This is a genomic window from Cobetia sp. PDI-12MA (genome assembly GCF_059507695.1).
In genome coordinates, this window is sequence record NZ_CM183351.1 from 56,951 (window position 1) to 170,861 (window position 113,911).

The 113,911-nt window shown below is 62.0% G+C and carries 101 protein-coding genes, 1 other RNA gene and 4 pseudogenes (1 of these 106 only partly in view); 59 read left to right on the top strand and 47 right to left on the bottom strand.

From position 1 onward, the window contains the following. Positions 1-339 precede the first annotated feature (339 nt). Positions 340-1,635 carry a DUF4172 domain-containing protein gene (locus AC5WNI_RS00255; protein WP_282627856.1) on the top strand — a complete coding sequence of 432 codons (1,296 nt, stop codon included), beginning with the start codon at positions 340-342 and terminating at the stop codon, positions 1,633-1,635. A 212-nt stretch (positions 1,636-1,847) separates the two neighbouring features. On the opposite strand, the gene trhA is transcribed toward AC5WNI_RS00255, so the two are convergent. After that, the gene (trhA, locus tag AC5WNI_RS00260; RefSeq protein ID WP_254627024.1) at positions 1,848-2,657 is read right to left on the bottom strand and encodes a PAQR family membrane homeostasis protein TrhA; all 810 of its coding nucleotides are present in this window, start codon (positions 2,655-2,657) and stop codon (positions 1,848-1,850) included. Between the two features lie 132 nt (positions 2,658-2,789). Then, complete coding sequence (gene ribA, locus AC5WNI_RS00265; RefSeq protein WP_043331593.1) at positions 2,790-3,425, bottom strand: GTP cyclohydrolase II; 636 nt, start codon at positions 3,423-3,425, stop codon at positions 2,790-2,792. A gap of 323 nt (positions 3,426-3,748) precedes the next feature. Between ribA and hemE the strand changes: the two genes are divergently transcribed. From hemE to AC5WNI_RS00300, 7 genes are all read left to right on the top strand, one after another. Then, entirely contained in the window at positions 3,749-4,846 is a 1,098-nt protein-coding gene (gene hemE / locus AC5WNI_RS00270) for a uroporphyrinogen decarboxylase (RefSeq protein WP_043331592.1), read from the top strand. A 154-nt stretch (positions 4,847-5,000) separates the two neighbouring features. Continuing rightward, positions 5,001-5,387, top strand: a complete 387-nt coding sequence (locus tag AC5WNI_RS00275; protein ID WP_175088964.1) for a VanZ family protein — start codon at positions 5,001-5,003, stop codon at positions 5,385-5,387. 279 nt (positions 5,388-5,666) lie between these two features. Then, complete coding sequence (speE, locus tag AC5WNI_RS00280) at positions 5,667-6,530, top strand: polyamine aminopropyltransferase (RefSeq protein ID WP_175088965.1); 864 nt, start codon at positions 5,667-5,669, stop codon at positions 6,528-6,530. A gap of 430 nt (positions 6,531-6,960) precedes the next feature. Next, positions 6,961-7,986, top strand: coding sequence for an amino acid ABC transporter substrate-binding protein (locus tag AC5WNI_RS00285; RefSeq protein ID WP_166019078.1), 1,026 nt, complete (start codon positions 6,961-6,963; stop codon positions 7,984-7,986). A 256-nt stretch (positions 7,987-8,242) separates the two neighbouring features. Further along, a complete protein-coding gene (locus AC5WNI_RS00290) occupies positions 8,243-9,433 on the top strand; it encodes an amino acid ABC transporter permease (protein WP_495928566.1) in 1,191 nt (396 codons plus the stop codon). A 10-nt stretch (positions 9,434-9,443) separates the two neighbouring features. Continuing rightward, positions 9,444-10,568 (top strand): amino acid ABC transporter permease, encoded by a 1,125-nt coding sequence (locus tag AC5WNI_RS00295; protein ID WP_175088967.1) that lies wholly within the window; start codon positions 9,444-9,446, stop codon positions 10,566-10,568. A 78-nt stretch (positions 10,569-10,646) separates the two neighbouring features. Then, a complete protein-coding gene (locus AC5WNI_RS00300; protein WP_043331784.1) occupies positions 10,647-11,375 on the top strand; it encodes an amino acid ABC transporter ATP-binding protein in 729 nt (242 codons plus the stop codon). Between the two features lie 144 nt (positions 11,376-11,519). Here AC5WNI_RS00300 and AC5WNI_RS00305 read toward each other — a convergent pair whose 3' ends face one another. Then, on the bottom strand, positions 11,520-12,068 hold the full coding sequence (locus tag AC5WNI_RS00305) for a hypothetical protein (protein WP_175088968.1): 549 nt from the start codon (positions 12,066-12,068) through the stop codon (positions 11,520-11,522). Positions 12,069-12,402: 334 nt separating this feature from the next. On the opposite strand from AC5WNI_RS00305, the gene AC5WNI_RS00310 reads away from it, so the two are divergent. Continuing rightward, the gene (locus AC5WNI_RS00310; RefSeq protein WP_254627026.1) at positions 12,403-14,346 is read left to right on the top strand and encodes a methyl-accepting chemotaxis protein; all 1,944 of its coding nucleotides are present in this window, start codon (positions 12,403-12,405) and stop codon (positions 14,344-14,346) included. Positions 14,347-14,601: 255 nt separating this feature from the next. Next, on the top strand, positions 14,602-15,030 hold the full coding sequence (locus AC5WNI_RS00315) for a host attachment protein (RefSeq protein WP_285460665.1): 429 nt from the start codon (positions 14,602-14,604) through the stop codon (positions 15,028-15,030). A 162-nt stretch (positions 15,031-15,192) separates the two neighbouring features. Here AC5WNI_RS00315 and AC5WNI_RS00320 read toward each other — a convergent pair whose 3' ends face one another. Then, a complete protein-coding gene (locus AC5WNI_RS00320) occupies positions 15,193-16,140 on the bottom strand; it encodes a LysR family transcriptional regulator (protein WP_175088970.1) in 948 nt (315 codons plus the stop codon). Positions 16,141-16,426: 286 nt separating this feature from the next. On the opposite strand from AC5WNI_RS00320, the gene AC5WNI_RS00325 reads away from it, so the two are divergent. Further along, positions 16,427-17,203: a ferredoxin--NADP reductase gene (locus AC5WNI_RS00325; RefSeq protein ID WP_043331585.1), complete on the top strand. Its 777-nt coding sequence runs from the start codon at positions 16,427-16,429 to the stop codon at positions 17,201-17,203. A 126-nt stretch (positions 17,204-17,329) separates the two neighbouring features. Here AC5WNI_RS00325 and glnK read toward each other — a convergent pair whose 3' ends face one another. From glnK to AC5WNI_RS00340, 3 genes are all read right to left on the bottom strand, one after another. After that, positions 17,330-17,668: a P-II family nitrogen regulator gene (glnK, locus tag AC5WNI_RS00330; protein ID WP_024951507.1), complete on the bottom strand. Its 339-nt coding sequence runs from the start codon at positions 17,666-17,668 to the stop codon at positions 17,330-17,332. 149 nt (positions 17,669-17,817) lie between these two features. Further along, entirely contained in the window at positions 17,818-19,065 is a 1,248-nt protein-coding gene (locus AC5WNI_RS00335; protein WP_175088971.1) for an ammonium transporter, read from the bottom strand. A 31-nt stretch (positions 19,066-19,096) separates the two neighbouring features. After that, positions 19,097-19,435, bottom strand: coding sequence for a P-II family nitrogen regulator (locus AC5WNI_RS00340; RefSeq protein WP_175088972.1), 339 nt, complete (start codon positions 19,433-19,435; stop codon positions 19,097-19,099). 437 nt (positions 19,436-19,872) lie between these two features. Between AC5WNI_RS00340 and AC5WNI_RS00345 the strand changes: the two genes are divergently transcribed. Next, entirely contained in the window at positions 19,873-20,247 is a 375-nt protein-coding gene (locus AC5WNI_RS00345; protein ID WP_175088973.1) for an accessory factor UbiK family protein, read from the top strand. A 92-nt stretch (positions 20,248-20,339) separates the two neighbouring features. Here AC5WNI_RS00345 and AC5WNI_RS00350 read toward each other — a convergent pair whose 3' ends face one another. Continuing rightward, complete coding sequence (locus AC5WNI_RS00350) at positions 20,340-20,618, bottom strand: CBU_0592 family membrane protein (RefSeq protein ID WP_217485823.1); 279 nt, start codon at positions 20,616-20,618, stop codon at positions 20,340-20,342. 1,138 nt (positions 20,619-21,756) lie between these two features. Between AC5WNI_RS00350 and AC5WNI_RS00355 the strand changes: the two are divergent. Then, a pseudogene (locus AC5WNI_RS00355) lies at positions 21,757-22,602 on the top strand (YifB family Mg chelatase-like AAA ATPase); the annotation flags it as partial. A gap of 80 nt (positions 22,603-22,682) precedes the next feature. Further along, positions 22,683-24,452: a hypothetical protein gene (locus tag AC5WNI_RS00360; RefSeq protein WP_225347467.1), complete on the top strand. Its 1,770-nt coding sequence runs from the start codon at positions 22,683-22,685 to the stop codon at positions 24,450-24,452. A 110-nt stretch (positions 24,453-24,562) separates the two neighbouring features. Here the strand turns inward: AC5WNI_RS00360 and AC5WNI_RS00365 are convergent, their stop codons facing one another. Continuing rightward, entirely contained in the window at positions 24,563-24,865 is a 303-nt protein-coding gene (locus AC5WNI_RS00365) for a hypothetical protein (protein ID WP_495928567.1), read from the bottom strand. A 121-nt stretch (positions 24,866-24,986) separates the two neighbouring features. On the opposite strand from AC5WNI_RS00365, the gene AC5WNI_RS00370 reads away from it, so the two are divergent. After that, a protein-coding gene (locus AC5WNI_RS00370) for an IS3 family transposase (RefSeq protein ID WP_156941212.1) occupies positions 24,987-26,122 on the top strand; the annotation gives its coding sequence in 2 pieces (ribosomal slippage) (positions 24,987-25,260 and positions 25,260-26,122; 1,137 coding nt in all). 36 nt (positions 26,123-26,158) lie between these two features. On the opposite strand, the gene AC5WNI_RS00375 is transcribed toward AC5WNI_RS00370, so the two are convergent. Then, positions 26,159-26,755: a bile acid:sodium symporter family protein gene (locus AC5WNI_RS00375; protein WP_495928568.1), complete on the bottom strand. Its 597-nt coding sequence runs from the start codon at positions 26,753-26,755 to the stop codon at positions 26,159-26,161. A gap of 204 nt (positions 26,756-26,959) precedes the next feature. On the opposite strand from AC5WNI_RS00375, the gene AC5WNI_RS00380 reads away from it, so the two are divergent. From AC5WNI_RS00380 to AC5WNI_RS00400, 5 genes and pseudogenes are all read left to right on the top strand, one after another. Next, positions 26,960-27,874: a cation diffusion facilitator family transporter gene (locus tag AC5WNI_RS00380; protein WP_225347468.1), complete on the top strand. Its 915-nt coding sequence runs from the start codon at positions 26,960-26,962 to the stop codon at positions 27,872-27,874. Between the two features lie 114 nt (positions 27,875-27,988). After that, positions 27,989-28,666: a DsbA family protein gene (locus AC5WNI_RS00385; protein ID WP_175088979.1), complete on the top strand. Its 678-nt coding sequence runs from the start codon at positions 27,989-27,991 to the stop codon at positions 28,664-28,666. Then, a complete protein-coding gene (locus tag AC5WNI_RS00390; RefSeq protein ID WP_175088980.1) occupies positions 28,666-29,655 on the top strand; it encodes a M23 family metallopeptidase in 990 nt (329 codons plus the stop codon). The genes AC5WNI_RS00385 and AC5WNI_RS00390 overlap by 1 nt, the downstream gene beginning before the upstream one ends. Before the next feature lie 111 nt (positions 29,656-29,766). Next, positions 29,767-30,081, top strand: a complete 315-nt coding sequence (locus tag AC5WNI_RS00395; protein ID WP_254627027.1) for a ZIP family metal transporter — start codon at positions 29,767-29,769, stop codon at positions 30,079-30,081. A 33-nt stretch (positions 30,082-30,114) separates the two neighbouring features. Next, positions 30,115-30,549: pseudogene (locus AC5WNI_RS00400) on the top strand (ZIP family metal transporter); the annotation flags it as partial. 42 nt (positions 30,550-30,591) lie between these two features. Here the strand turns inward: AC5WNI_RS00400 and AC5WNI_RS00405 are convergent. Further along, entirely contained in the window at positions 30,592-31,050 is a 459-nt protein-coding gene (locus tag AC5WNI_RS00405; protein WP_175088981.1) for a MerR family transcriptional regulator, read from the bottom strand. 86 nt (positions 31,051-31,136) lie between these two features. Between AC5WNI_RS00405 and AC5WNI_RS00410 the strand changes: the two genes are divergently transcribed. From AC5WNI_RS00410 to AC5WNI_RS00425, 4 genes are all read left to right on the top strand, one after another. Beyond that, positions 31,137-33,323, top strand: coding sequence for a heavy metal translocating P-type ATPase (locus tag AC5WNI_RS00410; protein WP_225347469.1), 2,187 nt, complete (start codon positions 31,137-31,139; stop codon positions 33,321-33,323). Continuing rightward, the gene (gene lspA, locus AC5WNI_RS00415; RefSeq protein WP_175088983.1) at positions 33,320-33,823 is read left to right on the top strand and encodes a signal peptidase II; all 504 of its coding nucleotides are present in this window, start codon (positions 33,320-33,322) and stop codon (positions 33,821-33,823) included. The genes AC5WNI_RS00410 and lspA overlap by 4 nt, the downstream gene beginning before the upstream one ends. Before the next feature lie 4 nt (positions 33,824-33,827). Beyond that, the gene (gene lnt / locus AC5WNI_RS00420) at positions 33,828-35,354 is read left to right on the top strand and encodes an apolipoprotein N-acyltransferase (protein ID WP_175088984.1); all 1,527 of its coding nucleotides are present in this window, start codon (positions 33,828-33,830) and stop codon (positions 35,352-35,354) included. 252 nt (positions 35,355-35,606) lie between these two features. After that, on the top strand, positions 35,607-36,464 hold the full coding sequence (locus AC5WNI_RS00425; RefSeq protein WP_495928569.1) for a L,D-transpeptidase family protein: 858 nt from the start codon (positions 35,607-35,609) through the stop codon (positions 36,462-36,464). Positions 36,465-36,600: 136 nt separating this feature from the next. Here AC5WNI_RS00425 and AC5WNI_RS00430 read toward each other — a convergent pair whose 3' ends face one another. The 5 genes from AC5WNI_RS00430 to AC5WNI_RS00450 form a co-directional block, all read right to left on the bottom strand. Continuing rightward, positions 36,601-37,584, bottom strand: coding sequence for a hypothetical protein (locus AC5WNI_RS00430; protein WP_225347471.1), 984 nt, complete (start codon positions 37,582-37,584; stop codon positions 36,601-36,603). A gap of 440 nt (positions 37,585-38,024) precedes the next feature. Next, positions 38,025-39,113 carry a TniQ family protein gene (locus AC5WNI_RS00435; RefSeq protein WP_175088986.1) on the bottom strand — a complete coding sequence of 363 codons (1,089 nt, stop codon included), beginning with the start codon at positions 39,111-39,113 and terminating at the stop codon, positions 38,025-38,027. Continuing rightward, positions 39,113-39,937, bottom strand: coding sequence for a TniB family NTP-binding protein (locus tag AC5WNI_RS00440; RefSeq protein WP_287023970.1), 825 nt, complete (start codon positions 39,935-39,937; stop codon positions 39,113-39,115). The genes AC5WNI_RS00435 and AC5WNI_RS00440 overlap by 1 nt, the downstream gene beginning before the upstream one ends. Positions 39,938-39,993: 56 nt before the next feature. Further along, positions 39,994-41,922 carry a TnsB C-terminal domain-containing protein gene (locus tag AC5WNI_RS00445; protein WP_175088988.1) on the bottom strand — a complete coding sequence of 643 codons (1,929 nt, stop codon included), beginning with the start codon at positions 41,920-41,922 and terminating at the stop codon, positions 39,994-39,996. Further along, a complete protein-coding gene (locus AC5WNI_RS00450) occupies positions 41,915-42,595 on the bottom strand; it encodes a heteromeric transposase endonuclease subunit TnsA (RefSeq protein ID WP_022521280.1) in 681 nt (226 codons plus the stop codon). The genes AC5WNI_RS00445 and AC5WNI_RS00450 overlap by 8 nt, the downstream gene beginning before the upstream one ends. A gap of 141 nt (positions 42,596-42,736) precedes the next feature. On the opposite strand from AC5WNI_RS00450, the pseudogene AC5WNI_RS00455 reads away from it, so the two are divergent. After that, positions 42,737-43,438: pseudogene (locus tag AC5WNI_RS00455) on the top strand (ATP-binding protein); the annotation flags it as partial. Between the two features lie 34 nt (positions 43,439-43,472). Here the strand turns inward: AC5WNI_RS00455 and AC5WNI_RS00460 are convergent. The 4 genes from AC5WNI_RS00460 to AC5WNI_RS00475 form a co-directional block, all read right to left on the bottom strand. Then, the gene (locus tag AC5WNI_RS00460) at positions 43,473-44,558 is read right to left on the bottom strand and encodes an Lnb N-terminal periplasmic domain-containing protein (protein WP_175088990.1); all 1,086 of its coding nucleotides are present in this window, start codon (positions 44,556-44,558) and stop codon (positions 43,473-43,475) included. Between the two features lie 24 nt (positions 44,559-44,582). Then, positions 44,583-45,734 carry a pyridoxal phosphate-dependent aminotransferase gene (locus tag AC5WNI_RS00465; RefSeq protein WP_175088991.1) on the bottom strand — a complete coding sequence of 384 codons (1,152 nt, stop codon included), beginning with the start codon at positions 45,732-45,734 and terminating at the stop codon, positions 44,583-44,585. Positions 45,735-45,831: 97 nt separating this feature from the next. After that, on the bottom strand, positions 45,832-46,359 hold the full coding sequence (locus AC5WNI_RS00470) for a hypothetical protein (protein ID WP_175088992.1): 528 nt from the start codon (positions 46,357-46,359) through the stop codon (positions 45,832-45,834). Further along, a complete protein-coding gene (locus AC5WNI_RS00475; protein WP_175088993.1) occupies positions 46,356-47,348 on the bottom strand; it encodes an alpha/beta hydrolase in 993 nt (330 codons plus the stop codon). Before AC5WNI_RS00475 ends, AC5WNI_RS00470 begins: the two co-directional genes overlap by 4 nt. 408 nt (positions 47,349-47,756) lie before the next feature. Between AC5WNI_RS00475 and AC5WNI_RS00480 the strand changes: the two genes are divergently transcribed. Together AC5WNI_RS00480 and AC5WNI_RS00485 are read left to right on the top strand one after the other, a co-directional pair. Beyond that, positions 47,757-49,937, top strand: a complete 2,181-nt coding sequence (locus AC5WNI_RS00480; RefSeq protein WP_175088994.1) for a malate synthase G — start codon at positions 47,757-47,759, stop codon at positions 49,935-49,937. A 195-nt stretch (positions 49,938-50,132) separates the two neighbouring features. Continuing rightward, positions 50,133-50,549, top strand: coding sequence for a PaaI family thioesterase (locus tag AC5WNI_RS00485; protein WP_043336979.1), 417 nt, complete (start codon positions 50,133-50,135; stop codon positions 50,547-50,549). A 38-nt stretch (positions 50,550-50,587) separates the two neighbouring features. Here AC5WNI_RS00485 and AC5WNI_RS00490 read toward each other — a convergent pair whose 3' ends face one another. Beyond that, complete coding sequence (locus AC5WNI_RS00490; RefSeq protein WP_175088995.1) at positions 50,588-51,007, bottom strand: DUF423 domain-containing protein; 420 nt, start codon at positions 51,005-51,007, stop codon at positions 50,588-50,590. A 99-nt stretch (positions 51,008-51,106) separates the two neighbouring features. On the opposite strand from AC5WNI_RS00490, the gene thiS reads away from it, so the two are divergent. The 4 genes from thiS to AC5WNI_RS00510 all read left to right on the top strand — a co-directional run bounded on the left by thiS (position 51,107) and on the right by AC5WNI_RS00510 (position 54,217). Continuing rightward, positions 51,107-51,307 (top strand): sulfur carrier protein ThiS, encoded by a 201-nt coding sequence (thiS, locus tag AC5WNI_RS00495; RefSeq protein ID WP_175088996.1) that lies wholly within the window; start codon positions 51,107-51,109, stop codon positions 51,305-51,307. Positions 51,308-51,386: 79 nt separating this feature from the next. Beyond that, on the top strand, positions 51,387-52,220 hold the full coding sequence (locus tag AC5WNI_RS00500) for a thiazole synthase (protein ID WP_175088997.1): 834 nt from the start codon (positions 51,387-51,389) through the stop codon (positions 52,218-52,220). Positions 52,221-52,280: 60 nt separating this feature from the next. Next, positions 52,281-53,120 (top strand): tRNA (guanosine(46)-N7)-methyltransferase TrmB, encoded by an 840-nt coding sequence (trmB, locus tag AC5WNI_RS00505; protein ID WP_175088998.1) that lies wholly within the window; start codon positions 52,281-52,283, stop codon positions 53,118-53,120. Between the two features lie 188 nt (positions 53,121-53,308). Further along, complete coding sequence (locus AC5WNI_RS00510) at positions 53,309-54,217, top strand: putative RNA methyltransferase (RefSeq protein WP_254627029.1); 909 nt, start codon at positions 53,309-53,311, stop codon at positions 54,215-54,217. A 278-nt stretch (positions 54,218-54,495) separates the two neighbouring features. Here AC5WNI_RS00510 and AC5WNI_RS00515 read toward each other — a convergent pair whose 3' ends face one another. Beyond that, positions 54,496-55,425, bottom strand: coding sequence for an AEC family transporter (locus AC5WNI_RS00515; RefSeq protein ID WP_175088999.1), 930 nt, complete (start codon positions 55,423-55,425; stop codon positions 54,496-54,498). A gap of 267 nt (positions 55,426-55,692) precedes the next feature. Here AC5WNI_RS00515 and AC5WNI_RS00520 point away from each other — a divergent pair, with 267 nt between their 5' ends. Both AC5WNI_RS00520 and AC5WNI_RS00525 read left to right on the top strand, forming a co-directional pair. Beyond that, the gene (locus AC5WNI_RS00520; protein WP_175089000.1) at positions 55,693-56,286 is read left to right on the top strand and encodes a hypothetical protein; all 594 of its coding nucleotides are present in this window, start codon (positions 55,693-55,695) and stop codon (positions 56,284-56,286) included. Between the two features lie 64 nt (positions 56,287-56,350). Further along, on the top strand, positions 56,351-57,067 hold the full coding sequence (locus AC5WNI_RS00525) for an SCO family protein (RefSeq protein ID WP_175089001.1): 717 nt from the start codon (positions 56,351-56,353) through the stop codon (positions 57,065-57,067). 458 nt (positions 57,068-57,525) lie between these two features. Here AC5WNI_RS00525 and bamJ read toward each other — a convergent pair whose 3' ends face one another. Both bamJ and AC5WNI_RS00535 read right to left on the bottom strand, forming a co-directional pair. After that, positions 57,526-58,233 carry a BamJ family beta-barrel-assembly machinery protein gene (bamJ, locus tag AC5WNI_RS00530; RefSeq protein WP_175089002.1) on the bottom strand — a complete coding sequence of 236 codons (708 nt, stop codon included), beginning with the start codon at positions 58,231-58,233 and terminating at the stop codon, positions 57,526-57,528. Between the two features lie 139 nt (positions 58,234-58,372). Continuing rightward, positions 58,373-58,978, bottom strand: coding sequence for a TIGR02444 family protein (locus tag AC5WNI_RS00535; protein ID WP_175089003.1), 606 nt, complete (start codon positions 58,976-58,978; stop codon positions 58,373-58,375). Positions 58,979-59,161: 183 nt separating this feature from the next. On the opposite strand from AC5WNI_RS00535, the gene AC5WNI_RS00540 reads away from it, so the two are divergent. Both AC5WNI_RS00540 and AC5WNI_RS00545 read left to right on the top strand, forming a co-directional pair. Further along, positions 59,162-61,096, top strand: coding sequence for an ABC-F family ATP-binding cassette domain-containing protein (locus tag AC5WNI_RS00540; protein WP_487885565.1), 1,935 nt, complete (start codon positions 59,162-59,164; stop codon positions 61,094-61,096). A 3-nt stretch (positions 61,097-61,099) separates the two neighbouring features. After that, entirely contained in the window at positions 61,100-61,864 is a 765-nt protein-coding gene (locus AC5WNI_RS00545; protein ID WP_175089005.1) for a pseudouridine synthase, read from the top strand. A gap of 121 nt (positions 61,865-61,985) precedes the next feature. On the opposite strand, the gene AC5WNI_RS00550 is transcribed toward AC5WNI_RS00545, so the two are convergent. Further along, positions 61,986-63,218 carry a patatin-like phospholipase family protein gene (locus tag AC5WNI_RS00550; protein WP_175089006.1) on the bottom strand — a complete coding sequence of 411 codons (1,233 nt, stop codon included), beginning with the start codon at positions 63,216-63,218 and terminating at the stop codon, positions 61,986-61,988. A 348-nt stretch (positions 63,219-63,566) separates the two neighbouring features. After that, positions 63,567-64,031, bottom strand: a complete 465-nt coding sequence (locus AC5WNI_RS00555; RefSeq protein WP_438940915.1) for a YqaA family protein — start codon at positions 64,029-64,031, stop codon at positions 63,567-63,569. A 110-nt stretch (positions 64,032-64,141) separates the two neighbouring features. On the opposite strand from AC5WNI_RS00555, the gene thiD reads away from it, so the two are divergent. Both thiD and AC5WNI_RS00565 read left to right on the top strand, forming a co-directional pair. After that, positions 64,142-64,942 carry a bifunctional hydroxymethylpyrimidine kinase/phosphomethylpyrimidine kinase gene (gene thiD / locus AC5WNI_RS00560; RefSeq protein WP_175089007.1) on the top strand — a complete coding sequence of 267 codons (801 nt, stop codon included), beginning with the start codon at positions 64,142-64,144 and terminating at the stop codon, positions 64,940-64,942. 88 nt (positions 64,943-65,030) lie between these two features. Next, complete coding sequence (locus AC5WNI_RS00565; protein WP_175089008.1) at positions 65,031-65,705, top strand: chalcone isomerase family protein; 675 nt, start codon at positions 65,031-65,033, stop codon at positions 65,703-65,705. Positions 65,706-65,944: 239 nt separating this feature from the next. On the opposite strand, the gene AC5WNI_RS00570 is transcribed toward AC5WNI_RS00565, so the two are convergent. Then, positions 65,945-67,036, bottom strand: a complete 1,092-nt coding sequence (locus tag AC5WNI_RS00570) for a TRAP transporter substrate-binding protein (RefSeq protein WP_254627030.1) — start codon at positions 67,034-67,036, stop codon at positions 65,945-65,947. Positions 67,037-67,478: 442 nt separating this feature from the next. On the opposite strand from AC5WNI_RS00570, the gene AC5WNI_RS00575 reads away from it, so the two are divergent. The 3 genes from AC5WNI_RS00575 to dtd all read left to right on the top strand — a co-directional run bounded on the left by AC5WNI_RS00575 (position 67,479) and on the right by dtd (position 70,074). After that, on the top strand, positions 67,479-68,141 hold the full coding sequence (locus AC5WNI_RS00575; RefSeq protein ID WP_175089009.1) for a TRAP transporter small permease: 663 nt from the start codon (positions 67,479-67,481) through the stop codon (positions 68,139-68,141). 77 nt (positions 68,142-68,218) lie between these two features. Next, positions 68,219-69,493: a TRAP transporter large permease gene (locus AC5WNI_RS00580; RefSeq protein WP_175089010.1), complete on the top strand. Its 1,275-nt coding sequence runs from the start codon at positions 68,219-68,221 to the stop codon at positions 69,491-69,493. A 131-nt stretch (positions 69,494-69,624) separates the two neighbouring features. After that, positions 69,625-70,074: a D-aminoacyl-tRNA deacylase gene (gene dtd / locus AC5WNI_RS00585; RefSeq protein ID WP_175089011.1), complete on the top strand. Its 450-nt coding sequence runs from the start codon at positions 69,625-69,627 to the stop codon at positions 70,072-70,074. Between the two features lie 99 nt (positions 70,075-70,173). Here the strand turns inward: dtd and AC5WNI_RS00590 are convergent, their stop codons facing one another. The 6 genes from AC5WNI_RS00590 to AC5WNI_RS00615 form a co-directional block, all read right to left on the bottom strand. Continuing rightward, a complete protein-coding gene (locus AC5WNI_RS00590) occupies positions 70,174-71,220 on the bottom strand; it encodes a TRAP transporter substrate-binding protein (RefSeq protein ID WP_253063601.1) in 1,047 nt (348 codons plus the stop codon). Positions 71,221-71,470: 250 nt separating this feature from the next. Beyond that, the gene (locus AC5WNI_RS00595; protein ID WP_175089013.1) at positions 71,471-72,877 is read right to left on the bottom strand and encodes a TRAP transporter large permease; all 1,407 of its coding nucleotides are present in this window, start codon (positions 72,875-72,877) and stop codon (positions 71,471-71,473) included. Further along, positions 72,877-73,446, bottom strand: coding sequence for a TRAP transporter small permease subunit (locus tag AC5WNI_RS00600; RefSeq protein ID WP_043333327.1), 570 nt, complete (start codon positions 73,444-73,446; stop codon positions 72,877-72,879). The genes AC5WNI_RS00595 and AC5WNI_RS00600 overlap by 1 nt, the downstream gene beginning before the upstream one ends. Positions 73,447-74,052: 606 nt before the next feature. After that, complete coding sequence (locus AC5WNI_RS00605; RefSeq protein WP_225996620.1) at positions 74,053-74,790, bottom strand: endonuclease/exonuclease/phosphatase family protein; 738 nt, start codon at positions 74,788-74,790, stop codon at positions 74,053-74,055. A 92-nt stretch (positions 74,791-74,882) separates the two neighbouring features. Beyond that, entirely contained in the window at positions 74,883-75,527 is a 645-nt protein-coding gene (locus tag AC5WNI_RS00610; protein ID WP_043333328.1) for a thiol:disulfide interchange protein DsbA/DsbL, read from the bottom strand. Between the two features lie 277 nt (positions 75,528-75,804). After that, positions 75,805-76,452, bottom strand: a complete 648-nt coding sequence (locus AC5WNI_RS00615) for a c-type cytochrome (protein ID WP_254627031.1) — start codon at positions 76,450-76,452, stop codon at positions 75,805-75,807. 409 nt (positions 76,453-76,861) lie between these two features. Here AC5WNI_RS00615 and yihA point away from each other — a divergent pair, with 409 nt between their 5' ends. Further along, on the top strand, positions 76,862-77,551 hold the full coding sequence (gene yihA / locus AC5WNI_RS00620) for a ribosome biogenesis GTP-binding protein YihA/YsxC (protein ID WP_054556430.1): 690 nt from the start codon (positions 76,862-76,864) through the stop codon (positions 77,549-77,551). A 131-nt stretch (positions 77,552-77,682) separates the two neighbouring features. Here yihA and AC5WNI_RS00625 read toward each other — a convergent pair whose 3' ends face one another. The 8 genes and pseudogenes from AC5WNI_RS00625 to argH all read right to left on the bottom strand — a co-directional run bounded on the left by AC5WNI_RS00625 (position 77,683) and on the right by argH (position 84,820). Beyond that, positions 77,683-78,093: a hypothetical protein gene (locus AC5WNI_RS00625; RefSeq protein ID WP_175089015.1), complete on the bottom strand. Its 411-nt coding sequence runs from the start codon at positions 78,091-78,093 to the stop codon at positions 77,683-77,685. 189 nt (positions 78,094-78,282) lie between these two features. Beyond that, complete coding sequence (locus tag AC5WNI_RS00630; protein ID WP_175089016.1) at positions 78,283-79,002, bottom strand: HAD family hydrolase; 720 nt, start codon at positions 79,000-79,002, stop codon at positions 78,283-78,285. Further along, the gene (locus AC5WNI_RS00635; RefSeq protein WP_175089017.1) at positions 78,999-80,093 is read right to left on the bottom strand and encodes a tyrosine recombinase XerC; all 1,095 of its coding nucleotides are present in this window, start codon (positions 80,091-80,093) and stop codon (positions 78,999-79,001) included. The genes AC5WNI_RS00630 and AC5WNI_RS00635 overlap by 4 nt, the downstream gene beginning before the upstream one ends. Then, positions 80,090-80,881: a DUF484 family protein gene (locus tag AC5WNI_RS00640; RefSeq protein ID WP_175089018.1), complete on the bottom strand. Its 792-nt coding sequence runs from the start codon at positions 80,879-80,881 to the stop codon at positions 80,090-80,092. Before AC5WNI_RS00640 ends, AC5WNI_RS00635 begins: the two co-directional genes overlap by 4 nt. A gap of 80 nt (positions 80,882-80,961) precedes the next feature. Continuing rightward, positions 80,962-81,792: a diaminopimelate epimerase gene (dapF, locus tag AC5WNI_RS00645; protein ID WP_175089019.1), complete on the bottom strand. Its 831-nt coding sequence runs from the start codon at positions 81,790-81,792 to the stop codon at positions 80,962-80,964. Then, the gene (gene lysA, locus AC5WNI_RS00650) at positions 81,792-83,063 is read right to left on the bottom strand and encodes a diaminopimelate decarboxylase (protein WP_175089020.1); all 1,272 of its coding nucleotides are present in this window, start codon (positions 83,061-83,063) and stop codon (positions 81,792-81,794) included. Before lysA ends, dapF begins: the two co-directional genes overlap by 1 nt. Positions 83,064-83,198: 135 nt before the next feature. Further along, a pseudogene (gene lptM / locus AC5WNI_RS00655) lies at positions 83,199-83,333 on the bottom strand (LPS translocon maturation chaperone LptM); the annotation flags it as partial. A gap of 92 nt (positions 83,334-83,425) precedes the next feature. Further along, positions 83,426-84,820, bottom strand: a complete 1,395-nt coding sequence (gene argH, locus AC5WNI_RS00660) for an argininosuccinate lyase (RefSeq protein ID WP_175089021.1) — start codon at positions 84,818-84,820, stop codon at positions 83,426-83,428. Between the two features lie 275 nt (positions 84,821-85,095). Here argH and hemC point away from each other — a divergent pair, with 275 nt between their 5' ends. From hemC to AC5WNI_RS00685, 5 genes are all read left to right on the top strand, one after another. Beyond that, on the top strand, positions 85,096-86,043 hold the full coding sequence (hemC, locus tag AC5WNI_RS00665) for a hydroxymethylbilane synthase (RefSeq protein ID WP_043333340.1): 948 nt from the start codon (positions 85,096-85,098) through the stop codon (positions 86,041-86,043). A gap of 10 nt (positions 86,044-86,053) precedes the next feature. Then, positions 86,054-86,938, top strand: coding sequence for a uroporphyrinogen-III synthase (locus AC5WNI_RS00670; RefSeq protein ID WP_175089023.1), 885 nt, complete (start codon positions 86,054-86,056; stop codon positions 86,936-86,938). Beyond that, entirely contained in the window at positions 86,939-88,510 is a 1,572-nt protein-coding gene (locus tag AC5WNI_RS00675) for a uroporphyrinogen-III C-methyltransferase (protein WP_487885569.1), read from the top strand. Beyond that, positions 88,507-89,730, top strand: coding sequence for a heme biosynthesis HemY N-terminal domain-containing protein (locus tag AC5WNI_RS00680; protein WP_175089024.1), 1,224 nt, complete (start codon positions 88,507-88,509; stop codon positions 89,728-89,730). The genes AC5WNI_RS00675 and AC5WNI_RS00680 overlap by 4 nt, the downstream gene beginning before the upstream one ends. A gap of 501 nt (positions 89,731-90,231) precedes the next feature. Further along, positions 90,232-90,816: a DUF2780 domain-containing protein gene (locus AC5WNI_RS00685; RefSeq protein ID WP_175089025.1), complete on the top strand. Its 585-nt coding sequence runs from the start codon at positions 90,232-90,234 to the stop codon at positions 90,814-90,816. Positions 90,817-90,969: 153 nt separating this feature from the next. Here AC5WNI_RS00685 and ybiO read toward each other — a convergent pair whose 3' ends face one another. Next, positions 90,970-93,435, bottom strand: a complete 2,466-nt coding sequence (gene ybiO / locus AC5WNI_RS00690; RefSeq protein ID WP_175089026.1) for a mechanosensitive channel protein — start codon at positions 93,433-93,435, stop codon at positions 90,970-90,972. A gap of 548 nt (positions 93,436-93,983) precedes the next feature. Here ybiO and AC5WNI_RS00695 point away from each other — a divergent pair. From AC5WNI_RS00695 to AC5WNI_RS00710, 4 genes are all read left to right on the top strand, one after another. Beyond that, entirely contained in the window at positions 93,984-94,913 is a 930-nt protein-coding gene (locus tag AC5WNI_RS00695) for an ABC transporter substrate-binding protein (protein ID WP_175089027.1), read from the top strand. A gap of 176 nt (positions 94,914-95,089) precedes the next feature. Beyond that, a complete protein-coding gene (locus tag AC5WNI_RS00700) occupies positions 95,090-96,058 on the top strand; it encodes a FecCD family ABC transporter permease (RefSeq protein WP_285460740.1) in 969 nt (322 codons plus the stop codon). A gap of 138 nt (positions 96,059-96,196) precedes the next feature. Beyond that, positions 96,197-97,255, top strand: coding sequence for a FecCD family ABC transporter permease (locus AC5WNI_RS00705; protein ID WP_175089028.1), 1,059 nt, complete (start codon positions 96,197-96,199; stop codon positions 97,253-97,255). 153 nt (positions 97,256-97,408) lie between these two features. Beyond that, entirely contained in the window at positions 97,409-98,266 is an 858-nt protein-coding gene (locus tag AC5WNI_RS00710) for an ABC transporter ATP-binding protein (protein ID WP_175089078.1), read from the top strand. 206 nt (positions 98,267-98,472) lie between these two features. On the opposite strand, the gene ssrA is transcribed toward AC5WNI_RS00710, so the two are convergent. After that, positions 98,473-98,827: a transfer-messenger RNA gene (gene ssrA, locus AC5WNI_RS00715) on the bottom strand. A gap of 135 nt (positions 98,828-98,962) precedes the next feature. Next, positions 98,963-99,439: an SsrA-binding protein SmpB gene (smpB, locus tag AC5WNI_RS00720; RefSeq protein ID WP_043333345.1), complete on the bottom strand. Its 477-nt coding sequence runs from the start codon at positions 99,437-99,439 to the stop codon at positions 98,963-98,965. Positions 99,440-99,601: 162 nt separating this feature from the next. On the opposite strand from smpB, the gene AC5WNI_RS00725 reads away from it, so the two are divergent. Both AC5WNI_RS00725 and AC5WNI_RS00730 read left to right on the top strand, forming a co-directional pair. Next, a complete protein-coding gene (locus AC5WNI_RS00725; protein WP_043333347.1) occupies positions 99,602-100,039 on the top strand; it encodes a type II toxin-antitoxin system RatA family toxin in 438 nt (145 codons plus the stop codon). Positions 100,040-100,111: 72 nt separating this feature from the next. Continuing rightward, positions 100,112-100,423: an RnfH family protein gene (locus AC5WNI_RS00730; protein ID WP_175089029.1), complete on the top strand. Its 312-nt coding sequence runs from the start codon at positions 100,112-100,114 to the stop codon at positions 100,421-100,423. 91 nt (positions 100,424-100,514) lie between these two features. Here the strand turns inward: AC5WNI_RS00730 and AC5WNI_RS00735 are convergent, their stop codons facing one another. Further along, positions 100,515-100,943, bottom strand: coding sequence for an outer membrane protein assembly factor BamE (locus AC5WNI_RS00735; RefSeq protein WP_166019032.1), 429 nt, complete (start codon positions 100,941-100,943; stop codon positions 100,515-100,517). A 78-nt stretch (positions 100,944-101,021) separates the two neighbouring features. Here AC5WNI_RS00735 and fur point away from each other — a divergent pair, with 78 nt between their 5' ends. Continuing rightward, on the top strand, positions 101,022-101,444 hold the full coding sequence (fur, locus tag AC5WNI_RS00740; RefSeq protein ID WP_043333352.1) for a ferric iron uptake transcriptional regulator: 423 nt from the start codon (positions 101,022-101,024) through the stop codon (positions 101,442-101,444). A gap of 194 nt (positions 101,445-101,638) precedes the next feature. Here the strand turns inward: fur and recN are convergent, their stop codons facing one another. Then, positions 101,639-103,309: a DNA repair protein RecN gene (gene recN / locus AC5WNI_RS00745; RefSeq protein ID WP_175089030.1), complete on the bottom strand. Its 1,671-nt coding sequence runs from the start codon at positions 103,307-103,309 to the stop codon at positions 101,639-101,641. 377 nt (positions 103,310-103,686) lie between these two features. On the opposite strand from recN, the gene grpE reads away from it, so the two are divergent. The 3 genes from grpE (at position 103,687) to dnaJ (ending at position 107,757) form a co-directional block, all read left to right on the top strand. Further along, positions 103,687-104,310 (top strand): nucleotide exchange factor GrpE, encoded by a 624-nt coding sequence (gene grpE, locus AC5WNI_RS00750; protein ID WP_175089031.1) that lies wholly within the window; start codon positions 103,687-103,689, stop codon positions 104,308-104,310. 203 nt (positions 104,311-104,513) lie between these two features. Then, positions 104,514-106,436: a molecular chaperone DnaK gene (dnaK, locus tag AC5WNI_RS00755; RefSeq protein ID WP_175089032.1), complete on the top strand. Its 1,923-nt coding sequence runs from the start codon at positions 104,514-104,516 to the stop codon at positions 106,434-106,436. Between the two features lie 169 nt (positions 106,437-106,605). After that, the gene (dnaJ, locus tag AC5WNI_RS00760) at positions 106,606-107,757 is read left to right on the top strand and encodes a molecular chaperone DnaJ (protein ID WP_175089033.1); all 1,152 of its coding nucleotides are present in this window, start codon (positions 106,606-106,608) and stop codon (positions 107,755-107,757) included. A gap of 175 nt (positions 107,758-107,932) precedes the next feature. Here the strand turns inward: dnaJ and AC5WNI_RS00765 are convergent, their stop codons facing one another. Continuing rightward, positions 107,933-108,961 (bottom strand): esterase-like activity of phytase family protein, encoded by a 1,029-nt coding sequence (locus tag AC5WNI_RS00765; RefSeq protein WP_175089034.1) that lies wholly within the window; start codon positions 108,959-108,961, stop codon positions 107,933-107,935. Between the two features lie 210 nt (positions 108,962-109,171). Here AC5WNI_RS00765 and dapB point away from each other — a divergent pair, with 210 nt between their 5' ends. The 3 genes from dapB to carB all read left to right on the top strand — a co-directional run. Then, on the top strand, positions 109,172-109,978 hold the full coding sequence (gene dapB / locus AC5WNI_RS00770; protein ID WP_043333367.1) for a 4-hydroxy-tetrahydrodipicolinate reductase: 807 nt from the start codon (positions 109,172-109,174) through the stop codon (positions 109,976-109,978). 614 nt (positions 109,979-110,592) lie between these two features. Continuing rightward, positions 110,593-111,738, top strand: a complete 1,146-nt coding sequence (gene carA, locus AC5WNI_RS00775) for a glutamine-hydrolyzing carbamoyl-phosphate synthase small subunit (protein WP_175089035.1) — start codon at positions 110,593-110,595, stop codon at positions 111,736-111,738. Positions 111,739-111,805: 67 nt separating this feature from the next. After that, positions 111,806-113,911: the 5' portion of a carbamoyl-phosphate synthase large subunit gene (carB, locus tag AC5WNI_RS00780; protein WP_175089036.1), read on the top strand. 1,125 nt of this gene lie beyond the right edge of the window; the window shows 2,106 of its 3,231 coding nt (coding positions 1-2,106); the start codon lies at positions 111,806-111,808; the stop codon falls past the right edge of the window.

The following is a 113,911-nucleotide window of genomic DNA, read 5'->3' on the forward strand; positions in this document are numbered from 1 at the left end:
CGATCGAGGATGGGTTTCAGCCATCAGGCGCTGAATGATGCGCTGTTTATTCTTTTTTGTATCTATTAATGATTCGATGATTGGCCTATTTCGTCATGATGGTCAACTATTGATCGTTATGAGGGATTAGGCAGCACTCATGCGATATGAGCGGCGACATATCCGATGAAAATCATGGGGTTGAGAGGTTTATTAGATTTTCATGACATGCAATCGATCAATTCGAGATCAGTGATCGTATATTGTCTATTTTTCGCATCATTTATTGATTCGATATATGGTTTATTGCGGATCTTTTTGATAGGATGTTGATGAAAACCTCAATGGGAGTAACAACTTATGTGGATCTGGCAGCAGCCTGACTGGCCACGAGGTCGGTTGGAGGTCATGCCCTTGATGGGGCAGTTGGCGGCGACCCAGGCGGTGATGTCGCCGCTGGTCGCTCAGGGGCAGAATCTCTATCCCCGACAACGCCTGCGTCTCGAGGCGACGCTCCTCAGCGAAGAGATGGAAGCCAGTGCCCAGCTGTCCGGTGTGGTGCTCGGGCGGGCGGCGTTGCGTGATGCGCTGTATCAGGCGCTGGGGCTGGAGTCCGGCCATCAGGAGTCACCGCGCGGACCGGCGCCTGGTGTCGAAGTCTTCGTGGATGTGACGCTGGAAGTCGTGCGCACGGCATTTCAGCCGCTGACCCGCCAACAGGTGCTCGAGTGGCATCGGCGTCTGGGGCCTTTCCTGCCGCGTAGTAGTGGTCAGCCACTCGGTACATGGCGCGAGGCGCGCTACGAAGCGGTCAGCGGTCGTTACGGTCTCAAGCGCTTGCGTTATCGCGCTCCGGCGGAGAACCCCGATGCGCTGGACCGGGAGCTGGATGTCTTCTGGCAGCGTCTGGCGACGGAAGAACCGGATGTGGATAACTCAGGAGTATTGAATGCCCTGCAGCTGCATGCGCACTGGCAGGCGCTCGCACCGCTGGCCTTGGGCAACGGCTTGATCGGGCGCTTGCTGCTGATGCGTTGGCTGACACGAATCGATGCCCTGGCCGCGTTGCAGCAGCAGGGCGAGTTTGTCGGCAAGGTCGCCGAGCGCTGGGAGCCGGAAGCGCTGGAGCAACTCTGCTGGCGCCGCCAGGCGCTGTTCTCGGTGGTGATCGAGCATCAGGATGAATTGCGCGAGCTGGAGCAGCGTTATCTCGGCAAGCCTCAGACCTCTGCCAGCGGCCATCAGCTGCCGCCGCAGCTGGACCGCGCGCTCAATGGTGAGGTGGAGGATGCAGCGCCCGGTGACATGAATGTCTGGGCCGAGTGGTGGCTTTTGCGCCTGCGCGACGCCGGTCGTCGGACGGCCTTCCATTACCAGCGCGTCCAGCGCGCCGAGCGTCTGTGGCTGGAGCACGCGCGTACGCCGCTGAATGCCCGCCAGCGCGAGCTGGTACTGACATTGTTGGAGCGAGATGACGAAGAGGGCGTGGGTCGCGCCGAATACCGAGCCCTGGTTGATACCTCCGACCCTACCGCCGCCCGCGATCTCGCCGATCTGACCGCCAAGCAGGTACTGGAAAGTTACGGTGTCGGGCGCGGAACCCGGTATCGCTTGCCGGTCTTCGTTCCTCAGGAAGATAGCGCCACAGGGAAATAGCTCTTCAAGAAAATAGCGCCTCAAGGAAACAGTGCTGTGAGGGATGAGTCTTGAAGGGTCAAAAAATCGCGAAAAAAAGCGGGGAGGGTCATGACGACCCTCCCCGCTTTTTTGAGGTGGCTTGCCCGTGTTCTCAGTGCCGTGTTCTCAAACCTGTGCTTTCAAGCCGATGTGCTCAAGAGCGCTGGCCAGCGTGGCGGCCCCCGACTACGTCACACGGAATACGGCAGCACTGCGGTATAGATGGCAAAGAAGTGGCAGGTACTGCCACCAAGCACGAACAGGTGCCATATGGCGTGGTGATAGCGCAGGCGCGTCATCAGAAAGAAGATCACGCCCAGGGTATAGGTGATGCCGCCGGCGACCAGCAGGACGAGCCCCGTCTCGGAGAGCTTCTCGACCAGCATCGGTGAGGCGAACACGATCAACCAGCCCATCAGCAGATAGACGCTCACGCGCAGGGCGCTGAAGCGTTCAGGCCAGCGCAGCTTGAGGAAGATGCCGCCCAGCGCGAGCGACCAGATGATGGCGAATAGCGTCCAGCCGGTCGGGCCGCGAAGATTGACCAGCAGGAATGGCGTATAGGTGCCGGCGATCAGTAGATAGATGGCACAGTGATCCAGCAGCTGGAAGGCATATTTCAGGCGTGGGTGACGGATACCGTGATAGAGCGTCGAGGCCGCATACAGCACCACCAGGGTCAGGCCGTAGAGGCTGACGCTGACGATCTTCCAGGGGTCGACTTCGGCGGCGAGGCTGGCCATCACGATCAGCACGATCATGCCGACGAGGCCCATGACGGCGCCGATGCCGTGGCTGGCGCTGTGCAGCCATTCCTCCAGCCAGGTATAGAGAGCAGGCGTTGCGGAGGTGTCGCGTGAATCTGCGTCATCGGCAGGCGATGCGCTGGAAGAGGGTGATGCCTGAGGAGGTGTCGAGGCGGGCCGTGTTGACGAAGGCTGTGATGACTGAGGTTGCGATGAAGAAGGCTGTGATGATTCAGCCATTGAGTCTTTGCGCATGGCGGTGTCTCCGGCGCGGGTTCGACTCCAGCCTACTCCTGGCGGGTGACGTCGTCATGTCACGCTCGCTGTGCCAGCCAGTCATCTGCCTATAAAGGAAGGGGGAGCCAATCAGGCTCCCCCCGCGCGTGGCTACTCGCTGCGCTCGATATCTACGTCGCTTGCCTGGGTGAAATCATCCAGTGCCATCATGTGGCCCAGCTTGCCCGCCTTGGTCGAGAGATAGTGCTCGTTGTGCGGATTCAGGCCGGTGGTGATCGGCTGGCGCTCACTGATGGTGACACCATCACGGGTCAGGGCATCGACCTTGCGCGGGTTGTTGGTCATCAGCTTGAGCGTGCTGACGCCGAGATGCTCCAGCATCGGCACACAGATATCATAGCGGCGCATGTCAGCCCCGAAGCCGAGGCGCTCATTGGCCTCGACGGTATCGGCGCCGCCATCCTGCAGCTCATAGGCGCGAATCTTGTTGAGCAGACCGATACCGCGGCCCTCCTGGCGTAGATAGAGCAACACGCCGCGGCCTTCGGCGGCAATGCGCTTGAGCGCTTCCTGCAGCTGATAGCCGCAGTCACAGCGCATCGAGAAGAGGGCGTCGCCGGTCAGGCACTCGGAATGCACGCGGCCCAGCACCGGCGCGCCGTCATCGATGTCGCCCAGGGTCAGGGCGATGTGGTCCTTGCCGGTGGTCTCATCCTCGAAACCGTGCATGGTGAAGGTCGCCCAGGGCGTTGGCAGCCGCGAGGCGGCGATGAATCGAATGGTCACTGTTCACCTCGAACGCCCGGACAATCGCCGGGCTGAAAAAGCGCGGGCATGCGGCAGTCCGGCAATGTCTCGATGAGTCGCTCGAGATACCTGCGGCCAGCATGCAGTCATGTGGCGAGTTTACCAGTCTGTGGCCGATGACTCATCGCTCTGTATGGAAAAGCGTTGTTGCCGCCACCACCACAATGGCCGGATGACGCCAGCAAAGGGACTATAAGGTGGGGCGATTTGCCAATGTATTTGTTGCATCACCACGATGGGCGGGATTTTTCTCAGGCTCTGATAGAATGCCGAGACATTCCCCGAGCTGATGTGTGATTCCGATGACCTTGAAGAATGATCGCTTCCTGCGCGCGCTGGCCCGTCAGCCGGTCGACCGTACTCCCGTCTGGATGATGCGCCAGGCTGGCCGCTATCTGCCGGAATATCGCGAAGTCCGTGGTCAGGCCGGTGGCTTCATGGACCTGTGCATGGACACCGCGCGTGCCTGCGAGGTGACGCTGCAGCCGCTGGAGCGCTTCCCGCTGGATGCCGCCATCCTGTTCTCCGACATCCTGACCATCCCGGATGCCATGGGGCTGGGCCTTTACTTCGAGACTGGCGAAGGCCCGAAATTCCGCAAGACAGTGCGGACTGCCGAGGAAATCGCGGCGCTGAGCGTGCCGAATGTCGAGCGTGATCTCGACTACGTCATGCGTGCCGTGTCCACCATCCGCCGTGAGCTGAACGGTCGCGTGCCGCTGATCGGTTTCTCCGGCAGCCCGTGGACACTGGCTACCTATATGGTCGAGGGCGGTTCCAGCAAGGACTTCCGTCACGTGAAGGGCCTGATGTATTCCAATCCGGAAGCCATGCATCAGCTGCTCGACACCCTGGCGCAGGCCGTTACCGACTACCTGAATGCCCAGATTGCTGCGGGTGCTCAGGCGGTGCAGATCTTCGATACCTGGGGCGGCACCCTGTCCACGCCGGCCTACCTCGAGTTCTCGCTGCGCTACATGGAGCAGATCGTCGCCGGCCTCAAGCCGGACAGCGAAGGCAACCGTGTGCCGGTGATCCTGTTCACCAAGAATGGTGGCCAATGGCTCGAGCACATCGCCGCCACCGGCTGTGATGCCGTCGGCCTCGACTGGACCACCGAGATGTCCAATGCGCGTGAGCGTGTCGGCCACCGTGTGGCCCTGCAGGGCAACCTGGACCCGAATGCGCTGTTCGGTACGCCGGCCGCCATTCGTGCCGAAGTCGGGCGTATCCTCGACAGCTACGGCCAGGGGCCGGGCCATATCTTCAATCTGGGTCACGGCATCAGCCAGTTCACCGACCCGGGTAACGTCAATGCCCTGATGGATGCGCTGCACGAGCTGAGCCCGGCCTACCATCAGGATGACGCCGCCAATGCGACACCGGTTGCCCGCGGTTGATGGGGATGCCCTTAATGGTCTTTTCTGCTGTCACCCCTGTAGCTGCCTGTAGAAGGTGGCAAGCAGCAGGGCTGCCAGCAGAAGGGCGCCGGGCAGTGCACCCGGCGCCATGGCAGGCCGGGCACCGCGATGGCCGCAAAGCGGGGGCGTCAGCGTGACGCCGGTCGAGCAGCGTCTCATCCCGCGCCGCGGTTGGGCCCTCGTGGCGCTGCTGTGTCTGTTGCTGATCCTGTTCGGCACGCTCTCCCCGGGCGTGCCGCATCCGGAGCAGACCTTCCCCTGGGACAAGCTGCAGCATTTCTCTGCCTTCGCGTTGCTGGCGCTGACTACGCGGCTGGCGGGCTTGACCAGCTTGATCATCCTGCCGGTCCTGCTGCTGCTGGGCGTCGCCATCGAATGTCTGCAGCTGGCGATCCCCTATCGCGGCGCTGAAGTACTGGATGCGCTGGCGGACCTCGCCGGCATCCTCATCGGGCTGGGAGTGTTTCAGGGCGTCAGGCTGATTCTCCATCTGGCCCGCCTCGGCCCGGCCTCTCGCTGAGCCTCTCCCCCGGGCCGCGTGTCACCGATACGCGGCCTGACTGAAATTGTCATGCATCAACACTTTCCACTCCGCCCGTCTTTGGCTATGGTGCAGCGCCTGCGCCATGTTGGCGCTTGCCCGGCATGTAACGCATCACGACACGTGATCGTCATGCGGGCCGTGAACTGCCGGCTTGATGCTGGCGCAGTGCTGGTTGGCGCAATTTCCGATGGCCATCGTGCCGTCTCTATCCATACCTTGATATCCCGTCTGTGATATCCAATGCGAGGGTCCCCCATGACCGAACGTCTCGATGGCTCCTGGTTTACCGAAATCTTCGATCGCCACGGCAGCGCCTTCTCGCTCAAGGTCAGCCACAAGCTGCATGACGAGCAGACTCCTTATCAGCATCTCGAAGTCTATGCCACCGAGACCTACGGCAATCTGATGGTGCTGGACGGCTGCGTGATGCTGACTGACCGTGACAACTTCCTCTATCACGAGATGATGTCGCATCCGGCGCTGTTCGCTCATGCAGACCCCAAGCGTGTCGTCATCATCGGCGGTGGCGATTGCGGGACCCTGCGTGAGGTGCTCAAGCACCCGGGCGTGGAGAAGGTCACCCAGATCGATATCGATCCGGCGGTCACGCGTGCCTCCGAGCAATTCTTCCCGGCGCTGGTCGAGTCCAATGACGACCCGCGCGCCGAGCTGCTGTTCGAGGATGGCGTCAAGTGGGTCGACAACTGCCCGGACGAGAGCATCGATGTGCTGATCGTCGATTCCACCGATCCGGTCGGCCCGGCGGAAGGTCTGTTCAAGACCGACTTCCTCAAGCGTTGCCATCGTATCCTCAAGCAGGGCGGCCTGATGGTGCAGCAGAGCGAGTCTCCGCTCTATCACACCGATTCCATCATCAAGGACCTGCGCAACGACATGGGCGAAGCGGGCTTTGATAGCGTCGCGACCCTGCCGTTCCCGCAGCCGGTGTATCCGTCCGGCTGGTGGAGCTGCACCCTGGCGGGCAAGGGCTGTGATGTGAAGTCCTTCCGCGAGGAAGACGCCGCTGCCGCCACCTTCGCGCGTGACTTCTATACCGTCGAAGCCCATCGCGCCGCCCTGGTGCTACCGCCCTTCATGCAGCGCCTGCTGGAGAAGTGATCCGCATGCACCTTGCGGTGGCAAGCAAGCCCCATCAGGCACGAAAACGTGACTGATGGGATGAACAAGCGTTGAGTCAGACAGACCGAGACATTGGTCGCAATCTGACACTCGCGCTACATCGCTGCACCGCCAACGGCCGTTTCGCAATGAAACGGCCGTTTTTATTTTGCACCGATATGAGGCGAACTGGTCCCACCATGAGCCTAACTGAGCGCCATTCGTGCGGAATGATCCGCCGCCCCACCCCGAGGATTTGGCCTATATCACTGGGCTTCAATGCTTTTTTCAGCGTTGAACGCAGCGGATCACGCGACAGGCGGAAATTGGAACGCGGCTTGCTATTGTCGATAGGTGCCATGCAATGCATTGCACCACTTCTGACTCGAGGCTGATCGAGCGGACTCCAGACTTTCGCGAGGGAATCACGATGCATAACAACAAGAAGCCACTGCTGATCGCTAGCGCCGCTGTCCTGGCCGCCTCCATGGCGACAGGCGCCAGTGCCGCGACCCTGGATAGCGTCAAGGAAAAGGGCTTTGTCCAGTGTGGCGTCAGCACCGGCTTGCCGGGCTTCTCGGCACCGGATGACGCCGGTAACTGGCAGGGCCTCGATGTCGACGTCTGCCGCGGCGTCGCGGCAGCCGTGCTGGGCGATGCCAGCAAGGTGCGCTATGTACCGCTGACGGCCAAGGAGCGTTTCACCGCGCTGCAGTCCGGCGAGATTGATGTCCTGTCCCGCAACACCACCTGGACGGCGACCCGTGACACCTCACTGGGCCTCAACTTCGCTGGCGTGAACTATTACGACGGTCAGGGCTTCATGGTCAGCAAGGACCTGGGCGTCTCCAGTGCCAAGGAACTGGACGGCGCGGCAGTCTGCATCCAGTCCGGTACCACCACCGAGCTGAACCTGGCGGACTACTTCCGCCTCAACGACATGTCCTTCGAACCGGTCGTCTTCGATACCTCCGATCAGACCGTCAAGGGCTTTGAGGCTGGCCGTTGTGATGTTCTGACCTCCGACCAGTCCCAGCTCTACGCGCTGCGTATCAAGCTCTCCGATCCGGCGTCCGCGATGGTGCTGCCGGAAGTCATCTCCAAGGAACCGCTGGGCCCCGTCGTCCGTCAGGGCGATGACCAGTGGTTCAACATCGTCAAATGGACCCTGTTCGCGCAGATCAATGCCGAGGAGATGGGGCTGACCTCCGACAACATCGAAGAGAAGAAGGCAGATACCAACCCGAACGTCGCGCGTCTGGTCGGTGCCGATGGCAACTACGGCGAAGCCATGGGGCTGCCGGCTGACTGGGCCTACCAGGTCATCAAGCAGGTCGGTAACTACGGCCAGATGTTCGAGCGCAATGTGGGTACCGGCTCCGCACTGGGTATCGAGCGTGGCTTGAACGCACTGTGGACCGATGGCGGCGTCCAGTACGCCCCGCCGGTTCGCTGATGCGCGGGCTCGCCCTGTACTGCGGGTGGGCCTTGCCCCTCATGACAGGCTGAGCAAGGACGCTGGCCAGGGGAAGTGAGCGTCTTGCTCCACTTCCTCTGGCCAGCGTCATGTGGGCCCCCAGTTGATGAGGCCTGGCCTGTGAGGCCCAGCCTGTTCCTCGTGACCCATTCATCGAGTGCCGAGAGATAACTGACCTGCCGTTCGATAGGACGGCAGGCGGAAGTCGCATAGCTTTCCGGCGGAGATTGCCTGTATGACACAACCTGCTTCTCGCCCGCCGGCCACGGTCAAGCCGCCATTCTGGCGTGACCCGGCCAAGCGGGCACTGATCTTCCAGCTATTGATGCTGGCAGGCGTGTTCGGTGTGTTGGCGATCATCGTCAGCAATACCCTGACCAACCTCGAAAGCCGTGGCATCACCACCGGCTTTGCCTTTCTGGACAACACCGCAGGCTTTGGCATCCTGCAGAGCCTGATCGACTATTCCGAGCAATCCACCTATGGCGATACCTTCATCGTCGGCCTGCTCAATACCTTGTTGATATCCGCACTGGGTGTCATTGCCGCGACCGTGATCGGCTTCATCATGGGGGTCGCGCGTCTGTCCCCCAACTGGCTGATCTCGCGACTGGCGGCGGTCTATATCGAAGTCTTCCGCAACATCCCGCTGCTGCTGCAGATCTTCTTCTGGTATTTCGCCGTTTTGAGAACCCTGCCGAGTCCGCGTGGCTCGCTGTCGCTGGGCGAGGCATTCTTCCTCAACGTGCGTGGTCTGTTCGTGCCGGCCCCCATCACCTCCAGCGGTTTCTCGGTGGTGATCGCCGTGTTCGTGCTGGCCATCGTCGCCAGCGGCATCTTCAGCTACTGGAACCGACAGCGGCAGGCACGTACCGGTCAGCGCCTGCCGGCGGGCTGGATCTCGCTCGGTCTGATCATCGTGGCGCCGCTGCTGGCCTACTTCGCGATGGGCATGCCGCTGAGCTGGGAGCTGCCGGAACTCAAGGGGTTCAACTTCCGTGGCGGCATCACGGTCGTTCCCGAGTTCCTCGCCCTGTGGGTCGCGCTGTCGGTCTATACCGCAGCCTTCATCGCCGAGATCGTGCGTTCCGGCATCGAAGCGGTACCGCACGGCCAGACCGAAGCCTCACGGGCGTTGTCGCTGTCCGGTGGCATGACACTGCGTCTGGTGGTGGTGCCGCAGGCGCTGCGCGTCATCATCCCGCCGCTGACCAGCCAGTACCTGAACCTGATCAAGAACTCGTCGCTGGCCACGGCCATCGGCTACCCCGATCTGGTCTCGGTCTTCGCGGGTACCACGCTCAACCAGACCGGTCAGGCCATCGAGGTGATCGCCATGACGATGCTGGTCTATCTGACCATCAGTCTGCTGGTCACCATGTTCATGAACTGGTTCAACGCCCGCATGGCGTTGGTCGAGCGCTGAGGGTCTGCCCATGTCGATTGAAAAGACCCTGTCACGGGTCACCGAGAAGATGATCGATTCCCGTCCGGCGCCGAGCGACAGCATCGGCGCGGTGGCCTGGCTGCGAGCCAATCTGTTCGCCGGACCGATCAATACATTGTTCACGCTGTTCGCGCTGTATCTGGTCTACCTGCTGGTGGTGCCCAGCCTGCAATGGGCGCTGATCGATGCCAGCTGGAGCGGTACCTCACGAGAGGACTGCACGGGGGAGGGCGCCTGCTGGGTGTTCATCAGTGCGCGTCTCGATCAGTTCATCTACGGCTTCTACCCGAGTGAGGAAACCTGGCGGGTCGATATCGTCTTCGCCGTCTTTGCGGCTCTGATCGCCTGGCTGGCGATTCCGAAGCTGCCGGCCAAGGGCTGGGTCGCCATCGTCAGCCTGGCGGTGTTCCCCTTCATTGCCTACTTCCTGCTGCATGGCGGCAGCTTCGGCCTCGAGATCGTCGGCACCCACGAGTGGGGCGGTCTGATGCTGACGCTGGTGCTGGCGGTGGTGGGTATCGTAGCGGCACTGCCACTGGGGATCCTGCTGGCGCTGGGGCGTCGCTCCGAAATGCCGATCGTGAAGAGCATCTGTGTGGTGTTCATCGAGTTCTGGCGCGGTGTGCCGCTCATCACGGTGCTGTTCATGGCCTCGGTGATGCTGCCGCTGTTCGTGCCCGGTGAGGTCAATCTCGACAAGCTGGTGCGTGCGCTGATCGGCATCACCCTGTTCCAGAGTGCCTACATGGCGGAAGTGGTGCGTGGTGGCCTGCAGGCGATCCCGAAGGGGCAGACCGAGGCTGGCATGGCGCTGGGACTGGGCTACTGGCGCAACATGGGGCTGATCGTGCTGCCCCAGGCGCTCAAGCTGATGATTCCCGGCATCGTGAATACCTTCATCGCCCTGTTCAAGGACACCTCGCTGGTACTGATCATCGGGCTCTTCGATCTGCTCGCCATCGTGCAGGCCGGTCTCGCCGACCCCAAATGGCTGGGCTACTCCATCGAGGGCTATGCCTTCGTGGCGCTGGTCTTCTGGGTCTTCTGCTTCAGCATGTCGCGCTACAGCCAGTATCTCGAGCGCCTGCTGCATACCGGTCACAAGAAGCGCTGATCACGGCGCCAAGGAATCTTCATCATGACAACGACAACATCCGCCTCGCAGGGCAACACCGGCGCCGATGAGCGCCCGATGATCGAGCTCAAGGGCCTCAACAAGTGGTACGGCGACTTCCACGTGCTGCGCGACATCAACCTGAGCGTGCGCAAGGGCGAACGTATCGTCATCTGTGGCCCTTCGGGGTCCGGCAAGTCGACGATGATCCGCTGCATCAATCATCTCGAGGAGCATCAGGAAGGCGATATCGTGGTCAACGGCATGCCGCTGACCCAGGACATCAAGCAGATCGAGGCGATCCGTCGCAACGTCGGCATGGTATTCCAGCACTTCAACCTGTTCCCGCATCTGACGGTGCTCGAGAACTGCTGTCTGGCGCCTATCTGGGTGCAGAAGCGGCCGCGCCGCGAGGCGGAAGCGGAAGCCATGAAGTACCTGGAGCGCGTGCGCATCGCCGATCAGGCCCACAAGTTCCCCGGTCAGCTGTCCGGCGGCCAGCAGCAGCGTGTGGCGATCGCGCGCTCGCTGTGCCTGAGCCCGGAGGTGATGCTGTTCGATGAGCCGACGTCGGCGCTGGACCCGGAGATGATCAAGGAAGTGCTGGATGTCATGGTCGAACTGGCCAATGAGGGCATGACCATGCTGTGCGTGACCCACGAGATGGGCTTCGCCAAGACCGTCGCCGATCGCGTCATCTTCATGGATCAGGGCCAGATCATCGAAGAGAACGCGCCGGAGCCGTTCTTCAACAACCCGCAGTCCGAGCGGACTCAGCTGTTCCTCAGCCAGATTCTGGGGCATTGAGGCCACGGACTGATCGGATGCTGTAAGCCGTCAAAAGACAACGCCCCGCGTGATTTCCATCACGCGGGGCGTTTTCGTGTGTGAGTCGCAAAGTAGTTAGTGGGTGATCACTATCAATTCGTTCCTCTGAATAAAGAGGCTTGCCTAGAGGCTGGGCTCGGTGCGGCGTACTTTGCTGCTGCGGGTGTCTGGCAGCTCTTCATCGCTACCCAGACTTGGCTCCTGCGGCTTGGCCGCGGCCTTGGGCGATGCAGCGGCAGGAGCATTGGCAGATGTCGCCGTCGCCGCTGTGGCAGCGGGGGCTTCTTCGCCTTCGCGCGGCCAGGTGACGCTGCGCGGCTTGCCGACCCAGCTGTCGTCATTGTCGTGCACCGCCGGGCGGCGCGAGATGGAGCGCGTCACCAGCGCCGCGGCATCCAGGGTGTGATTGGCCCCGCGAATGCTCAGCAGGTGATGCGGCGCCATCAGCAACTCGAACAGCAGGCGCGTCATCACGAAGGCGAGCAGGAAGCCGCCGGCACCCTGCGCCAGTACCGGCCACTGCGCGACCAGCGAATTGTCAGGCCCGATGGGCGTCAAGTGCTGCAGCGTCCAGCCGCAGGCAGCCGCCAGCAATCCCAGCTGCAGCATCAGGTGAGCGGTGACCAGCACGCGCCGGGGCAGCGGGCGGCGCATCAGGAGTAGATTGCGCATCGAAACTTCTCCGAAAAAGACCACAGGATGAGGGGAGCGGTGGCAGACGGGCAGGCGGTACCCCGCGTTGGGCGGATGTTAGCACGCACTTCGCTATCGACGTCATGTCCGGGAGTCGCGACGCCAGTGTCGGTTCCGGCAACGATGGAGGAGCGTTGCATGTGGCTGGCGGGGTAAAGGAAAGGCCGGGCATGCCGATACAGAGGGCGGCACGTGCCGATGATGACGGCGGTACACCGCATGCCCGCATGCCTTGCCACCGAGGGCAGACCGACGCGCTCTGCGCTGGCGGCCCCCGGCCCCCTTCCCGATGGATTCGAACCAAGGAGTGGCGATGTTTGCCTCGTTACGTGCGCGCATCACGTTAGCCTGTGTGGCGATAGTGCTGGTGGCGCTGGTGGTCGTCAGCAGCCTGAATGCCTGGACCACGTTCCGCAATACGCATGCCGATGAGAGCGACTACCAGCAACAGTTGCTGAGATCGAACGCCGCCCAGTTGAGCCAGTGGTTCAGCGTACATATCAATGCGGTGAGCGGAATCGCGGCCAGTAGCCTCGAGAACTTCCCCGATGCCGCCTTGACCCAGGCGATGAAGCAGGGCGACTTCAGCAAGACCTATGTCGGCTTCCCGGATGGTCGTTTCCGTTACTTCGATGGGCGCCCGGGGCGGGCAGGTTATGACCCGCGCCAACGCGGCTGGTACCAGGCGGCGGTGGCGGCCGGCAAGCCCGTCATCACGGCGCCCTATGTCGGAGCTACCAGTGGCGAACTGGAAATCAGTGTGGCGGCGCCGGTCTATCGTGGCTCACGGCTGGTCGCCGTGGTCAGTGGTGATCTGCCGCTGGCGTTCATCACTCGAACGGTCGCCGAACTCTCGCCGACGCCCAACAGTTTCGCCTTCCTGATCGACGATACCGGCACGCTGATCGCCCACCCGGATGATGCCCTGGTGCTCAAGCCGATGAGTGCACTCGCATCGGCCCTGACGCCCGAGACCCTGACCAGCAGCAGTCGCCTGGTGGCCGCTGGCCAGTCGGCACTGGTGGTCGATATCCAGCAGCGTGAGTACCGCATGTTCAGTGCCGAGCTTGATTCGACAGGGCTGGGTGATGCCGGTTGGCGTCTGGCGCTGGCCCTGGATGTGGCCGACTCGAATGCACCGCTTTATGCCCAGCTGTGGACCACGCTGGCCATGACGCTGCTGGTGTTGCTGGGAGCCGCTGCCGTGATGTCGTGGATCGCCAGTCGCAGTCTGCGCGGCCTGGCGCTGGTGCGTGATGCGCTGGTGGATATCGCCGCGGGGGAGGGCGATCTCACGCGGCGCATTCAGGTCAGCGGGCGTGATGAAGTCGCCGAGATCGGTAATGCCTTCAACCGCTTCGTCTCGACCCTCAATGGCGTGCTCAGCGAGATTCGCCTCGCCAGCGGTGCGGTGCAGACCGCCGCCGCCGAGATCAGCCAGGGCAGCCAGGATCTGTCGTCACGCACCGAGCAGGCGGCGGCCAATCTGCAGGAAACCTCGGCCTCGATGGAGCAGATTTCCGGCACCGTCGCCCAGTCCGCGGACTCCGCACATGAAGCTGACGGGCTGGCCAAGTCGGCCAGTGAGGTCGCGCGTCGCGGCGGTGAGGTGATTGGAGAGGTCGTCACCACCATGCAGGGCATCGATGATGATTCGCGCAAGATCACCGAGATCGTCAGTGTCATGGACTCCATCGCCTTCCAGACCAACCTGCTGGCATTGAATGCCTCCGTCGAGGCGGCCCGTGCCGGCGAGCAGGGGCGTGGCTTCGCGGTGGTGGCCGGTGAGGTGCGTACCCTCGCCCAGCGCTCTTCCGAGGCCTCGCGGGAAATCGCCACGTTGATCAGCTCCGCCAACGAGCGCACGCGCAATGGTGCCGAACAGGTCAGGGTGGCCGGCAGCACCATGAACGAAATCGTCGCCAGCGTCATGCGCGTCAGTGAGGTGATCGGCGAGATCAGCCATGCCACCCAGGAGCAGAATCACGGTGTCGGACAGGTCTCCAGCGCCGTAGCCGAGCTGGACCAGGTGACACAGCAGAATGCGGCGCTGGTCGAGGAATCCGCCGCGGCAGCGGATGCGCTTTCCGAGCAGTCGGCGCGTCTGGCCGAGATGGTGGGACGCTTCCGTCTGGATGGCCCTGCGCAGCCGCCCGCAATGGCGACACGCAGCGCTGGCACTCTCTCCGCACAGGACTCCAGCCCCCGCGCTGCCAGACCCGTTGCATCGGAGGAGCTGGATTGGCAAGCTTGGTAAGACCAGCAGCACGCAAGCCAGTCAGTCGCCAGTGACAGGCATCAGACGCCAGGGCCGCCCTTCGGGGCGGCCCTGGCGTTTTTGATTATCTGCTTTCCTGTCGATCTTCCGGCGTCGGGCTGGCGGGGTGGTGAGCGGGAAATGAGCGGCAAGGGTTGAATGTGCGCAAGGGTGCCAGCATGTAGTCAATTGAAAGCGAAGCGATGATCGTCATTCCTCATCAACGACGCCTTACGAGAGACAGGGAGTGTGTAAATGGTTACTTACATCGTTGCTGCCGACGCCGCCCGTGCACGTATCTTTGCCCGTGCCGCTGGCAAGGTCACCGAAGTGGAAAGCCTCGTACATCCTGAAAGCCGCCAGCATACCGGTGACCTGAGAACCGGTGGCAAGGGTGAATCCAGCGGCGGTCACGGCAGCCTGCATCAGACTGGCGATGATGGCGCGACCTCTGACAAGCATCAGGACTTCTTCGCCAAGGAAGTCGCGCAATACCTCAAGCAGACGGCCAATGACGGCAAGTTCGATGAATTGATCATCGCCGCTGCGCCCAAGTTCCTGGGGGCGCTGCGCGACAAGCTCGACAAGCCGGTCGCCAAGCTGGTGACGGAAACCGTCGACAAGGACCTCTCCCACGAGAGCGCTGATGAGATCAAGGCACGTTTCACCGGCCTGACTCACTGATCACACCCCCCCGTCATCCAGAGACCAGGACGCCGCCAGCGGTAACGTTGGCGGCGTCTGTGTGTAAGTGGTCACTATTATTGTGATTCCCGTGACAAGAGGGATGGTGCCTTGATGCTCTGTGCCATCAGGCTCGGTTGCTGAAGGCCGTGCATGTGCGAATCACGGTACCTGCGGCAGGATGATCTCGTCACTGCGTGAGGCGCTGCCGCTCAGGTTGCGGCAACCGGCGACGAATTCGCGCATCGCCTGGGTGATGAAGCGATCACGATGGTGGACGAAGCGATAGGCGCGGGTCAGCTCCAGCCATGGAGTGGGCAGCTCGACGAGGCTGCCGCGCCGAAACGCATCTCTCAGCGCGAGGCGCGAGATGCAGCCGATGCCGAGCCCCGCTTCCACGGCGCGCTTGATGGCTTCGGTGTGTTCCAGCTCCAGCATGATGTCGAGGCGCTGGGAAACGCTGGTCGAAGGCCCTTCCAGGTGCGGGCGCAATGCCTGCTCGAAGGTGCCGCGTGTGCCGGAGCCACGCTCGCGCATGATCCAGCGTGCCGCCAGCAGACGCTCAAGCGTTACCTCACCCTGTGCCAGCGGGTGTGACGGCGCACAGAAGATGCTCAGCCGATCACTGACCCAGTGGGTCGCCTCCAGCAGCGGATGCTCCACCTCGCCTTCCACCAGCCCGATGTCCAGTTCGAAGTGCACCAGCTTGTCGATCAGCTGATGGGTGTTGTGCACGTGCAGCTCGACACGGCTGGCGGGATGATGGTGCAGAAAGTCACCGATGATCTGAGGCGCCAGGTAGTTGCCGATGGTCAGCGTCGCGCCGATTTCCAGCGAGCCGGTGGCGTCCTGCTGACCAAGCAGCTGCTCCAGCTCCTCGGCCTGGTCCAGCAGTGCGATCGCCTTGGGCAGCAGCTCACGCCCCAGGCCATTGAGTCGCAGGCGCTTGCCATGGCGATCGAACAGCCGGCAATCGAACTGACGTTCCAGCTCGGCCAGTGCCGTGCTGGCCGCTGATTGCGACATGGCCAGACTGTCGGCGGCCAGAGAGACATTGTCATGCCGCGCCACCGCCACGAAGACGGCCAGCTGGCGAAGACTGTAGCGCATTCGACCTCCCGGGGCATGCAGTGAAGGGGCAGAGGTGAGGAGGCGAAAGTGAACGCAACGCAGGATTCGCCGTCAGAGCGGACGGATCCTGCACGATCGAGGTTGAAATGCGATTCATTCGCAACCAATATTGGTAAACTAGATAACCTATATCCAGATAAACCATTTAACGCATAACCCTGCAGTGACTACAATCGCTGCATAGTTCATTGGGTCATAAGCTGTTATTTGTTTATGCCAAGATAGAATATTGAATTCGAGGGGTCACGCCCCGGGAGGCCATCAGGTGAGCAGTCTGACCACAACCGAAGTCATCGACGTCCATCACTGGAACGATTCGCTGTTCAGTTTCCGCACTCAGCGTGAAGACAGCCTGCGCTTCAAGAACGGCCAGTTCGTGATGATCGGCCTGGAAGTCGAAGGCAAGCCGCTGATGCGCGCCTACTCGATCGCCAGCCCGAACTACGAGGAGCACCTCGAGTTCTTCTCCATCAAGGTGCAGGACGGCCCGCTGACCTCACGCCTGCAGCACCTGCAGCCGGGCGATCAGATCATGGTCTCTCGCAAGCCGACAGGCACGCTGGTACTGGACGATCTGCTGCCGGGCGAGAATCTTTACCTGTTCTCCACAGGCACCGGCCTGGCGCCGTTCTTGAGTGTCATCCAGGACCCGGAAACCTATGAGCGCTATGACAAGATCATCCTGATGCACGGTGTGCGCCATGTCTCCGAGCTGGCCTATGCCGACATGATCGCGGAAGAGCTGCCCAAGCACGAGTATCTGGGCGAAGAGATCGCCGAGAAGCTGATCTACTACCCGACCGTGACGCGCGAGGAGTTCCGCAACCAGGGCCGCATCACGGACCTGGTCGAGAACGGCAAGCTGTTCGAGGACATCGGCCTGCCGCCGCTGGATCCGAAGCGCGACCGCGCCATGATCTGCGGCAGCCCGGCGATGCTCGACGACATCAGCGCCATGCTGGATGCGCGTGGCTTCGCCATCTCGCCGAAGATGGGCGTGCCGGGTGACTATGTGATCGAGCGCGCCTTCGTCGAGAAGTGATCCGCGAGCATCACGCATGAACGGCAAGTGCTGAAACAAAAAACCGCAGGCCGATGGCCTGCGGTTTTTTGTGTGCTCATGTCAGCGGTCGGGGCAGCACGTCAGCCAGGGGCTTGCGCCAGAGGCTCAGACGGCGTCCTTGCCGGTCTCGCCGGTACGGATGCGAATGACCTGCTCCAGTGGTGAGACGAAGATCTTGCCGTCGCCGATCTTGCCGGTGTTGGCGACATTGGTGATCGCCTCGATCACGGAATCGATCATGGCGTCATCCACCGCGACTTCCAGCTTCACCTTGGGAAGGAAGTCGACCACGTACTCGGCACCCCGATACAGCTCGGTGTGGCCCTTCTGGCGGCCGAATCCCTTGACCTCGGTCACGGTGATACCCTGCACGCCAATCTCCGACAGGGATTCGCGCACGTCGTCGAGCTTGAATGGCTTGATGATGGCAGTGACCAGTTTCATCGTGTCTCTCCTTGGGTGATGGTGCGGGTAACGAGGCCTGCTCGTCACGCCGGTCTCTAACTCAAGCATACACCGCTTATCCAGTCAGGAAAAAAGACTCCCGCCAGGTGGCGGGAGTCTTGAGGCTGCAGATGCTGTCACGTCCAGGCTTACTTGCGGCTGGAGGTGAATTCCGGGTAGGCCTCCATGCCACATTCGGCCAGATCCACACCTTCGTACTCTTCTTCCTCGCTGACGCGGATCCCCATGATGGCCTTGATGATCAGCCACACCACGAGGCTTGCGATGAACACCCAGGCGAAGATGGAGGCGGCGCCCAGCAGCTGTGCGGAGAAGGTGGCATCGTCATTGGTCAGCGGCACGGCCAGCAGACCCCAGAGACCGACCACACCGTGCACGGAGATGGCACCGACCGGATCATCGATCTTCAGCTTGTCGAGACCGACGATGGAGAACACGACCAGCAGACCGCCGACGGCGCCGATCAGGGTGGCAGCACCGACGCTCGGTGCCAGCGGACCCGCAGTGATGGCGACCAGGCCAGCCAGCGCGCCGTTGAGGGCCATGGTCAGGTCAGCCTTGCGGAACCACAGACGGGCGAGGATCAGCGCGGCGATGACACCACCACAGGCAGCGGCATTGGTGTTGACGAAGACCTGAGCGACCGCGTTGGCTTCATCGATGTTGGACAGCACCAGCTCGGAGCCGCCGTTGAAGCCCAACCATCCCAGCCACAGGATGAAGGTACCCAGCGTGGCCAGCGGCAGGTTGGCGCCCGGGATGGCATTGATCTCACCGTTCTTGCCGTACTTGCCCTTGCGAGCGCCCAGCAGCAGCACACCTGCCAGAGCGGCGGAAGCGCCGGCCATGTGCACGATGCCGGAGCCGGCGAAGTCGCTGAAGCCCGCTGCGCTCAGGAAGCCGCCACCCCAGGTCCAGTAACCCTGCACCGGGTAGATGACGCCAGTCATGACCACGGCGAAGGCCAGGAAGGCCCACAGCTTCATGCGCTCGGCGACCGCACCGGAGACGATGGACATGGCGGTTGCCACGAACACCACCTGGAAGAAGAAGTCGGAACGAGCGCTGTAGTAGATGTCGCCACCGGAAGCGAGCGCTTCCTCAGCGGTATTCTCGGCACCGATCAGGAAGCCCAGGCTCGGCAGGAAGCCGCCTTCGGCGCTCGAGTACATGATGTGGTAACCGACGACCATGTACATGGTGCAGGCGATGGCGAACAGCGCCACGTTCTTGGTCAGGATCTCGGTGGTGTTCTTGGCGCGGACCAGACCGGCCTCGAGCATGGCAAAGCCGGCTGCCATCCATAGCACCAGGGCGCCACAGACCAGGAAGTAGAAGGTATCAAGTGCGTACTTGACCTCGATGATCTCGTTCATGCGGGGTTCTCCTTGTTATTGTGCGCGGGGCTCAGACAGCGTCGGCGCCGCGTTCACCGGTGCGGATACGGATGACATCGTCCAGCGGAGTGACGAACAGCTTGCCGTCGCCGATCTTGCCGCTGTTGGCCGCCTGGGTGATGGCGTCCAGTACCGATTCCACACTGCTGTCATCGATAGCCACTTCAATCTTGACCTTGGGAAGGAAGTCGACGACGTACTCGGCACCGCGATACAGCTCGGTGTGCCCCTTCTGACGTCCGAAGCCCTTCACTTCGGTGACGGTAATCCCCTGCACGCCGTTGTCGGCCAGTGCTTCTCGTACGTCGTCCAACTTGAAGGGTTTGATGATGGCGGTGATCAGTTTCATGTGCTGCCCCCGTTCGCTACCGGAATGATCATTCTTGTTAAGCATGGCCAGTCAGATGAGCTGGCGGCCTGTTCCTGACAAGTGCATCGCACGAGATGTGCCATGAGGCTGAAAATCCTTGTAACTCATCTGGTTATCGCCAGATGGCTGACCGTCTTTCGGCCTGTGCAAAGATGGCTGAATCCGGAGGTCACCTGGCATGCACCGTAATGGTGCTGCTTCTGCGCCTTTGGGTGTGGGGGCAAGTGCTAATGTGGTGCAGGTGTGTGCCTGCCGATGAGGATTGTCTGGTGCAGGACGATGCGGGGCATGCACCCGACTCCAGGGTTGCGTATCCTTGCAGCAGGACACGACGGCCCCATGTACAGGGGTGTCATCATTTTCTGACCGGCAGTCCGCACGACGCGGCTGCCGGCCCGCAACGGCTGAGGTGCAGCATGTTCAAGAATGACGTCATCGGGCGTATGGCCCAGCAGATCGGTGAGCGCCTGCAGGATGCCTCGCATGGCCCGGAAGAGCTGCAGAAGTCCGTGCAAGGGGTGATGCGCGGTGCCTTCGACCGCATGGAACTGGTCTCGCGTGAAGACTTCGACATCATGATGGATGTGCTGACGCGTACGCGCAGCCGCGTCGAGTCGCTGGAAAAGCAGGTCATCGCTCTTGAGGCACTGCTGGAAAAGCAAGGGCTGGTAGCGGGCAATGCACCGGCTGCCGAGCCCGCCATGCCAGTGGATGACGAGGGGGAAGCCGCGGTGGCGAAGCGTGAAGCCGCCAGCCACGCCGCGGAGATCGAGCGCCAGCGCGACGCCTGACTCGTCAGGTGACGGCTGAACCAAAACCGCCACGCCCTTTCGGGGCGTGGCGGTTTTTTGCGTCATGGGCGCCGCTGATTCCGGGGGAAGCCTCAGGCAGTCTGGGGACGAGTGCCCAGCATCCAGCGCACCAGACCTACCACTGAGGCGATGATCCAGAAGATCTCGATCACGAAGCTGGCGAGGTTGAAATTGATGCACAGGCTGATCAACAGCAGGATCGCCCCGCTCAGATTCATCAGGTTGTAGGTCAGGCTGCGGGCATCGAGTCTGCCGAGCTGCAGCAGGAAGAAGGCGCCGACGACCAGAGTGGTGCCTAGCATGCCGATCACATCCGCCAGGGATGCCAGCGGGGCAAGCATGTCTTGCATGGGTAGTGCTCCTGAAACAAGCCGAAGTCGTCCTGAATGGCTGGCCCTTTCCGTGGGTTGGACGATTCTCTGCCGCGCATCGGCGGCGTTCCGTGAGACAGCTTGGCGGTCATCCCGGCAAGGCCGGGACAACCGATCAAATATACAGCAGTCCCCGTCCGGCGGCACTCTTGTGGTTCTCTCGAGGGCGCCATGGCCCCTGTATGAGCACTTTCTTGGTGCAGGCAGGTATCAAGTCGGCCTCTCGCCATTCCCGTGTGGCGCCTGGTGGCGCTGAAATGCGCCAAAACAGGCGCTTTTGCGTGGAAAGTGCTGGCGAAACCGCTACTTTTAATCCGCCGTGAGCGCTTGTCGGCAATGCTGGCGAGCGACCCGCATCGTCAGCACCCGGGTGCGTTGCGACGCGTGAAGCTGAAATGGCAGTCGCAGTCGCAGTCGCAGCCGCAGCCGCAGTCGCAGCCGCAGCCGCAGGGCGCCAGATGCTCTCAACTACCAGGCAGCAACAAGTCGTCACCCAGTGCCAGGTCCTCAGGCGCCAATCCCTAGGCATCAACAACCCGATACTCGTGCAAATTCCTCGAGCGCAGCGCATGCGCCTTCTCTGATTCAACCTGATCTCTGACATGGCTTTCATCACTCGACTGAGTCGAGTGTCCAAGAACCTGTCTGTGCTTATTGAGTTTAATTTCTGTTGACTGGAGATGTGAAGGCTGTGGATTGCCTGGTCTGACGTTGGCACGTTTGATCATCGATGGTATCAGCGTGTTGACTGATGAAGTTTTGAGCGCTCAAAAAATGTCCACACGCGATGATTATGTAATCTTGTCCACAGCCTGTCTATTAGTTACGCATCCAGTAATTTCGGTATCCTGGGGCGTAAAGAGGTTTACGTTATATGCGCGAGAATCGTCATCTGAACACACATTTTCAGGTGATGCATGGCAGTGTCGTGGGGGGATGCGAAGCCTTGCGGCAATTGTCGAGCGCCCGAGCGTTGAGGCGCTCGCCGTCTGGGGGGGTATGAGGTTTGCCATGCTGGGAGGGTTGGCAGCGGTGTGTGCCTTCGTGCTCATGGCAGGCCAGGGCCTGCTCCGATTGCGCCGTGCAACTGAGAGGCGGCATCACGCAGGGAAGACTCATGTCATTGGCAATGTTGCGCACGCGCGCGTCACTTGGTCTCGAAGCGCCGGAAGTTCAGGTGGAGGTACACCTTTCCAACGGCTTGCCGGGGCTGTCCATCGTCGGCTTGCCGGAAGCGGCGGTGAAGGAGAGTCGTGAGCGGGTGCGCAGTGCGCTGCTCAATGCCGGCTTCGAGTTTCCGGCGCGCCGTATCACCCTCAATCTGGCGCCAGCGGACCTCCCCAAGGAAGGCGGACGCTTCGATCTGCCCATTGCGCTGGGGATTCTGGTTGCCTCAGGGCAGATACCGGAAGAAGCCGTAGCTGCGATGGAGTGCCTGGGTGAGCTGGCGCTCGATGGCAGCATCCGCGCCGTGACTGGCGTGCTGCCAGCCGCACTCTGCTGTCGCAAGGCGGGGCGGACGCTGGTGGTGCCGCGCGGCAATGCCGACGAGGCGGCACTCGCCGAGGAGTTGGAAGTCCTGGCGGTGGGCCACCTGCTGGAGCTGGTGGCCCACCTGCTGGGGCGCGAGCGCCTCACAGCGCATGTGTGCTCGATCATTCCCCAGGCGCGCCTGCCAGAGCCCGACCTGAGCGAGGTGCGTGGCCAGCATCAGGCACGCAGGGCACTGGAGATCGCCGCGGCGGGCGGCCACAACCTGCTATTCGCTGGTCCGCCGGGCACCGGCAAGACGATGCTGGCCAGTCGCCTGTCCGGCATCTTGCCGCCACTGGGCGAAGGGGAGGCACTGGAAGTCGCGGCGGTGCGCTCGGTATGTGGCCTGCCGATCATGGAGCGCTGGGGTCAGCGGCCTTTTCGTGCTCCGCACCACACGGCCAGTGGGGTCGCGCTGGTGGGCGGTGGCTGTCATTTCCAACAATTGTTGCGACTAAACAATAATTACTGCGACAATCTCTATGTTGAGTTTACATAGAGCACGCCCTTGTGACCGTTTCTCTCAAACAATGCAGAACCTTTAGCTTTCAAGATGGCACCCTTAAAGACGAAACTGAGCGCTTGGTCGTTTGGTGGTACGGGCCTATCTTCAAAAATATCCGCTCACAAAGCGTCCCTAAAATTTATGTATTTTTAAGACCTATTGATCAGGAGAACAAATTAGGAGATGTGATTAAGCGAACGACGGTCTTAACGCATGTCGGGCTATTGAGAATCGGCTCCGTCTGGGAAAAGGGCGTGAGCAACTCCCGCATCGCATTTGAGGAGAAAACATTCCCTGTTTCGTTCTCTCCGGGCGGCTGGCGGATTGTCTCCTTAGACGACTTACACAAAGCAGGGCGCAGCCTCTATACCTCCTTTCATGAGGCAAGCTATTTACCGCTGGACAGAAAACACAAATCGTACCTGATTGAATTTTACCTCCCAGGTGGCAAACATCTGCTCATCCCTTGCACCGAATTTTTTGCACGCGTTTACGGTCGATCATCTGAAATCAAGCGGGTGCTCGCCACTTACCCTTGGGAAGAAGTAAAAGAGCGTCTTTATCGACCGCTTAACGCGCCTGCATCCCCAGGTACGTGGCCTGTCAAATTTACGTATCGTGTTCATAAACACGATGCTATTTTGCTCGCGCATATGCTGTACGATCCCTATGCTGAACAGGCTGCCAGAAGCATTTACTCACAGATTGAAGCCCGCTTCCCCGCAGATAGGATACTTTTTGAGGTCACGCCTTGGTTCCAGGGCAGCGGGGAAATCTCTGTTTCTGGCGTTCCGATTGATGGTGGCAACACATTTCTAGGATTGCAGATATTAGGCTGTACGCAGCCCGACGGTGCCACGATCCACCGCGAAAGAGAGAAGTCAACGACAGTACCAGCCACCGATGGCGATGATGCTCCCACTCAATTTCCCTATCATCAGCTTCAAGACATCCCCGATGTCATTGACCTGACGGATGATGAAGAGCCCGACCATGGCTCTTCTTGGCTAGACCTTCCTGAGGACGAATTCGTTATTTTAGGTAAGCCTCGCGCTGTCTTGGATAAACGATATACTCGAAAAAATGTGCCCGATACACGAGGCGTCCCCGTTCCGGGTGACGAAACCATTTTCTCCACTGGGGAGCCACATGGATCAGGAAAAGGGGTCGGACAGGCCTCTATTCATGCTCCTATTACACTGGAATCACAGGGCTTTCTACGTGATATGTGGAATGCGCTTCTCTATTTACAATCGGCCTATCCCGCAACGATTCGTGGCGTTAGCTGGTTTACCTTTGAAGACGGCTTTAGCACTTCCCCCGACCCTCGGTTGATCAGCCTCGAACCTTTCGAAATAGACGAGGAGGTGAAAACGACAGTCGCTAATTGGGTTTACATTGATACTCAGACCAAGCTACCTCGCGGGGTGCTCGTCATTAGGGTGCATGTGTTAGATCAAACACTCTATCTCATGGAGATTCAACGACGCCCTCCAAAACCCAGAGCTGGCGGTAGCGAGGAGGCATCCAAGCCTCCTTCCTATAAAGGTTTGGTCTTCACGCTGAGCCACCAAGGCAGCTTCGAGCAGTGGTTACGCCAAGTGCTGTCTAACGTGCGGCACGTAGAAGGTGTTGTCCAAAAACTAGTTCGTCACTGCCCAGGATTCGCCGATACGTTTAAGCACCCTAAATCCAAAAAGGAACAGATACCCTGCGAAGCCTCTGTGTTAAATGCTTTTAGCAAGGTCAGTATTGGTCGCAGTGACTTAGCGTAGGTACTATTTGTAACCTTATAAGTAGGCGGTATCTGTTTTGTCGGTAAGAGCAACCAGTACACACCGTGTGCAGGTTGCTCTTCTGACGGAGAACCGATACGGCCATCCCTTCAGTGACGGGCGAGAATCTTCGCTGCGATGGGCGAAGTGATCATTTGAATCACGGCAAAAAAAGCGGCTGGAATCGCGATTTCTGATGGCAAACCGGAAGCAGCGACAAACGCTGCGGCAATGCTGAATTCCTTTTTACTGACCGTGAAAAGATAGGTAATCACCTCTTTGCGATCAGAGGTGAGTAACCGTGAGGACATACCTACCAGGTAGCCAATCAAATTGAGGCACAGGGCCGCGCCCGCAATCACAAACGCATACCAGCCATAGCCAATGATCGTGGTGGCATTCGGCCCGACCACGGCGAGTAGGATCAGCAGATACAGAATTGACCCTATCCCTGCATACGCTGAATCATGAAGTGGACCCCAGAATTCGGACCAGGCGCTAAGCTCTGATCATACCGACCAGGAGAGCTTGATCATGAGCAGGAAACGTCGACAGTACAGCAGTGAGTTCAAAGCCAAGGTAGCCCTTACTGCCCTCAAGGGGGAACAGACCACGTCAGAGATCGCAGCCCGCTTCGAGATCCACCCAACCATGGTGAGTCAGTGGAAGCGCGACCTGCTGGACAACGCCACCGGCGTCTTCGAGGGCAAAAGTTCCAGTAAAACCGCCCAGAAGACCCAGGAGGAGATCGATACGCTCTATCGCGAGATCGGCAAGCTGACGGTGGAACGGGATTTTTTGTCACGCAGGCTCGATCGTTGAGTCGGGCCCAGCGCCTGACAATGGTCGAGCCGCAAGCGCCCGGCATCAGCCTCCGACGTCAATGCCAGCTACTCGGTATCAGTCGCTCCTCGATGTACTATCAGCGCAAGGCGCTACGGGCCTATGATCTGGAGTTAATGCGTCTGATCGACGCGGAACATCTGCGCACACCGGTCTATGGCTCACGAAGGATGTCAGCCTATCTCAATCGCTTGGGCCACGCAGTGAGCCGCAAGCGCGTCCAGCGATTGATGCGCGGGATGGGACTACAGGCTATTTATCCGAAGCCATGCACTAGCCGGCCAGGTACAGGACATCGGATCTATCCTTACTTGCTGCGGGGGCGAGTCATCGACCGCCCCAATCAGGTATGGGCGACCGATATCACCTATATTCCTTTGGCGCGCGGGTTCATGTACCTGGTGGCCATCATGGACTGGCACAGCCGTCGCGTGTTGGCCTGGCGGGTCTCCAACACCCTGGATACGGACTTCTGTATCGATGCTTTGGAGGAAGCCTTGGCGTGTTATGGAAAGCCCGAGATATTCAATACAGATCAAGGCTGTCAGTTCACCAGCCAGTCGTTCACCGAAGTGCTGGAAGCCCATGATGTCCGGATCAGCATGGACGGCAAGGGATGCTATCAGGACAACATATTCGTGGAACGACTCTGGCGCAGTGTGAAGTATGAGTGCGTTTATCTGAAGGCTTTCGAGAGCGGCGCCCACTTGCGAGGGGATCTGAAGCGTTACTTCGCTTGGTACAACACAGAGCGGCCCCACCAAGGGCTAGACGATGCTACACCTGATGAAGTGTACTTCTCTCAACCACTGATCCAGGCGGCCTGACGCCGATGATGACCTGATCCGAGCTTAGACGACCCGTCAGGTGGTCCAAAGGATGGGGTCCACTTCATCATGCCGTGCAAAGAAAGCCGAAAACTTTGTCCGCAAGCTGACCCCAATCACGGTAGGAACAAGCACGATTAGTGTTAATTCAAGAATAATTGAACCAAGCGGCACGTCCAACTGGAGGCCGGTGAGCCATAAAAACAGGAAGGGGACAATGAACGGACATAACGCGGTGTTGACTGCGTTGAAAACAGCGGCAAGCGCCACATTGCCTTTCGCCATCAGTACCAAAAGAGGAGAGGACACATCCGTCGGCAGAGTGCCGAGCAAGATTTGGCCAGCAGCCAGTGAGCCGCTTCCAAAAAATAGACGGCCCGTTAGCCACCCGGCAATCGACATCGGCCCATAGACCAGCCCCAATGCCAACAACTGCCGTGACGGCTTACGGAACACGATGCGCACTGCATGCGCATCGAATGTGAGGCTGATGATCAACATCAGTAATGCCAGTAATGGCCCAATCGCGAACTCAAGCATTATTCCGGTGGCCGGAAAGAGTAAGCCTACCCCCGCGACGACGATTACAAACCAGACAAGGTGCGCCTCGACAAAATAAATGAATCTACTCATGGTGGATTGGACGTTACCGGTTGAAGTGGATTGAGCCCCGCACCTAAAACATGATCACTTCGGCCCAGCACGCCATGACTTGCTTGGGAGCAAGGGACGCTCTTCCCAATCCAGCGATGCAAATAGACAATGCTCAAGGGTTGAAGCTTTAGTTGCTAGAGGTTTTATAGTACCAAGAACAGATAATTCGAGAGAAGGTAACAGATGGGACATCATCATGATCATCCTCACATTGATCCTGCCTCTGGCGACCGGCGCGTCAGCATCTCCATATGGGCCAATGGGCTCTTAACCATCGCTCAAATCGTCGGTGGCATTATGGCGGGAAGCTTATCGCTGATCGCTGATGCGTTACATAACTTTTCAGACATGGCAGCGTTAGTCATTGCTTTTTCCGCTCGTAAAATCGCCAGACGGCCCGCCGATGCGCATATGACCTTTGGCTATGGCCGCATCGAGATAGTGGCAGCACTCATCAATTACACCACCCTCATTATTGTCGGCGTCTACCTGATTTACGAAGGCGCTATGCGGATGATCGATCCCCCTGAGATAGAGGGATGGACGATCGTGATTATTGGTGGCGTCGCGCTCGTCGTCGATGCCCTTACCGCCATGCTCACGTGGTCAATGCAAAAAGAGAGTGTCAATATCCGCGCCCTTTTTCTGCATAACTTATCGGATGCGTTTGCCTCCATCGCTGTGATTATCGGTGGTTCGCTTATTTTACTGTACGACATGCGCTGGGTAGACCCCGCCATCACGATAGGGATTGCGCTATATATTCTTTACCTTGCCTTCTCTGAAATTGGTGGCCCTATCCGTACGCTAATGCTGGGGTCTCCCCCGGAAATTGACGGGCAGGCAGTCGTTGATACCGTCCGAAATATCGAGGGAGTCCAGGATATTCACCATGTGCATCTATGGCAGATGCAGGAAAACATGGCAGCCCTTGACTGCCACGTGGTTCTGACAGAAACCGGCTGGCAGCAGCTTGAATCCGTCAAAGCAGAGATCAAGGAGCAGCTTAAAATGCGCTTCAGTATTGCTCATTCTAGCCTAGAGTTTGAGCATAGTGATCACGCGCATCAAAATGCCAATCTATATGGGCACGAGTGACAGACCGAGGCCGACTCCCGGCTCAGGTAGGTAGCGATCGACTTACTCCCATAGCGATTGGCTTATTTTTCAACCCTACTTTTCCACCCCCATCGTTGAGACAGAGAGAGAAACATGTTCAAAAAAGCGTCTTTTATATTAGCTGGTACGTTAATGCTGACCGCTGCAATCGTCGCCGTATCGAAGCCTGCCCTCTTAGACATGCAAGCTCAGGCAGCAAAAGAGAGCGGTGTCCAGGCCGAGGACTCCTTGGTGCGTCCACACTCCCCCATCTTGGGACGAGAAGACGCGCCGGTGACGATTGTGGAATTCTTCGATCCGGCTTGCGAAGCCTGCCGTGCCTTCTACCCACTGACAAAAAGTATTCTGGAAACCTACCCAGAAAAAGTGCGGCTCATCGTGCGCTACACTCCTTTCCACGGCGACGTATCGGACAAGGCCATTCGGGTATTAGAAGTTGCTCGTCGTCAGGGCGTCTTTGAACCGGTACTGGAGAGGCTGCTGGCTCGCCAGGATCAATGGGCTTCACATGGCAGTTTTGATGAATCCGCCATCCTCGATATCGCGAGCCAAGGAGGCCTTGATTTAGCGGCTGCCGAAGAGCAACTGACTTCTGCTGAGGTGCAGGCGGTGATTGACCAAGACATGGCGGATGTCAGAGCCAATCAGATTCGCCAAACACCCACCTTTTTTGTCAATGGCGAGCCTTTAGACCCCTTTGGTATGCAAGAGCTGATTGATGCCGTCGAGAGTGAAGTAGCGGAGATCTCTGGGGAAGGGGATGGCCAGTGATGCAGCGCTGGTGGTTATTAGGCTTGGTGGGCTTTTACCCCTTGCTAGCCGAAGCCAATTGGCAAACGCATCTGCCATTGCCGCCGTCTGAACTTAGCCCTGTCAAGTTACAGGCGGCTAGCGAGCAAGAAGGCACATTACCGCTCGATAGCGTTGATACCCTAACCTTTGGGCGTGATGTCGTCATTGATACCACCCTCTACGAGGCCTTGGCTGCAGAAGGTGTCCCAACGCGTTTCGCCACTAAACTGGAAACACTGCTCAGCGAGTTTATCGAAGCGCCGTTGGAGTTTTCTGGCAGTGAACGTATTCAATTAGTGTGGGAGGAAGATCGACGCCAGGACGGCACCCGTGTTGGGCCACCACGCCTCAGTTATGCCGCTCTGCCTGATCAGGCAGAGCCCTTGGAGGTCATTTGGCCGGTCACCCAAAAGGGGGACGTAGCTCTTTTCAAAAGCGACACCCTGCTAGGCACGTTGCGGTTGCCCGTGCTTAGTGCCCGCTTAACGTCTCGCTTTGGGAATCGGCGACATCCTGTGTATGGAGGGATGCGTCCTCATAATGGAATTGACTTGGCTGCGCCGACAGGAACGCCGGTCATTGCCACCGCACCTGGGCGCGTATCCTTTATGGGTCGCCAAGGGGGATATGGGCAGGTGATCGAGGTGGAGCACGACACAGGGGCAATCAGTCGCTACACACACCTTAGCCGATTTTCCCCACAGTTAGTGGTTGGGAATTTAGTCAATGCGGGAGAGTCGCTCGGAGAGGTAGGTGCCTCTGGGGTCGCCACGGGGCCCAACCTGCATTACGAAGTGAGAGTCAATAACCAGCCTGTTGACCCCCTTGGTCAAGGTCAACGCATCATGCTAGGCGAACAGCCGACTCAAAGTGAATATCAAGCGTCACTTTACGAGGCAAGAGATCGCTTAGAACAAGCTATCGGTACGGCGTCACTTTATGACTTGATCTCGTTTAACGAGCCGTAACCACTCGTGCTTAACAACGTTGCATGGGGGTTAGTAACGTGAAAGTGCGCTTGTCTCGTTATGGAACCCAAGCCGTGTAATCACTCATCTATCACAACACAGGTAATCGGTATGGAAGAGGTTTCTCCCGTCACCATGGGGGTATTGGCAAGCCTTGCGGCGGGCTTGATGACGGCTGTAGGGGCGCTTCCTGTCTTGTTTACCAAAACACCGAATCGTGGTGTTCGCGATTTAGCGTTGGGGTTCGCCGCTGGTGTCATGCTAGCGGCCTCTTTCTTCTCACTGATCATACCCTCCTTAGAAGCCTCGGAGCTGCGTTATGGCGGTAGCGTTGTGCCGGCTGCCATTGCTTGTGCGGCCATTTTGCTAGGGATTGGAATGGTCGCACTACTGAACGAGCTCTTACCTCATGAGCACTTCGAATAGGGGCGAGAAGGGCCAGAGGCTGCCTCACTACGCCGTATCTGGTTGTTTATTATTGCCATTACGATACACAACCTGCCAGAAGGGCTGGCCGTTGGCGTGGCCTTTGGCGCAGGGGGAAGCGAAGGAGGCATGCCGCTAGCGATTGGCATTGGACTTCAGAATGCCCCAGAAGGACTGGCCGTAGCAGTATCACTGCTAAGCGTGGGCTATTCACGTTGGCGGTCATGGACGATTGCCGCCCTTACGGGGCTTGTTGAGCCGTTGGGTGGCTTATTAGGCGCTGGAGTCATCAGCATGTCACAAGCGCTACTGCCCTGGGGGTTGGCCTTTGCAGTGGGGGCGATGTTGTATGTGATCAGTCATGAGATTATTCCCGAAACTCATCGTAGCGGGCACCAAAAAAAGGCCACGCTGGGCCTCTCCATCGGATTGGTGCTCATGCTGTTTTTGGATGTCTCGCTGGGCTAACCATGGGGCGTGGGGCGTGGGGCGTGGGGCGTAGCGTTAGTGCTAACCCAAGTCGTGAGCCCCTCCATGCGAGTTTTCAGTGATACAGAGCTGATGATCACTAATGACCTCAATGATTCGACAGCTTTCCACTTTGCCACCGGCACACTGCGTGACCATCCGTTGAAGCTCCTCACGCAGTGCGGAGAGTCGTTGAAGGCGAGACTCCACTTGCTTTAGGTGATGCGTGGCGATGGCATCGACTTCTTGGCAAGGCATATCAGGTTGATCTGACATGGCCAAAAGCTCTCGCACTGACTCCACCGAAAAGCCAAAGTCTCGGGCATGACGAATAAAGGTCAAACGCCGCACAGCGTCGTCTCCATAGCGGCGCTGTCCTCCGCCGGTTCGGGTCGCATCGCGCAGCAACCCAATACGCTCGTAATAACGAACTGTTTCAGGTTTGCAATCAGCTCGTCGTGCTAACTCACCAATGCTGATACTTTGGCCGATCATCGACATGGTAAAACTCCTTAGGCAGGGCTTGAAGCTGTAGTTGCTACAAGGTTTACACTTCAAAACCATAGCCCATTGGCAGGAGAGGCACCATGAAAACATCGACGCCGACAACAGCGCCTACCGTCTTGACGCTGCGTGTTGAAGGCATGGACTGCGGCGGTTGTGAGCGCAAGGTTGTGTCGGCGCTAGAGCGGCTGGACGGCATTGAGGAAGTCACAGCAAGCTCGGTCACGGGATCGGTGAAGATTCACCACCGCGATCAGGGTGGCCCCTCTCAACAGACCATTGAGGGCATCCTGAACGAACTAGGCTATCAAGTGACTTCCCCTGCAGGCCAAACACGCGCATCTGATGCTTCATCCCCTTGGTGGCAAACCGCTAAAGGGCGCTTGGTCATTATCACAGGCAATCTGCTGATCGTAGCCTTCGCGCTTCGTTTAGCATGGCCTGCGCTGGGTAATGTGCCGTTCATTCTGGCCACGCTGGTCGGCTTAATGCCCATTGCGCAGAGTGCCTGGGGCGCCCTCAAAATGCGCAACCCCTTTACTATCGAAATGCTGATGTGCATCGCTGCGCTTGGTGCATTGGCTATCGATGCTGCTGCTGAAGCCGCGATGGTCGTATTCTTGTTCGCCGTAGGTGAGCTACTCGAAGGGGTAGCTGCGTCACGGGCGCGCCGCAGTATCTCAGCCTTGGCAAATTTAACACCCTCAACGGCAAGGCTGATGGACAATGGCCATCTGCGTGACGTCTCGGCGGAGTCACTTAAACTCGGTCAGCGTGTGCTGGTGCGGCCCGGTGATCGCGTTCCTTGCGATGGACGTATCCTGGTGGGCACGTCCGACCTTGATGAGTCGCCGGTAAACGGCGAGTCCATCCCCCGTTCGCGCTCGCCTGGTGATGACATTTTTGCTGGCACAGTGAATCTTGATGCCGCCCTGGAGGTGGAGGTAACACGAGGCGCTGATGACAATACAATCGCACGCGTTATTCGCCTGGTTGAAGAAGCACAAGCCGCCAAGGCACCCATAGCACGCTTTATTGATCGTTTTGCGTATTACTATATGCCCGCCGTCGTCTTACTCGCCCTACTGATGGCGATAGTGCCACCGCTGGTATCGACCATGGCATGGTCGGAGTCGATTTACCGTGCGTTAGCATTGCTGTTAATCGCATGCCCCTGCGCGTTGGTCATTTCCACCCCAGCCGCCATCGCCGCCGGTCTCTCGGCGGGCGCTCGGCGCGGCCTACTGATCAAAGGGGGAGCCGTTCTTGAACAGTTAGGTAAGCTTCGCTTGGTGGCATTAGACAAAACGGGCACCCTCACTGCGGGTACCCCAAGAGTCACAGATGTGGAGTCTTGGATTGCTGAGGAAGACGATAACAGCGTATTGCGGCTCGCCGCCGCAATAGAGCGGGATTCCAGTCACCCTATCGCCACGGCTATCGTTGAGCATGCTCGACAGTCGGGCATCAACCTCCCCACCGTCACCGGCAGCCGCGCTCTGGCGGGGCGCGGTGTTTCCGGCCAGGTGGAGGGTCGCGAGCTGAGCTTAATGACGCCTCGCCACCTTCACGAGCAGGTCATCCTTGAGGAAAGTCTCAGTGCTCGGATTGTCGCGTTAGAAGAAGCCGGTAAGAGCCTCGCTCTCCTCGTCGAAGGCGAGCATTTGTTGGGCTTGATCGCGGTTCGCGATGAGCCACGCGAAGATGCCATTGAAGGCCTAGCGGCGCTATCCCGTTTAGGCGTACAGGCGGTCATGCTCAGCGGTGATAATGCCCGCACCGTCGCTGCCACGGGGGGGCGCTTAGGCATTGAAGCGTACGGCGAACTAATGCCTGAAGACAAGGCAGCGTATGTTCGAGACTGGCAAGCGGCAGGCCGTGGCCCCGTCGGTAAAGTAGGCGATGGCATCAACGATGCACCGGCACTCGCGGCAGCCGATGTCGGTATCGCGATGGGAGGCGGCACGGATGTGGCGTTGGAAACCGCCGATGCAGCCTTGCTCAAGAACCGCGTTACCGGCATCGCTGAGCTGATAGACCTCTCTCGTGCCACGCTGCGCAATGTGAAAACCAACGTTGTTCTCGCGCTCGGCTTAAAAGCCATTTTCCTGGTCACCACAGCTCTGGGTATTACCGGCATGTGGATTGCGGTGATGGCCGATACCGGTGCTACCGTCCTGGTGACGTTGAACGCCATGCGACTGCTGGGTTACCGCTTTTCGCCCAGTACCGCAATGACAGGCCTGTCACAAGGAAAAGTAACCTCATGAGAACAGTGCAACACGATAGCCCTTCACGTCGCTGGCCATGGTTCATATTAGCTTGCGTGATGGCTCTAGCCGATCAACTGGTCAAGGAAATTGTGCATGCCCAGATGTCGTTTGGCCAAGTCATTCCGCTAACGCCGTTTTTTAACTGGGTTTATACCGGGAATACAGGAGCCGCTTTCAGCTTTCTCGCAGAAGCAGGGGGGTGGCAGCGCTACCTCTTTCTAGGTTTAGCGTTGGTGGTCGCCATTGTATTGATGGTGCAGCTATGCAAACCCCTGCCGCGTTTGGAAGCCTGTGCGTACAGTCTGATTCTTGGCGGCGCGCTCGGTAATACCGTTGATCGCTTAGCGCGAGGGTACGTCGTCGACTATCTGGACATTTACTGGGGCGAATGGCATTGGCCCGCCTTTAACATGGCCGATATCGCGCTATTTGCCGGTGTATTGATGTTCGCGGTGGCGTTATGGCGTGAAAGTCCTGTTTTTAAGCGCTCTGAGTAACGCTATGGATGTGGTCGATCAAGATAAAGAATATACGCTTTTTGCTGGGCGACTCTCACCAATAATCGATTGCGTTGTAGCGCTCGCCGCTGGGGTACTGACCACCTTGAGTGCCGCCCCCTTTTCCCTATGGTGGCTTGGCCCAGTGGCCGTGGCACTGGTCTATTGGAAGATACAGTCGCTAACGCCCGTCATGGCCACCCTGCGTGGGTGGTGCTATGGGGTAGGCCTGTTCGGTTCAGGCACGTCGTGGGTCTTCGTTGCTATTCACGATTTCAGTGGCACCGGGGCCTTGGTGGCGATGTTCCTCACCACTCTTTTTGTCAGCGTCCTGGCGCTCTTCTTTGCAGTCCCCTTTGGGCTCTATCGACGCATCACGGGGCCACGGTTCGCCTTTCTTAGCTTTGCCGGTATGTGGGTGGTGAGCGAATGGCTACGCACCTGGTTGCTCACCGGCTTCCCCTGGTTATTGTTAGGCACCTCTCAGATAGATTCTCCACTAGCCCCATGGGCACCCGTTGGTGGTGTGTACTTGCTGTCACTTATGACCGCGCTGACAGGTACGTTAGGGGTAGAGGTACTGCGTCGCCGCTGGAGTTGCCTTGTCCCAATGGCCGCCTTGTGGGTCGTTCCATTCTTATTGCCCGCCCAATGGACAACCCCGGCTGGCAAGCCCATCCGGGTGGCATTGCTGCAAGGGAATCTTGACCAACGCATTAAGTGGACTGCCCAAGGGCAGCGCGAGGCGGTCAATATCTACACAACAATGACACAAGAGCAAGCAAGGGACATCGATCTCATCGTTTGGCCCGAGGCAGCCCTTCCCATGCTTGAGCAGGAAGCACAGCGAATACTGGAGCAAGTAGCGTCCGACCTGGGGCCTAACACCGCCTTGTTGACCGGCATTTTGCAACGCGACAGTGAAGGGCGCTCTTATAACAGCGTCATAGGGCTAAATGATGTGCAAGGCGAATACCAAAAAGCGCATTTAGTACCCTTTGGCGAGTATTTGCCATTCCAAAGCCTCCTCGCTGACACCCTTGCTTTTTTCGACTTGCCAACACCCCGGCTGACCCCTGGTTCAGACGTACAGGCTCCGTTACACGTGGCTGGCACTACCATTGGCACTGCCATCTGTTACGAGATCATTTTCGCCGATCATGTCGCCCAACAGGCGCGTAATGCCGAGCTGCTATTAACGGTTTCCAACGATACGTGGTTTGGGCGTTCCATTGGCCCACACCAACATCTTCAAATGGCGCGTTTACGTGCCTTAGAAAATGGTCGTCACCTACTTCGAGCTACCAGTAATGGCGTGACGGCCATCATCGATTCACAAGGTCACGTCACAGCCCGTGCCCCACAGTTTGAACAGGCCAGTTTAACTGGCGAGGTGACCCCGATGCAGGGCCTAACTCCTTTCACACGCACCGGTAGTGGCCCCGCTTGGATACTCGCTGCCTTGCTGACACTGCTCGGGTTACAACTGAACTTATCTCGATCAAAAAACGACGCATTAGATGAAAAATGAACCTAGCGATACTCCTGGCAAAGAACGCAGTAATACTTAAGAGATTCCTCCCATGGCCAATGCAGATCGGCTTCATCGTGAGTGTGGTGGTTTCGTTTCTGGCATGGCCCACTGTCGCCATGGAGACACAACCCGACACAACCCGACACGACCCAGGAGACGGAATGGCCCAAAGGGCATTACCCGCTACCAGAGGAAGGTAATATTATCGGAGAGGCTGACACCTTTATCGTAAAGGATTACGACGATACCTTGATAGATATTGCCAGGCGTCACAACCTTGGCTATTTGGAGATGATCCGTGCAAACCCAGAGGTTAGCATCTGGGTTCCAGGGGTGGGCACGGAAGTGACTATTCCGGGACGTTTTATTCTGCCGAATGTGGAGCGTACTGGGATCGTTATCAATATCGCCGAGCTGCGGCTTTACTACTACCCAGATGTCAAAAACGGTGAGACACCGCGTGTTGAGACCTATCCTATTGGCATTGGTCGCGAAGGGTTTGATACTCCTCTAGGCGTGACCGAGACCACCATGAACATTAAAAACCCCGCGTGGTACCCGCCTGAGTCGGTAAAACGCGAAGCGGAAGCACGCGGTGAAACCGCGCCCAGCGTTGTGCCACCCGGCCCCGATAACCCGCTAGGAGACCATGCCATCATCCTAGGCTTCGATGGCTATTTGATTCACGGCACCAACCAGCCCGATGGCATTGGCATGCGCGCAAGCCGAGGCTGTATCCGCATGTTACCCAAAGACATCGAATCTATATTTGACCGCATTCCACCCGGCACCCAAGTCAACATCATCAATCAGTCGATCAAGATAGGTTGGGAAGGCGGTCAGCCGCTGATTCAAGCCTTTCCGCCGCTTGGAGAAGAAGAGCACAGTATGACCGCACTCACAGAGACCATGACACGCCTAAACCAATACAATGTCGATAACGTAAACCTCGATTACGAGCAGCTCAGCGATGTCCTGTCACTCTCTAACGGGCTTATAACCCCCCTACATCCAAATCAGGAACAGGAACAGGAACAGGAACAGGAACCACAGCGCCACAGCCCAGAAGAGAAGTCTATCAAGGCATTTATGAAGACCTGGATCTGATGTCATCTCAACGGTCATGACACGCCTTCTGGCACACCGTTGAGCCCTGGCATATAGGTAGAGAGCCATAGCCCCGTCCAAACGGCGGGGCGACATTCGCGCGGAGCCCTCCAAGTGACTGCGCGCTATCAGTGTCTTAGCACTCAATATCCAGAGGCAGCCAGTAGGTAACGTCACTCATTACCACCTGTATCCCGTCTGTCGTCCGCTCTACGGTCTGTTGTCGAAGCATTTTCTGCGTTACTTTTGTGTCATGGAAATACTCCATGGCAGCAACGATCCATGCCTCCCTCCAGGCCTCTCCTTGATCAGCACACCGGGCCATCGTCATCAGGGTGCGGGCTAGTGTTTCTTTTCGCCGCTTTCTTGCCCGTTTTACATCCACCCGAGGAGCCAACGTGGTGGCATGTTGGCGATTCAAGAAATTAGTAAACCCCGTCACCGAGGCTGCTTGTCCAGGCACCGCCTGCAAATAGTTGTCCACATCGCCCTGTTGAGGCAGTCGCTGCCCCTCCCGGTCAGTAGCGAGTAGCAATGCGGCTGCCGCTCTTAGTGCAAGTCGTGCGGAGGTGTGGGACGTTTTGCCCGCCTCTATACGGGTTTCTAATTGCTGCCAATAAGCATGCAGCGCTTTTTCTGATAAAGAAGCGGACGGCATAGACCTGAGACACGCTTTGATACGTCGTTTCTCTGAGTCGATCTTCTTTGCTTGGTGATCCGGCTCTACCCCTTGCTCTTCATGCAGCCATCGCATAAGAAGTCTTACACGCCGCAACCCCTCCGCCCCGAAGTGATGAAGCAGCTCCGAATAGCTCGGTATCCGTGACCATGCCTGGTCGATCTCAAGGAAGAACGAGAAGAAATGATTGATCTTGAGGGCAGCCTTATGCGGCCCTGTGGTACGAATCAGCCATTCACCAAATTCCCCAAAGGCCTCACTTAACGCTTGGGTAGTGATACCGGCTTGGCCAATGGTGATGCGTTTACGGCATGTTCGCGTCCAATAGCAGGGCTCACAGGCATCGCCTCGACCCGCTGGCATGGGATTGCCACACAATGGACAGGCAATTTTCCCTTGCTCATAACAGACGTTGCACAATGCGTCACCGCTGGATGTCATGACCAATAAGCGATGTCGACGACACGCGGAACAGGTACCGTGATCTGCCGTCGCACAGCGTGGACATAAGCGATGATCATGCCCCATACGCGTCACTCGGGTAAGACGTTGAGAGGGTTCCCCACACTCCTCGCAGGACTCTGACTCTCTGAAATAGGGAGCGCAGGCGATACAGACAGGGCCGTAGGGAGTGACCTTGCCGATGTTGTAGTCTGAACTGGCTTTTCCACATCGTGCACACGGTTTGTCGACTTCGCACTGACGACAGACGGCGTCTGGGTCATTCTTAGGCAAACGAGCTAACTCACCACATCGTGGGCACATCCGCTGCTTAAACTCACGAGCATAGCAAGTTGAGCAGTAACCATGCCCCTTATGGCGTCGCCACAATTTGGAGACTTCTCGACCACACTCATCGCAGTCTACCGTTTTGTGTTGCTTCAAGAGGTTGGCTCCGCTTTCATTCTCCGTTTTAAACGCGCCCATGAGGCTCTCACTGCGCGTTCCGACATGGGGCGATGAGCCGGTAGAGCACGGCGGCGATGCGGCCCATGAGGGTGATGAGATAACCGTGATAACAACGGCAACAATATAACGGGGGGTGACTTTCGGGAATCATGAAGCGCACTCGTTTTGACATTACAAGCGACCAGAGCGCTAAACGTTTCTTCAAGGCCTATACTTAGCAAACGCTCCACCGCCGCTAATAAAGCACAACGCTCGTTGACAGGCAGAAGCTCAAACGCCAACCCAGACACAGGCATTCGGCTATCCGTAATCGAAATGCCCAATGTTAGAAGCGCATCTGCGAGGGGTGACGCAGGCCGCCGACTTGCACGCCGAACAACGCCAACAAAGAAAGTCACCATAGAAAACCAATCGGCGGGTGCGATAGGGGCCTCCCTAAACGTCACGTTGCTTCTTGTTAAAGCACGATCAGCCATCACTTGGAAACTGAACGCTTCTGGTAAAGGCGACGTGCATACCGCCTTTCTAAAATCGTTATAACACCGGCTGCACTGAGCTAAATGTTGATCTTCTGCTGACAGGCGATGAGGCTCTATAGGGGCCTTGCATACCGGGCACTCATCTATCAGTTGCACCCCATGAAAGCGGCACCCAGTGTGCCAAGCGAATCGCCAGTGTCGGCGCAAGTAGGGGGCTGAGTCCTCTGCCAAACACAATGCACAAATCTGTTGTCCTCCATGGCGAGTTCGATTTCGGCTACCAAGGGCTAACAACCAGGGCCAAGTCCGCGTTTCCGGTAATGAGTAACCGGCCACTTTCTCACAATCGTCCCGCATCCCAGCTTTCTGAAACTCAGCGGACGATATCCCCGATGCATTGACTAATGGGCGCATTCTTACGAGGGGAATTTCCCTATCAATATCCCTTGTCCATATACGCCATGTTGGCCAGATAGCCCCGGTGAGCGACAAAGGATCACACCCCTGTCTCAACGCCGCCCGTACCAGCCATGAAGAAAGCGACTCTTCAGGCAACAGAGGCACACTCAGCGCCCAAGGCATTACAGCATCACCTCCCTAATGCCACGGGTAGGTCGCACCCATGATTTACTCTGAATAATTTTCTCATCGATACGTTCAGCCCCGGACAAAATAGCGGCATTGGCACACTCAATCAGCAGCCGGTGCAGGTCGCCAAAATTGCCGCCAGAGATCGCGTGAAGCTGGGTCGCCAATTGTGGCTCATGCAGTTGGGAAGGATGTTTGAGCGGTAATATCTTCTCAAAGCCAGCGAGCAGCTTCTGAAACTCCTGATTGAGCTCCCACTTCGGTAATGCAACCACATCAAAGCGACTCGCATGCTGCGGATCTGAATGCAGTACACGCACAGCATCCTGCGTACCCACACCAACGATGGGAATCATTAACTCATTGCATAGGAGCTTAATGGCATTCATCGTTTCGCGCTGCTTGACGGCACCACCGGTTAACAGTGAGTGGAACTCATCAATGATCAACAAGCGGGTATGGCAAGCCCGCAGTTGATGAATCACTTGGTAGCGCAGCTTAGGTACCGGGTCTGAAGGCCGATAGGGAGCCCAAAAGCTCTCTAACACTGCGATATACAGACTTTTCTCATCGGCACTCGGTGGGGCTTGAGTGACGATCACTGGTTTCACCGGTTCTACGTCTTCATTCACGTAGCCCTCACCGTACTGTTTACGAAACCGTTGAACGATGGTTGTCTTTCCGTTGTTGGAGTCACCCACGAGCAAGAGGTTAGGCATACGAGGACGACTAGGCTTCTCCATCAGCCCACGCATGACCTCAATGACACGATTGGCCAATGGATACCCCAACCATCGCGGTTGATCCATAAACTCCATTCGCTCTCTAGCGGACAGCCCCAAGACATGACGAAGATCAGGATGAAGGTGTGTGCTCATGATATGTCCCAGTTCACATCGATATCACCCGATAAGAGACCATCTTCCTGAGTGGGTGACTCTTGGGGGGCCGCGGTTGAGGGCGCATGTAAAAGGGGATCTGCAGGCGTCACCTTCTTCTCATGCTCTTTACGTCGTTGTGCCTGACGGCGACTTCGCTTGGTACGTGCTTGCGACTCCTCCACATGAGTTCGCAGTTCACTAATAGCGCGTAGGATTTCAGACTCATTGACCGAACTCCTGCCTTCCTGGCGAAGGCGCGCTTTGGCCTGGGCATGCTCCCAAACACTCATCGAGGGGAGGGCGAGATTTGCAAAGGGCACGCGAAAATAGTGCCCGAGCTCCGGGTCTTTGAACCAAACGACGCTAATGTCACGAGGGTCACGCCGAAACACAAAGGTGCGTTTCTTGCTTGGCGTATCTGGATCTTTGGCATTGATCCATGGCCTTAGCGCCTCATCGTAATAGTTCATGCCATCGATGGTCACACCAAAGGTCTGGATCGTGCGCTGAAAGCTGGGCAAAAAATCGAGCAATACAGAAAGTCTATCAGCAGGCCGTGGCGCTAAGCCAACTCCCTGCACGTCAGCATTGCCAAACACACCGATTTCCCATTTCCGCACCGGTGACATACCAATTCCAGAATGAAGACGCTGGTGGTAAACCTTACAAATCAACGTCACCAGCCACTCTTCAAACTCGCTTTTCGTCATGGCCGCGTGCTTCTCTGGATCGTACCCCTCTTTCTCTTTAATGGAGGAGAAGGTCGTCCCAGGCAGGTTATGGATTTCTTTGAGAATAGAGCCCAGCACCCGCTCAATATGGCCACCATAACGAGGCTGCTTAACAGGCCGAAACTCAAGGTTGATCCCATAGGCTAGGCATGAGCGCCGAAACGTCTCTGAGCGAAAATCTGGGCCGTTATCGACATGAATCGTGGCGGGTGTGCCCCATACCGGCCACTCAGCCTCCACATTATGCAGTAGCAACCACTCATCTTTAGGAAGCATGGAGTGCGCCACACACATGCCGACAGATGTTTCAGAGGGCGGGTCAAACGACAAGTAATACCCCGTGACCACACGGGTAAACACGTCCATGGCCAACGTAATCCATGGGCGACCAATCGGCTTGCGATACACGTCATCGACCAAAATAATATCGGCAGGCGTGTGGTCAATCTGCATGACCGCTAGCGGATAGTCAGCATTGGGAAACTTCCCAGCTGCTGGCTGGAACTTGTTAATGGCTTTGTCTCTAAAACCATGGCCACGCAACCGGTCACGCTCTGGGATATCACGCAGACGAGCACGAACGGTACCAGGGCTCGGCGGGTCGATGCGCCGTTCATGGCAACGCCGCATCACTTCCTGTACCGCCTTTTGTGCGGACGGACGCTGCAGCGTCAAATACACCTCTTTGATGACTTCCTGAATCACTGCCTCGGCATGCGCGGGAATACGCGACTTTCCCTTCTTCCACCCTGGCTTTTGAGGAATCAATGCGAGCACCGAGCCCGTCGCTTTATACCGCTTTAACCAACGGTAAATCGTAGCCGTATCAACCCCCGTTTGTTTCGCACGCTCCTCCGCTGCATCCCGCCCCACCGTACGGCGATCCACCAAGGGCTTAATGATCGAAAAGCGATGCTCGGCCTCTTGCCAATCGGCATCCCCAATCTCGGATATATCCTGATCAGGGAGCACAGACCCGCTATTGAGAGGCGCTAGTTCTTTGATGCGAAGCGGGCAACTACGCCCGGACTCAACGGCAATGCCAATGACTGTCTCAAAATCAAGCACCTGGGAAATTCGGTAAACGGTGCCATCTTTCTGAACCTGCTCACCCACCATGATCTGCAAGTGTTGGCGTGTTTGAGCGACGCCGCTATTGGGCTCAGTTGTGTTGCCACGATGATTATTCATAATCGGGTACCCACACCTCTGATAGAGGACTGAAAGATTGAGCCATATCGCAATCTAGCTGTCGGGTCGCCAGCAGATGCCATAAATGCGCAATCCCCTCTGCCCGATAAATATCGCCCATGAAGTGCCGAGACAGCAGGTAATCCAAAGTCGCCACCCCCATCTCCCTCACGGTGTTGAGGACTGCCTGGCTTTCGACAGAAGGAAACACCATCCGCTTATAGCGCGCTAGGAAGGTAATGTTGTCCAAGGTCTTATCACGAATGCGGCTTTCATCATGAATGCGAAACGCCCAGCCCTCGTTGTTGGCATGCCGTATCGCCGCCTTCCATTTAGGCGACCATTCACGCCAATGTGCTTGCCACTTTTCCCGTGGTTTGACCTCCACCAGGAGAGGTTTTGGGTAATCCCTGTAATGACGGTTACCGAGACGGTAATACACCAAATAGTCAGGTGTGTAGGTGTAGCGCCTACCGGTCACGGGATGATGAAACGGGATCTCGCACGGCTGGGAAATCACACCAAGGACGCTCACATCAAAGTCAGCCTTGATGAGGAAATCACGTTCGAGCGTCGACTCGAACGCAATAGACTCCTCCCCGCGAAAGGCATAGTAGCCAGACACACTTCGTCGCGTAGGGCCGATTTTACGAACGGATGTAGGCAGTGGCATGGGCAGTCGCACCAAATGTTGAATAAAACAAGGCCTGTCGCATCAATTGCTATTAATTCTGTCGCACTCAATCCTGTACAGACTACCATAATAGCCCGATATTACGCGCTGAGGGTCGCATCAATTGCTGAAAATGACAGTGGCTCCAAGCCGCGCCCGGGCGAGGTGTCGCTGGCGCATCATGGCGTGCTGTTTCTGGATGAGCTGGCGGAGTTCGACCGTGGCGTGCTGGAAGTGATGCGCGAGCCGCTGGAGAGCGGTCGTATCCTGATCTCGCGGGCCAGCCATCAACGCCGCTTCCCGGCGCGCTTCCAGCTGGTCGCGGCGATGAATCCCTGCCCCTGCGGCTACCTCGGCGACAGTCGCCGCAATTGCAGCTGTACCCCGGCGCAGATCCAGCGCTATCAGGCGCGCCTGTCCGGCCCGTTGCTGGACCGCATCGACCTGCAGGTCGAGGTACCTGGCCTGCCCGCCGAGGAGCTGACATCCGCTACTCCCGGCGAGGCCTCGGCCGGCGTGCGCGAACGAGTGCTGGCCGCTCGCGCGCGCCAATTGGCACGCGGTGGCCTGAATGCTCATCTTGATACTCACGCGCTGGAAGCCGCCTGCCAGCTGGAAGACGGCGAGCGTCAGTGGCTGGCCGGCGTGCTGTCACGCCTCAATCTCTCGGCGCGCGCCTATCACCGGGTGCTGCGTGTCGCGCTGACACTGAGTGATCTGATCGACCAGGATGGCGTGCAGCGGCCGCAGCTGATGGAGGCTATCGGCTATCGGCAACTGGACCGCATGATGGGCAGGGACCCGGCTCGCCCGGGTGCCGGCACCCAGCAGCGCAGCGCCTGATGCCGGCGGATCAGGACGTCAGCCCTGCTCGAGCTCAGTAGGAGGGTCTGTCCGCGCCGGGGATGCCCTCACGAATCAGGCGTGAGAAGTCGCCGTCCGGGTGATCGTCGGCGGCGATGGCGGCGGGGTTGATCAGGCTGCTGGCCTTGAGCTCCGCGAAGGGCGCAGCGTCACTCAGGGCGCCCTGGTCCGCGACATATTCCGGCAGATAGCCGGAGAGCAGCAGACGGTAGTCCAGCGGCAGGCCGTCGGTCAGGCGCGTCATCATCGCGTAGACAAGGGTGGTGCAGTTGCTGGTGGCGGTGTTGTAGAAGCGTGGCTGAGTGCGCAATGTCTCGGCTTCGTCGACGTAGGCCAGCAACAGCTCGCGGATCATCTCGCGCGGCATCTGCACGCGGTAGAGGTGTACCTGTTCGCCGCGCATGTTGCTGCGCACGCGGATGATGTCGCGTTCGTCGGCGGCGATCACCGCCAGTTCGTACTGCTTGAACATGCCGCCGAGGGTCGAGAACTGCTCGTGGCGCTCCTTGCGGATCTCCACCGAGAAGGCCAGATAGCGGCCATCGGCAAAGCCGAAGCTGACCAGTGTGTGGGCGATCTGCGGCCCCATCCAGTGACTGGTCAGCAGATCCACCGAGGTCAGCTCCTCCAGCGGGTAGTCGCGGCTTTCCCAGTGCGGCTTGTAATCCTCTGCGCTGTGCCACACGAAGTTGCGTACCTGCTCGAGATGCAGCACTCCACCCCGCGTGGCAGCCTCGTCCCTGGCGCTTGCCGGTGATGCCTCGTCCCGTGCCGGTGTGATCACCTGCCCCTCGACCAGATGTGCCACCTCCGGCGCCCAGTCGCGGTCCGCCCGTGGCGTGATGCTGGCCCACCAGGCAAGGCTTGCGACCAGCAGCATCAGGTAGCTGCCCATCAGCCGCCAGCGAATCGTGCTGGCCTGCGGCCACCACAGGGCAATCACGCACACGAGGCCCAGCACCGCTGCGAGAGCAGCCACGGTGGTGCGCAGCCCTTCCGGCCCCGGCAGGCGGAACCACAGTGCGGGCACCAGCCAGAGGCTCGCGCCCGCCACGGCGAGACTGCTCAAGGCGCGGGCCGCGAGGCTGACCAGCGTCATCGCGAGGCCCTCACGATAAATCGTTCATGAGCGGCGCTCTTCGGCGATGGCCTGCTCGAGACGCGCGAGACGGCCCGGCACCAGACTGTCCTCGAGTGTCGAGATACGCAGGATGTGGCCAAGCGAAGGGTGCGGGGAGCGAGTGATCAGCACGCCCTGAGCCATCAGCTGCTGCTGCACCTGCGCTGCCAGCTCGGCGCTCTTGAGGCGCACGCAGAGGAAGTTGGTTGCGCTGGGTAGCACTTCCGCACCCAGCGAGCGTAGGTGCTCGGCGAGCCGATCGCGACAGTCGATCACGCCGGCGATATGCGCTGCCGCCTCTTCAGGGTGCGCCAGCAGCAGCTCACCTGCGGCCATTGCCGGGGCGCTGACCGCGTAGTGAATCCGCACCTTGGTCAGCATGCCGATATCGTCAGGCTCGGCGATCATGAAGCCGAGGCGCAGGCCCGCCAGCCCATAGGCCTTGGAGAAGGTACGCAGGCGGAAGGTGCGCGCCATCGGCGCATGGTCGGCGTGTGCGGCGTCCGGGCGGAAGTCGTGATAGGCCTCGTCCAGCAGCAGGCTGCAGTTCTCCGGCAGGGCGTCGCGCAGAGCGCGCACATCGGCGTCAGAATGCAGGTGGCCGCTGGGGTTGTCAGGGTTGGCGAGATAGACGACGCGGGCATCATGTTGCCTTGCCGCGGTTAGCAGTGCCGCGAGGTCCGGTGCCAGTCGCGACGATGAGGCGTCATCGGTAGTGGCGAAGCTCTCGCTGTAGGGCACCTCGATGACCTCGGCACCCAGCCCGCGGGCGAAGTACGCCAGGGTCGGATAGGTGCCGGCGCTGGTGATGACGCGCTCGCCCGCACAGACGGTGGCACGCATTACCAGTGCCAGCAGGCTGTCGGCCCCGGCATCGACCAGCAGGTTCTCGTACGCGACTCCCAGACGCTCAGCCAGTTGCTGGCGCAGTTGCCAGGCATCGGCGTCGGCATAGCTGCGGCTCAGGTCGGCCAGGGCGGTGCCCAGCGCGCCGCCCAGCGTGTGGTGCGGCATGTCGAGCCCTTCGTTGGAGCCATACTGATACGGCAGCGCGTGTCCCAGTCTGCGTTCCAGCGCCTTGATGCCGGGGAACGGGTTATGCGGCCCATCCTGATAGAGGTGGGCAAGAAAGCGACGGGGACTGGCGGTGGTCATGTTGGCTCCGGAAAAGCAGAAACGATAAAAGCTGTATCAGAGGTGGCGGGGGCCACGGCGTAGCTGGGCGCAAGACTCAGAACTCAAGGCCTGGAGCTCAGGGCTCAGGGCGATTGCGCGCCAGCGACTCGAGAGCCGCCTGGTCGAAGGCGCCGCTCAGGGTGAAGGTGCGCGTCTCATTGCGCTCGGCACTGGCGCTGCGAATCAGCGTCAGCTGCAGCTGGTACGGCTGAAGCGTGCGGTCTGACAAGGTAAGCGCGATGCCACTGGCCTCGAGGGTGGTCTCGAGACGCCACTGACGGCTATCGACGGCGGGGCGGTCGGTGCTCCAGTTGAGTACCTGAGGCCCGTTCTTGAGCGCCAGCAGTGCGCGTGTCAGCGCCTCGTTCAGCGCGCCCGGGTTGGCCTGCAGCGTGGCATCCACCTCGGGCGGCGCGAGCAGCAATACCTGTTGCTCGAGCGGGGGTGTCCAGGGCTGCTCGGCGATCAGGCGCGCCGCGCTCTGGCCGAGACCATAGATGGGGTCGCGTTCGGCACGCGGCACCTGGTCCAGGCTCATGCAGCCCGCCAGCGTGGAGAGTAGCAGGGTCGCGGCCAGCATGCGCAGGCGATGCATGGCCATCATGCCGTGCGCCCCTGCTGCGGCAGGTCTGACGGGCGCTGCGACAGGGCATCGAGAAAGGCGTCCAGCTCGGCAAACAGCTCCTGACGAATCGGCTCGGCTTCATTGACCAGATGGTGTTGGGCCTCGGGGTGGCGGTAGATGCGTGCATTGGGGAACTTGCTGGCCAGTACGCCGAGATTCCATTGCCAATCGACGGTGGTGTCCTGTTCGCCCTGCAGGATCAGGGCCGGCAGTGAGCAAGGAGGCAGGGCGCGCAGCCGGGGAATCCACTCCCGCATCGCCGTCACCCACTTCACCGCGAGGCGATCAGCCTGCAGCGGATCATTGGTGCTGAGAAACTCGTAGAAGGCCACATCGTTGGTGTTCGCGCGGTACTTGCGCGGAATGGAATCGATGAAGGGGCGCGCCATGCTGTGCAACCAGCGTGACTGCGACCAGCCCCAGGGCCGTACCAGTGGTGCGAGCAGGGCAATTCCCTGCCAGTGCGATTCATCGCCGCGCATCAGAGCGTCGGTGGCCAGCACCGAGCCGCCGGTGCTCTGGCCGATACCGAACCACGGGTGCGGCGCCAGGCTGTGATCCTCCAGGTAATCCTGGAAGGCCTGCAGGCAGCCGACATAGTCGCCGAAGTCATCGATGGAGGCGGGCTCACCGGATGACAGGCCATGGCCCGGCAGGTCCCACAAGGCGACCTGCCAGCCGTTGCGCAGCAGGTGCGCCAGCAGATGACGATAGAGGGCGAGGTGATCGAAGTAGCCGTGGACCACGAAGACGGTGCCGCGCGGCTTGCGCGGTGTCCACAGCTGAGCCCACAGGCGGAAGCCCCCGGCCTCCAGGTGACCGGCATGCACGGTGATGTCCTCGCTGCGCAGCGCATCGAGACCATAATGGCCCAGGTAACGCTCCAGTGGACTGGACGTCTGGCCCGGCAGCATGTCAGGCAGGCGGATAAAGGGGCCGTGGTCGAGCAGTTCACTGAAATCGGGCATGGTCATCTCCATAATGCTGCCATGCTAGCGGCTGGCGCGGCTGCGAGCTACACAAGGAACAGTGTTTCTTCACTGTTTTCCCCGCCTGTCGCCGAGCTACAACAGCGACGCGGAATCAACGCTGGGCGGGTAATCGGGCACCATGAGCTTGTTCATTGGTCATAGCAGTCCTTTCGCCGGCCTCGCCATCGGGTATGGTGTTGGGATTCGTCCTCGCCCGGCAGGGGGCAGCGCCTTCCTGCCCGGCATCATGATGGTTCACGCTTGTCGGGCAGTCGCGCGTCAGCAGCCGCGTCGAACGACGTGCCAGTGAGTGCCGTCTGGCGAAAATCCTTTTGAACACCACTGCTTGCAGTGTTGTCAGCCGTTGAGGGTTTCCAGCGATTCGTTTTCAGGGAGAGCAAACGCATGACCGACCGTATTCAACTTCAGCGCCTGGCCATCGACGCCAGCCTGCACCGCTTCATCGAGCAGGAAGCGCTGCCGGGCACAGGGATCGCGCCGGAGACCTTCTGGGCGGGTGTCGATTCACTGCTGCACGAGCTGGCACCGCGCAACCGCGAACTGCTGGCAACCCGCGAGCAGCTGCAGAGCGAGATCGACGCCTGGCACCGTGAGCATCCGGGCAAGGTAGACCTCGAGGCCTACAAGGCGTTTCTGCACAGGATCGGCTATCTGCTGCCGGAGCCGAATACGGTCGAAGCCAGTACCGCCTTCGTGGATAGCGAGATCTGCCAGCAGGCCGGCCCGCAGCTGGTGGTGCCGGTGATGAATGCCCGCTACGCCCTGAATGCCGCCAATGCGCGCTGGGGCTCCCTCTATGATGCGCTCTACGGCACCGACGCGATCAGCGAGGAAGATGGCGCCGAGCGTGGCAAGGACTACAACCCGGCGCGCGGGGCCAAGGTCGTCGCCTATGCGCGCCAGGTGCTGGACACCATCGCGCCGCTGGCCGGCGGCAGCCACCATGACAGCGAAGGCTACACGATTCGTGATGGTCATCTGCTGGTGCGTGCCGGAGGGCGTGACCTCAGCCTCAAGTCGCCGGAACGCTTCCTCGGCTATCGAGGCGACGAAAGCGCGCCGAGCGCGATCATCTTCGCCCACAACGGCCTGCACGCCGAGCTTGTGATCGATGCCGAGCACCCCATCGGCAAGACCGATCCCGCCAACGTCAGTGATCTGATCATGGAGGCCGCGCTCTCCACCATCATGGACTGCGAGGACTCGGTAGCCGCCGTCGATGCCGAAGACAAGGTGACGGTCTATCGCAACTGGCTGGGCCTGATGAAGGGCGACCTGACCGAGACGCTGGAGAAGAATGGTCGCAGCATGACGCGCAAGCTGAATGCAGACCGCGAATACACTGGCGCCGATGGCACCACGCGTGTGCTGCATGGTCGCTCGCTGATGCTGATTCGCAACGTCGGCCACCTGATGACCAACCCGGCCATCCTGCTCGAGGACGGCAGCGAAGCGCCGGAAGGCATCATGGATGCCATCTTCACCAGCCTGATCGCGCTGCACGACCTCAAGGGCGACAAGCAGGACCGCGGCGGCATCTGCAACTCGCGCACCGGCTCCGTCTATATCGTCAAGCCCAAGATGCATGGTCCCGAGGAAGTCGCCTTTGCCGATGAACTGTTCGCGCGGGTCGAGCAGCTGCTGGGCCTGCCGGACTCCACGCTCAAGATGGGCATCATGGATGAGGAGCGCCGCACCACCGTCAACCTCAAGGCCTGTATCGCGGCGGCCAGTTCCCGCGTGGCCTTCATCAACACCGGCTTCCTGGACCGCACCGGTGACGAGATGCACACCTCGATGGAAGCCGGACCGATGCTGCGCAAGGGAGACATGAAGGGCGCCACCTGGATTCAGGCCTACGAGAAATGGAACGTGGATGTCGGCCTGGAGTGCGGCCTGCGGGGCCGTGCCCAGATCGGCAAGGGCATGTGGGCCATGCCCGACCTGATGGCCGCGATGCTGGAGCAGAAGATCGGCCATCCGCGCGCCGGCGCCAACACCGCCTGGGTGCCGTCACCTACCGCCGCCGTGCTGCATGCGCTGCACTATCATCAGGTCTCGGTGAAGGACGTGCAGCATGATCTGCTCAGCCGTCAGCGTGCCAGCCTCGATGATCTGCTGACCATCCCGCTGGAACTCGATCCTCAGTGGAGTGCCGAGGAAATCCAGGCCGAGCTGGACAACAATGCCCAGGGGATTCTCGGCTATGTGGTGCGCTGGATCGATCACGGCACCGGCTGCTCCAAGGTGCCGGACATCCACGATGTCGGCCTGATGGAAGACCGCGCCACGCTGCGCATCTCCAGCCAGCACATCGCCAACTGGCTGCATCATGGCATCGTCGACAGTGCCCAGGTGCAGGACACGCTGGAGCGCATGGCCGGCGTGGTGGACCGTCAGAATGCCGCGGACCCCAGCTATCAGGCGATGACGGATGATCTCGAGGGCTCCATCGCCTTCCAGGCCGCCTGCGAACTGGTCTTCCAGGGGCGCGTGCAGCCGAGCGGCTATACCGAGCCGGTCCTGCATCGCCGTCGCCTCGAGAAGAAGCAGCAGGCGCGCTGACACCCCCGACTGGCTGGTGAAAACAGTGAACACGACAACGGCGACCCTGGGTCGCCGTTGTCGCCTGTCGCCGGGCAGGAATTGCCCGGCCACTATTTTGCCAGGCGCATGTTTCCCGAGACCGCTTTTGCCGCTAGCCTTGCCCCAGAAACCGCGTAACCGCGCGATCGGACCCAGTGTGTCGAGGAGAATGTCATGCCCGTGATGAGCGCCGCCGCCATCGAGGATTTCCTCGATGAAGTCTTCCCCCAGCGTCTGGGCACCATCGAGGCCGTCGGCGATCGCTGGGCGACCATGGGGCTGGCCATCGAGGACGAGCACCTGCGTCCCGGCAGCTGTGTGTCCGGGCCGACGATGATGGCGCTGGCGGATGTCTGCCTGTATGTCGCGATACTCGGCGAGATCGGCCCGGAGCCGATGGCCGTCACCAGTGACCTCAGCATCCACTTCCTGCGCCGTGCGCGCGGCGACCGCGACCTGATGGCCACCGCGCGTATCCGCAAGCTGGGCCGGCGGCTGGCCGTCGGCGAGATCGAGCTCTTCAGCCACGGTGATACGGACCCGGTCGCCATCGTGACCGCGACCTATACCTTGCCGGACAGTGATGACTGACCCCGGAACGGTCGTGGGCAACGCCTCGGGCCAGTTCGCTACAGCTTGTTGATATCCTTCTCTTCGCTGCCGCGCTGACGCCAGCCGGTGACGGCCAGGCTCAGCCAGCCGGCGATCAGCAGCAGCCCGCCGATGGGCGTGATGATGCCCAGTTGGGTGCGCGCCGTGGTCGCCAGGGCATACAGCGACCCTGAGAACATCAGGACGCCGGCGGCCCATAGGCCCAGCGTCAGCATCTGGCCACGCAGCGGCTGCACCGAGCGCCAGGCGAGTACCCCGACCGCCGCCAGCACGTGCCACATCTGATAGCGGACGCCGGTCTCGAACACGCGCAGCATGTCCGCGCTCAGGGTGCCGCGCAGGCCATGACTGGCGAAGGCACCCAGCGCGACGGTGGACATGCCGGCCAGTCCCATGGCCAGCCACCAGTGGCGGGAGTGGGAGTCGTTGTGACGCATAGACAATAATTCCTTGAGGGCAGGTGGCGCGGCACGATGTGCCTACGCCTGTCCACGTAAAGTCGCTACAATAGCGGCCTCTTTTCGCGGGAGGACAGCATGCAGATACAGCTCAACGGTGAAGACCACGTGGTGGAGGACGCCACCACGATTGCCGCTCTGGTCGAGAGTCTCGGTCTCCAGGGCCGCCGACTGGCAGTGGAACGCAATGAAGACATCGTGCCACGTAGCGCGCACGCCGACACCCGTCTGCATGCCGGTGACCGCATCGAGATCGTCCATGCCATCGGTGGTGGCTGATCCGTCCTGTTTCCAGGATTGACACTTTTCACTACTCGCTCGCGCTCAGCGCGTTCACGTCCAGCTCGATGAGGTCATCATGACAGACAGTTCTGCCCCGACATTGAACACCCCCGTCACCCAGGTCGCCGGCGACAGCCCGTTGATCGTCGCCGGTCGTGAGTTCTCTTCACGCCTGCTGGTCGGTACCGGCAAGTACAAGGACATGGAGGAGACACGCTCCGCCATCGAGACGTCCGGCGCGGAAGTGGTCACCTTTGCGGTCCGCCGTACCAACCTGGGCCAGAACGCTGACGAGCCGAATCTGCTCGACGTGCTGTCACCGGATCGCTATACCTTCCTGCCCAACACCGCCGGCTGCTACAACGCGCGTGATGCGGTGCGTACCTGCAAGCTGGCTCGTGAACTGCTGGACGGCCACAACCTGGTCAAGCTGGAAGTGCTGGGTGATCAGGACACGCTGTATCCCAATATCGTCGAGACGCTCAAGGCCGCTGAAGCACTGGTCGCCGATGGTTTCGACGTGATGGTGTATACCTCCGACGACCCCATCGTCGCGCGCCAGCTCGAGGAAATCGGCTGCTGCGCCATCATGCCGCTGGGCTCGCTGATCGGCTCCGGCCTCGGCATTCTCAACCCGCACACCCTATCGCTGATCATCGAGCGCGCCAATGTGCCGGTGCTGGTCGATGCCGGTCTGGGTACGGCGTCAGAAGCCGCCTTCGCCATGGAGCTGGGCTGTGATGGCGTGCTGATGAACAGCGCCATCGCCCACGCGCGCCAGCCGCTGTTGATGGCAGATGCCATGCGTCAGGCCGTGATTTCCGGCCGTGGTGCCTTCCTGGCCGGTCGCATGCCGACTCGCCTGACGGCACGTGCTTCCTCACCGGGCGCTGGCCTGATCACCGGCTGAGCCCTGAAACATTCGAATCCGATGCTCGCGCATCGTTCATGCAAAGACCAAGACGACCCCATGACTGACGAGACTTCCAAGCCGCAGGACGACACGTCCACTTCTGCACCCGCTGACGATGCGCAGCAAGAAAGTGTGCAGAACGAGAACGCGCAGCCCGAGAGCGTGCAGACCGAAAGCGCGCCAGCGACCCCTTCCGTTGCCGATGAAGCCGTCGCCCGCAAGCGTGGCATCAAGAGCTACGTGATTCGTGGTGGCCGCATGACCCAGGCCCAGACCCGCGGGCTGGAAGAGGTCTTCCCGCGCCTTGGTCTGCGTCACGAGCAGGGCGAGCTGGATCTCGAGGCGCTGTTCGGGCGGCGGGCGCCGCTGGTGATCGAAGTCGGCTTCGGCATGGGCAAGTCACTGTGTGAACAGGCACAGGCCAACCCGGGCACCGACTTCATCGGCATCGAAGTGCACGCGCCTGGCGTCGGCAAGCTGCTGGATGATGTCGACAAGCTGGGCCTGACCAACCTGCGTGTCTATCGTCACGACGCACTGGAAGTGCTGGCGGATTGCGTGCCGGCCGGATGCGCCGACACCTTCCAGCTGTTCTTCCCGGACCCGTGGCCGAAGAAGAAGCACCACAAGCGCCGTATCGTTCAGCCGGCCTTCGTCGAGCTGGTGCGTCGTGTGCTCAAGCCGGGCGGCCACTTCCACATGGCGACCGACTGGGCCAACTACGCCGAAGCGATGGCGGAAGAGATGGCCGAAGCACCGGGCTTTGCCAACACCGCTCCGGCGGAAACCGCACCCTACGTGCCGCGTCCGGATTTCCGTCCGCTGACCAAGTTCGAACAGCGCGGCGAGCGACTCGGCCACGGTGTGTGGGACCTGATCTTCGTCAAGCAGGACTGATCAGCGCCTCGTGCGCAGTGGCGGCGTCATCATGACGCTGCATCGCGGCCGCCTTCGGGTGGCCGCTTGCGTGTGAGGCCCACCGCCATGGCGCGGTTTGGCGTGCCAAGGCCATTTGCCTGCGTGGCTGTCTGTGCCCTTGCTGTATTTGCGGCCCCTTTCTTTTCCCGTCCCGAGAGTTGCTGACCATGACGACGCCTACCGCCGACTCGGCTGATCGCCCGACCATGACCCCGCTGACGGCCCTGACCTGTCCACTGGATGCCCAGCCGCTGGAACGTGATGGCCAGAGCTGGTGCTGTGCCGACGGGCATCGCTTCGATATCGCACGCCAGGGCCATGTCAATCTGCTGCCGGTGCAGCGCAAGCGCAGCCTGGACCCCGGCGACAGCAAGGCGATGGTCAGTGCCCGCCAGCGCCTGTTCGCCCTCGGCGGCTATCAGCCGCTGGCGGCGGCCTTGGCCTGTCGTGTGCTGGCATTGGCTGCGGCCCAGACGTCGCTGGCCGTGCTGGATGCCGGTTGCGGCGAAGGCTTCTATCTGCGTCAGTTGGCGTGCGCTGCCGGTGAGCGGGATTTCTCGCTGACGGCGGCGGGGTTGGATATCTCCAAACATGCGGTGCTGGCTGCGGCGAAGCAGTCACGTGATGCCGCCTGGCTGGTGGGCACCAACGCCGCCCTGCCGCTGGAGGATGCATGTGTGGATGTCGTCATCTGCGCCTTCGGCTTCCCTGTCTGGCAGGAATTCGCGCGTGTCCTCAAGCCCGGTGGCCACGTCGTGCTGCTGGAGGCGGGGGCCGAGCACCTGCTGGCGTTGCGCAGGATTCTCTACCGCGAGCTGAAGCCCGCGCGTGGCGAGGCCGGACTGAGCGCTGCCGAGTCCGCGGGCTTCGCCATCAGAGGCGAGGTCGAGCATCTGCATGCGGGGCTTTCATTGACCAGCAATGAGCAGATCCGGGACTTGCTGACCATGACGCCGCATCTTTATCGCGCCGAGCGTGATGGCCTGGCACGTGCAGAAGCCATGACGGCCTTGGAGGTCGAATTGCATGCGGAGCTGAGGGTGTTCTCGCTCGAGGATGCACAAGACAAAGCTTAAATAGAAATTCTTCGCATTTGCCTTGCAAAAGCAAATGAGAATGATTATCTTGTATGTGCGGTGTCCGGGCAGACATCGCAGGGCGCAAGCCCAGCCGTAGCGGCGGAGTCAGGCCCCCGCTACGGTGTTTCTCCTCATCAAGCTAGTCACGGTCTTGGGCATCCTCATCTGGGGATGCCCTTTTTCTTGTGCGCTGCGCACACTGCGAGCTCTCACGTCGCGTTCGGATGTGCGGTCGTCAGATCGACAGCTCGACAGCAGCTTGGGTCGACAGGAGCTCAGTTCGCCAGCCACAGGGGCAGGGTCAGCATCGCCAGCAGCGTCTGGGCGGTGATCAACGCCGCCATCAGCTCGGCATTGCCGCCCAGCTGGCGGGCCAGAATATAGGCGGAGGTCGCGGTGGGCAGCGCCGCGAACAGAATCGCCACATCGCGCGCCACCCCCTCGAGGCCGAACCACCGGCAGAGCACGACCACCAGTGCCGGCATCGCCAGCAGCTTCAGCAGGCTTGCCAGCCACGCCACGCTGCCACTACTTACCAGTACACGCGGGCGCAGCGCCACGCCCACCGCGACCAGGCCGAGCGGCAAGGCGGCGCGCCCCAGCAGGCTGATGGCGTCGCCACTCCAGCCCGGCAAGCCGATGCCGCTCAGGTTGAGGGCCGTGCCGGCCAGACACGCCAGTACCAGCGGGTTGCGGGTCAGCGCCTTGAGCGAGCGCAGCAGGCCGCCTTCGCCCAGGGTGCCTGCGCAGATGAAGGCCATCACGCACAACAGGTTGGCGGCCGGTACCATCAGCGCCAGCGCCACGGCCGCGACGGTCGCCCCGGCGCTGCCATGCAGCGCTGCTGCCCCGGCCACACCGACGTAGCTGTTGAAGCGGATGCTGCCCTGGAAGAGCGAGGTAAAGGAGGCGGCGTCGCCCATATGACGGCTCAGCCAGGCCGGCGCGTGACGCCAGCTCAGCCATAGCGCGGCGGCGAACAGCAGCATCGCGCCCAACATCACGCTGGCCAGCGTCACGACCGGCACGCTGGCCATGTCGGCGCGCGCCAGCGTGGACACCAGCATGGCGGGGAACAGCACGTAATAGATCAGGCGTTCGAGTTCACTCCAGAAACCTTCGCCGGGGAATCGCTTCCACCCCAGCAATGCCCCCGCGAGGATCAACAGGAAGAGGGGGCCGAGCGCCTGCTGTACACTTGCCATGCTGACTCCTTGTCGGGGCTGAGTGCGAATGCCTTGAGAGCGATGTGGCGAGCGCGTGACATGATGTCTCGCCTGCTGCCGCGGTGAGGCGGGCTGGTAAGCTTGTCATGACTCGCTCAGCGCTGCACTTGGACTCAGGTCTTGTTCGCCGGTCACGCGTTGCCGTCGTGCCGTGTCTGAGTGCAGACCATTCCCATCACGTCACTTTCTTTCCCATTCGGGGCGCCTTGCCTGTCGATGCGCTGCCGGACCGTTGCCGGAACTGCCATGTATCGCGTAGAAGAAGACAATGCCCGCCCGCGGCTGCTCAATCTGCTGATCATCGTCACGCTGATCACCATCGTGGTCTCGCTGTATTACCTGATCGACTATTACCTGGTACGTGATGGCAGCAACGGCAAGGTGACCTGGTTCGCGCCCAATCAGTCCTGCGAGCTCAATCATGCCCCCTGCACTGCCGAACTGGGCCGCTTCGGGCGTATTACTCTGGCGCTGGACGGCGATATCAGCCCGCTGACGCCGTTGGGCATCCGCGTGATGACGGAGGGCGTCTCACCGGAGGGGGTCGAGGTGGACTTCATCGGTCGCCACATGGACATGGGCGTGAAGCGCAGCGTGTTGAGCACCACCGATGCCCAGAGCCTCGAGCGCCAGCATTGGCAGGGGGAAGGGCAGCTGGGATTCTGCAGCAGTGCGACCATGGCGTGGCGCGCGCAGGTGATCGTGACCACCGAGCGTGGCCGACTGGGCAGCTGGTTCGATTTCGATAGTCATCCGCAGGCCACCACGGCGGAGCAGCTCGAAAGCTCGGTCGATCAATTGTTTCGCAGTGATACCCGCCCGACGCATCAGGGCAGCTAGCCGTTGGCGTTGAGCCCGGCCGGCAGGGGCATCGTTTCAGGCATGAGAATACCGGGAGGCGGGGATGGGAGAAGAGCGAAAGTCACAGGATGGACAGTCAGGTACCCGCCAGCAGGAGAGCCATCAGTTGGGCAAGGGAGTCGCCAGACGCTGGTGGCTGCTGGGCGCCATCGGCCTGGCGGCCGTGATCGGAGCCGGTGTCGCCTGGCAGCAGGCGCAGCAGGACATGGCGCCGGTTGCGGGCATGCAGGCCTGGGCCAGTCTGGGCGGCCCCATCCAGCTCGAATCACAGCAGGGTGACTTCACGCTGGCGGAGGTGACGATGGGCGAGGCCGCCGACGCGCAGGCCACGCCGGTCATCGCGCTCTACTTCGGCTACACCCAGTGCCCGGATGTCTGTCCGATGACGCTGGCGGCGCTGCGTCAGGTGATGTCTGAACTGCCACCCCGGGCGGCGGCGCGCGTGGTGCCGGTGATGGTCTCGCTGGACCCCGAGCGCGACACGCCTGCCCGGCTGGCCGAGTACACCGGGCACTTCGGGCCACGCTTTCAGGGTATTACCGGCAGCCAGGCGGCACTCGCCGATGTGGCGCGGCGCTATGGGGTCAGCTATCGGCGTGTCGAGGCGCAGGACTCCGCGCTGGGTTACACCATCGATCATGGCGCCGCGCTCTATCTCGTCTCTGCTCAGGGACGTATCTACGATCGCATTCCATTCACGCCGGGGCCGGCGGGTGTTCGCGCTGGCGTGACGCGCGTCCTGAGCGCGACCGCTGATTGAGCCCTGCGTGCACCCGCTGAATACGCCGCGCCTTCAGGCCTTGCCAAGAGGTGAAATACACATTGTCCACAAGTTGGCAAGCGCTCAAGGAAAATTTTGTGGATAATCATGATGCCTCGTACACGCAACGCAGTGCCGTCAAGAGCTGATTTATAAAAACTAGTAAAAACAAACTGTTACGCGATATCGACTAAAAATGTCAAGTCAGTGGTTGCTTTGCGTTCAACCAGCATCACTGCCGCGACAGGCACCATGAAGGCCGGTTGTCAACCTGTGGTCAATAGCTTCCCCACAGTTTTATCCACAGGCTGGCGGCGTCCGTACAGGGATTTCTGGAGGGGAGAATCAGCGGACATCCGCCATTGCCAGAAACGCAAAGAGCCGCCCATCGGGCGGCTCTTTCGTTGCTACCGGCAGCAGTGCTTGCCGGTTACCAGCAGGGGAGGCTCACGCCGCCATTACTGCTTGGCGTCGGCCTTGGTCACGTCGAGCAGCTCGACCTTGAAGGTCAGCGTCTCGTTCGGGCCGATCGGGCCGCCGGTGCCAGCCTTGCCGTAGGCAAGCTCGGCCGGGACGTAGAGCATCCAGGTATCGCCGACGCTCATTTCCTGCAGTGCTTCCTGCCAGCCCTTGATGACCTGGTTGACCTTGAAGCTGACCGGCTCGCCACGCTGGTAGGAGCTGTCGAAGACGGTGCCGTCCAGCAGCTTGCCTTCATAGTTCACCTTGACGGTATCTTCAGCGGACGGGGTCGCGCCATCTCCGGATTCCAGCACCTTGTACTGCAGGCCGGAATCCAGTGTCTTCACGCCGTCCTTCTTGGCGTTGTCGGCGAGGAACTTGTCACCCTCTGCCTTGTTGTCGGTCGCTTCCTGCTCGACCATCTTCTTCTGCTCTTCCATCTTCTTCTGCTGGAAGCGGGAAAGCGAATCCGCGATTTCCTGGTCGCTCATCTTCATGTCGCCCTTGGCGTAGACATCACGCACGGCTTGAGTGAAGGCGTCGAGATCCAGATCGGTGATGTCCTGGGAGAGGCTCTTGCCCAGAGTCGCGCCGATGCCATAGCTGAGCTGTGCCTGCTCGTCTGCGAGGCTGTCATCGGCGGCAAAGCTGAACGGGGTGACCAGGAGGGCGCCGAGCGCGACGGCACTGACCAGCTTTTTCATGAAAACTCCTTCAGGATGGAATGGGCCTGAGACGGGCCCGAAACACGCAATTGACACCGAGGCGGCATGGCCTGCCTCGGGCACTAGTGTTACTCCGACTCTACCAGCCGCGTACAAGTTCCGCATCTCGCTGGCGTTGTCAGGCGCCGGCGGGCACGCGGGCCAGTGCCAGTCTGCGCAGGGCACGAGCCGTCGGGTGATCCCCCACGGCGAGCGTCGTCTTGCTACTCAGCAGAGCCAGTGATTGTTGAAAGGCCTGCAGCGGGTCCGCGACATGCGCGAAGGGCGCCCGCAGACCGGCCGCACCTTCGGCTGACGACAGCGCAGGACTCAGCTCTTCCAGCTGGGCGAGGGTCTCCCGCTCGGCGGAAAGCTCGCAGGCCTTGAGCTGCTGATAGAGGCGTTCCAGGCGTTGCACCGCGGCCGGGTCCTGGGTCGCGGGCAGTGTCTTCAGCTCCTGCTTCAACTGACGGCGGCGCTCGCGCAGCATGCCGGTCATCCAGCCCTGCCAGTCGCGCACGTCTTCCAGCAGGCGAGTGGGCGAGGCGGCCAGGGCGATGCCATGGGCGGACAGCCAGTGAATCCACAGCAGCTCGCAGACATCGAGTCCCGCCTCGTCCTGCAGCAGCAGGCAGGTACTCATCATGTCCGGCGTCGGCTGAGAGTTGCCCGCAGAGCCGACCTCGCCGGGCAGGGCATACAGAGACAGCGCGTAGTCCCACAATCCGATAGAATATGCGCCCATCAAGTCGGCCTCTTCGTGTGTCACGGATGATGTCTCTTCATGTGTCACGGATGATGTCTCTTCACGTGCCACCGATGATGTCTCTTCACGTGTCGCGCTCATCAGCTTGCTGAGTTGTAGCGCTCGTGTCGGTGGCGGTGAACGGGAGCCCGACGTCCCCCGTATTTTCTGATCGAGGTTGTCATGATTGCACTGCGCCAGCTCGCCCTGCAACGCGGCGGAGCACCGCTGATCGACGAAGCGGATCTGACGCTGCATGCCGGTCACAAGGCCGGTATCGTCGGCCCCAACGGCGCCGGCAAGTCGAGCCTGTTCGGCCTGATCCTCGGCGAGCTGACGCCCGACAGCGGCACGGTATCGCTGGCCGGTGGCGTGCGTGTCGCGCACATGGCGCAGGAAATCGATGCACTGGAGCGTCCGATCGTCGACTACGTCATGGACGGGGACCACGCGCTGCGCGAGACCGAGCGCGCCCTGGCGGCCGCCGAAGAGAGCGGCGAGCACCAGCGTCAGGCCGAGCTGCACGCCCATTTCGATACCCTTGATGGCTACACCGCACGGGCACGTGCCGAGCAGCTGCTGGTCGGCCTCGGCTTCAGCCAGGCGCAGCTCAGTCAGCCGCTGGCGGCCTTCTCGGGTGGCTGGCGCATGCGTGCCAATCTGGCGCGCACCCTGTTCACGCCGTCTGATCTGCTGCTGCTGGATGAGCCGACCAACCACCTGGATCTCGATGCGCTGCTGTGGCTGGAGCAATGGCTGGCGCGTTATCCCGGCGCGCTGCTGCTGATCTCCCACGACCGCGACTTCCTCGATGCGGTGTGTGATCACATCATCCACTTCGATCGTCGCAAGCTGGTGGTCTACAAGGGCAACTACAGCCGCTTCGAGCGCACGCGTTCCGAGCGTCTGGTGCGCGAGCAGGTCGAGCACGAGAAGACCATGGCGCGGCGCGCCGAGATCGAGGATTTCGTGCGCCGCTTCAAGGCCAAGGCCACCAAGGCGCGTCAGGCCCAGAGCCGCATGAAGATGCTGGAGCGCATGGAAGAGACGGCGGCGGTCAAGGCCGACTCTCCGTTCCACTTCACCATCCCGTGCTCCGACAGGATCTCGCATCCGCTGCTGGGGCTGGACCGCGCGGTGATCGGCTATCCCGGGCAGCCGCCGCAACTTTCCGGGGTACGCTTCTCACTGCTGCCGGGACAGCGCATCGGTCTGCTCGGCCCCAACGGCGCCGGCAAGTCGACGCTGATCAAGGCGCTCACCGGCGAGCTTGCGCTGGTCGAGGGCCAGCGGACCGTCGGCGAGCATCTGGCCATCGGCTACTTCGCCCAGCACCAGGTGGACGGGCTCGACCTGTCCTCGACGCCCTTCAATCATGTGCTGCGTCTGTCACCGACGGCGGGTGAGCTGGAGATTCGCACCTTCCTCGGCAGCTTCGGCTTCCACGGCGATGAGGTCTACGCCACGGTGGAATCGTTCTCCGGTGGTGAGAAGGCGCGTCTGGCGCTGTCGCTGATCGCCTGGCAGAAGCCCAATCTACTGTTGCTGGACGAGCCGACCAACCACCTGGACCTCGACATGCGCGAGGCGCTCACCGATGCGCTGGCGACCTTCGAGGGCACCGTGATCCTGGTCTCTCACGACCGCCACCTGCTGCGTGCCTGCGTCGATGAATTCTGGTGCATCGCCGATGGCCGCGTGACGCCCTTCGATGGTGACCTGGATGATTACCGTGCCTGGCTCAAGGCGCGGGTCGAGGGCGAGCGGCGGGAAGCGCGCGCCCAGAAGGATGCCGATGCAGGGACTGGCAGCACGCGCACGCCGGACCGCAAGGAGGCGCGCCGTCAGGCGGCCGAACTGCGCGAGAAGCTGCGCCCGCTCAAGAAGGTCAGCGACAAGGCCGAGCAGAAGATGAGCAAGGCGCAGGGCGAGCTGGACAAGATCGAGGAAGCGCTGGGCGATGCCACGCTCTACGAGGCGGATCGCAAGACGGAGCTGACCAAATTGCTGGCCAGCCAGGGCGAGATCAAGAGTCGCCTCGATGAGGCCGAAGCCGAGTGGCTCGAGGCTCAGGAAGCGCTGGAAGAAATGGAAGCCCAGCTCAAGGCGGCGGACTAGGCCATGCGGCTGGACCGCTGGCTGACACGTCAGCCACAGCTCAACCGCCGTCATGCGCTCTCGGCGCTGGCGGCGGGGCGCGTGCGGGTCAACGGCGCGACGGTCAGCGACCCGCTGCATGAGGTCGGCCCCTTCGATGACATCCACCTGTCAGTGAGTGACGCGACCGTCTGCCTGCAGGTCGCGCGGCGTCCGCGTCATATCCTGCTCAACAAGCCCGCCGGGGTCGTGACGGCCTGTCATGACCCCGAACACCCCACCGTGATCGATGTGCTGCGTGACACGCTGAATGCACGCGGCGAGGACAGTGGCTGGCTGGCCGACATCCACCATGTCGGGCGTCTTGATCGTGCGACGACCGGCGCCCTGCTGCTGACCAATGACGGCGGTGTCTCGGCGCGCATCAGCGCTGCCGGGCTCGAGGGCCCCGCCAAGCGCTATCGCATGGGGCTGGAGCGTCCCCTGTCGGAGATCGAACAGGAAAGCGCCATTGCACAGGTTCGCCAGGGGGTGATGCTTGAACATGATCCGCGCCCGACACTGCCGGCACAGCTTGCGTTTCTCAGCGCGGACCAGGCACGACTGACGCTGCACGAGGGACGCCATCATCACATCAAGCGGCTGTGGCGCAGCCTGGGCAATCGCGTGGTGTGGCTGCACCGTGAGTCGGTGGCGGGCTTGAGTCTCGAGGGGCTGGCGCCGGGGGAGTGGCGCGAGCTTACCCGCGAGGAGTGTTCACGGCTGGGGGCCGCGCAACCTCGCGGGTGAGGCCACTCGGCGGGTGGCATCTTGTCGACACCGGGTTATCCACACCCACCCGGTGCGCCGCCAGCGAGTGACGGCTGCGATGGGGGGTGGATGGATCGTGCTGAATCGTCGTCAGCGCTGCTCAGCTGCCGGTCGCCTGACCGGGCAGGTCCTCTGCCGAGATACTCGCCTGGTCATCGTCGGCGGGGCTGGCATCAGGGGTCGACAGGCTGACCAGCTCGCCGTCGGCGTTGCGCGTGAAGTTGCGCACGATGACCCCGATATCCTCCGGCAGCGGCGCAAACTGGCTGCAGCGGCTCAGCACTTCCTGCATGTCCTGATAGCCACTGTCGCGCCGCGAGTCGATGGTCGCGCGCGAGAAGTCGATATCCTTCAGTGAGGTCTCGCCCGGGCGCGCCGAGGCCAGCAGGCGCACCACGTTGATCGAGGGCTGCTGGGTCATGGCGAGGATGCGCTGGATCTTCGGTGACTGGCGCAGCTCCTCCGGCAGATGGTCGGCGAGATTCTCGATTCCCATGCGCAGCGCCTGATTCTCTTCCAGCAGATGGAGATGCTCGCCGGCACGGCTGGAATACTGGATGTCCTTCTCGCGCAGCTGCGCCTCCTGCAATGTCTCCGGCACCTTGCCATCGGCACTCCACAGGTCGATCACGTAGCAGTTGACCACCGTCTCGCCATGCGGGCGCTCCGACAGCACCCAGCTGACGGGCGTATTGGAGTAAAGACCGCCATCCCAATAGGCTTCGCCATCGACCCACACCGGCGGGAAGGCCGGTGGCAGGGCGCCGCTGGCCAGAATATGGCGGTGGTCCAGCGCTTCATGCGAGGAGTCGAAGTAGCGCAGTGCGCCGCTGCCGATATTCACCGCCCCGACCGACAGGCGAACATTCTCCGGGTGGCGGGCATCGAGTCGCTCGAAGTCCACCAGTCGGTTGAGCGTGTCCCCCAGCGGCTCGGTGTCGTAGAGGCTGGGTGGCTCGCCGAAGAAGCTCTGCCAGATCGGCACCGTCCACAGCGGGCGCGGGCGGAAGAAGCCCGGGATGCCCCACAGCATGGCAGAGGTACGCGCGACACTGCGTTCCCACGGATGGAAGGCGGGGCCCATGCTGGCAGCGGGTTGGGCGATGCTGTACCAGAATGACTCGAGGGCCTTGAGGCGCTCGCCCTCCGGATTGCCGGCGATCAGGGCGCCATTGATGGCGCCGACCGAGGTGCCGACCACCCAGTCGGGCTGGATGCCGGCCTCGGCCAGCGCCTCGAAGATGCCGATCTGGTAGGCGCCGAGCGCACCACCGCCTTGCAACACCAGAATATTGAGCGCATCGGCGCAGAAGTCGCAGGATGTATCACGCATGAAACCTTCTCCTCTCTAGTAGTGCAGCACTCCGCCGGGGAATGCCCGAGGTCAGGGGGACCGTCGCGAGCGAGACGCCATGTGATGGGGAAGGCGTGGGCTCGTGGAGGCAGCGAAAGGGTGACGAGGTGCATATCAAGGGCAATGAAGCACCTGATCCAGGCAATGAGGCACTGGGCCCAAGCAATGGAAGCGCTTTTATTGTGCAGTGCAGCATGGCGCCTGTCAGCATAGCACGCATCCTCGCCTTGCGTGTCTGCGATCTCATTCAAGCGACTGACTGAGGCGGCAGGGGCAGTGGCATGGGCAGAGACAAGGAGGAAGACAGGAGCAGCAGCCGTGCGCCGGTCATTGACACCAGGGCGTCAGCCACAGGTCGGCTGCCAGCAGCAGCAATGCATAGCGTCCGCCCTTGGCGATCACGATCAGGACGATGCTTTTCCACCACGCCAGCCGGAAGACCCCCGCCAGCACCGTCAGCGGGTCGCCGATCAGCGGGGCCCAGCTCAGCAGCAGGCTCCAGGCGCCGAAGCGGCGATACCACAGAGTGCCGCGCGCCAATGCGCGCCGCGAGACCGGAAACCAGCGCCGTGTGCGCAGGCGGCGGGCGCCACGCCCCAGGGCGACGTTGATCAGGCTGCCGAGCGTGTTGCCCAGCGTCGCCGCGATCCACAGCGCCCAGGGCGCGTGTCCCTGGCACCACAGTCCCGCGAAGGCCGCTTCCGATCCACCGGGCAGCAGGGTGGCGCTGGCCAGCGAGATCACGGCGAGCGAGGTCAATCCCGGCAATGACAGTAAGGCCGCTTCATCCATATCACTTTCTTCTGTCTTTCACGGTGTCAGGGCGCTGGGGGTGGCTTTCTTCCCTCCTCAGCTCGGGTATGCTGTTGGCACGTCAAAGCCATATTTCGGGAGCTTCCTGCATGCATATTCCGTGCGTCCTGACGATAGCGGGCTCAGACCCCTCCGGGGGAGCCGGCATTCAGGCGGACCTCAAGACATTCTCTGCGCTGGGCGCCTACGGGGCCAGCGTGATCACGGCGCTGACGGCGCAGAATACCTGTGGTGTGCGCAGCGTGGAGGCGGTCTCGCGGGAATTCATCGCCGCACAGCTGGACGCCGTGCTGGATGATCTCGATATCCGCGCCGCCAAGATCGGCATGGTGGCCGATCCGCTGGTGGTGGAAATGCTCGCCGACCGCCTTCAGCAGCGTCGCCCGCGCTGGGTCGTGCTAGACCCGGTGCTGGTCGCCAAGAGTGGTGATGCGCTGGTCAATGATGCTGCCATCCAGTCGGTGGCCGAGCACCTGGTGCCGCTGGCCGACATCATCACGCCCAACCTGCATGAAGCCGCGGTACTGCTGGGCGAGCGTCGCCTGATCGGCCGCTCCGACATGCCTGAGGTCGCCCGCGAGCTGCGCGCCCGAGGCGCGAAGGCGGTATTGATCAAGGGCGGGGCGCTTGAGGGGCAGGCCTGTGATGACCTGCTGGTCAGTGATGCCGGCGAGCAATGGCTGTGCGCGCCACGTATCGAGACCGACAACCTGCACGGCACCGGCTGCTCGATGTCTTCTGCCATCACGGCGCGACTGGCGAACGGTCTGCCGTTGTCGCAGGCGGTGGTCGAGGCGCGCGAATGGCTGCTGGGCGCGCTGCGCGCCTCCGACCAGCTCAACGTCGGCAAGGGTCGTGGGCCGGTGCATCATTTCCACGCCCTGTGGTAAGTCAGCGAGAGCCAGGCCCGTGAAAGTCTGCAGGAGTGATGAACCCCGCAGGCTCCCCTTGATCCCTGCCAGCCAACGAGTAGATGCCATGCCTATATCGCTGTATCGCTTGTCCGTGTCAGCTGTCCGTGGCGCCGTTTGCTACCTGAACACCGCCTGGCGTGTCGTCAGTTCGCCGGTGGCGAGTGCGCCGCGCTGGCTGGCCGCGGGCGTGATGGGGGCGCTGCTTGCCACCACCAGCCCGGCTGCGCTCGCCGTCGAGATCAAGGGGGTGACCTTCGCGGATCAGGTGACCACGCAGTCCGGACAGCCGTTGACGCTGATCGGCAGTGGGCTCTTCACCTACCTGCTATGGGATGCCTATGTCGGCGCCTATTATCAGGATGCGCGTCGCCCGCGCCCGGCGCCGCTCAAGGATGTCTCGCGCCGCCTGGTGCTGGAGTACTTCCATGCCATCGACGCCGAGGACTTCGCCAAGGCGACCACCAAGGGCGTGCGCAAGAACCTGTCCTCGGCGGATTTTGCGGCGATCGAGCCTGAATTGACGCGCTTCAATCGTGCCTATCAGGACGTCGTGCCGGGGGACCGCTATGCACTGCAATGGTTGCCCGCCGGTGGGGGCAGAGGCACGCTGTCGCTGGTGCTGAACGGGCAGGTCATCTTCGAAAGCGATTCGCTGGCGCTGGCCAATGGCCTGTTTGCGATCTGGCTTGGCGACGAGCCGGCTCAGCAGGATTTCCGTACCCAGCTGCTGGGGCAGTAGCGCGTGCTCTCCATCTGGCTTCTCTAGTCTATCTGGTCCCTCTAGCCTATCTGGTTCATCTGCAGCGGCATCGCTCTCGTCTTGCGTCTGGACCGAGACACCACGAAAAACGCCCCCGCCGGGAGTCCCGGCAGGGGCGTTTTTCGTGCGCGTCTTTCTAACATTCCAACTTTTTATCTTTCTATCACTCTTTCGCTCTTTGCTATCCGCCTGGCGGGGCTGACGCGCTTGCCTGGGGCTTACTTGCCTTCGGCAGCCTTGATGTCGGCCTGCAGGGTGTCGAGGATCTTGCTGCCGCGCTCACCGGATTGCTCACGATAGACTTCCCAGCCCTTCTCGCCGACCGGGCGGAAGGCTTCGCGCTGCTCATCGGTCAGCGTGATGATCTCGATGTCGCTGTCTTCCTTGATCTTCTCCAGACGGTCAGCGTTGTACTCCTCCTGCTTCTCGAAGATGTACGGACGCATCTCGTTGGTGATCTTGTCGAGCATCTGCTGCTGCTCGTCATCCAGTCCGGAATAGAAGTCACTGGAGGCCACCAGCGTGGTGATGAACTGCGCCTGCTTGGCCTGGATCATGTAGTCCTGAACTTCGTAGAAGCTCATTTCCTGGATGGCGAACACCGGGTTCACCTGGCCGTCGATCTGACCCAGCTGCAGGCCGGAGTAGACCTCGGAATAGGGCATCGGCGTCGGGTTGGCCCCGTAGCCGCGGTAGCTCTCGACCAGAATCGGCGAGGTCATGGTGCGGATCTTGAAGCCTTCCATGTCCTCAGGTGTCTTGATGTCGCGGTTGCCGGTCCACACCATCCAGCCTTCCGGAATCACGCCCAGCAGCTGGAGGTTCTGCTCGGTGTAGGCCTCGGAAAGCATGTCGATGGCCTTGGAGCTGCCGAGCACCTCTTCATTGACGGCATTGTCGTCGGAGAACAGGAAGTGCAGCGTGAAGACGCCCGACTCCGGAATCACCGAGGCCAGGTGACCCGGTGAGGCAAAGGTCAGCTGGATGGCATCGCTCTGCACCAGTTCGGTGAGCTGTGAGGAGGTACCCAGTGCCCCATAGGGGTAGATCTCGACATCGATGTCACCACCGGAAGCCTCTTCGATGCGCTTCTTGAATTCCTGGGCGTAGGCATCCTGCACACTGCCGGAGACCTCCTCCAGCGCGAAACGCCAGGTGTCCGCCTGCACGCCCGCGGAGGCCAGCGCCGCCATGCCCAATCCAGCGGTGAGGGCGCCTCCCTTGATGAGCGCGGCGAGACGAGAAAGGGGAACAGGAGTCCTGGACGTCTCGCGATTCTGCTCGGGTGACGGGTTCCATTGCATCGTCATCTTGTTCTCCTTGTGTGATTTCCATCAGCGTCGGGCGGCTCTGGGCATACCCGGCGTGCAACTTGCATCATTCAGATAATATTGCCATTCTTAATATAATAAAAAAATTACCAAATTGGATAGTGTGATTAGAATTTATTATGAACAAGCTGAGCTTGTGCGCATGAGTCTCTGGTACTCGAGGCTCTGCTCATTGCTCACCAGGGCTTCACAATCGGCCCCCGGCGCCGGAGCGACATGCCGTGCGTCGGCTGCATACTGATTTCAAGCGCCGCTAATAAAGCTAGAACAAGAGTAGCCAAAGTGAAAATCACGACGGCGCCGAGGAAAATTTCAATGGATCGTACTGGCAAATGCTGGTCGTCTGGCGCAAACCACTGCGCGCATGACGTCTGGTAGAAAGCCTATCTGGCAGGATGCCACATCAACAGGAAACCGCTTCATGAACTCGCCCCCCTCCAAGTCTCCCTCCGCTGATGAGACCCGCCCCAGCCCGGCCGAGACGAATGGCGGTCAGGACCCCTTCGCACATCTGCCTGCGCCGCTGCGCCGTCTGGCCGCCTGGTTCGAACGTGGTGACCAGGGACTGGCGCACGTCGAGCGCTGGTTGATCGCCCTGTGTGTGCTGGGCATGGCGACGGCCAGCATCGCCAACGTCATCGGGCGCAACATCTTCAACTACAGCCTGCCGTTCACCGAAGAGCTGATGCAGATCCTGCAGCTGTGGCTGACCTTCCTCGGCATCAGCTACGGCGCGCGCGCCGGGCGACATATCCGCGTGACGGCGCTGCTGGACTTCATGCCGCCATGGTTGCGCAAGGTGCTGCTGATCGTCGGGCAGGTCATCACCTGTGCCTTGTTGGCCTACCTCGCTTGGCTGGCGGTGGATTATCTGCAGAGCCTGGCCAAGTCCGGGCGTGTCACGCCGTCGCTGCGCTGGTCGCTGGCGGCGCTCTATGCCGTGGTCCCGCTGGGACTGGCGCTCGGGGCTCTCCAGTACCTGATGGCGATTCTGCGCAATCTGCTGGCGCAGGGCGCCTGGTTGTCATGGCGTACGGCGGAGATGGACGAGAACGAGGAAGTCGACGGCAGCGGCGCGCTCTAGCCACTGCGTCTGGAATGTCTTCTCGAGCCTCGATAGACGATTGATCACACTTCATTGACCCAGGGACGGAAGCTGCGATGTGGATTCTGCTCGTGATGGTGGGGCTGCTGTTGCTTGGGGTACCCATGATGGTGCCATTGAGCGTCGGCACCTTTTTCTTGTTGTTCAGCGATTTTCCCTTCCTCAAGCCGGAGCTGGTGATCCAGCAGATGATCGGTGGCCTGCAGCCAGTGGTGCTGACGGCGGTGCCGATGTTCATTCTGGCGGCCGATATCATGCTCAAGGGTTCCACTGCCCAGCGCCTGCTGGACCTTGTCGAGCGTTTCGTCGGTCACTGGCGCGGTGGCCTGCCGGTGACCACCGCGCTGGGCTGCACTCTGTTCGGGGCGGTATCCGGCTCCACCCAGGCCACGGTGGTGGCGATGGGGCGCCCGCTGCGCCCGCGGTTGCTGGAAGCCGGTTACAGTGACAAGTTCACCATCGCGTTGATCATCAATGCCTCCGATATCGCGCTGCTGATTCCCCCCTCCATCGGCATGATCATCTATGGTGTCGCGACCGGTACCTCGGTGGGTGACCTGTTCATCGCCGGTATCGGCCCGGGGTTGATGATCCTGGTACTGTTCTCGCTCTACTGCATGTGGAAGTCATGGAAGCTGGGCATTGCTCCGCAGCCCAAGGCGGACTGGCCCGCACGCTTCAAGGCCTTGAAGCGCGCCAGCCTGCCGGCGGGCTTCCCGGTGATCATCATCGGCGGCATCTACTCGGGCATGTTCTCGCCGACCGAGGCCGCCACGGTATCGGTGATCTACGCGCTGATTCTCGAGATGCTGATCTATCGCGGCGTGACCCTGAAGGACCTGCCCGGTGTGGCCTTTTCCACGGGACTGATCACCGCGGTGGTGTTCATCCTGGTGGCAGCGGGCGCGGGCTTCTCGTGGATGATCTCCTTCGCCAAGATTCCGGATGCCATCCTCGGCGGCTACATCCCCTACCTGTCGGAGCACGCGCTGGCGCTCTTGGCAGTGATCGCGGCGGCCTACTTCGTCGGCTGCATGTTCGTGGACCCCATCGTGGTGATCCTGATTCTGGCGCCGGTGTTTGCGCCGGCAGTCGATGCCGCCGGACTGGACCCGGTGCTGGTCGGCACCCTGGTCACCCTGCAGGCGGCGATAGGCTCGGCGACTCCGCCCTTTGGCTGCGACATCTTCACGGCGGTGGCGGTATTTCGAAAACCGTACATGGAGGTCATCCGGGGGACGCCGCCCTTCATTGCCCTGCTGTTGCTGGCGACGGTGCTGCTGATGCTGTTCCCGCAGATCGCGCTGTTCCTGCCCAGCCTCGCCAACTAGCAGCGCCTCCCATCCTCTCAAGTAACACCTGTCGCGCCCCGCAGGCTCAGTCTGCGGGGCGTTCGCGTCTGGTATGCTCCCGAGCACCCAATGTCATGAACCATCATCCATCTCTTGAAGGAGCAAGCGGCATGCGAGCATTGATCCAGCGCGTCACACGGGCAGAAGTCGTGGTGGAGGAGGAGAGCGTCGGCGCCATCGAGGGCGGCTTGCTGGTACTGGTGGGCGTCGAGAAGGGCGATGATGAGGCTCGTGCCGACAAGCTGCTGCACAAGATGCTGCATTACCGAGTCTTCGCTGACGAGAACGACAAGATGAACCTCAACGTCCAGCAGGCGGGCGGCAGTCTGCTGCTGGTCTCGCAGTTCACGCTGGCGGCGGACACCGGCAGCGGCATGCGTCCCAGCTTCTCCTCGGCGGCGCCACCGGCGGAGGGCGAGCGGTTGTTCACCTATCTGGTCGACAAGGCGCGTGAGCGCGGGAGAGAGCTCGGGGTGGGAATCGAGACCGGACGCTTCGGCGCCAACATGCAGGTCTCGTTACTCAATGACGGGCCGGTGACCTTCCTGCTCGAAAGCTGATCGCACAGACACGAAAAAGCCGCCCCCGAGGGGGCGGCTGCAAGCATTGGATGACAGGACTGCGCCGCCTCGCGGGAGTGCGGCGCAGGTAACGCAGTTTTACTGCACGCCTTCCGGATTACGTGCGTTCAGGTAGGCCTGTTCAGAGACCTCATGCCACTTCTCGACCTTGCCTTCGAAGGTGGTATAGGACTCGTAGATGCGGCCGGCCAGATCGTTGGACTCGCCGAGTTTCTTGACCACGTCGCCGGACAGCTCGCGCGCCTTGTCGAGCACGTCCTGCGGGTAACGGCGCAGCTCGACCTTGTGCTCGTTGAGCAGTGTCTCGAGGGCATCGTTGTTGCGCGCGGTGTACTCGTCGAGCATGTCCTGGTTCACGTCACGTACCGCGGAACGCAGGATGGCCTGCAGGTCCTTGGGCAGCTCGGCCATGGCGTCGTCGTTGACGATGGCCTCGAAGGTGACGGTCGGCTCGTGCCAGCCCGGGTAGTAGTAGTACTTGGCGGCCTGATAGAGACCGAAGGCCAGGTCGTTGTACGGACCGATCCACTCGGTGGCATCGATGGCACCGGACTGCAGCGAGGTGAAGATCTCGCCGCCCGGCATGCTGACCGTCGCCACGCCCATCTGCTGCATGACATCGCCACCCAGCCCCGGGATACGCATCTTCAGGCCATCGAGGTCGGCGACCGAGTTGATCTCCTTGTTGAACCAGCCGCCCATCTGCACGCCCGAGGCGCCACCGGCCATGACTTCGACGCCGAACTTGTCGTAGACCTCGTTCCACAGCTCCAGGCCGCCGCCGTAATGCAGCCAGGCGTTCATTTCCTGCGCGGTCATGCCGAAGGGGACGGCGGCGAAGAACTGGGCTTCCGGCGCCTTGCCTTTCCAGTAGTAGGAAGCCGAGTGACCGATCTGCGCGGTACCGGAAGAGACGGTATCGAGTACCTCGAAGCCCGGCACCAGCTGGCCTGCGCCATAGACCTTGATCTTGAGACGGCCGTCGGACATCTCATCGACCAGACGTGCGAGGCGTTCCGGCCCCTGGCCCACCCCCGGGAAGTTCTTCGGCCATGAGGTGACCATCTTCCAGGTGAAGGTATCGGCGGCGTTGGCAACGGCCGGCAGGGTGCCCATGGCGGTCATGGTGCCGACGGCGATACCGAAGGCGAGTTTGTTGAGTTGCATGGCATGCTCCTTGAAGTGCCCGATTGTTGTTGTGCACCGGTCAGTGACCGGCGCTGGGCAAGAGGTGGGCCGCGAACGGCTCCCGTGCATCTGTATGAGCCGACTGGCGGCTCTCCCATCAGCTGACGGGGCAGGCCCCGCCAATTCAGTTGCTGCTCTGTGTTGTTCTGTCCGTATTCTGTCTTTGTGCTGTCTCGTCAGTCGTGGCCTAGAACTGGGCCGGCAGCCAGGTCGCCAGGTCCGGGAAGGCGGCCAGCGCCCCCAGCATGCACAGCTGGATCAGGATGAACGGAATGACACCCTTGTAGATCTGCTTGGTGCTGACTTCCTTGGGGGCCACGCCGCGCAGGTAGAACAGCGCGAAACCGAACGGCGGCGTCAGGAAGGAAGTCTGCAGGTTGATGGCGATCATGATGCCCAGCCAGATCGGGTCGAGGCCCATGGCCAGCAGCACCGGGCCGACGATCGGCACCACCACGAAGGTGATCTCGATGAAGTCGAGGATGAAGCCGAGCAGGAAGATCACCAGCATCACCACCAGGGTGGCTCCGATGACGCCGCCGGGCATGTTCTCGAAGATCTCGGTGACGACCTCTTCGCCGCCGAAGCCGCGGAATACCAGAGAGAACAGCGCGGCACCGATCAGGATCAGGAACACCATCGAGGTGACGTTGGTGGTGGAGCGCACCACTTCCGTCAGGGTCTTCAGGCTCAGCTTGCGGTTGGCGAGGGCCAGCATCAGTGCACCGAAGGCGCCCACGGCAGAGGCTTCTGTCGGGGTCGCGAGACCGCCGAGAATCGAGCCGAGCACACAGACGATCAACACGATCGGCGGCACCAGCCCCTTCATCATCAGCCAGAAGATGCTGCCGGTATGCCCCAGCTCTTCCATCAGCGCATCACGGTCGACGGCCGGCGCCTTTTCCGGTTTCAGCCAGGCGACCATGGCGATGTAGACGATATAGGCGAGCACCAGGATCAGGCCCGGAATCAGCGCGCCGATGAACAGGTCACCCACCGAGACGGTCTTCGGGCTCCAGATGCCCATCGACAGCTGGGCCTGCTGATAGGCCGAAGACAGCACGTCGCCCAGCAGGACCAGCGCGATGGACGGCGGGATGATCTGTCCCAGGGTGCCGGTGGCACAGATGGCGCCGGTGGCCAGTGACGGGTCATAGCCGCGTTTGAGCATGGTCGGCAAAGACAACAGGCCCATGGTGACGACGGTCGCGCCGACGATACCGGTGGAGGCGGCCAGCAGCATGCCGACGATGGTCACGGAAATTCCCAGCCCGCCGCGCAGCGAGCCGAACATCAGTGCCATGGCGTCGAGCAGCGTTTCGGCGACCTTGGACTTCTCCAGCAGCACGCCCATCAACACGAACAATGGCACGGCCAGCAGGGTCTGGTTGGTCATGGTGCCGTAGAGGCGGTTGGGCATCGCGGACAGGAAGCTGGCATCGAATACGCCCTGGGTAATGCCCAGTGCGTCCAGCCCCATGCCGAGTCCGGCGAAGGCAAGCGCGGTACCGGCCAGTGACAGCGCCACCGGATAGCCCAGCATCAGGACGATACAGATACACACGAACAGCAGCAGTGGCATGATCTCGAGCATTACACCAGCTCCTCATCGTGGTCAGGGGTGTCATCGCTCGCATGCGGGGAGGGCAGGCGGCCCATCAGGAACAGCAGGTGGCGGCCGGCTTCCGCCACGCCTTGCAACATCATCAGGATGGCGATGGCTGGAATCAGGGTCTTGAGCAGGTAGACGCCCGGCAGGCCGCCGGATTCGGGGGAGGCTTCCTTGATGCCCCAGGAATCGCCCACGTAACCGAGGCTGGAGAGCAGGATGAATGTCATCACCGGGAACAGCAGGAACAGGGTGCCGCCGAGATCGACCCACGACTTTCCGCGGTGCGACATGCGCTGATAGAAGATATCCACCCGCACATGGCCGTCGTGCTTGAGCGTGTAGCTGGCGGCGAGCAGGAAGACGGCCGCGTGCATGTACATCACGGATTCCTGCATGGGGATGCTGTTGATATTGAAGGCGTAGCGCAGCATCACGATGGTGAATTCGACCAGCATCATGATGACGACCAGCCAGGATACGCAGCGTCCCAGCCCCTCGGTCATGCGGTCGAGCCCTGTGAGCCAGCCGGGGGTAGAGGCATTGGCAGACATGGAGTCCCCTTGGCCTGCGGGTAGCAGGTGATGATTGTTGGTGTTGTTGTTGCTTTGCCGACAGCGTTTGCTGTGTCTTTACCAAGCGCTTGTGTTGCAAGCGATTGCTGGCAAGGTCGCCAATTCAGATGTTGCTCATGTTGTGGTCAGTCGCGGTGTGCAGCAAGCCGTGATGGCATTGCTTTGAACAACGCTATTCCACGCTTCATCCCTGTAAGTGACGTCGCTCGGATGCGGTATGTCATCAGTCATCGCTAAGTCAACGATTAATCCACGTCATTGGCAGACAAAGAGTAGCGAGCGGCGCCACAACAACAAATGGATCATTGGTCTGACAGGCTGACTTTGCCTTTGCTTACAGTGGGATAGGCGAAGCAATGCCGGCAGGCAGGCGAGTGATAGGGCAAGAAAGGTCGCGGCAGGTCGCGTTATGCGCATCCAACAGATAGCAAGCGATGCGCCGCAGACGCGGCGGCGGGCGCAAGCGTCATGGCACAGACAGCCGCTGGCAAGCCATGGATAGCTGGCGGAAGCTTGAGTCGTGAGAACCGGGCGTCAGAGAGGGAGAGGCAGACGTCAGGGATGCCTATGCAAGAGAGACAGGCGTCAGGCGAGCCCGATCGCCTTGCGGCATGCGGCTGGCAGATGGACTTCTACCGCAAGCGGCAGATGGTCGGAGAACAGGTGTGACAGCGTGGTCGGGTGGCTCAAGCGCAGCGTCGAGGAGACCAGGATATGGTCGAGCCCACGGCGTGGCTGCCAGGCCGGGTAGCTGTTGATGGCCTTGCTGGGGCGGGAATCGAGAGCCTCGCTGAACGCCTTGTGCTGACGAAGCTGGGCCAGCGTGCAATTGAGGTCACCCATCACGATGACATGCTTGAGGGGCGCGATCAGCTCGCCAAGGTACTGCAGCTGACGATGCTGGATACGGGCACCGAGTGCCAGGTGGGTGACGAAGACATGCAGAGCGTGTTCGCCCTCGCCGAAGCGGGCATGGATGGCCCCGCGCCCCGGCAGAGTGCCGGGCAGGCTGTGCTCTTCGAGATGACTGATCGGCAGGCGCGACAGCAGGCCGTTGCTGTGCTGAGCCAGGCGGCCCAGGTTGCGGTTGAGCTGCTGATAGCGATGCGGGAATTCGGCCGTCTCGGCCAGTGAATCGACCTGATTGACGTTGCCGGAGCGGAAACTGCCACCGTCCACCTCCTGCAGTCCGACGATGTCGTAGGGCGTGATGGCGGCGGCGATCAGCTCCAGACGCTTGCGGCGCATCGGGTGGGGCAGCACATGCTGCCAACCGCGGGTGACATAGTGATGCCACGCCGCGGTATGGATACCGACCTGCATGTTGAAGGTCAGCAGACGCAGGGGAGGTGCCGTCTCGTCGAGTCCGGCACCTTCCGTGGCGCTGGCGGCCACTGAGTCAGCAGCCGCTGCCATCAAGCGGCGTCCTTGCTGCCGGCTTTCTCTTCACGCACCTGCTCGACCAGCTCGTCGGTGATCTTGAGCATGTTCTGCAGTGAGCCTGCCGTGCTCGGCGAGATGACATAACGGCCATCCACGATCAGTGCCGGTACGCCCATGATCTTGTAGGCGCGCATCTGGGCGTGGGCCTGATTGACCTGGCTCTTCACGCCGAAGGAGGTCAGCGACTTCTTGGCGTCTTCTTCGCTGACGCCGTAGTCGCTGTAGAACTTGGCGATATCATCCGGGTCGGTCAGACGCTGGTGGTCCTGATGGATGGCATCGAAGAAGGCCTTGTGGGTCTCGTCGAGGATGCCCAGGTCCTTGGCGGCATAGAAGGCATAGGCGTGCTTGACCCAGTCCTGCCCCATGGTGGCCGGCAGACGGTTGAAGGTCACGTCACTCGGCAGCTCATCGACCCACGGCTCGAGGCTGGATTCCAGCTTGTAGCAGTGCGGGCAGCCATACCAGAACGCTTCGACCACTTCGACATTGCCCGCCGGCGCGTCGGTCTTCACCGGCTCGTCGAGTACCTGATAGTCCTTGCCGGCTTCAGCGGCGAACACGCTTGCTGACAGGCCAAGGCCCGCCACCAGAGTCAGTAGGGGTTTCCACTTCATGGAACATCTCCATCGGATTGAGGCATGCCCGGGCATGATACCCGGCAACATTAGTGATGCATCGAGTATGCGTGTCAGCCACCACTGCTGTCGAGACTGCCGAGCGGGACACGGCGGATCACTGTCGGGCCAGCCTAGCGCGACAAGGTTGACCGCTGGATGAACGCCGTTCGATCACGCCCCGTACAAGGCGTCGCTCGATCACGCGCCGTGAACGGCGTGCTGGTGCTGGTCGTCATCAAGTCAGTCGTACGCGACACCCGGCTGTACGGATGCCTCAGCGCAGGCCGTGGAGATATTCGGCCACCTGCTGCATGTCGCTGTCACTCATGCGCGCGGCGATGCTGCTCATGATGGCGTTCGGGTCATTGTCGCGGCTACCGTCGCGGAAGGCCTTGAGTGCTGACACGGTGTAGGCGGGGAATTGTCCGGCCAGCGCCGGGTAGCCTGCCGAGTCGATGCCTTCACCTCGCGGGCCATGACAGGCTGTGCAGGCCGCGATGCCGCGCTCGAGCGAGCCAGCCCGATACAGCACTTCGCCTGCACGGGCCGCCTCTGGCTCGGCCTGACCGCGATTGGCGGGCTGCGCGGCGTAGTGGGCCGCGATATCGGCGATGTCCTGATCGCTCAGGTTGTCGGCGATACCGGCCATCTGTGGTACCGAGCGGCGGCCATCCCGAATGTCGGCCGTCTGCTTGCGCAGGTAGTGGGCCTGCTGGCCAGCAAGATGGGGGAAGGCCGGGGTCGGCGAGATGCCCTGGGCGCCGTGACAGGCAGCACAGACGGCAGTCTTGGCCTTGCCTGCCGAAGCATCGCCGACCAGCGATTCGGCGGCGGCTCCCGTCGGCAAGGTGGCGGCCAATGTCGTGGCAGCAAGTGCCAGCAGCAGGCGCAAGGGGCGCTCGGGGATCTGCCTTGGTCTCATCAGCTCATCCATTTCACTGGTCCCTGTTCACGAAGAGGCCCGTTCGGGGCTTGTATCATCCGGCGTGGATGGTGGCCTCTGTCATTTCCCCGGAGCCCGCGCCGTGCTGCGCGCGGTGAGAAGTGCTCCCCCGCTCTCGCAGCCCGTGAGAGCAGGGTGGTACACTAGGCATCATGATCGTCATGCTGACCTTGCAGGCAGTATAGCGAATCCCCTCAGGGCGCGTGAGCGTGCCTGTCGTCAGTCGTGTCATCGCAGCAATCCAGTGCATCTTCCCGCTGTCGCCGGCAAGTTGCAGCGCCGATGGCAGGGCAGGCGGCACTCTTTTCGTTACACCGGTCGTTTCTTCTGCTCTCTCGTGATGTCGCGCGGGCGAGACGTCCGCCTTCAACAGGTATTCAGAACTCCCATGGCCGAATCAGCTCCTTCGACCCCCAAGCTCCATTATCGTCAGGCGCGCTTCCTGATCAGTGCCGCGACTCTGGCCCAGTGCCCGACGGACGTGGGTGCCGAAGTGGCCTTCGCGGGTCGCTCCAATGCCGGCAAGTCCAGCGCCATCAATGCGCTGACCTCGCAGAAGGCGTTGGCCCGTACCTCCAAGACCCCCGGCCGCACCCAGCTGATCAACTATTTCACCATCGGTGAAACGGGCCGCCATCTGGTCGACCTGCCCGGCTATGGCTATGCCAAGGTGCCGGACAAGGTGAAGCGCGAGTGGCAGTCACATCTGTCCAACTACCTGCGCAACCGCCAGTCGCTGCGGGGCCTGGTGCTGCTGATGGATGTACGCCATCCGCTGTCCGAATTCGACCAGATGATGCTGGGCTGGGCCGATGAGGCCAAGATGCCGGTGCATATCCTGCTGACCAAGGCGGACAAGCTGAAGCGCGGGCCGGCGGCGGCAAGCCTGCAGAAGGTGCGTCACGCGCTCAAGGAGTGGGAAGACCTGGTCACCGTGCAGCTGTTCTCGTCGCTGAAGTATTCAGGTGTGGAGCAGGTGCATGCCAAGCTCGACGAGTGGCTGGCGGACCCGTCGGTGATGGACGGCGTGGAAGAGATGGCGGGCGACGAGGCACCGCAGGACCCCTTCGACGACTGAAGGTGCAAGACGATCTGGGGCGAAGCCTCGAACTACGCCACCTTGCATGACGAAACGGCCACCCCTTGGGGTGGCCGTTTGCGTTACGACAGGCACGCTGTCACTGATGTTTGCGCTTCCCCCGGGGCCCATCACATGAACAGGCTGCGCGGTGCGCTGGGAATGGGGTCAAGACGGGTCAGAGAGCTCGTTTCCCTGGGCGCCGAGAGAATATGCGGGGCCTTCACCGTAGGCTCGACGACTTCCGGCATCGTCACGGCCTCGCTGGGGGCGAGCAGGCTGCGCATGGCCTCCTGTGGTGAGGCTGCCGGCGCCTCTTGCGCGCTGGATTGCAACGTCGCGAGGCTGGCACGACCACTGTAGACCGCCACGATGACCAGCAATGCGGATACCAGTACGATGGCCACGCCTTTCAGCAGAGCGCGGCTGGACTGCCGTGAGGGCGTCATGATCGGCGCATGCTGCTCCCCTTCACCATGCAGGGGTGGCCTCTGGGGAGAGGAAGATGACACACGGTAGCGCGGGAGTGAGTGGGTGCTCATGCTGGCCTCTCCTGTTGACGTCGAGGTGGCAGGCATCTCCCGGCGCAGTCTCAGGAATCTCAGACAGGATTCAACATCGACGACGGCGGGAAACTTGTACATGAAATATGGTTGAAGCGTCATTTTTGTACAAGTTTTAATTCACTCAGTCATTCCGCTACTTGCTCTGCCACTCAGTTACTCCCTCACTCAGTCATTCAGGCGCGCAATCAGCGCCGGCAGCTCGCGAACGTGCGAGATGACATGTACACCTGCCGGGACGGGGCCCGGGGCACCCTGACCCTTGACGTCGATCCAGGCGGCCTGCATACCCAGGCGCGCGGCAGGCAATGCATCCTCTTTCCATGAGTCACCGACATGCAGGGTGGTGGAGGGGCGGCTGCCCAGGCGTGCCATGGCGGCGAGAAAGGGACGTGCATCCGGCTTGGGCGCCAGCCATTCGCCGGCGGCGATGCTGAACTCGAAGTGATGGTCCAGCGCGAGGCGAGCCAAGTCGACATTGCCATTGGTGATGGCACCAAGGCGGTAATCGTGGGCGAGGGAGTCGAGCAGTTCGCTGGCTTCCGGGAAGGGCGTCAATTCGTGACGCAGCGCCAGGAAGCGCTCGATGGCGGCGCGTGACCAGTGGCCCGCCTGCTCATCATCATGCCCGGCATCACGCAGCATGGCGTGCATGGCCTCGCGGCGCAGCCAGGTGAAATCACCGCGGCGTAGCGGGTGCTCCAGCCCCAGCGCCATGCGGCGGCGGGTGTATTCCTCGAGGGGGAAGTCGTTGGCATGGCCGATCTCGCCATCCAGCCAGGCGTAATGCTCGGCCTCGGCGCGCTCCATCACCGCGCGATTCGCCCAAAGGGTGTCATCGAGATCAAAGGTCAAGGCCGTCAGACGAGGTGCGTTGGCAGGCGTCACAGGGTGTCATCCTTGAGCGGGGCATCAGTGGGGAAGGTGGTGGCAGTGTCTGATGTTGCCGTCTCTGATCCGCGCTGGCGGCGGGCGCGAGGGTGGGCCTGATCATAGGCACTGGCCAGTTGCTGCCAGTCGAGGCGGGTATAGACCTGGGTGGTCGAGAGGTGGGCGTGTCCCAGCAGTTCCTGCACGGCGCGCAGGTCGCCGCTGGATTCGAGCAGATGACTGGCGAAGGAGTGGCGCAGGCGGTGTGGGTGCAGATGCTCGGGCAGGCCGCGTTCTTTCGCCTGCGCCACCAGCCTGAGCTGAACCCCACGCTGGCCGAGGCGGCGGCCCTGCTGGCCGACGAACAATGCCGGCTCGTCCTGGGCGGCGAGCTGGCCGCGCACCATCAGCCAGGCATCCAGCGCCTGGCGGGCGCGTGAGCCGATCGGCAGCTGGCGGGGCTTGTCGCCCTTGCCGCGCACGCGCAGGCGGCGGGTTTCCAGCATGTCGAGGTCGAGGCTGACCAGCTCCGAGAGACGCAAGCCCGCGCCGTAGAGCAGTTCCAGCATCGCCTGATCGCGGATCGCCAGTGGCGTGCCGTCATGTGGGCAGTCGAGAAAGCGTGCCAGGCTGTCGATATCCACCGGGCGTGGCAGGTGGTCCGGCAGGCGCGGGGTCTGCACCAGCCCCGCCGGGTTGTGTGGCAGCACATCCTGCTCGACCAGCCAGCCACAGAAGCGGCTGATCGCCGCGCGCCGCCGCGCCAATGAGCGTGGCGCGAGGCCACGACTGCGCTCGGCACCCAGAAAACGCCTGAGTGTCGGTACGTCCAGCGCCTGCCAATCCTTCGGCAGGGGCGCCGCGTCCTTTTCACCAGCGGCGCTGCTGTCCGCTGCGGGGCGCAGCATGAAGGCGGTCAACGCCTGCAGATCACGCGCGTAGGCGCTGACGGTCGCGTGGCTGCTGTCGAGGGCAAGCTCTGCCAGAAATTCCCGGCAGGTCGCGGACAGCGTCTGCTCGGCGGCAAGGCGCTCGGCGTCGCTCGCTGAGGTGCCATCGGTGGATATATCGACGGCTGAAGCGCCGTGGGCTGACTTGAGGCGGCTCATCGGCTGGCCTGGTCGTCACGGCTCGAGGAGCGCAGAGGCGGCTGGCCCGGGGCATCGCGGCCCAGGCAGCGGGCCAGCACGTCACCGAGGTATTCGGGAAACAGGGTGTCGAGACCGGCACGGAACTGCTCGGCGTCGGCACTCGCCACCACCAGATAGCCCAGGCACTCACCACGGGTCAGGCGCACGATGACGGCGGAGCCGCGCGTGGCATCGGCCTGGCTTGCATCGACGAGGTCTGCACAGTCGGTGCCGAGTGGCCACTGATGATCGGGCAGCAAAGCTTCCCAGCGCGTGCGTGGCATGGCCAGGCAGCGGCTGGCACGACCCTCGAGCAGCCGCTCGAACTGCTCGCCGCGCGCATCCTCAAGCGCTCGGCGCGGCGGCTGTGCCGAAGCATCGGCATCGCGCTGCCACAGGCAGACGGCCGCGATGTCGAACAGCTCGCTGAGGCGTGTAGACAGCGTCTCGGCCAGCGCATCATCGGACTCGGCATCGAGCAGATCCAGCACCAGCTGACGCAGACGTTGATAGCGACTCTCGTTGTCGCGCGCAGCGGTCAACAGCTCCTCGAGGCGCTCTTCTGCCTGATCGGTCCGCCCGCGCAGATCATGTACCAGCCGCTCCAGCAACGAGATGCTGCCGCCGCGCGCTTCCGGGTGTGGCACCCGCATGCGTTGCAGCAACCCTTCACGCCCCTCGAAGAAGTCGGGGTGCGTGGCCAGCCATTCGGCGACCCGATCCGGGTCCAGCGTGCGCGGGCGACGTGACACGGGTGACTCGGCCATGTGGGGCTCCTTGCGGACGGTTGGTAGCGAGACGCTGTCGGCCATGTCGTCGGCAGCGTCACTCGGCTGGGGCTGGCGATCTACAGGATGATGCGGCCTTCGAAGACGGTCTCGGCGGGACCGGTCATGAACACCGGCTGGCCGTCGCCAGCCCATTCGATGCTCAGGGTGCCGCCTGGCAGCGTGACATTGACCGGACTTGCCAGCAGACCACGGCGAATGCCGGAAGCGACCGCCGCACAGGCGCCGGTGCCACAGGCCAGCGTCTCGCCGACACCGCGTTCGAAGACACGCAAGCGCGCTTCGTGCGGCGTGACGACCTCGAGGAAACCGGCATTGACGCGCTTGGCGAAGCGCGGATGCGCCTCGATCAGCGGGCCGAGCGTCAGCACCGGGGCCTGTTCGACGCTGTCGACCAGCAGCACCGCGTGGGGGTTGCCCATCGAGACGACGCCGATTTCCAGCGTCTCGCCGTCGACGTCCAGGGTGTGCACCGGCAGGTCGGCCTCGGCCTCGAAGGGCAGCGCGGCGGGGGCGAAGCGCGGCGCGCCCATGTCGACGCGCACCCGCCCATCCTCGGCGACGACCAGAGTCAGCGGGCCGCCGGCCGTCTCGACGCGAATCTCGCGCTTGGTGGTCAGGCGCTGTTCACGCACGAAGCGCGCGAAGCAGCGCGCCCCGTTGCCGCAGTTCTCGACTTCACTGCCATCGGCATTGTAGATGCGATAGCGGAAGTCCATGTCCGGGTCGCGGGGCGGCTCGACCACCAGCAGCTGGTCGAAGCCGATGCCGAAGTTGCGGTCCGCCAGACGGCGGATATCGGCATCGCGCAGGCGACTGCGCTGCGAGATCAGGTCAATGACCATGAAGTCATTGCCCAGTCCGTGCATCTTGGTGAAGTTCACCAGCATCAGGCATCACCTTCCGGCAGCAGTTGCTCGCCGGTCCACAGTTCTTCGAGGCGCTCACGACGACGCACCAGGTGCATCTCGGGGCCATCGACCATCACCTCGGCAGGGCGACAGCGGCTGTTGTAGCTCGAGGCCATCACGAAGCCGTAGGCACCGGAAGAGCGCACGGCGAGCAGGTCGCCCGGCGCGATGGCCAGTTCGCGGTCCTTGCCGAGGAAGTCACCGGTCTCGCAGACCGGGCCGACCACATCGTAGCTGGCGGTCTTGCGCGTCTCACGCGTGTCGACGGTGACGATGTTCTGCCACGCCTGATACAGCGACGGGCGGATCAGGTCATTCATGCCGGCATCGATGATGGCGAAGTTCTTCTCTTCTCCGGGCTTGAGGTACTCGACGCGGGTCAGCAGCACGCCGGCGTTGGCGGCGATGGAGCGACCCGGTTCGAACAGCAGGGTCATCTCGCTGCCGTGCTCATAGCGGGCCAGACGCTCCAGCAGGGCGCTGGCGTAGGCGAAGGGCTCCGGCGGGGTCTCGCTCTGGTAGGGCACGCCGAGGCCGCCGCCGAGGTCGAGGTGCTCTATGACGATGCCGCGTTCGCGCAGGCGATCCAGCAGCACCAGCAGGCGTTCGAGGGAATCGAGGAAGGGCGCCAGCTCGGTCAACTGGGAGCCGATATGGCAGTCGGCACCGACTACCTGCACGTGCTCCATGGCGTTGGCGATCTCGTAGACCTCCAGCGCCTGCTCGACCGGAATGCCGAACTTGTTGGCCTTGAGGCCAGTGGAGATGTACGGGTGGGTGCCGGCATCGACGTCGGGATTGATGCGCAGTGATACCGGCGCGACGCGTCCGAGACGGCCCGCGACAGCGTTGAGGCGCTCAAGCTCCGGCAGCGACTCGACATTGAAGCACTTGATGCCCAGCTCCAGCGCACGCTCCATCTCGCCTGCCTGCTTGGCAACGCCGGAGAACACCACCTTGGCGGGGTCGCCGCCGGCCTTGATGACGCGCTCCAGCTCTCCGGCGGAGACGATGTCGAAGCCGGCGCCCAGACGTGCCAGTACATTGAGCACCGCCAGGTTGGAATTGGCCTTCACGGCATAGCAGATGAGATGCGGGTGGTCGCCCAGCGCATCCTGATAGGCCTTGAAGTGGCGCTCGAGCGTGGCACGGCTGTAGACGTAGCACGGCGTGCCGAACTGCTCGGCCAGCGTGGCGAGCGAGACGTCTTCGGCGTGCAGCACGCCATCCTGATAAACGAAGTGATCCATGATCCGGCCTGCAAGATGTCGCGCCGGCGGGCATCACCCGCCGGAGATGAATAAGGGGGCTCAGGCGTCGCTGCCGGAAATCCCGGCAGCGGCGGTGTTCTCTGCCTCGGAGGCGTCTGGTGCCGGCGCGGGAGCTTCGGCGCGCTGGCCACCGGCGTCAGCGTCCGCCGGCAGATAGAGCGGGCCTTTCTGGCCGCAACCGGCCAGCAGGCCAGCGCCCAGCAGCAGCGCCGCGAAGGTGCGAAGTGTATGACGGGCGGACTGGCTCATCAGATGACGCATCGGGCGGCCTCCTGGCAGCAAGCGATAGAGCGATGCAGGCCCGGTTGCCATGGGTGGCGACCAGGCCCGAAAGAGGATGATCAGGCGCGCGAGGCCAGGGCGTCACGCGCACGCTGTACGGCAGCGCGGACCTGGTTCGGCGCGGTGCCACCGATGTGATTGCGCGCCGCGACGGAGCCTTCCAGCGTCAGCACGTCGAAGACGTCCTGCTCGATGGTGTCGGAGAACTGCTGGAGCTCTTCCAGGGTCATCTCGGACAGGTCGCGCTGCTGTTCGATGCCGAAGGCGACGGACTTGCCGACGATCTCGTGGGCATCACGGAAGGCGACGCCCTTGCGCACCAGGTAATCCGCCAGGTCGGTCGCGGTAGCGAAGCCCTTGCTGGCCGAGGCGTACATGTTCTCGGACTTGGCGCGGATCGCCGGGATCATGTCGGCGAAGGCGCGCAGGCTGCCGCGCACGGTATCGATGGTATCGAACAGCGGCTCCTTGTCTTCCTGATTGTCCTTGTTGTACGCCAGCGGCTGGGACTTCATCAGGGTCAGCAGGCTCATCAGGTGGCCATAGACACGGCCGGTCTTGCCGCGTACCAGCTCCGGCACGTCCGGGTTCTTCTTCTGCGGCATGATGGAGGAGCCGGTGCAGAAGCGGTCCGGCAGGTCGATGAAGTCGAACTGGGCGCTGGTCCACAGCACCAGCTCTTCGCTCATGCGTGACAGGTGCATCATCAACAGGCTGGCGAAGCTGGTGAATTCGATGGCGAAGTCACGGTCGCTGACCGAATCGAGGCTGTTCTCGGTCGGACGGTCGAAGCCGAGCAGCTCGCTGGTGACATGACGGTCGATGGGGAAGGTGGTGCCGGCCAGCGCCGCGGCGCCCAGCGGCAGCACGTTCATGCGCACGCGGCAGTCACGCAGGCGGTCCTGGTCGCGCGCGACCATTTCCTGCCAGGCCAGCAGGTGGTGGCCGAAGGTGACCGGCTGGGCGCTCTGCAGGTGAGTGAAGCCCGGCATGATGGTGTCGGCTTCCTGCTCGGCCAGTCCCAGCATGCCTTCGCGCAGACGCGTCAGTTCGGCGTCGATGGCGTCGATCTCGTCACGCAGATAGAGGCGGATATCGGTGGCGACCTGGTCGTTGCGTGAACGGCCGGTGTGCAGCTTCTTGCCGGTGATGCCGATCTTGGCGGTCAGGCGTGCCTCGATGTTCATGTGCACGTCTTCCAGCGCCACGGACCACTCGAATTCGCCCCGCGCGATCTCTTCACTGATTTCCTTCAGTCCCGCGATGATGACGTCGCGTTCTTCTTCGCTCAGCACGCCGACACCGGCCAGCATGGTGGCATGGGCGATGGAGCCCTGGATGTCGTGCTGCGCCATGCGCTGGTCAAAATCGACGGAGGCGGTGAAACGTGCCACGAAGGCATCGGTCGGCTCGCTGAAGCGGCCGCCCCAGGACTGATTGGTAGATTCGCTCATCGGGATCTCGAATTGTGGTGACGTGTCCAGAGTTCGGCGTCCGGTGCACGGTCGCGCAGCCGGTATCGTTGACCTTGGAGTGTACCAGACTCCTGCGCGTGGGCGAGGGGCCGCGGCCAGTCCGGCGGATCGCAGGAAAGCGTGCCACGGATTTTCCCCCTGAGGTGACTGGCTTTATGATAAGTGTCATCAGAGGGCAGCGCTGTCCGTCAGTCAGGTTTGCTCAACAACTTCGAATCAGATGGCGTGCGTTGCGCGCCAGCAAGGAGAATGCCGTGCCCCGCCGTGAGATTCTGCGTATCGCGACCCGCAAGAGCCTGCTCGCCCTGTGGCAGGCCGAACACGTCAAGGCGCGACTCGAGGCCCTGCATCCTGGCTTGAGCGTCGAGTTGGTGCCGATGTCGACGCGTGGTGACAAGATTCTCGATACCCCGCTGGCCAAGATCGGTGGCAAGGGCCTGTTCGTGAAGGAGCTGGAAGAGGCGATGCTCGACGGTCGCGCCGATATCGCCGTGCACTCCATGAAGGACGTGCCGATGCACTTCCCGGAGTCGCTGGGACTGGCGGTGATTCTCGAGCGTCACGCCCCGACAGACGCCTTCGTGTCCAACACCTGTGCCAACTTCGATGCCCTGCCGCAGGGCGCGCGCCTGGGCACCTCCAGCCTGCGTCGTGGTCTGCAGGCCAAGGCGGCACGCCCGGACCTGGAAGTGCTGAGCCTGCGCGGCAATGTCCAGACGCGTCTCGGCAAGCTGGATGCCGGCGAGTTCGACGCCATCATCCTGGCCACTTCCGGCCTGCAGCGCCTCGAGCTGGATGCGCGCATCACCGCCGAGATGGACGCCGAGACCTGCCTGCCAGCCTGTGGTCAGGGCGCGCTCGGCATCGAGTGCAACCTGCAGGACGAGGAGATTCTTGCGCTGCTCGAGCCGCTGGCCCATGAAGACTCCAGCCGTTGCGTGCTGGCCGAGCGCGCCATGAACACGCATCTGGAAGGTGGCTGTCAGGTGCCGATCGGCGGCTATGCCGTGCTCGAGGAAGGCGGCAGTCAGCTGTGGCTGCGTGCGCTGGTCGGCAATCCCGACGGAACGGTCATTCTGCGCGCCGAGGCGCGTGGCCCGTCCGATGCACCGGAAGCGCTGGGCGTCGCCGTTGCCGAAGACCTGCTCTCCCAGGGCGCCGGCGAGATTCTGGCGGCGGTCTACGGCGACGCTCGTGGCTGAGGTGCCAGCGATGGCAAAGGCGTCGCGTCTTGAGGTGTTGACGACGCGGCCGGGCTCGCGCGGAGCGGTTCTCGATGCGATGCTGAGCGAGGCCGGCTGCGAGGTGGAGTGCCTCAAGCTGATGGCGCTCGAGGCCTTGCCACTGGAACCCGCTGCGCGCCAGGCGATCATCGATGTCGATCTGTATCGCGGCGTGATCGTGATCTCGCCCCAGGCCGCCGGTTATCTGGCCGATTGGCTGGAGGAGTGGTGGCCGCAGCTGCCCGAAGGCATCAGCTTCTATGCCGTCGGCGCGGCCACTGCCGAAGTGCTGCATTCGCGGTTGGGCGTGTCGGTGCGTGTCCCGCCGCGCGCCACGCGCGGTGAGCATGCCGAACGCGATGCGCCGGTCGGTACCACCAGCGAAGCCTTGCTGTCGCTGCCGTCGCTCAGAGCGCTTGCGGGTCAGCGCTGGTTGCTGGTGGCCGGTGAAGGCGGGCGTCCGTTGCTGGAAGAAACGCTGGTGGCACGGGGCGCTCAGGTCACGCGTCTGGCACTTTATCGACGCCTTCCGTTGGCTTTGTCGCCGCAACAGGCTGGCCGTCTGGCGGCGGGCGCGTATGATGCAATGGTGGTGACCAGCAATGAACTGCTCGAGACGGTGATGGCGTCGGTGACGCCGCAGGCCTTGCACCAACCGCTAATCGTGTCGAGCCACCGTTTGGCTACACTGGCACACGCTCATGGTTTCGAGCGCGTGACGGTCGCCGAGGACGCTTCACCCGGGGCCCTGACGCAGGCAGTACTTCGCGCCTGCGCCCCCATCAGCAAGACTCGCCATGCAGTGACCGGCGCCACTGCGCCTGGTCCGCGTGAGGCCATCGATTCCCAAGAATCCGGAAAAGGGCAAGCGTAGATGAGCAACCGAGAACACGATCAGGAAGATAACGGCTCTGCCGGCATGACGCCCGGCAAGTCGGGCGACAAGGATGCTGCCGCTCGCGCATCAGATGCTTCTTCCGTTTCCGGCGTTTCCGCCGATGACACTGCCTCTGGCCGCCCTGGCGCCGAGGCCTCCCGTTCGTCCTCTCCCTCGTCATCCGACACGGCTGATGCCCCGCGCGAGCGCCGCTCGCGAGGTGGGCGCAATCGTCGTGGGCGTAGCAAGGGGCAGGGCAGCTCCTCCTCTTCAACCTCATCCTCCACTGCCAGTGAGTCCACGCCCGTGAGCCAGACTTCAGACGACAACGCATCGACGCCTTCCGGCGCAAAATCGCCGCTTCCGGAGCGTAGCGAACCCGCCAAGGAGGCGTCTGCCGCCAAGCCGAGTGCTGGCAAGGCCTCTTCCAGCAAGGCGTCTCCCGGCAAGTCCTCCGCGCCGGCTGGCAAGACGGCCAGCGCCGGTGGTGCAGGCCTGGGTGCCACGGCGGCTCCCGGCACGCCGCCGCCCGGCGAGTCTCAGGGCAAGAAGAGCAAGGCCGGCAGCATCGCGCTGGTTCTCGTCATCCTGCTGGCCATCGTGGTCGCGGTGCTGGCGTGGTTCGGCTGGCAGCGTCTGAATGCGCTGCCGGATGCCCAGGGCCTCGACAAGCAGGTCAGCGAGAGCGTGACCCAGCAGGTCGGTCAGGTCTCCAGCAAGGTCGAGGGTCTGTCGAGCACGCTTGAGAAGAACGAATCCCGCGTCAGCGAGCTCGACAAGCGTCTGTCCAGCGAAAGCCAGGACACCGAGCAGGCCCTCAACAAGGTGCTCGAGGAGCTCAGCAAGTCCCAGCAGACCGACGCGCGTGACTGGCACTATGCGGAAGCCGAGTACCTGCTGCGCCTCGCCAACCAGCGTCTGCAGCTGGAGCGTGACGTGAACGGTGCCGATGCGCTGCTCGAGAACGCCGATGCGCGCATCGCGGCGGCCAACAACCCGGCGCTGCTGCCGGTGCGCAAGGCCATCCAGTCCGAACTGGCCAGCCTGGACAGCGTGCCGCGCGTCGATCGCAGCGGTATCTATCTTGCGCTGCTTGCCGAGCAGGAACAGCTGGCGCGTCTGCCGCTCAAGCAGGACGTGGCCGAGATCGCCGCCAAGGTCGAGAACGACGCAGCGCCGACAGGCGGTTGGCAGCAGCAGCTGGCCCGCTTCGGCAACGAGCTGAAGGATCTGGTCACGGTGCGTCGTCATGACGAGGCACTGGAAGCCCTGATCACGCCGGAGCAGGAATCCTACCTGCGTCAGAACGTGCGTCTGGTGCTGGAGCAGGCGCAGCTGGCGCTGCTCAAGGAAGAGCCGAAGCTCTACCAGGCCGCCATCGACAAGGCCATCACGCTGGTCAATGGCTACTACGACACCAAGACCGATGGCGTGCAGAATGCCGTCGCCAAGCTGGAAGAGCTCAAGAGCAAGACCATCCGTCCGGAGCTGCCTGACATCTCCGCCTCTCTGAGCAAGCTGCGTGAGCTGATCGAGCGTCGCGCCCAGCAAGGGGGTGGCAACGCATGAGAGTCCTGATACTGCTGATCATCATCGGGCTGGCCATCGGTGCCCTGTTCGGGCAACTGATGCAGGCCTTCCCGGGCTACTGGCTGATTCGCGTCGGCGATACCTCGGTCCAGACTTCCTTCTGGTTCGGCTTGATCCTGCTGTTCGCGGGCTTCGTGGTGCTGCACTTCGGTCTGCGCCTGCTGTCGCGCTTCGCGCATCCGTTCTCCCGCCTCAAGGTATGGAACAGCCGTACCCGGCACCGCAATGCCACGCGCAAGACCGTACGGGGCCTGGTGGCGCTGGCCGAAGGCCGCTGGAAGCGGGCCGAGAAGTCGCTGACCCACTCGGCGGAAGATTCCAGCACGCCGCTGGTCAACTACCTGTCCGCTGCCCTGGCCGCGCACTATCAGGGACGTTTCGAGCAGGCGGATACGCTGCTCAAGCGGGCGCATGAGTCCACCCAGGGCTCCGAGAGCGCAGTGGGTCTGGTGCAGGCGCAGCTGATGCTGGACCGCCAGCAGCATGAACAGGCGCTGGCGACCCTGACGCGTCTCGACAAGCAGCTGGGCGAGCACCCGCAGGTGCTCAAGCTGCTCAAGCAGGCCTATCTGGCGGTCAATGACTGGGATGGTCTACGTCGTCTGATGCCGCGTCTCGACAAGCAGGACCTCATCTCCCCCGAGGAGAAGAAGGAGCTGGAACAGCGTGCCTATGTGGCGCTGATCCAGCAGGCCGCGCGCAATCCGGAGGACATCGAGCGCGTGCGCAACCTGTGGGCCGACATGCCGGACCACCTGCGCACCGACGTGAATCTGGTCGCGCTCTACGCCGAGGCGCTGATCGCCGGTGGCCAGGAAGGCCTGGCCGAGCGTCTGCTGCGTCACTCCCTCAAGGAGTGCTGGGATTCGCGTCTGGTGCTGCGTTACGGCCTGCTGGACGTGGATGCACCGCGTCAGCTGGTGTATGCCGAGAAGTGGCTGCAGGAGCGTCCGAATGATCCGGATCTGCTGCTGTCGCTGGGCCGACTGGCCCTGCGCAACGCCAGCTGGGGCAAGGCTCAGGAGTACTTCGAGGCTAGCCAGCGCCAGCGTCCGAGCGGTACGGTGTGTGCTGAACTCGCGCGTCTGTTCGCCAACCTGGGCGAGCACAACAAGAGTCAGCTCTACTACCGTCAGAGCGTCGAGCTGCTGGATCGCTCACTGCCGGCCCTGCCGCAGCCGAGCAAGGACAACGTCTGAGGAGCGGCCGTCGAGTGCCGGCCGCCTGGTGCCAACCAAGGCATGACAGGCGTCATGCAGGCTGGCGGACAAGACACTCGGCGGCTTGCACGATGTTTCCTTGTTTGATGAAAGCTATTGCCCAATTGCACCGGCCGCGCTGTCGGCCGGTGATGCAGGTTTCTCTCCGGGGTATCCTGGTTCACACGCCGTGTGACGGGATGCCCTTCTTTTTGCCCGCATGACGGGCGCTGTGGACATTCTCATCCAGGTTGTCGCCCTTCCAGCACGTCGCTGTGAAGTGTCGGTGGGTGCATGCGGGCATGGGCATGGACGGCTCCGGATTTCTCGTTGCTGACCCGGCAACGATGCGTCCGGGCCCTCACGGCCAGAGCGTGAGCGTGTGGCGCTGGCTGGAAGCGTTTCCTCCGTGCGATGATTCTGCGTGTCGGATGCGCCCATGCACGTGGCGCATCTACGGGCCGGGTCCGGTCCGTTTCCCCAAGCGATGATGGAGTCTGCATGTTGCATAAGTCCCTGGCCCTGATGGGCGCCTCTGTACTGGCCGTGTCACTGGCCGGTTGTGCCGCTACCGGTAACAGCTCTTCCAGCAACGCCGCCAGCTCTTCCAGCTCGTCCAGCTCCATGATGAGCCTCGCCAGCAGCATGCTGAGCAGCCAGACCGGCCAGTCCCTGCCGGCGGCCGACCTGATGTCCAGCCTGACCTCCCAGCTGGGTGTGTCCTCCACTCAGGCGCTGGGTGGCTCCGCTGCCATGCTGGCTCTGGCCCAGTCCCAGCTTGGTACCAGCGCGACCTCCGAGCTGTCCACTGATGTGCCGCAGCTGTCCAGCTTGACCAGCAGCAGCTCGCTGTCCACGCTCTCCAGCCTGGCGAGCCTGAGCGGCAACGACAATGCCACGGCATTGGCCAGCACCGTCGGCAATGTCGATGACAGCGCGTCTCTGGACAGCGCCTTCTCCGCGCTGGGCATGGACAGCAGCATGGTCTCCCAGTTCGCGCCGGTGCTGCTCAGCTACATGGGCGGTGAAGGCGTCAGCTCGACGCTGCTGAGCTCGCTGTCCAGCGTGTGGGGCACCGGCTCCTGAGCCAGCGCCTTGCATGAGGTGTGAGGCAGCGTTTCATGCCCACACATGAAAACGCCCCCGAGCCAGTGGCTCGGGGGCGTTTTCGTTTCAGTACGGCTGCCTGCGCAGGCAGCCGTGTCGGGATAGCCGTGTCGGGATAGTGCAGGCGCTCGATCAGTCGCCGTCGGCATCCGGTTGGGTGGTCTGACGGATGCGCTGTTCCTCGGCATCCACGACTTCGCCGTCTTCGGTGGCATGACGCGTCAGCGGCTTCTCCTCGCGACGCTTGGCGACCTTGGCGGCTGCCTCGCGCTGCTCGGGGGTCTTCGGTTGACCGGCAGCGGAGCCATCGATCACGAACGGCGCCTGCATGGTGCGCACGTTGGCCGGCGGCGCGCCACCGTCCTTGTCCTGCCCGAAGTACATGGTCATGTGCGGGAACGGGATCTCGATGCCAGCAGCGTCGAAGTGCTGCTTCACGAGCTTGTTGTACTCGCGGCCGATGGCCCACTGGTTGCCCGGGGTGGTCTTGATCATCACGCGGATGTTGACCGAGCTGTCGGCCAGGGCCGAGACGCCGGCGATGGTGACCGGCTCGAGGATCTCCGGACCATAGCTGCTTGCCTCGAGCTCATCGAAGGCCGCACGCAGGTGCACGATGGCGTGGTCGACATTCTCGCGATAGGAGATGCCGTATTCGCCGACATGGTAGGCGAAGTCACGCATGTAGTTGGAGACGGTATCCACCGACGAGAACGGCACGATATGGAAGGTGCCGGACAGGTCGCGGATACCCACTGAGCGAATGGTCAGGCGTTCCGCGGTGCCGGTCACGCCACCGGCGGTGACCACATCGCCGGTGTTGATGGCGTTCTCCAGCTGGATGAACACCCCGGTGATGATGTCCTGCACCATCTTCTGGGCGCCGAAGCCGATCGCCAGACCCAGTACCCCGGCGCCGGCCAGCAGCGGCGCGATGTCGATGCCGATCTCGGACAGCACGATCATCGCGGTGAAGACGATCATCGCGATGGCGATGGCATTGCGGAACAGCGCCAGCAGGGTCTCCACCCGCGAGGACGGCTTGCCCTTGCCGGTGTCCGGATTGAGCTTGTGCTCGATCAGGCTGGCGATACCGACCCAGATCGCGATGGCGAAGGCGAGAATGAACAGCACATGGAAGATGCGCGACAGCAGCAGGGCACCGGCATCGGTCGCCAGCCACTCGCCGAGCGCCACGATGTGCCAGGCATTCAGCACCATGCCGATTACCACGATCAGAATGATGGCGCGCATGATGCGCAGCGCGGTGGGAATGTAGGAGTTGAGACGCTTCTCGAGCAGCGGCAGCTGGCCGCGCAGCTTGTCGGAGATCTGGATGCGCTTGCCGATCAGCTGCGTCACCACGCGCGACAGCAGAGCACCGCCGCCGATGGCGAGCAGCGTCTTGAGCGTCGCTCCCATCATGAACGGCAGCGCCTCTTCCGGCGTGGTCTGAGAGATGATGAACAGGGTGGCGAAGTAGGCCAGTGCGATCAGGTGCCAGGTGCGTGCCAGAATGCGCAGACACACGGCGATGAGCGCGTTGTTCGCCTCGCGGGCTTGAGTGAGCAGGCGGTCACGCAGAATGATGCGATTGCGCGAGATCACCACGATGGCCCAGATGAGGGTGATGGCCATGATCAGCAGATTGACGAAGCTGCCGACGGCCGGTGCCAGGTTGTTGTTGACCATCGGCACCACGACCAGGATGCCGTAGCCGATGAAGCCGGCCAGCATGGCCAGTGAGCGGTTCCAGTAACGCGCCACGTCATCTGGCATCGGCAGCAGACGCAGCCCCTTGTAGCCGGAGGAGAACAGCATGCGCATCAGGGCCTTGAACAGCTCGATCACCAGGTAGGCGTTCAGGAACATCGACTCGCGCTGACCGATCACGCCCTGTTCGCCATAGGCGAAGATGGCGAGCAGATAACCGCCGAGGAAGGCGAGACCGATGACCGCGATGTCCACCACCGCCGCGACGAGCACCGCCAGCAGGGTGCGCAGCAGCGGGCTGCGGTGCTGGCCATCCAGTGACCACTGGCCGACGCGCGAGAACAGCGGCTTGGCGAGTCTGCGCAGCACGAGGAACAGCGCGATGGTCGAGATGACGACCAGCCCGAGGCTGATGGCCTCGCTGGTGAAGCGACTCCAGTCGAACTCGTCGGCGTCCTCGTTGGCCAGGCCATCGAGGGTGCCCAGCATGCGGTCCAGCGTGGCGGAGAGATCCGCGACCAGGTCCTGGCTGATGGCGGCCAGCTGGCGCGACAGTGACGGCGAGTCCTCGCTCAGGGTGACGTCTTCCCCCGCCACCTCGACGGCTTGTTCACTCGCCTTGCTGTCCAGCTGCCGCAGGCCTTCGATCAGGGCCTCGCGCTGACTGGGGTCTTCCAGCAGCGTGGCCAGGCTCTCATAGGAGGATGTCGCGCCTTCGCCGCTGCCGTCTTCGGACGGGGCGGCAAGGGACAGGCTGCTGAACCCGAGGCTCAGCACCATCAACAGCATCATCAGGCCGGACATCAGCCAGGCAGGTCGCCATGAGTCCGGTTGGCGCGAGGCAGCAAGGGCGGGAGGGGAGTGCGGGGGTGTCGGAATCGCCACAGATGGCTTCTCCATGTCGGTGAGTGTGTGAGGCATCGGGGTAGAAAGTGAGAGCAGGCTCCGGAGGTACATCAGAGGCTCGCAAGCATCCCATCGATAACGCGAGGTTCTGTCAGATAGATGTTGAAGGGGCGTCTCGCACGTCCTGCGCGCACGCCGAGCGAGAGTCCATCCTTCAGTTATCGGGGCACTTGGTGCTATCCCAACCCCTGTGGGGACTCCGCCAGAGACATTCTTGCGCCCAGCCTGCGGCAGGCGCCGCCAACCTTCAAGGTCTTCAGGCACTCCTCGGAGGAGAGGCGTGACCTGCTGCCACGCAGGATATTGCAATGTCGCGTTGCATGAACTGGTGTGGTGAGTCGCAAGGCGAGTCGGTATTGTTGCGATTGATTATTATTCGTCGTTCAGGTGTGATCGTCATGCGCACAGAGGGCCTTGCGGTATCGTCCTGCGCAGGGTCACGTCTGCCTTCGCTTGAGTGCGAGATCCTTTTCTTCATTTCGGAGTACTGCATGACCGTCTCGTCGACTGCTTTTACTGCTCGTGGCATGACCCGTCCTGCATGGTTCAAACAGGGCCTGATGGCGACCTTGGCGGTAGCGCTGATGGGGGCTTCCCTGTCTGCCGAGGCACGCAGTGTCGAGACGGCCTACGGTGAGCTGGATATCGAGGGCACGCCGCAGCGTGTCGTCACCCTGTACGAAGGCGCGCTGGATGTGGCCGTCGCCAGTCAGGTGACGCCGCTGGGTGCCGTGACCACGCGCGGCGGTGATGGCGTGGCGAGCTATATCCAGCCGCAGGTGCCGGACATCAAGATCGTCGGCACGCCGCGTGAATTCAATCTCGAGTCGATCGTGGCGCTCAAGCCGGACCTGATCCTGGCACCGCCGGGCCTCGACAAGACCCAATACCAGCTGATGTCGCGTCTGGCACCGACCATCGTGCCGAGCGCTTCGGCGCTGAGCCAGCAGGGCTGGAAGGAGCAGAGTCGCGTCTATGCCGAGGCGCTGGGCGAGACGGCCGAAGCGGAACTCGAGACACGTCTGGCCGCCATCGACGCGCACACCGCGCGTCTGAAGGCCGAGATGACCACCCCGGAAACCGCCAGTCTGGTGCGTCGCATGCCGGGTGGCCTGATGGCGATGTCCGATCAGCTGTTCGCGACCGGCCTGATGGCGGCCAGCGGCTATGAGCTGGTCGGCGGTGATCTGGTCAAGCCGGGTCGTCCGCATTCCGATCCGCTCAGTGACGAGAACATGGCACGCATCGATGCGCAGACCATCTTCCTCGCCACCCTGGACGACTCCTCTGATGCCGCGGTCGACGCCCTGGCGGCACAACCGGCCTTCCAGCGCCTCGAGACAGCGGACCGCGACAGCCTGGTCGGCGTGAATGGCCAGCTGTGGACCAGCGCCAGCGGCCCGTTGGCAGCGGAAGCGTTGCTGAAGGATATCGACCGGGCGCGCGATGATGGCTAGTCGCAGTCATGTCGGTGCACGACGTTTGACCCCTGCGCAGGCAGGGGACCACCCGCAACCGCGACGCGGGAGGGGATATGCAGGCTGAAGAGACCTCTCCACAGGTCCGCAGGCCACGCGCACATGCCGCCCGGATGACCCACAAGGTCTCCGGGCGTCTTGCGTTGCGTCAGGCGATGCCGCTGGCCTGCCTGAGTGCCCTGCTGACCTGTCTGGCCAGCCTGCTGTGGGGGGCTGGCGATATCGGCCCCTGGCAGGCACTGCAGGTGCTGGCCGGACAGGGCAGTGATCAGGCGCGCTTCGTGGTGCTCGAGCTGCGCGCGCCGCGTACCCTGATTGGCATGGTGGTCGGCATGATGCTCGCCTGTGGCGGCGCCCTGATGCAGGTGGTAGCACGCAACCCGCTGGCGGAGCCGGGCTTGCTGGGCGTGAGTGCCGGGGCCTCCTTTGCCGTGGCCGTGGCGTTGCTGCTGGGGATGGAAGCGGCCGGCATGCACGTGATGGTGGCGCAGAGTGGTGCGCTGATGGGGTGTCTGTTCGTGATGAGCACCGTGAGAATGAGCGGCGCACGTCAGGACCCGGTACGACTGGTGCTGGCCGGTGCGGCGTTGTCGAGCCTGCTGGTGGCGCTGACGTCTCTGGCCTTGCTGATCGATCAGCGCGCGGCCGATGAGATCCGCTTCTGGGTGATCGGCAGTCTGGCCGGACGCTCGCTGGAGGCGCTTTACAGCAGCATGCCCAGTATCCTGATCTCGCTGCTGCTGACGCTGTGGCTGGCGCGGCCGCTCTCCGCGATGGTGCTGGGTGAGCAGGTCGCCAGTGGCCTGGGCCATCATCCCAAGCGCGTGCGCAAGGTCGCGATCCTGGTGGTGGCTCTGCTGGTCGGTGCCGCGACGGCACTGGCCGGACCAGTGGCCTTCGTTGGCCTCGCCGTGCCCTATGTGGCGCGTGCGCTGTGCGGCGCCGATGTCCGGCGTACGCTGTGGCTGTGCCTGCCGCTTGGGGTGACCATGCTGCTGAGCGCCGATGTGGTCTCGCGACTGGTCGTGCCGCCTTCGGAGCTGCCGCTTGGGGTACTGACGACCCTGATGGGCGCGCCCGTGCTGATTGCCGTGGTGCGTGCCCGTCGTCTGCCCACCCTGTAGTGGCTGGTGCCTCTGGCGCTTGCGGCGTGAACGATGATGGAGGCCAGGCTGGTGCGCATGCCGGCGCCATCGCCTCATTGCTTGAATCGACCGGCCCTGTCAGGCGTTGTCCTGACAGGGCCTTGTTTGGAATCGCTGATGTCTAGACTTTCACCGCTTGATCTCCTTCGCTCGGCCCCCACCGGCACGCTCTGGTGGCGACATGGCAAGCTGTCCCTGCTGCTGTTGCGTGCGCCGTTGCTGGCGGCCGGGATACTGTTGCTGGCACTGCTGATGGCCAGTGTCGCCTCGCTGATGCTGGGCAGTGCCGGCCTTGGGCCGTGGGATGCCTTCAAGGCGGCCTTCGGGCACGGCGAGTTCGCTACCGTCTTCGTGGTGCAGGAGCTGCGTCTGCCACGACTGCTGGCCGGCATCTCCACGGGTGCTGCCTTCTCGCTGGCGGGCTGTCTGATGCAGACCCTGGCCGGTAACCGTCTGGCGACGCCGGGCATCATCGGTATCGACAATGGCGCGACCGCCTTCGCGGTGGCCTCCGTGGTCGGGATGGGGATCTCGCTGGCGCCGCCGGTCATGGCGCTGAGCGGTGCCGTGATCGCCACTGCGCTGGCTTTCGGGCTCTCCGGCGGCATCGGCACGCGCGGGTATCGCTTCCTGGTCGCCGGCATCGGGGTCGGGGCGCTGTTCGGTGCCGGGACGCAGCTGATGTTGGCAAGAGTCTCCATCGATGTCGCCAACAGTGCCTATCCGTGGACGGTTGGCAGCCTCAATGCGCGTGATGCCGATTCGCTCACCTGGCTAGGGCTGACCTTGCTGATCGGCGTGTCGATCGCTCTCTGGTTGGGGCGCGGGCTGAATACGCTGCGCTTCACCGACCGCGTGGCGATCGGACTGGGACAGCCGGTGTCGCGTGTGCGCCTGATCACGCTGTGGCTGTCGGTCGTGCTGACGGCGGCGGCCGTCGCAGTGGCCGGGCCGGTAGGCATGGTGGCGCTGGTGGGCCCCGAGATCGCACGCTACCTGTCGCGCCACAAGGGCGTACCGCTGCTGGCCTCGGCGCTGGCCGGCGCGCTGGTGATGGTGCTGGCAGACCTCGCCGGGCGTACCCTGCTGTCGCCGCTGGAAATCCCGGTCGGTATCGTGATGGCCGTGGTCGGCAGCCCTTATCTGCTGTGGATACTGCTGCGCAGCCCGCGCTAGCCGTTGCCCCTATTATCCTGCTGAGCGGCTCAGGGCCAGCCCTTGCCGCTCAGCGTCGCACGACATGTTTCAGCGGCTGATGATGTTCCAGCGGCCGATGATGTTTCAGGAGAGTGCGCCATGAGCGCTGAGACGATGCTTGATCCGCGAGCGATGAATTCCCCGGCCGATCGCCACGACGCGGCTACCACCGACACCCTGCGAGCGAATGAGCTGTCGCTCGGCTATGGCGCGCGCCAGCGGCATGTCACCGTGATCGATTCGCTGACCCTGGGGTTGCCCGACGGCAAGGTGACGGCGATCGTCGGGCCCAACGGCTGTGGCAAGTCGACACTGCTGGCAGGGCTGGCTCGTCTGCAACTGCCTGAGTCAGGCGCGGTGTTGCTGGAGGGCAAGGACATTCACGCCTACAAGCGGCGCGAGGTGGCGCAGCGCATCGCCCTGCTGCCCCAGGAGACGCATTCGCCCGAGGGGGTGACGGTGCATGAGCTGGTGCGCTTTGGCCGCCAGCCCTATCAGGGCGCGCTGAGCCAGTGGTCTGAGGAGGATCAGCGTCTGGTGGCCGAGGCAATGGCAGCCGCTGATATCGAAAGCCTGGCGGACCGTGAGCTTGCCTCGATGTCCGGTGGGCAGCGTCAGCGCGCCTGGATCGCCATGGCGCTGGCGCAGCAGACACCCTTGCTGCTGCTGGATGAGCCGACCTCGGCGCTGGATCTCGGTCACCAGATCGAAGTCTTCGAGCTGATCCAGCGTCTGGCCCATGAAGAGGGCAAGACCATCGTGATGGTGGTGCATGACCTGGCCAGCGCCTGCCGCTATGCCGACCACATCGTGGCCATGCACGCAGGCCAGGTGATCGCCAGCGGCGCGCCCGCCGAGGTGGTGACGCCGGAGCTGGTGCGCAAGCTCTATGGGGTCGAGTGTCGCCTGATTCCCGATCCGGACACCGGCACGCCGCTGCTGATTGGCGTGCGGCGCACCAGCGAGCGCCTGAGCGGCAGCGCGACCTGAGCCCGGGGGCGGCGGACGCTGTGACGCCTGCGTAGCTCGCTGCCGGGCCTTGTGCAGGCCTGAAAGAGGGGCTTGAGAAGGACTGAGAGGGCGGCTTGAGAGGGTGACTTGAGAGGGCGTTCTGCCTCTGACGGAAAATGCCAACCAGAACAGATCGCCCACAAACAGAAAGGCCTCCCCGAAGGGAGGCCTTTCTGTCACGGATATGGTGGAGGCGACGGGAGTCGAACCCGTGTCCGCCGGCACTCCGCCTTCGGCTCTACATGCTTAGTTTCATTTTTTGATTTAACACCACTGCCGCCAATGAACAGGCTACAGCGATGCGATTCTCTGAGTTTTAATCTCGACCTTAGAGACGTCGGCCAAGACGATCCTGTTTATACGGGCTCGTTCTCCATCCACCTTGAACAGGCGCAACGGTTTCAGGAGCAGCTTATGCAGCTAGAGCGTAGTTGTCGTCGTTTGCGACTATATATTTGCAACGTTTTATTTACGAGATACGTTACGATCTCGGCATGCACCTCAGGGTTTGCCACCAGCGTCGAATGCCAGAACGCCCCCATAACAGTGTTACCACTTTACTGCGTTGCTACGTCTTCATCATAACAGGTGGGGACTGTGCTACGCCAGTTCAAGTGTTCAGGAAAATTTCTGGCCTGACAGTAGCTTGCTGGCGTGAGCTCCCTCACGCTGCCCTCAGCGGTCGCGCAGGATACGGGCTTTCTGACGGTTCCAGTCGCGGTCCTTCTCGGTGGCACGCTTGTCGTGCAGCTTCTTGCCTTCCACCAGCGCGATCTCGCACTTCACGATCGCATTCTTCCAGTACAGCTTGACCGGCACACAGGTGTGGCCCTTGTCCTGGGTGCGCGAGAAGATGCGTGCAATCTGCTTCTTGTGCAACAGCAATTTGCGCGTGCGCTGCGGGTCCGCCACCGCGTGGGTATTGGCGGTTTCCAGCGGATGGATGTGGCAACCCAGCAGCCAGGCTTCGGCATTCTTGATCACGATATAGGTATCGGTCAGCTGGCCCTTGCCTGCGCGCAGCGCCTTCACTTCCCAGCCTGCCAGTACCAGACCCGCTTCGAAGGTTTCCTCGATGTGGTACTCGTGGCGTGCCTTCTTGTTCTGGGCGATCAGGTTGCCGCCCTGTTCGGGTTTCTTTTTCTTGCCCATGTTGCCTCATTTGTCGTGTGCGCCTGCCGTCATCCAGTGTGGATATGGCACATCCTTCTGGATGGGGGGAGGCGTGTTACCATTCAAGGCCAGACGGCACTTCGTGCGCCGGCCCATTGTTCATGATACGCATGCTGCGTATCCAAGTCAGCGGAGAGCTAGATGCCTACGGTCAACCGGTCTGCCCTGGTGCGGCATTCGGCCCGGGCAATGTTCGATCTGGTCAATGATTTCGAGCGTTATCCCGAATTCCTGTCCGGCTGCAGCAACGCGGAATTGCTGGAACGTGATGAGGACCATCTCAAGGGCAGGCTCACCCTGTCCAAGGCAGGCATGCAGCAGAGCTTCGTCACGCGCAATGACCTGTATGCCCCCGAGCGGATAGAGCTGAATCTGGTCGATGGCCCCTTCAAGCGTCTGCAGGGGACCTGGCTGTTCACGCCACTGGGCGAAGACGCCTGCAAGGTTTCACTGGAGATGGACTTCGAGTTCAGCAATCGTCTGCTGGGCATGGCGTTCGGCAAGCTGTTCAGCCAGGTCGCCGCTCAGATGGTCGAGGCCTTCACGCGCCGCGCTGACCAGATCTATACCCAGCGCTGACACATGGCCGTTGGCCAGGGTGGAACGCCGCGCAGGAGGTGTATATAAGGTGGCGAGAGCAAAGGAGCAGACATGACAGACAGAATCACGGTCGAGGTGGCCTATGCGCTGCCCGACAAGCAGAAGATCGTCTCGCTGGCGGTCGCCCCCGGCACCACGGCGCGCGAGGCCGTGCGCATGGCGCGCCTGGAGCAGCACTTTCCGACGATTTCCGCCGAGGTGTTTCTCGAGGCGGACCTGGGTATCTTCGGCAAGGCGCTGCGCAAGCCCGATGAGCATGTGCTGGACGCCGGGGATCGTGTCGAGGTCTATCGTGCCTTGATCACCGACCCCAAGCTTGCGCGCAAACGGCGCGCCGACAAGGCTGCTCGCGCCGGCCAGTAAGACGATGGCCGGCGAGAATCAAAAACAGCGGGGCACCTTGAGAGGTGCCCCGCTGTTTTTCCGGCTTGTCACTGAGTGAATAGGACAGTGATCAGCGCTCTTCAGGCAGGTCGGCTGCGCCTGCCTTGGATTCAGCACGGTTAGGCTGTGCCGCGCGAGGGTCGATGTCCAGGTCCGGCACGATGACGGTTTCCTGGTCGATGTCGCCACTCTTGTCGATGTTGGAGAGTGAATCGCCTGCGAAGGTCAACGTCACACGCTTGTTGATGATTTCGCCATCCGCTTTCTTGAGGCGATAGACGTAGTCCCAGCTATCCTCACTGAAGGGGGCGGTCAGCAGCGGTGAGCCCATCACGTAGATGACCTGTTCGCGGCTCATGCCCGGCTTCAATTGCTCGACCATTTCCGGCTTGATCAGGTTGCCCTGAGGAAGGTCGCGCTTGTAGACGCTGAAGTAGCTGCACCCGGTGAGCAGCGACAGGGCGCTGCAAAAGGCGACTGTTTTGATCAAGTTTTGCATTTGCCCTGAAGATTCCCTATCGTTTTGCCTTGGCCGATCATACCTGATACATCAAGCGACTGCGAAGAGTACCCCAGCATGGCCGATCAGAACCATGAACTGCGCAAGGCGGGACTCAAGGTGACCCTACCGCGAGTCAAGATCCTGCAGATCCTCGAGAAATCGACGGATCGACACCTGAGTGCCGAGGACGTGTACAAGGCGTTGCTTGAGGCTGGCGAAGATGTCGGTCTGGCGACGGTTTATCGTGTGCTCACCCAGTTTGAGACAGCGGGACTGGTGATGCGCCACAACTTCGATGGCGGTCACGCTGTCTTCGAACTGTCCCAGGAAGAACACCATGACCACATGGTATGTCTGGACAGCGGCGAGATCATAGAGTTCTGTGATCCCGAGATCGAGCGCCGTCAGCGCGAGATCGTCGAGGAGCACGGCTATGAGCTGGTCGAGCATGCGCTAGTGCTCTACGTGCGCCCCAAGGGTGACAAGAGCGATAGCTGACGCGGGTTGCGTCAGGGATGACGTGGCCGGAGAGCCTTCTCCGGCCAGAGACACGAACGGCCGCCCTCAAGGGCGGCCGTTCGTGTCTCTGGCGTTCATTTTTCCTCGATCCATGACTCCAGCGCTCGTCTTGCCGGGGAGTGTCATTGGACGAATGGACGTCAGCAGCGGTGCATGGAGGTCGACGGCAGCGTTCAGTGGCGGCTGTCGGCAGCGCCCAGCATCTCGCGGGCATGGGCGAGGGTCTGCTCGGAAAGGTGAATGCCGCCCAGCATGCGTGCCAGCTCGCGCACGCGGCCGCTTTCATCCAGCAGCGCCATGTGGGTGCGGGTCGTGTCCTTCTCTGCCTGCTTCTCTATATGCAGGTGCTGATGCGCCTGTGCGGCGACCTGCGGCAGGTGAGTGACGGTCAGCACCTGACCCTTGTCGCCCAGCCGACGCAACAGTTGACCGACGATCTCGGCAGTGGCGCCGGAGATGCCGACATCGACTTCATCGAAGACCAGGCTGGGGATGGTCGAGCGACTGGCGGCCACGACCTGGATCGCCAGCGACACACGCGAGAGCTCGCCGCCGGAGGCGACCTTGGCCAGCGCACGTGGCGGCTGGCCCGGGTTGGCGCTGATGCGGAAGTGGATACGCTCCATGCCTTCCGGTTGCGGACGCTCCCGCGCCTCGATGGCGACCTCGAAGGTGGCCTTGCCCATGCCCAGGAAGGCCAGCTGATCCTGGATGTCGCTGGCCAGTTGCGGGGCGGCAGTGGCGCGTCTGGCGCTCACCTCACTCGCCAGCCCCTTCCAGGCCTCGCGACGCTGAGCCACTTCTTCGCGCAAGGCTTCGATGGCCTCCTCATCGCCACCCAGGCCGTCGAGTTCTTCGCTCAGGCGCTGATGAAGGCCATGCAGCTCGTCCGGCATCACATGATGCTTGCGCGCGATATGATGGATGCGGCTCAGGCGCTCATCGACGAAGGCGAGGCGCTCGGGGTCGAGTTCGGTGACTTCCACGAAGCGGTGCAGCTCACGCGCCGCTTCCTCTATCTGGATGCGCGCTTCCTCGAGCATGCCCAGCGCACTGGCCAGTGAGCCGTGCTCGTTGCCCGGCAGATGCGCCAGGCGGGCCAGGGCCTGGTTGAGGCGAGACAGCGCACCTTCTTCGTCGTGATCACAGCACTCGGCGGCGGACTGCGCCTCGGCCAGAATCTGCTCGGCATTGGCCAGCGTTTCCTGCTCCTGCTCCAGGGCTTCCAGTTCCCCTTCGCATAGCGCCAGTTCATCGAGCTCCTCGACCTGATAGCGCAGCAGCTGGCGGCGCGCACGCACTTCATCGCCATCATTGCTCATGCGCTTGAGACGACGATGCGCCTCCTGCCAGTGACGGAAGTCCTCGCGCAGCTGGGCGGCCTGAGTCTCCAGGCCCGCATATTCGTCGAGCTGACGCAGGTGCGTCTCTTCCTTGAGCAGGGAGTGATGGGCGTGCTGGGAGTGGATGTCGATCAGGTGCTCGCCCAGCTCGCGAAGGTCGGCGATGGTGCAGGGTGTGCCGTTGATCCAGGCCTTTGAGCGGCCGCTGGCGGTGATGACGCGACGCAGCAGGCAGTCGTCGCTGCCTAGTTCGCGTTCATCCAGCCACTGGCGAGCGTCGTCAAGCTCACTGATATCGAAGCGCGCGATGAGGTCGGCGCGGTCGGCGCCATGGCGCACGCTGCCGGCATCGGCACGCTCGCCCAGGCACAGGCCGAGGGCGCCGAGCAGGATGGACTTGCCGGCACCGGTCTCGCCGGTGATGGCGGTCATGCCGCGGCGGAAATCGAGTTCCAGCGTTTCGACGATGGCAAAATCTTGGATGGCGAGTTGCAGCAGCATGACTACCTCCGAGGGGGGCTTTGACGTACGCCGTGCTGGGGGAACATCAGCGGACCCGGACTCGATGGGCGGGCTACGGTGTCGCCATACAGTATGTTTATACAGTGATCATGGCTTTTTATACAGCACGTTCGGGTGGCCTTCAATCCATGCCGGGTTCAGTGGGGAGAAAAGCCCGCGGCAAGGCTTGAGAAGCGATGTGCTGTCCCCATATAGAGGCACTGACACTTTCAGTCGGCAGCAATGGCCTGGCCTTGCTGCCTCTCAAGGCAACTCATGGCCTGTCTGTCAGCCAGTGCGTGTGATGCTTCGCGACACGCTCAGCAGGCCACGAATCAGGGCAATGGCGCATAGACGCCGGCCCGCAGGAGATCAGCATGGCTCAGGACCCGCAGACCCCGATGGATGAAGAGCTTCAGCGTGCCGCTCGCGATGCCGAGCCGCAGCCGGAAACGCCGGAAGGTGAAGTGATCGACAACGTACTGGATGCCGACGATACCGGCGGCGAAGGTACTCTGGTGGACAACCCGGAAGCCGAGATGCTGGCCGCTCAGGTCGAAGAGCTTGAGCAGGCCGTGAAGGAAGCCAAGGACCAGGCGCTGCGCGCGGCTGCCGATGCGCAGAACGCGCGCCGTCGTGCCGAGCAGGACGCCGAGAAGGCGCGCAAGTTCGCGCTGGAGAAGTTCGTCAAGGAAATGCTGCCGGTGGTGGATTCCCTCGAGAAGGCGCTGGAATCCATGTCGGGTGACGAAGCGGCCAAGACCCACGTCGAAGGCATCGAGATGACCTTGAAAATGCAGCTGGATGCCCTGAACAAGTCAGGCGTCGAGCAGCTGGACCCGCACGGCGAGCCCTTCGATCCGGAATACCATCAGGCTGTCGCCATGGTGCCGTCCCCGGACGCGGAACCGAACAGCGTCATCGACGTGATGCAGAAGGGTTACACCCTCAATGGCCGCCTGGTGCGTCCGGCGATGGTGGCAGTCAGCAAGGCCTCATGAGGCCTGCGCGCTCCCAGCGCCCAGTCGGCGTTGGATCGCGCCCTGTGGGGGCTCAGGGCGATCCGGCCCGGGAAAATTTGCCCGGCCGGGTCTTGAAACCCTGACACGCGACCCCATCTAGAGAAACAAGTTCAGGCACCGACACAAGGTGCCGACATCCAGACTTATCTTTCAGGCTAGCAATAGATTCGAGGTATACGATTATGGGACGCATCATCGGTATTGACTTGGGTACTACCAACTCCTGTGTGGCAGTGCTCGACGGCGAGAAAACCAAGGTCATCGAAAACGCTGAAGGCGGTCGCACCACACCGTCCATCATCGCTTACACCGACGACAACGAGATTCTGGTCGGCCAGTCGGCCAAGCGTCAGGCAGTGACCAACCCGGAGAACACCCTCTTCGCGGTCAAGCGTCTGATCGGTCGCAAGTTCAAGGATGATGTGGTTCAGAAAGACATCAAGATGGTGCCGTACAAGATTGTCGAAGCCGACAACGGCGACGCCTGGGTGCAGGTGAAAGACAAGAAGATGGCACCGCCGCAGATCAGTGCGGAAATCCTCAAGAAGATGAAGAAGACCGCGGAAGACTACCTCGGTGAAGAAGTCACCGAAGCCGTCATCACCGTTCCGGCCTACTTCAACGATTCCCAGCGTCAGGCGACCAAGGATGCCGGCCGCATCGCGGGTCTCGACGTCAAGCGCATCATCAACGAGCCGACTGCCGCAGCCCTCGCCTACGGCATGGACAAGTCCCGTGGTGACAAGACCATCGCGGTCTACGACCTGGGCGGCGGTACCTTCGATATCTCCATCATCGAAGTCGCCGACGTCGACGGTGAGACCCAGTTCGAAGTGCTCGCCACCAACGGCGACACCTTCCTGGGCGGTGAAGATTTCGACATGCACCTGATCAACTACCTGGTTGACCAGTTCAAGGCAGACAGCGGTATCGACCTGTCCGGCGACAACCTCGCCATGCAGCGTCTGAAGGAAGCCGCCGAGAAGGCCAAGATCGAACTGTCCAGCGCTCAGCAGACCGACGTGAACCTGCCGTACATCACGGCTGACAACACCGGTCCGAAGCACCTGAACGTCAAGGTGACTCGTTCCAAGCTCGAGTCTCTGGTCGACGACCTGGTCGCACGCTCCCTGAAGCCGTGCCAGACCGCGCTGTCCGACGCCGGCCTGTCCGCCTCCGAGATCGACGATGTCATCCTGGTCGGTGGTCAGACCCGCATGCCGCTGGTGCAGTCCAAGGTAGCCGAGTTCTTCGGCAAGGAAGCACGCAAGGACGTCAACCCGGATGAAGCGGTCGCTGTCGGTGCCGGCATCCAGGGCGGCGTGCTGGGCGGTGACGTCAAGGACGTGCTGCTGCTGGACGTGACGCCGCTGACCCTCGGTATCGAGACCATGGGTGGCGTGCTGACGCCGCTGATCGAGAAGAACACCACCATCCCGACCAAGAAGTCTCAGGTGTTCTCCACCGCTGAAGACAACCAGGGCGCGGTGACCATCCACGTCCTGCAGGGTGAGCGCAAGCAGGCCGCGCAGAACAAGTCTCTGGGGCGCTTCGACCTGGCCGACATTCCGCCGGCACCGCGCGGTGTGCCACAGATCGAAGTCGCCTTCGATCTGGATGCCAACGGTATCCTGAACGTGTCCGCCAAGGACAAGGCGACCGGCAAGGAACAGTCCATCGTCATCAAGTCTTCCGGCGGCCTGTCCGACGACGAGATCGAGCAGATGGTGCGTGACGCGGAAGCCAACGCCGACGAAGACAAGAAGTTCGAGGAAATGGTCCAGCTGCGCAATCAGGCCGACGGCATGATTCACGCGACCAAGAAGACCCTGACCGAAGCCGGTGACAAGGCTGAAGCCAGCGAGAAGGAAGCCATCGAGACGGCGATCTCCGAGCTGGAAGAAGCCCTGAAAGGCGATGACAAGGATGCGATCCAGGCCAAGCTGGATGCACTGACCGAAGCGTCCGGCAACCTGGCGCAGAAGCTCTACGCCGAGCAGGGCGCCCAGGGTGAGCAGGCTGCCGAAGGTCAGGCTGGCAAGAAGCAGGACGACGACGTGGTTGACGCCGAGTACGAGGAAGTCAACGACGACAAGAAGTCCTGAGGGATTTCTTGAACGACGTCTGATGACAGCGCGGGAGCCTTGTGAAGGTGTCCCGCGTTGTCGTTTGCATCGGTGACGCCCTGCGCTAGCCGCGAGCCACCGGTGACAACCGGCATTCCAGAACAGACCGGCAGCCTCAGGCTGCCAGCAATCCAGGCGGACCTGATCCATGTCCAAGCGTGATTATTACGAAGTGCTTGGTGTCGAGCGTGGCGCCGACACCAAGGACATCAAGAAGGCGTACCGACGCCTGGCCCAGAAGCATCACCCGGACCGCAACCCGGATGATGAAACTTCGGCCGAGAAGTTCCGGGAAGTCTCTGAAGCCTACGAAGTGCTGTCCGACGCTGACAAGCGCGCCGCCTATGACCAGTTCGGTCATGCCGGTGTCGATGGTCAGGGCGGCGGCGGCTTCGGTGGCGGCGGCTTTGGCGGTGGTGGTGCCGGCGGCTTCGGCGATGTGTTCGGCGATGTCTTCGGTGACATCTTCGGTGGCGGCGGTGGTCGTCGCAACCCGAACGCTCCGCAGCGCGGCAGCGACCTGCGTTACAACCTGGATCTCGATCTGGAATCGGCGGTTGCCGGTACCACGGTCGACATCCGCGTGCCGCGTCTGGCGGCCTGTGACCACTGCGATGGCGATGGTGCCGAGCCGGGTTCCAGCAAGGAAACCTGCCCGACCTGCAATGGCATGGGCAAGGTGCGCATGCAGCAGGGCTTCTTCGCGGTCGAGCAGGCGTGTCCGACCTGCCACGGTCGTGGCGAGAAGATCAGCGTGCCGTGCCGCAAGTGTCACGGCGAAGGCCGCGTCCAGGAATCCAAGACCCTCTCGGTCAAGATTCCGCCGGGCGTCGATACTGGCGACCGCATCCGTCTGAATGGCGAAGGCGAGGGCGGTGTCAATGGCGGGCCGTCCGGTGATCTGTATGTGCAGGTCAACCTGCGCGAGCACGAGATCTTCAAGCGCGATGGTCGTCACCTGCAGTGTGAAGTGCCGATCAGCTTCGTCGATGCGGCGCTGGGCGGCGAGCTCAACGTGCCGACCCTCGACGGACGTGTCGTGCTGAAGATTCCGGCCGAGACCCAGACCGGCAAGCTGTTCCGCCTGCGCGGCAAGGGTGTCAAGCCGGTGCGCGGCGGCCCCGCGGGGGACTTGCTGTGCAAGGTGGTCATCGAGACCCCGGTCAGCCTGAATGAAGAGCAGAAGGAGCTGCTGCGTCAGTTCCAGCAGAGCCTCGGTGATACCGGCAAGAGCCATTCACCGAAGGAGAACAGCTTCTTCGATGGCGTGAAGAAGTTCTTCGAGGACATGAAGCCCTAGGCATTCGCCTTGCCATTCGCGGGCCAGTTCCGTGGATGGCCTTCATGCCAGAGAGCCCCGCACTCGACAATTCGAGTGCGGGGCTCTCGCGTTTCAGGCCCGGTGACTCAGCCAGGCAATCCAGTCCAGTGGCTCAATCCGGCAATTCAGTCCAGTAACGCAGCCCGGGGCATGGCTATTCCGGCGCTGATTCAGCCGTGAAGGCTTCTGGTTCGATGACCGCAAAGCAGCTCAGCAGCGTGGTCTGGAAGCTGCTGAAGTTGTCATCCGAGATCATCAGGAAGCGATTGCCTTCCAGATGCGTGAGCCCTTCGAAGTTGTCCAGCGACCAGCCGTCGCCGCTCGACAGGCGTGCCAGGGTGCGTACCTCGGCCTGGGTGCCGGGCTCGCCGAGATGCGCGCGGCGCAGACTGATCACCAGCGGGAAGGGCGGTGAGAAGGCGCGCTCCAGCATCAGCATGTCACCGTCGGGCAGCATCTCCATCGCGGTCAGGCTCGAGCCGGTGTCGCTGGCCAGCGGGTAGCTCCACTCGTGCTTGTCGTCGAGGCTGAAGATGCGCGTCATGCCCTCGCTCATGCCCTCGGGCGTGGCTTCCAGCCCGGCGAGCATGCCGTATTGCGGGTGCAGGGTCAGGGCCTCCATGCCGTTGTTGGGCGCCGCGCCACGCGCACCCATCGGGGTGAAGGGCTCGCTGACGGCCAGGCCGCTGGGCAGGAAGTGCTCGACACGTGGCTGCTGCTCGAAGCTGATCACCAGGCGGGAATCGCCGCGGCGGTCATTGTTCGCGCGCAGCAGCTGCAGGCCCTCGGCATCACTGAGGGCGCCGCGCAGCGAGACATCGGTCTCGTCGCGCAGGGTGTAGGTATTGAGCGCCTTGGCTCCGACCAGCTCGCCATGGCGGAAGGCGAGCCGCAGACGATGCAGCCAGCCGCGGTCCGACACGGCATACAGCAGTGACTCGTCCTGGTCCCAGCCGATGTCCGACAGGCCACCGACGGGAGTGTCATCCAGCCATTTGCCCGGCAGCCTGAGCGTGCCGCACCACTGGATTTCCGGGAACTCGCTCTTCTGCTCCGGCGATGCCAGCGTGTAGGGGCGCGGGTGGACGCCGCAGGCGCTCAACAGGCTGGCGAGCGCTGCGGTGACAGCGATGGTCTGGAGCATGCGCCAGCGGCGCGAGGCGAAGAATTGGCGTGCAGGCATGCTGACTCCGGAGACTGGGCGGTGAAGAGAAAAATGACGATCAACAGGAGACAACCCGGTACGAGGCTACTCTAGCGCGTAACCGGCACAAATACATGACGTCAGCCAACGCTGCAGGCGGCTGATATACTCGTGGCACAGCATAGGTGGCACGCTCGGGGCATGCTCGCGGGCTGTCACCCTCAAGACCCACAACAGGCAGGAGTCAGCATGACCCGTATCGCAATCATGGGCGTCGCCGGACGCATGGGACGCACGTTGGTCGAGGCCGTCGGTGCAGTGGAAGGTCTGACGCTGGCGGCGGGCATCGTCGAATCCGGCAGCTCCCTGGCGGGCGTCGACATCGGTGAGCTGGCCGGTCAGGGCCGTCTGGGCGTGGTCGCCAGCGACAGTCTGGCTGCCGTGGTGGATGACTTCGATGTGGTGATCGACTTCACCGCACCGCAGGTGACACTGGCCAACCTGGCGCTGTGCGCCGAGCACGGCAAGCGCATGGTGATCGGCACGACCGGTTTCACGCCGGAGCAGCTCGAGCAGCTGGATGGCTACCGTGACAGCGTGCCCTTCGTGTTCGCGGCCAACATGAGTTCCGGCGTCAACCTGACCCTCAAGCTGCTGGAGACCGCCGCGCGTGCCCTGGGCGATGCCGGCTATGACATCGAGATCATCGAGGCGCACCACCGTCACAAGGTCGATGCCCCGTCCGGCACGGCGCTGGCGATGGGCGAGGCCGTGGCACATTCCATCGGGCGTGATCTCGCCACCCATGGTGTCTTTGCGCGTGAAGGCCAGTGTGGCCCGCGTACCGACAAGGAAATCGGCTTCGCTACCGTGCGTGCCGGTGACATCGTCGGCGAGCACACCGTGATGTTCGCCACCGAAGGCGAGCGCATCGAGATCACCCACAAGGCGTCGAGCCGCATGACCTTCGCCAAGGGTGCGGCACGCGCGGCCGAATGGCTGTCAGGGCGTGAAGTCGGCCGCTATGACATGCAGGATGTGCTGGGGCTCAAGTGAGCGAAGTGGAGAGCAAAGGGGCAAGCGGAATGCAGAGCGAAGCGCTGAGATGACCGTCTGGCGACATTCAGGAGCATTTCTTGAAAGCTGTCTTGGTGGGCAGGATGCGGCGCAAGTGTGAGCCATTGGGGCCGCCTTGTGCCGCTGGACTGCCTCGCTTTGCAAGTGGTGTGCAGTGTACTGGCCCGGCCAAGGGTTTCGTCAAGCTGACCGCAGCGACGAAACGGCCGTATCGTGGGCCTTGTCGCCTGCTGGCGGGGCATGCGCGGGGTGGTCAGCACTCAAGGATTCCGGTAATCTCTACCCAATTTGGCCACGTTCTTGGCCGCCCTATTGGGCCGCCCTATTGGTTGCCGTTTTGGCAGCGCTCGGGCCAGCAGCATTCCGAAGAATGATAACAAGCGGGATGAAACCTGATTTTTCGGTTTCGTCCCGCTTTTTTGCAACCTGAATTTGCCGCTTCTGGCGCGCGTCTGTCCAGTGACAGGCGCCTGGCAGAAGTCGGCAGCGGGACACAGGCTCGGCGAATGCCGAGCACGATAATCAAGCAGCATGTCCGGTGTTCGACCGCGGATTCCGGGCAGGAAAGTGGACACTATGGGGAGGACGTTGCGTTGATCAAACCCGCGATACTGGCCTTGGAAGACGGCAGTGTATTTCACGGCAGCGCCATCGGTGCTGATGGGCAGACCAGCGGCGAGGTAGTGTTCAACACTGCCATGACCGGCTACCAGGAAATCCTGACCGATCCCTCCTACACCCGACAGATCGTCACTCTGACGTATCCGCACATCGGCAATACCGGCATCAACGACGAGGACACCGAGTCCGAGAGCGTCGCAGCCGCCGGCCTGGTCATCCGCGACCTCCCGCTGCTGGCCAGCAACTTCCGCTCCACTCGCTCCCTCGATCAGTACCTGCGCGACGAGAATGTCGTCGGCATCGCTGACATCGACACGCGTCGCCTGACGCGCATCCTGCGCGAGAAGGGTTCCCTGAACGGTGCCATCCTCGCCGGTGAAGATGCCCGGGGTGATGACGCCGTGGAACGCGCGCTGGAAGCGGCACGCGCCTTCCCGGGTCTGAAGGGCATGGACCTGGCCAAGGAAGCCTCCTGCAGCGAGCAGTTCGAGTGGCACGAAGGCGAATGGACACTGGGCGAAGGCTACGCCGATACCCGTGAGTCCGAACGCCCCTTCCACGTGGTCGCCTACGACTACGGCGTCAAGCACAACATCCTGCGCATGCTGGCCTCCCGCGGCTGCCGCCTGACCGTCGTGCCGGCGCAGACGCCTGCCGCTGAGGTGCTGGCGCTCAATCCGGATGGCATCTTCCTGTCCAACGGCCCGGGTGACCCCGAGCCCTGCGACTACGCCATCACGGCGATTCGTGAAGTGCTCGAGACCGACACGCCGGTCTTCGGCATCTGTCTGGGCCACCAGCTGCTGGCACTGGCCTCCGGCGCGACTACGGTCAAGATGGGCCACGGTCACCACGGTGCGAACCACCCGGTGCAGGGCCTCGACAGCGGTGTGGTGATGATCACCAGCCAGAACCACGGCTTCGCAGTGGATGAAGCGGGCATGCCCAGCAACCTGCGCGCGACCCACAAGTCGCTGTTTGACGGTAGCCTGCAGGGCATCGAGCGCACCGACCGCCCGGCCTTCAGCTTCCAGGGGCACCCGGAAGCCAGTCCCGGCCCGCAGGACGTCGCCCCGCTGTTCGATCGTTTCATCGAGATGATGCGCGCGCGACGCTGAGCCGAGCGCAGGCCCGAGGGCCTGATCCATCGTTGAGTTCAGTCACCAGATCATTGCGGGAAGAGACATGCCTAAACGTACAGACCTGAAAAGCATCCTGATCATCGGCGCCGGCCCCATCGTCATCGGCCAGGCGTGCGAGTTCGACTATTCCGGCGCACAGGCCTGCAAGGCCCTGCGTGAAGAGGGTTACCGGGTCATCCTGGTCAACTCCAACCCGGCAACCATCATGACCGACCCGGTGATGGCCGATGCGACCTACATCGAGCCGATCACCTGGGAAGCCGTGGCGCGCATCATCGAGAAGGAACGCCCGGATGCTGTCCTGCCGACCATGGGCGGCCAGACCGCGCTGAACTGTGCACTGGCACTGGAGCGCGAAGGCGTGCTCGAGCAGTACGGCGTCGAGATGATCGGTGCCAACGCCGACACCATCGACAAGGCCGAAGACCGTGATCGCTTCGACAAGGCGATGAAGAAGATCGGTCTGGCGTGCCCGAAGGCCAAGGTCGCGCACTCCATGGAAGAAGCCTGGGAAATCCAGGCCGAGCTGGGCTTCCCGTCCATCATCCGCCCCAGCTTCACCATGGGCGGTTCCGGCGGCGGCGTGGCGTACAACCGTGAAGAATTCGAAGAGATCTGCCATCGCGGCTTCGAGCTGTCGCCGACCCGCGAGCTGTTGATCGACGAGTCGCTGCTGGGCTGGAAGGAATACGAGATGGAGGTCGTTCGTGACAAGAACGACAACTGCATCATCGTCTGCGCCATCGAGAACTTCGATCCGATGGGTGTGCACACCGGTGACTCCATCACCGTCGCCCCGGCCCAGACTCTGACCGACAAGGAATACCAGCTGATGCGTGATGCGTCGCTGGCCGTTCTGCGCGAGATCGGCGTCGAGACCGGCGGCTCCAACGTCCAGTTCGGCATCTGCCCGGACACTGGCCGCATGGTCGTGATCGAGATGAATCCGCGCGTGTCGCGTTCCTCGGCACTGGCTTCCAAGGCGACCGGCTTCCCGATCGCCAAGATCGCCGCCAAGCTGGCCGTCGGCTACACCCTGGATGAGCTGCAGAACGACATCACCGGTGGCAAGACGCCGGCGTCATTCGAGCCGTCCATCGATTACGTCGTCACCAAGATTCCGCGCTTCACCTTCGAGAAATTCCCGCAGGCCAATGACCGCCTGACCACGCAGATGAAGTCGGTCGGCGAAGTCATGGCCATCGGCCGTACCTTCCAGGAATCCCTGCAGAAGGCGCTGCGTGGCATGGAGACCGGCGTTGACGGTCTCGATCCGATCGTCGAGAACTTCAGCGACGAGAACATGGCGCGCATCAAGGGCGAGCTGCAGGCCGCTGGTGCCGAGCGTATCTTCTACATCGCCGATGCCATGCGTGCCGGCCTCGATATCGAAGAGATCTTCCGTCTCACCAACATCGACCGCTGGTACCTGGTGCAGCTGGCCGACCTGATCGCCCAGGAAGGCGCAGTGGCCGCAAGCTCGCTGGGCGAGATGGACGCCGATCGTCTGTTCCGCCTCAAGCGCAAGGGCTTCAGCGATGCGCGCCTGGCGCGTCTGATGGGCGTGTCCGAGAAGGCCTTCCGCAAGCACCGTCAGAAGCAGGGCATCCGTCCGGTCTACAAGCGCGTCGACACTTGCGCGGCCGAATTCGCGTCCGACACCGCCTACATGTACTCCACCTATGAGGAAGAGTGCGAGGCGGAAGTCAGCGACAAGAAGAAGATCATGGTGCTGGGTGGCGGGCCGAACCGTATCGGTCAGGGCATCGAGTTCGACTACTGCTGTGTCCACGCCTCCCTCGCCATGCGCGCGGACGGCTACGAGACCATCATGGTCAACTGCAATCCGGAAACGGTCTCGACCGACTACGACACTTCCGATCGCCTCTACTTCGAGCCGGTCACCCTGGAAGACGTGCTGGAGATCGCCGACAAGGAACAGCCGGTCGGTGTCATCGTCCAGTTCGGCGGCCAGACGCCGCTGAAGCTGGCGCGTGAGCTCGAAGCCGCCGGTGTGCCGATCATCGGTACCACGCCGGACGCCATCGACCGCGCCGAAGACCGCGAGCGTTTCCAGCAGATGATCGAGAAGCTCGATCTGATCCAGCCGGAAAACGCCACCGCGCGCAGCTTTGAGGAAGCCTTCGTC

Bases quoted from the DNA above. Each gene is read 5' to 3' on its own strand.
- AC5WNI_RS00625 (WP_175089015.1), bottom strand. From the start codon at position 78,093: ATGAGCACCCACTCACTCCCGCGCTACCGTGTGTCATCTTCCTCTCCC.
- AC5WNI_RS00375 (WP_495928568.1), bottom strand. From the start codon at position 26,755: ATGAGTAGATTCATTTATTTTGTCGAGGCGCACCTTGTCTGGTTTGTA.
- AC5WNI_RS00310 (WP_254627026.1), top strand. From the start codon at position 12,403: ATGTTTGCCTCGTTACGTGCGCGCATCACGTTAGCCTGTGTGGCGATA.
- AC5WNI_RS00395 (WP_254627027.1), top strand. From the start codon at position 29,767: ATGGAAGAGGTTTCTCCCGTCACCATGGGGGTATTGGCAAGCCTTGCG.
- AC5WNI_RS00290 (WP_495928566.1), top strand. From the start codon at position 8,243: ATGACACAACCTGCTTCTCGCCCGCCGGCCACGGTCAAGCCGCCATTC.
- AC5WNI_RS00640 (WP_175089018.1), bottom strand. From the start codon at position 80,881: ATGGCCGAGTCACCCGTGTCACGTCGCCCGCGCACGCTGGACCCGGAT.
- dapF (WP_175089019.1), bottom strand. From the start codon at position 81,792: ATGCTGGTGAACTTCACCAAGATGCACGGACTGGGCAATGACTTCATG.
- AC5WNI_RS00440 (WP_287023970.1), bottom strand. From the start codon at position 39,937: ATGGAGTTTATGGATCAACCGCGATGGTTGGGGTATCCATTGGCCAAT.
- AC5WNI_RS00295 (WP_175088967.1), top strand. From the start codon at position 9,444: ATGTCGATTGAAAAGACCCTGTCACGGGTCACCGAGAAGATGATCGAT.
- argH (WP_175089021.1), bottom strand. From the start codon at position 84,820: ATGAGCGAATCTACCAATCAGTCCTGGGGCGGCCGCTTCAGCGAGCCG.
- AC5WNI_RS00335 (WP_175088971.1), bottom strand. From the start codon at position 19,065: ATGAACGAGATCATCGAGGTCAAGTACGCACTTGATACCTTCTACTTC.
- recN (WP_175089030.1), bottom strand. From the start codon at position 103,309: ATGCTGCTGCAACTCGCCATCCAAGATTTTGCCATCGTCGAAACGCTG.
- AC5WNI_RS00580 (WP_175089010.1), top strand. From the start codon at position 68,219: ATGTGGATTCTGCTCGTGATGGTGGGGCTGCTGTTGCTTGGGGTACCC.
- AC5WNI_RS00340 (WP_175088972.1), bottom strand. From the start codon at position 19,435: ATGAAACTGATCACCGCCATCATCAAACCCTTCAAGTTGGACGACGTA.
- AC5WNI_RS00670 (WP_175089023.1), top strand. From the start codon at position 86,054: ATGGCAAAGGCGTCGCGTCTTGAGGTGTTGACGACGCGGCCGGGCTCG.
- AC5WNI_RS00485 (WP_043336979.1), top strand. From the start codon at position 50,133: ATGCCCGTGATGAGCGCCGCCGCCATCGAGGATTTCCTCGATGAAGTC.
- AC5WNI_RS00610 (WP_043333328.1), bottom strand. From the start codon at position 75,527: ATGAAGTGGAAACCCCTACTGACTCTGGTGGCGGGCCTTGGCCTGTCA.
- AC5WNI_RS00615 (WP_254627031.1), bottom strand. From the start codon at position 76,452: ATGAGACCAAGGCAGATCCCCGAGCGCCCCTTGCGCCTGCTGCTGGCA.
- AC5WNI_RS00730 (WP_175089029.1), top strand. From the start codon at position 100,112: ATGACAGACAGAATCACGGTCGAGGTGGCCTATGCGCTGCCCGACAAG.
- AC5WNI_RS00305 (WP_175088968.1), bottom strand. From the start codon at position 12,068: ATGCGCAATCTACTCCTGATGCGCCGCCCGCTGCCCCGGCGCGTGCTG.
- AC5WNI_RS00695 (WP_175089027.1), top strand. From the start codon at position 93,984: ATGACCCGTCCTGCATGGTTCAAACAGGGCCTGATGGCGACCTTGGCG.
- hemE (WP_043331592.1), top strand. From the start codon at position 3,749: ATGACCTTGAAGAATGATCGCTTCCTGCGCGCGCTGGCCCGTCAGCCG.
- AC5WNI_RS00590 (WP_253063601.1), bottom strand. From the start codon at position 71,220: ATGACCGCCATGGGCACCCTGCCGGCCGTTGCCAACGCCGCCGATACC.
- smpB (WP_043333345.1), bottom strand. From the start codon at position 99,439: ATGGGCAAGAAAAAGAAACCCGAACAGGGCGGCAACCTGATCGCCCAG.
- AC5WNI_RS00595 (WP_175089013.1), bottom strand. From the start codon at position 72,877: ATGCTCGAGATCATGCCACTGCTGCTGTTCGTGTGTATCTGTATCGTC.
- dapB (WP_043333367.1), top strand. From the start codon at position 109,172: ATGACCCGTATCGCAATCATGGGCGTCGCCGGACGCATGGGACGCACG.
- thiD (WP_175089007.1), top strand. From the start codon at position 64,142: ATGCATATTCCGTGCGTCCTGACGATAGCGGGCTCAGACCCCTCCGGG.
- dtd (WP_175089011.1), top strand. From the start codon at position 69,625: ATGCGAGCATTGATCCAGCGCGTCACACGGGCAGAAGTCGTGGTGGAG.
- dnaK (WP_175089032.1), top strand. From the start codon at position 104,514: ATGGGACGCATCATCGGTATTGACTTGGGTACTACCAACTCCTGTGTG.
- thiS (WP_175088996.1), top strand. From the start codon at position 51,107: ATGCAGATACAGCTCAACGGTGAAGACCACGTGGTGGAGGACGCCACC.
- AC5WNI_RS00515 (WP_175088999.1), bottom strand. From the start codon at position 55,425: ATGGCAAGTGTACAGCAGGCGCTCGGCCCCCTCTTCCTGTTGATCCTC.
- AC5WNI_RS00635 (WP_175089017.1), bottom strand. From the start codon at position 80,093: ATGAGCCGCCTCAAGTCAGCCCACGGCGCTTCAGCCGTCGATATATCC.
- AC5WNI_RS00285 (WP_166019078.1), top strand. From the start codon at position 6,961: ATGCATAACAACAAGAAGCCACTGCTGATCGCTAGCGCCGCTGTCCTG.
- AC5WNI_RS00570 (WP_254627030.1), bottom strand. From the start codon at position 67,036: ATGACGATGCAATGGAACCCGTCACCCGAGCAGAATCGCGAGACGTCC.
- AC5WNI_RS00550 (WP_175089006.1), bottom strand. From the start codon at position 63,218: ATGCGTGATACATCCTGCGACTTCTGCGCCGATGCGCTCAATATTCTG.
- AC5WNI_RS00470 (WP_175088992.1), bottom strand. From the start codon at position 46,359: ATGATGGCCATGCATCGCCTGCGCATGCTGGCCGCGACCCTGCTACTC.
- speE (WP_175088965.1), top strand. From the start codon at position 5,667: ATGACCGAACGTCTCGATGGCTCCTGGTTTACCGAAATCTTCGATCGC.
- AC5WNI_RS00535 (WP_175089003.1), bottom strand. From the start codon at position 58,978: ATGGGCGCATATTCTATCGGATTGTGGGACTACGCGCTGTCTCTGTAT.
- AC5WNI_RS00410 (WP_225347469.1), top strand. From the start codon at position 31,137: ATGAAAACATCGACGCCGACAACAGCGCCTACCGTCTTGACGCTGCGT.
- AC5WNI_RS00685 (WP_175089025.1), top strand. From the start codon at position 90,232: ATGTTGCATAAGTCCCTGGCCCTGATGGGCGCCTCTGTACTGGCCGTG.
- lysA (WP_175089020.1), bottom strand. From the start codon at position 83,063: ATGGATCACTTCGTTTATCAGGATGGCGTGCTGCACGCCGAAGACGTC.
- AC5WNI_RS00255 (WP_282627856.1), top strand. From the start codon at position 340: ATGTGGATCTGGCAGCAGCCTGACTGGCCACGAGGTCGGTTGGAGGTC.
- AC5WNI_RS00510 (WP_254627029.1), top strand. From the start codon at position 53,309: ATGACGACGCCTACCGCCGACTCGGCTGATCGCCCGACCATGACCCCG.
- glnK (WP_024951507.1), bottom strand. From the start codon at position 17,668: ATGAAACTGGTCACTGCCATCATCAAGCCATTCAAGCTCGACGACGTG.
- AC5WNI_RS00435 (WP_175088986.1), bottom strand. From the start codon at position 39,113: ATGCCTTGGGCGCTGAGTGTGCCTCTGTTGCCTGAAGAGTCGCTTTCT.
- AC5WNI_RS00460 (WP_175088990.1), bottom strand. From the start codon at position 44,558: ATGACGCTGGTCAGCCTCGCGGCCCGCGCCTTGAGCAGTCTCGCCGTG.
- AC5WNI_RS00500 (WP_175088997.1), top strand. From the start codon at position 51,387: ATGACAGACAGTTCTGCCCCGACATTGAACACCCCCGTCACCCAGGTC.
- AC5WNI_RS00380 (WP_225347468.1), top strand. From the start codon at position 26,960: ATGGGACATCATCATGATCATCCTCACATTGATCCTGCCTCTGGCGAC.
- trmB (WP_175088998.1), top strand. From the start codon at position 52,281: ATGACTGACGAGACTTCCAAGCCGCAGGACGACACGTCCACTTCTGCA.
- AC5WNI_RS00445 (WP_175088988.1), bottom strand. From the start codon at position 41,922: ATGAATAATCATCGTGGCAACACAACTGAGCCCAATAGCGGCGTCGCT.
- bamJ (WP_175089002.1), bottom strand. From the start codon at position 58,233: ATGAAAAAGCTGGTCAGTGCCGTCGCGCTCGGCGCCCTCCTGGTCACC.
- AC5WNI_RS00545 (WP_175089005.1), top strand. From the start codon at position 61,100: ATGCGGCTGGACCGCTGGCTGACACGTCAGCCACAGCTCAACCGCCGT.
- trhA (WP_254627024.1), bottom strand. From the start codon at position 2,657: ATGCGCAAAGACTCAATGGCTGAATCATCACAGCCTTCTTCATCGCAA.
- AC5WNI_RS00350 (WP_217485823.1), bottom strand. From the start codon at position 20,618: ATGCAAGACATGCTTGCCCCGCTGGCATCCCTGGCGGATGTGATCGGC.
- AC5WNI_RS00575 (WP_175089009.1), top strand. From the start codon at position 67,479: ATGAACTCGCCCCCCTCCAAGTCTCCCTCCGCTGATGAGACCCGCCCC.
- AC5WNI_RS00300 (WP_043331784.1), top strand. From the start codon at position 10,647: ATGATCGAGCTCAAGGGCCTCAACAAGTGGTACGGCGACTTCCACGTG.
- AC5WNI_RS00725 (WP_043333347.1), top strand. From the start codon at position 99,602: ATGCCTACGGTCAACCGGTCTGCCCTGGTGCGGCATTCGGCCCGGGCA.
- AC5WNI_RS00405 (WP_175088981.1), bottom strand. From the start codon at position 31,050: ATGTCGATGATCGGCCAAAGTATCAGCATTGGTGAGTTAGCACGACGA.
- AC5WNI_RS00680 (WP_175089024.1), top strand. From the start codon at position 88,507: ATGAGAGTCCTGATACTGCTGATCATCATCGGGCTGGCCATCGGTGCC.
- lnt (WP_175088984.1), top strand. From the start codon at position 33,828: ATGGATGTGGTCGATCAAGATAAAGAATATACGCTTTTTGCTGGGCGA.
- AC5WNI_RS00490 (WP_175088995.1), bottom strand. From the start codon at position 51,007: ATGCGTCACAACGACTCCCACTCCCGCCACTGGTGGCTGGCCATGGGA.
- AC5WNI_RS00605 (WP_225996620.1), bottom strand. From the start codon at position 74,790: ATGCAGGTCGGTATCCATACCGCGGCGTGGCATCACTATGTCACCCGC.
- AC5WNI_RS00345 (WP_175088973.1), top strand. From the start codon at position 19,873: ATGTTCAAGAATGACGTCATCGGGCGTATGGCCCAGCAGATCGGTGAG.
- AC5WNI_RS00565 (WP_175089008.1), top strand. From the start codon at position 65,031: ATGCCTATATCGCTGTATCGCTTGTCCGTGTCAGCTGTCCGTGGCGCC.
- AC5WNI_RS00430 (WP_225347471.1), bottom strand. From the start codon at position 37,584: ATGACATCCAGCGGTGACGCATTGTGCAACGTCTGTTATGAGCAAGGG.
- dnaJ (WP_175089033.1), top strand. From the start codon at position 106,606: ATGTCCAAGCGTGATTATTACGAAGTGCTTGGTGTCGAGCGTGGCGCC.
- AC5WNI_RS00705 (WP_175089028.1), top strand. From the start codon at position 96,197: ATGTCTAGACTTTCACCGCTTGATCTCCTTCGCTCGGCCCCCACCGGC.
- AC5WNI_RS00450 (WP_022521280.1), bottom strand. From the start codon at position 42,595: ATGCCACTGCCTACATCCGTTCGTAAAATCGGCCCTACGCGACGAAGT.
- AC5WNI_RS00540 (WP_487885565.1), top strand. From the start codon at position 59,162: ATGATTGCACTGCGCCAGCTCGCCCTGCAACGCGGCGGAGCACCGCTG.
- AC5WNI_RS00525 (WP_175089001.1), top strand. From the start codon at position 56,351: ATGGGAGAAGAGCGAAAGTCACAGGATGGACAGTCAGGTACCCGCCAG.
- AC5WNI_RS00480 (WP_175088994.1), top strand. From the start codon at position 47,757: ATGACCGACCGTATTCAACTTCAGCGCCTGGCCATCGACGCCAGCCTG.
- yihA (WP_054556430.1), top strand. From the start codon at position 76,862: ATGGCCGAATCAGCTCCTTCGACCCCCAAGCTCCATTATCGTCAGGCG.
- AC5WNI_RS00385 (WP_175088979.1), top strand. From the start codon at position 27,989: ATGTTCAAAAAAGCGTCTTTTATATTAGCTGGTACGTTAATGCTGACC.
- AC5WNI_RS00765 (WP_175089034.1), bottom strand. From the start codon at position 108,961: ATGCCTGCACGCCAATTCTTCGCCTCGCGCCGCTGGCGCATGCTCCAG.
- AC5WNI_RS00675 (WP_487885569.1), top strand. From the start codon at position 86,939: ATGAGCAACCGAGAACACGATCAGGAAGATAACGGCTCTGCCGGCATG.
- AC5WNI_RS00520 (WP_175089000.1), top strand. From the start codon at position 55,693: ATGTATCGCGTAGAAGAAGACAATGCCCGCCCGCGGCTGCTCAATCTG.
- AC5WNI_RS00390 (WP_175088980.1), top strand. From the start codon at position 28,666: ATGCAGCGCTGGTGGTTATTAGGCTTGGTGGGCTTTTACCCCTTGCTA.
- grpE (WP_175089031.1), top strand. From the start codon at position 103,687: ATGGCTCAGGACCCGCAGACCCCGATGGATGAAGAGCTTCAGCGTGCC.
- AC5WNI_RS00735 (WP_166019032.1), bottom strand. From the start codon at position 100,943: ATGCAAAACTTGATCAAAACAGTCGCCTTTTGCAGCGCCCTGTCGCTG.
- AC5WNI_RS00315 (WP_285460665.1), top strand. From the start codon at position 14,602: ATGGTTACTTACATCGTTGCTGCCGACGCCGCCCGTGCACGTATCTTT.
- AC5WNI_RS00465 (WP_175088991.1), bottom strand. From the start codon at position 45,734: ATGACCACCGCCAGTCCCCGTCGCTTTCTTGCCCACCTCTATCAGGAT.
- AC5WNI_RS00555 (WP_438940915.1), bottom strand. From the start codon at position 64,031: ATGGATGAAGCGGCCTTACTGTCATTGCCGGGATTGACCTCGCTCGCC.
- AC5WNI_RS00710 (WP_175089078.1), top strand. From the start codon at position 97,409: ATGAATTCCCCGGCCGATCGCCACGACGCGGCTACCACCGACACCCTG.
- AC5WNI_RS00475 (WP_175088993.1), bottom strand. From the start codon at position 47,348: ATGCCCGATTTCAGTGAACTGCTCGACCACGGCCCCTTTATCCGCCTG.
- AC5WNI_RS00600 (WP_043333327.1), bottom strand. From the start codon at position 73,446: ATGTCTGCCAATGCCTCTACCCCCGGCTGGCTCACAGGGCTCGACCGC.
- AC5WNI_RS00320 (WP_175088970.1), bottom strand. From the start codon at position 16,140: ATGCGCTACAGTCTTCGCCAGCTGGCCGTCTTCGTGGCGGTGGCGCGG.
- fur (WP_043333352.1), top strand. From the start codon at position 101,022: ATGGCCGATCAGAACCATGAACTGCGCAAGGCGGGACTCAAGGTGACC.
- lspA (WP_175088983.1), top strand. From the start codon at position 33,320: ATGAGAACAGTGCAACACGATAGCCCTTCACGTCGCTGGCCATGGTTC.
- AC5WNI_RS00700 (WP_285460740.1), top strand. From the start codon at position 95,090: ATGCCGCTGGCCTGCCTGAGTGCCCTGCTGACCTGTCTGGCCAGCCTG.